The sequence below is a fragment of the Draconibacterium orientale genome (assembly GCF_900111425.1).
Classification (GTDB): domain Bacteria; phylum Bacteroidota; class Bacteroidia; order Bacteroidales; family Prolixibacteraceae; genus Draconibacterium; species Draconibacterium orientale.
On sequence record NZ_FOHT01000002.1, the window covers coordinates 115,343 to 230,685 of the forward strand.

Here is a 115,343-nt window from a genome sequence, read left to right on the forward strand (position 1 = left end):
ACCGGTTAACAAACGAAGAAATCAGTAAAATGGTTGACACCTCAGACGAGTGGATCATGCAACGTATCGGGATTAAGGAGCGAAGGATTTTAAAGGAAGAAGGGAAAGCAACCAGCGACATGGGAGCTCGTGCAGTGGAGAATTTGCTGGAAAAAACCGGCACATCGCCCGATGAAGTTGACATGCTGATTTGCGCTACTATTACCCCGGACATGAACATTCCGGCAACTGCCAACATTATTGCACACAAAACAAATATTCACAACGCCTGGAGCTTCGATTTAAATGCCGCTTGCTCCGGATTCATTTTTTCCCTCTCAACAGCAACACAATTCATCGAATCGGGGCGCTACAAAAAAGTGGTAATCGTTGCCGCCGAAAAAATGTCGTCCATAATTAATTACGAGGATCGCACCACCTGCCCGCTTTTTGGCGATGGCGCAGCAGCCGTTCTGGTTGAACCAAGTACCGAAGATGTTGGTGTTATCGACTACATTAACCGCGTTGATGGTTTAGGGCGCCACCACCTGCACATAAAAGCCGGCGGATCGTTAAAACCAGCCTCCGAGGAAACCGTAAAAAACAAAGAGCACTACCTCTATCAGGAAGGACAAGCCGTTTTTAAGGCTGCCGTATCGAGCATGGCCGATGTAGCGGTTGAAATTATGGAAAAGCACAACATCAGCGCCAAAGATATTGCGTGGCTGGTTCCGCACCAGGCCAATATGCGTATAATTGAAGCTACCGCCCGCCGAATGGGCATTAGCAAAAAACAGGTAATGATCAATATCCGTAAATACGGAAATACCACAGCAGCTACAATTCCGCTTTGTTTGTGGGATTACGAAAAGCAACTGAAAAAAGGCGATAACATTATACTCGCAGCTTTTGGTGCCGGATTTACCTGGGGAAGCACCTACTTAAAATGGGCTTACGATCCGAAATAAGAGCAAACAATAGATGTCAGATTTTGCCGTTCTGTTTGTGGGATTCTAAATAATTATTTTTTTGCTGAAGATGCATTTTGTTGTATCTTCAGGCACCCAATTTTTAAGGACAGTAAAGAAGTTAGGGACCATGGCAAAACAAAACACAAGAACGTTTGGCGAAACCCCCGATCAGGCAATCAATATTTTAGGCGAAGGCACCATTATTAAAGGCGATATTGCAGCCAGTAGCGATATTCGTATTGATGGCCAGCTAATTGGCAATCTGGAAGCTAAAGGCCGGGTTGTTATCGGCCCTAAAGGCAGAATCGATGGCAAAGTAAAGTGCAATAATGTTGAGATCGCGGGTTTTATAAAAGGCAAAGTTACTGTTGATGAGCTATTGAATATGAAAGCCTCGGCAAAAATTGAAGGCGATATTATTGCCGGAAAACTGGCCGTTGAACCCGGTGCAACTTTTACCGGTACCTGCGCCATGGGAGGAAGCAGTGCTCCTGCAAAAGAAGATGCAAAGGAAAAAACCTTATACAACCAGAAAAACTAATTCGTTTATTCGTTATTCCAGCCTCGGATTCGAGATGATGGCCATTATCGGAGGATTTACCTTTTTGGGCTACAAAATCGACCAATGGATGGATAACGAATTTAAAGGATTTACGCTTGCACTGGTTATTTTTGGAGTAATTGCATCTATTATTTATGGCGTAAAAAATTTGTTGACCCCGGATAATAAATCGAAAAAAACGAAAAAGTAAATGAAACCTTTCATTGTAAAACTCACCGGAATAACCCTGGCTATTGCCTTAACTGGCTGGCTGGTCTTTTCGCTGGCGTTACCCGAATTCTATTTACCAATACTTCCCTTCCTTTTACTTTTCTTCTATTTGGTTACAATCAGCATTCATGCCTACCAGCTTAAAATGGCCCAAAAGGATATCGGCAAATTTACCCGTAGCAATATGCTTGTTACATTTTTCAAACTCGTTTTGTATTCGCTTGTAGCCCTTGTTTATATTGCCGTTGACAAAGAAAACGCCATTCCGTTTGTTATCTGTTTAATGCTGCTTTACCTGTTTTACACCTTTTTTGAAGTAACCGAGATTACCAAGTCAACAAAGTCTTCTGAGAAAAAGTAAAACTCCGGCTCTCCTCTTCTTCACGCAAAAACAGGTTTTTAAACATGGTTAATTATTAAATGAAAAATATCAAATTCCATTCACGGACCAAAAAATCTTATAAATTTGTGAACCTGAGAACAGAATTTTCGTTTTAACAATCTGACAAAATTCTTATCGAGAAGCGTTTGTTTATAGTGTTTATAGACAAGTTAAAACAAAGAAAAACTGAATTAACCATGCTTAAGCTTACTAAAGCCGTCTTTTTATTCTTTGCCTTTTTATTACCAGGTTATGGCCAGCTTCAGGCCCAACAAGGGCACGAAGAAGAAAAGACACACGTAACAGAAAGTCATTCAGAAGAAATTGAGGCACATGCCTCAGACACGCACGCTGAAGAAGGATTTAACGCCGGAGAATTTGTGATCGACCACGTTTCCGATTCGTACGATTGGCACATTACATCGTTTGGCGATAAGCACATCAGCATTCCTCTTCCGATAATCGTTTACAGCAAACAGCCTGAATTACACGACGGACAAGCTTTTCATGTGTTTATGTCGTCGAAATTTCACCACGGACACAGTGCTTACAAAGGTTTCCGTATTTCGGAAAGCGAGGAATTTAAAGGAAAAGTAGTTGAGCTGGATGCTGCAGGACTCGAAATTGGAACACCCATCGATATTTCAATCACAAAAACAATTGCCGGCATTTTGGCATCGGTAGTTATTTTATTGTGGCTGGTTTTTGCAACGGCTAAGCTGGCTAAAAAGAACACAGGGAGAGCGCCAACGGGCGTACAAAATGCCTTGGAACCAATCATCTTTTTTATTCGCGACGAAGTGGCAAAACCGGCCATTGGCGAACACAAATACGAAAAGTTCATGCCTTTCCTGTTAACCCTGTTCTTTTTTATCCTGATCAACAACTTCATGGGATTGATTCCAATTCCGCCATTTGGAGCCAATGTTACAGGAAATATTGGGGTTACAATGGTACTGGCTTTATTCACTTTTGCAATAACAACCATTAACGGTAACAAACATTACTGGAAAGAAATTTACAACCCGGACGTTCCGTGGTGGTTAAAGTTCCCCATTCCGTTAATGCCTATCGTTGAACTTTCGGGCGTAATTACAAAACCATTTGTTCTCATGGTCCGGCTCTTTGCCAACATGATGGCGGGCCACCTTATTGTAATGGTGTTTGTGAGCCTTATTTTTGTATTCGGCAGCTTGTTTGGCCCGGCAGTTGGATTAGGAGCAAGTCCTATTTCCATTCTGTTCTCGGTGTTCATTTTGCTGCTCGATGTTTTGGTATCATTTATTCAAGCATATGTTTTTACGCTGTTGTCGGCACTCTATTTCGGAATGGCGACAGCAGACCATCATTAATATTTAAAATTAAAAGCTATGTTATCAGCTATTTTAACAGTATTGCTACAAGCGGCCGCCGGTGCGTCGGTTGGTAAAATGGGAGCAGCAATTGGTGCAGGTTTAGCAGCAATTGGAGCTGGTATGGGTATCGGTAAAATCGGTGCCAGTGCCATGGAAGCTATTGCCCGTCAACCGGAAGCAAGCGGCGACATCAGATCGAACATGATTGTGTCGGCAGCACTTATCGAAGGTGTTGCATTCTTCGCAGTAATTGTTTGTATCCTAATCGTTTTTGTATAGCAAAAAACTTTGGCAGCCATCCCGGGGATTGCCCGGGATGCCGTTGCCCCATTAAAATTTTAGATCATGGGATTAGTAATGCCGAATCCGGGCACCATCTTCTGGATGCTCATCATTTTTGGAATCGTATTTTTTGTTTTAAAGAAGTTTGCGTGGAAACCAATTCTTACCGCTTTAAAAGAGCGCGAAGATTCAATTGCAACTGCTTTAAACTCGGCCGAAGAGGCTAAAAAAGAAGTAGCCGGGCTAAAAGCCGATAACGAAAAAGTTATTGCTGAAGCACGCCGCGAAAAAGAAGCGATTCTGAAAGAGGCCAAAGAGCTAAAAGATAAAATTGTTGCCGAAGCCAAAGAAAAAGCCGGCGAAGAAGCGCAAAAAACCATTGCTCAGGCACGTCAGCAAATCGAAGCTGAAAAAACAGCCGCCATAAACGATATCAAAAAACAAGTGGCCGAACTTTCGGTAAGCATTGCTGAAAAAGTGATTCGCAAAGAGTTAAGCAACAAAGGCGAACAGGAAAAAATGGTTGACGGATTAATCGACGACATCAAGCTGAATTAAGTATGGACCAGAGCGCAATAACTGTACGATACGCCAAAGCTTTCTTTTCAACAGCTAAAGAGAAAAACCTGCTTGACAAACTAAAAACCGATATCCAGTTGGTAATGGATGTCTGCAAAGAATCGAAAGATTTTATTCTTTTGCTGGAAAGCCCGATCGTAAAATCATCAAAAAAGGCAACCTTGGTAAAAAGTATTTTCGAAGGTAAAATTGAAGCGATCAGTCTTAACTTTTTATTGCTGATCGTTCAAAACAAACGCGAAGTACACATTCCGGGCATCTGCCGCAATTTTCTCGATCTCACCCGAAAAGACCTCAATATTAAATCGGCAGTTCTTACAACAGCTTCCGAGGTTGATGCCTCAACTCTAAAAAAAGTGGAAGCACTGTTGGGAAAAGAGCTGAATGCTACTATTGAGTTGGCGGCCCAGGTTAATCCCGAAATTCTTGGAGGTCTGGTATTGCGAATGGACGACAAACAGTACGATGCCAGCGTGGCAACCCAATTACGCAAGGTGAAACAAACCTTGTTAGAAACCGAATTATAAACGAAAGCGACAAGCAAAAAATAATAAAACATGGCTAGTATAAAACCTGCTGAAGTATCTGCAATTCTGAAGCAACAACTCGAAGGATTTAAATCGGCAGCCGAACTGGAAGAAGTTGGCACCGTACTACAGGTTGGTGACGGTATTGCCCGTATTTACGGACTTTCAAACGTTGAATCGAACGAAATGATCGAATTCGAAAACGGCATGAAAGGGATCGTGTTAAACCTTGAAGAAGACAATGTTGGTGCTGTGCTTTTAGGTCCTACAGAAGAAATTAAAGAAGGCGATACCGTAAAACGTACACGTCGTATAGCATCGATTAACGTGGGCGAAGGCCTGCTCGGACGCGTGGTTAACACCATTGGCGAAGCCATTGACGGAAAAGGTGCAATTACCGGCGAACTTTTCGAAATGCCTTTGGAACGTAAAGCGCCGGGTGTAATTTTTCGTCAGCCTGTAAAAGAACCGTTGCAAACAGGATTGAAAGCTGTTGATGCCATGATTCCGATCGGTCGTGGTCAACGCGAATTGATTATTGGCGACCGTCAGACAGGAAAAACGGCAGTAGCTATTGATACCATTATTAACCAACGTGAATTCTACGAACAGGGAAATCCGGTTTACTGTATATATGTTGCTGTGGGGCAGAAAGGTTCTACCGTTGCCAACATTGCAGCAACGCTTGAAAAAGCCGGTGCAATGGCCTATTCGATAATTGTTATGGCAACGGCATCCGATCCTGCTGCATTGCAATTTTACGCACCATATGCAGGTGCTGCCATCGGCGAATATTTCCGCGATACCGGTCGCCATGCATTAATTATTTACGATGACCTTTCGAAACAAGCCGTTTCGTATCGTGAGGTGTCGCTGTTGCTTCGTCGTCCACCGGGCCGTGAAGCTTATCCGGGTGATGTTTTCTATTTGCACTCGCGCCTGTTGGAACGTGCTGCAAAAATCATCGAATCGGATGAAATTGCGAAAGACATGAACGACTTACCGGAATGTTTGAAAGACAAAGTAAAAGGTGGTGGTTCGTTAACCGCACTTCCTATTATTGAAACACAGGCCGGCGACGTTTCAGCCTATATTCCAACCAACGTAATTTCAATTACCGACGGACAGATCTTCCTGGAGTCGAACCTGTTTAACTCGGGTATTCGTCCGGCGATTAACGTGGGTATTTCGGTATCGCGAGTTGGTGGTAGTGCACAGATTAAATCGATGAAAAAGATATCGGGTACATTAAAACTCGACCAGGCACAGTTCCGCGAACTGGAAGCTTTTGCCAAGTTTGGTTCCGATTTGGATGCCGCTACCATGCGCGTACTCGACAAAGGGCGTAAAAACGTGGAAATCCTGAAACAAGGACAGTATTCTCCGGTAAAGGTGGAGCATCAGGCAGCTATTATCTATTGCGGAACCAACGAGCTGCTTCGTAGTGTACCAATTGATAAGGTGAAAGAGTTTGAAGCCAATTTCCTGGAAACAATGGAAATGTCGCACCGCCCGGTTCTTGATGAACTGAAAGCCGGAAAACTTACTCCTGAAATTGAGGAAACAATTCGGAAAGTAGCTGCTGAAACAGCAGAGAAATACAAATAACAAGGACTGATATGTTGATGGAGTGAAGGATTGAATTCAGTCTTTCTCCAAATCAATCCTTCAATCAATAAGATATGGCTGGATTAAAAGAAATACGCACACGGATAGCATCGGTAAAAACAACCCGGCAGGTAACCAGTGCCATGAAAATGGTGTCGGCTGCCAAATTAAAAAAAGCACAGGATGCTATTTTGCAGATCAGACCGTATGCCGAAAAACTACACGAGATACTAACTTCGCTGAGTGCCAGCCTCGAGAATGTGGAAGATTCGGTTTATACACAATCTCGCATGCCTGAAAATGTGCTTTTGATTCTGGTATCATCAAACCGCGGTTTGTGTGGTGGTTTTAACAGCAATATCTCCAAGAAGGCCATTGAGGTAGCCAATACAAAATATGCACGACAGTTGCAATTGGGAAACCTTGATTTTATGTGCATCGGGAAACAGGGAGCGCGTCAGTTAAAACACCGTGGTTACAAGGTTGTGGCCGACGAAAACGAGTTATTTGATGAGCTAACTTTTGACAATGTTTCGAGAGTTGCCGAAGAGTGTATGAAATCGTTTGCCGACAAACATTACGACCGCATTGAATTGGTATATAACCAGTTTAAAAATGCCGCCGTTCAGGTACAGGCTGCCGAGCAGTTTCTCCCGGTTGAAATGGAAGAAGGTGAAGATAATGGCAACTTCGATTTTATTTACGAACCATCAAAAGAGCACATTATCCGGGAATTGATTCCACGTTCGTTAAAAATTCAGTTTTACAAAGCTTTGCTCGATTCGAATGCAGCCGAGCACGGTGCCCGAATGACAGCAATGCATCAGGCAACGGATAATGCTACCGAATTGATTGGTTCGCTTACTTTGGAATACAACAAAGCACGTCAGGCAGCAATTACCGGAGAAATCCTGGAAATTGTAAGTGGTGCCGAAGCATTAAACGGATAATTCGTTTTTATAAAAATATTAGGAAACCGTTCTTTGAAAGAAGAGCGGTTTTTCTATTTATAAACCGGGCTCACCCACGTTTCTTTTGGAGAATATTTACTTTCGGCAGCCCAACGGATTCCGCGTTTCATAATTTCCAGCGCTTCCGTCACTTCAAAATCAGTCATAACGTGTCCCAACGAACTGTAAAATATACGTCCGTTACCATAGTATTTTTTCCAAACAACCGGCATCACACATTCATCAATCCACGAGGCATGTTCAGCAGTAAATTCTGTTGTCGCCAGCACTTTTACATTCGGATCGATATGCATGTAATACTGCTCCGAATGCATTTTAAAATCATCCATTCCTTTTGTTACCGGATCATTTTTATCGGTAATTTGCACCGAATAATCAGTAACACCACCTGGATGCGCGACCCACTGCCCGCCAACCATAAACTGGTATTCGGTATTATTTCGGAACGAATCGCCTATACCGCCATGCCAGCCCGAAAAACCGGCTCCGTTTCGTACGGCTTTTAACAGGCCCTTTTCCTGCTCGTTGGTGATGGTTCCCATCGTCCAGCTTTGGATAATCAGATCAACCGATCCCATTAATTCTTCATCCAGGTAGCTATCCAGGTTGTCCGACACCGTAAGCTCTGCTCCCTCTGATTTTAGCCATGGCACAAATACGTCGACCGATTGTTGTGGCTCGTGACCACTCCAACCACCATAAACATAAAGTACTTTCTTTCCTTTCAACGAGTTATTATTTTGCATTTTCTCCACGGCATAACTTTTTGGAGTTAAGAATAGTAAACCAGCTCCGGCCAAAGCGGCAGTTTTTATAAAATTCCTTCTACTCTTGTGTAACATAGTTTAGTTGATTTAATACTTCGCCCAAAATAAACGAAAATGTTGGAATATAAAATCGAAAACCAACTTATACACTTTTCAAGTTACAGCGCATAACAAGAAAAAGTCAGTTGGAGAAAAATAAAATGATGAATTTCCTTTTTATATTTTCAGACCCTTTTTTCTTTTATAATGCTTACTATCAATATTTTGACTTGCCTCCACACCAAATAACAATTCCCCAAAGCCCACTATCATGCTGTATTTCTGCGCTTTACCATTTTTTTCATTTTCATTTTAACGAAGTATTGCGTAAATTGTATAGACATACCCATTGAGTTAAGTGATTTATAGCCAGATTTTTCAAAACAATTAACTAAAGATTACATTATGAAAAATTTTGCTGTATTGCTAATTTTAACCCTCCTTGCAAGTACATCAGTCGCTCAGAAAAAAAATGGTACCGTGTTTAACGAACACGAAACCATTGACGCAACAAGAGGCTTTTGGGATGCCGTTAAAAAAGGCGATGCCGAAAAAGTAAAAACCTATTTTGCCGACTCGGTGCTGATTATTCGGAACGGTAATGACTGGGAAACCTCGGCTGAAAACTTTAGTAAAAACACGAGTTACTGGATCAATAACTTTGTGAATTTTAACGTTGAAGATTCACCGGGTTCGTATCCCGATGCAATTGAATACCCAGACGGAAAAATGTGGGTTCAGGATTGGTTGCAGCTCACCGGAACAAACGAAAAAACCGGCATAAACCTGGATTTGCACATGCACTGCCTGTACGCCTTCAACGACGATGGAAAAATAGCTGCCTTTTTTCAATATTATAACAATAATGTTTTCGAGAACATTAGGGATGCTCAAACAACCCGCGAAAATGGGCAGGTGTATATTAACCATCCTCACATAGCCACGGTAAGAAAATTGCTGAATACCTATGTTGCTGAAGATGTAGAAGGTTTCAAAGATTTCTTCACTGAAGATGCCATTTTCAGTAGTTTGCCCGGTGGCTACGATGTAACTATGAACCTGGAAGAAAGAGCTGCGGATGTTGCCGACCATTTTGCCACCCGAAAAGATATCCACTTCGAGCAGGTTGGTTACCCCGATTGTATTTTCTACGAACTGAATAATGGATATGTAGTTTATTCGTGGTGGAATTATTCGTACACCGATGAAGAAAGTGGTAAAAAAGTGGAGATGCCTTTAATGCTGTCTCATTCATTTAATGATGACGGAAAAATCATCCGCGAAATGGCTTATTTTAGCACTAATCACGTAACAGAGTAATACAATCTATTAGACGAAAAAAGGAAGCAGTTGTGAGGATTGCTTCCTTTTTTTGTGGGTCGTGGCAGATTCGAACTGCCGACCTCATGCCTGTCAAGCATGCGTTCTAAACCAACTGAACTAACGACCCCTACCCTGTCATCCGTCAGCTAACGGACTGAACCAGCTGAGCTAATTCCTCCTGAAGAGGACATAAAAATAACAAAAAAGAGACATCGCTAAATGTCTCTTTCTCGTTTTATTTACTGTATATCTCGCTTAAATAAGAAACTTGATAACAAACAAAATCACCAGTACAATCATTACGATTGAAATATCTTTCATTTTTCCGGTTAAAACCTTCAACAATACATAGGAAAGCATACCAAAAACAATACCCTCAGCAATACTATAAGTAAGTGGCATTGCAATTATTGTAATAAACGCCGGTATAGATTCGGTATAATTTTCAAAATCAATTTTAAGGATTGGCGACATCATAAAGAAACCAACCAAAACTAATGCTGGTGCTGTTGCTGCTGCAGGCACCATGGTAAACAATGGTGCAAAGAACAGAGCAATAAAGAACAATACAGCGGTAGATAATGCAGTTAATCCTGTTTTACCGCCTTCGGCAACACCCGATGCACTCTCTACATAAGTAGTAACTGTACTGGTTCCGAAAATCGCACCAAAGAAAGTACCAATTGAATCGGCAAAAAGTGCTTGTTTTACGCGTGGGACTTTTCCTTCTTCATCCAACATCCCTGCTTTTGACGACACGCCAACCAGTGTTCCTACTGTATCGAACATATCCACAAAAAGGAAAGTAAACAGTACAATCAGCATATCCAGCGTGAAAATCTGGCTAAATTCAAATTTCATGAAAATAGGAGACAACGACGGTGGTACATCTACCAGATGTCCTTCGGGCATGTGAGTAACTCCAAACGGAATTCCGGCTATAGTTGCTGCAAAAATACCAATCAATAGAGCACCTTTAACTTTCAGAATCAACAAAACTGCTGTAAGCACAATTCCGAATAAAGCGATAAGTACGGCTGGCGACCCCATATCGCCTAAACCAACCAAAGTCGCATCATTATTTATTACAATACCGGAATTTTGAAGTCCGATAAACGCAATAAACAATCCGATACCAGCAGAAACGGCATGTTTTAGCGGAAGAGGAATTGCATTTACAATTAACTCGCGAATATTAAAGGCAGTAAGCAGGATAAAAATTACCCCTTCAAGAAAAACTGCAGTGAGTGCAAACTGCCAGGAATGTCCCATTCCCAAAACAACGGTGAAGGCAAAGAAAGCATTCAGTCCCATTCCCGGGGCAAGGGCAAATGGCAACCGGGCTACCAGAGCCATAACCAAGGTTGCAACAAAAGCCGATAAGGCAGTTGCAGTAAACAGCGCATGTTTATCCATTCCTGTGGCACTTAATATATCCGGGTTAACTGCCAGAATATAGGCCATAGTCATAAACGTAGTTACTCCTGCAAGTATCTCCGTTTTTACGTTTGTTTTATTCTCTTCGAGTTTAAAAAACTTGTTCAGCATTATTCAGTTTTTTTATTGAATTTAGAAAGTATATTTTACTGCTAACGTTGGTTTAACAGCAAACTCATCACCAACGAAGTTGTTGCTTAACTCGATTTCAGTACCAAACGAGAAGTTTTTACATGGGTTGTACCACAATTGAGGCTCGGTTAAGAAACGATAGTCAGTTCCCCAGTACATTTCTTCTTTCCAGAAATCAGCAAAACCGGTAAAAGTAAATTTACCTTCTGCCATTTGCACGGTCCATACAGCTGTTAACTGAAAAGAGTTTTGATTTTTTGTACCGTTTTCAAGTTTATTTTTAATGTTCTTGTAGTTGGCTTGCAGGGTTAAAATTTTCGAGAAATCAGCCGAAGCCCAGGTACGTTCCACACCTGCCAGCCAGCAGTTTTCAATAGGAATCCAAGCTTCCGGGGCAACACTCATTGTTCCGCCGTTGTATTCAACACGTGGCATAAATTTCTGGGTTTCGTTCCATTTAAAAGCACGTGCAATTTCCCAGTAAGCTAATGAAATACCATTGTCGATTCCTGTTCCATCAGCACCATAATCCATGTCGATGAAAAAGAAAGTCGATCCGTAAGCATCGGGACGGAACATTTCTACTGTTGAAGTTAGCATTTTCCGGCCATCACCGAAATCGTAATGTAATTGAACATTTTGTGCATTAACGCCAAAAACAAATGCAACAAATGCAATTGCAAGTAAAACTTTTTTCATTTGTTTAAAAATTTTGGTTTTTGTTTTGAAATGAAACCTAATATTCAGTAAAACCAGTTGTGTAAAAGTTCAGATTCGAACTGTTCCTTCATCCTCAGTCACTGCAAATTAAACTCACTTCCTACTTATTAAATAAAAAGAATTGATATTTAGCAGCTGCTAAAATAATTAAAGTTTCGTTTTTACGAAACACAAAGTAGGCTAACACCCTCTGAATTGAAACGTTATAAATAAAAAAGAAAACCCCGGTCAGAACGACCAGGGCATTTCATTGAAATCGGGAAGATAAAAAATAAGGGTCTTATATTATATATATTCTTCAGAAGCTTAAAAAGTAACCCGGCCAAACTTTATTAAGATGCAGTAAAAATAATTACTCCGCCAATGCTTCGTATAAAAATACATTAACAGGATAAAGCTGTTCGTAAAGCTGTACCACTTCTGTAATGTAGCCATTTCCGGATACCAGCCTGTCTCCCAGCTGTTTTGAATAAATATACGATTTGTATTTCAGCAAATCAATGTGTTCATGATCTTTCGGAAACCCCTTTGGCGCCAGTTTTAATTTATCGTCAAACATTTCCGGAAATTGTTTTTTAAAACCGGGCTCATTGCAAATTTCCAGAAACTCTTCGGCATGATCGGCCATATAATTCCGTATCGATTTTAACACCGGTGCCGGTGGCATATATATTCCTCCGGCAATAAAACAAGCACCGGGCTCGATATGTAAATAATACCCCGGGTTCATACTTTTCCGGCCTCCTTTACAAATAAAGCTGCCAAAATTGGTTTTGTATGGGCGTTTATCTTTTGAAAACCGTACATCGCGAAAGATTCTAAAAACACAATCTTTGGGTTGTAATCCCCGCACTGCCGAATCAAATTCGCCAATCTCATTAATCAGCACATCGGTAAGAAAAAGTAACTTTTCTCTGCTTTCCTCGTACCATTTTCGGTTCTCGTTAAACCACTCGCGATTGTTGTTTTCTTCCAGCTGCTTCAAAAATCCAAGAACTTTCTCCATTGTAGAATATTTTGCACTATTTTAGCTTTCAATGTAAACAAAAAACAGAATTGATGCTAAAAAAGTTTGCCCTAATTGTTGCAGGTGGAAGCGGAAACCGAATGGGGACTTCCGTTCCAAAACAGTTTCTCGAAATTGAGGGAAAGCCTGTTCTGCTATACACTTTTGAAGCCTTTTTACGTTTCGACCCCGACATTGAATTTGTGCTGGTTTTACCCGAAACACAGCTTGAGCACTGGAAGAAACTTTGCAAAAAACATGCATTCAACACACCGTACAAACTTGCTTTTGGAGGCGAAAATCGTTTTCAATCGGTAAAAAACGGGCTCGCAGAAATTAACGATGATGGCATTGTTTTTATCCACGATGGTGTTCGGCCGCTTGTTACCCGGAAAACCATAGATCATTGTTTTACCACAGCTAAAAAATGGGGCAACGCTTTGCCGGTTGTTCCTCCGGCGGAATCGATTCGTTATGCGGATGAAAACGGCAACAAAGCTGTTGACCGAAGCAAATACTTTTTGGTGCAAACACCCCAAACATTTGATGTACAAACAATAAAAAAGGCGTATCAGGAGGCTCAGCACGAAAATTTTACCGACGACGCTTCAGTACTTGAAAACACCGGACATAAAATCCAACTGGTTAGCGGCAACCGCGAAAACATAAAAATTACCTGGCCCCAGGATCTTATCATCGCCAAAACCTTTCTTTTTCCACAATAGGAAAATCGGCATTTAGTGGTAAATATTCGCCACTCACCGATTAAACCCACGGAAACTTTCCGAAATGAAATAGTTTTGTGTAACTATTTTACTACTCAAAAGTCTATAGTTATGGGAAGTTTAAACACACCGAAATGTAAAAACTTTTTGTCCGAACAAAGTTTCCCGGAAAATTAAGCATACTTTTGCCACGTGGAAGAAAAGAAAAAATATATCATAGAAAACGTTGGCCATCTTTATTTTAAAAAAGGCATACGTGCGGTAACCATGGACACCGTGGCTGCCGAATTTGGAATATCGAAAAAAACACTTTACCAATATTTTACCGACAAGGAAGACCTGGTGAATCAGGTTATCGAGTTTTTTATCGACGAAAGTGGAAAAACATTTAAGCAGTTGGATGACAAAAATGCCATCGACAGCATTCTTCTCATTCGCAAACATATGGCATTTATTTATAAGTTCTATAATAATGGTATTGAAAAGGATCTGAAAAAGTATTATCCCAAACTATATAAAAAGATTAACGAGGTAAAACGCAAGCGCATATTTACCAACACTATCGACAATCTGAAACTGGGAATGGCGCAAGACCTGTATCGCACCGACCTTGATCCGTACCTGATTGCCAAACTGCAGGTGGGAAGAATGTTGTACACCATGAATCCGGATTGTGGAATTTTTGAAGAGTACGAAGTAAACTCGCTCCCATTTTTCGATAGCATGATGGACTACCACATGAATGCCATTTGCACCGATAAAGGAATAAAATACTATAAAAAACAACTTAACAAAGTTCAGTATGAAGAAACAAATTAAACAAATCATCTTGTTTTTATTCTTGTCAGTTGTGGGACTGTCGCTGAAAGCTCAGGAGCAAGAAACCACCCGGTTTTCGCTCCATCAGGCCACGCAATATGCCATGCAAAACTCGTATGTTTTATTCAATACAAAACAAGATGTAACCATTGCCCAAAAACAAGTTTGGGAAACCATCACTACCGGATTGCCACAGGTTTCGGGAACAGCCAATTACAGTGCATTTCTGAACCTACCGGTTTCCTTACTTCCCGGTGAATTTTTTGGAGAAGACCCTGGAACTTACATTCCTGTAAAATTTGGACAAGACTACAGTGCCGATTTCGGATTCAGCGTATCGCAACAAATCTTCGATGGTTCGTGGATTGTTGGAGTAAGCTCGGCCGAACTGTATTTAAACCTGGCCAAACAAGCCAACGAAAAAACGGAGATCGACATTCGCAGCGCGGTGGCACAGGCCTATTACACCGTGCTAATTAGCCAACGCTATCGCGAGATTATGCTTGAAAGCCTCGAAAACAGTACACGCTTGTACGAAGAAACCAAGGTGTATTACGAAAACGGTTTTCGCGAACAGCAAGATGTTGACCAATTGAGAATACTGCAAAAAAATGCCGAAAACGAGGTAATCCGCTCGGAAAGAGAACTGATAATTGCCAAAACGGTTTTGAAATATACCATGGGCTACGATCTGAATCAGGAGATTGAATTAGTTGACGACCTGGATATTTTCGTTTCGCCATTGGTGCAGGAGTTGAATTCCATCGATCTTGACCTGATCAACCACATCGACTACCGTTTGGCCCAGTCGAATTTTAAGGTTTCTGAAAAATTGTACAAACTGGAAAAAGTCGCCTATCTGCCTCGTTTCGATGCATTTTACAGCTACACGCGAACCTCGTATGGCAACAAAGCCAACCTGTTTAAAGAAGAGTGGTTCCCATCGTCGCTGATCGGATTTCAGGCAGCCATTCCCATTTTCAATTCAGGCAATAAACGCGCTAAAGTACAACAGGCCCGCATTGAACTCGACAAAGCAAAAAACGATATGCGCTACGCCGAAATCACACTTCAGAAAGATTATTTAACGGCATCGGCTGAAATGGAAACAGCACGCGAACAGTACTTAAACACACACGAAAACCGCGACCTGGCAAAAAGCATTTTGGATAAAACACAAATAAAATTCAATAACGGAATGGTTAGCAGTGCCGAGCTTACCCAGCAGGAAACACAGTACATAACCACTTCGCAACAATTGGTAACTTCAACATTAGCGCTGCTGCAAGCCGATTTAAATCTGAAAAAAGCCGCCGGCGCATTATAAACGAAAACAAAAAAACACATAAAATGAAAAAGATTTTATTCATAGTAACAACCGCCCTTATCGTTTCGGCTTGCGGAAACACAAACGTTACCGACGACGCCGCCAAACGAAAACAATTGCAGGAACTAAAGCAGCAGGTTCACACGCTCGAGCAACAAATTCATGTACTTGAAATGGAACTTAGCGCCAACGAAACCGAAGAACTGGTTAACATTAAAGCCAACACGCTTGAAAACCAAAAGTTTGAACACTTTATTGAAGTAACCGGAAAAGTAGAAGCCGAGCAGGATGTAGATGTAAGCCCTGAATCGGCAGGTATTATAAAAGAAGTTTTGGTTACTGAAGGACAACAGGTAAGCAAAGGACAGGTTTTGGCCCGCCTTAATACCGATGTGTTGGAACGATCGGTTGAAGAGCTGCAGGTGCAGTTGGATTTGGCCGTAACAAATTACGAGCGTCAGAAAAACCTGTGGGACCAGAATATTGGTTCTGAAATGGAATTTCTGCAAGCCAAAAATAACAAAGAGAGCCTTGAGAAAAGAATTAACAGCCTGAATACCCAAATTGAAATGGCCGAGGTAAAATCGCCTATCAACGGGGTGGTCGACATTGTTTACCAAAAGAAAGGAAACATTGGCAGTCCGCAAACTCCGTTTGCCAAGGTGATTAACACGAGCAACATTAAAATTTACGGCGAAATTTCGGAAACGTACATTACCAAAGTACACAAAGGCGACAATGTTGAAATTCGTTTCCCGGCCTTAAACAAAACTGTTGATGCAACGATTAACCAGATCGGGAATACCATCGATCCGAATAACCGCACATTCCGCGTTCGTATTAATATTAGCAACCCAACGAATATGATCAAACCAAACCTGGTTTCTATTCTTTCAATGCGCGACTATGTAAACGACTCGGCTATTGTGGTGCCTTCGCTTTATATTAAAGAAGATTTTAAAGGCCACTACCTGTATATTATTGAAAATAACGGCGGTAAAAATGTAGCTAAGAAAGTTTATGTAACACCAGGCGTTAGTAATAACAACATGACCGAAATTACCGACGGATTAACTGCCGGAACACAGGTTATTTCCGAAGGCTACAACCAGGTTGTTAACGGAACAGCCGTTAAGATCAATTAAACACCTATCAAAAAAAATTCTTCAAAATGGAGAAAGAAACTGAAAAACATAAATCTAAAATAACGCGCAAGTTTCAACCAACCTTTCTTGCGCTAAAGAATAAAACCACGGTGTATATTTTTACGGCACTACTGGTTTTATTCGGGATCTTCTCGTACCAGCAAATGCCCCGCGAGGCTATGCCCGAGATTGTGGTTCCCTACATTTTTATTCAAACATTGTACCCCGGGAACTCGCCGGTTGACATTGAAAACCTGTGTACCCGCCCCATTGAAAAAGAACTGAAAGGGCTAAAAGGGGTGAAAGAAGTAACCTCGGCATCGTACCAGGATGTGAGTACTATTATTGTAGAATTCAATACAAATGTTACCATAAAACAGGCTTTGCAGGATACCAAAGACCGGGTTGACCAGGCAAAATCGGAATTACCAGGCGATTTGCCCAGCGATCCGTATGTTACCGATTTCGACCTTTCGGAATTCCCGATAATGAACGTAAATGTTTCGGGCGAATACAACATGCGCGACCTGAAAAAGTATGCCGAAATATTACAGGATGAATTTGAAGGCTACCGGGAAATTTCGGAAGCCAACATCCGGGGTATCGAAGAGCGCGAGATACAAATCAATGTCGATCCGTATAAACTCGATGCTGTTGGACTAACGTTCGAAGATGTGGCTTTTGCCATTCAGCTGGAAAATATCAGTATGGGAGCCGGCCAGTTTACTGCCGACCAAACCCGCCGTACCATTCGCACCGATGCCAATTACACCAGTATCGACCAGATTGCCAACACCATAATAAAGGTAAACGAGAGTAAACCGGTGTACATACGCGACATTGCCACTGTTGTTGACGGGTATAAAGAACAAGCAACCATTGCCCGCCTTAACGACCAGCCGGTAATTACCTTGTCGGTTACCAAAAAATCGGGCGAAAATATACTTGCGGCTTCGCAGAATGTACTCAACGGAATTGACCAGCTAAAAGCACGCGGGCAAATCCCCAAAGACCTTGATATTATTATTACCGACGACATGACCCACTACATTGAAGATACCATATCGAACCTCGAAAACAGTATTATTCTGGGGATGATACTGGTAACTTTTGTGCTGTTTTTGTTCCTGGGTTTCCGCAATGCACTTTTTGCCGGTTTGGCCATTCCCTTGTCCATGTTCCTGTCGTTTGTTATTCTGCAACAAAGCGGCATTACACTCAACTCCATGGTACTTTACGGGCTAATTCTCGCACTGGGTATGTTGGTTGACAACGCCATTGTAGTGGTTGAAAATGTGTACCGGCTTTTTAGCGAAGGAAATCCACTGCAAAAAGCAACCAAACAAGGGGTAAGCGAAATTGCCTTTCCCATTATTTCATCTACATTAACAACACTTGCCGCATTTTTCCCGCTATTGGCATGGGAAGGTATTATTGGCGAGTTTATGAAAATATTACCGCGAACATTAATTGTGGTACTGGCCTCATCGCTGTTTGTGGCGCTGATTATTAATCCGGCATTTATTTCGTCCTTTATGAAAGTGGATGACATTAACCGGAAAATGAATGCAAAAAAAGTGTTGCGCAATGCAGCTGTTTTTGCCGGAGTTTCAGTGGTATTCTACGTAACCCGGATTTTCCTGCTTGGGAACCTACTGGCAACAGTAGCCTTTTTAATGGTTGCCAACCTGTTTGTTTTACGTCCGGCAGCCCGCTGGTTCCAAACCAAATTTCTGGTTTGGCTCGAGCACATGTACACCAGGCAGCTGAGACATGCGCTAAAAGGCCCATGGCCCTACATTTACTTCGGTGGAACATTTTTGTTACTGCTCTTTTCGGTGGGCTTCTATTTCGGGAGCAATCCCAAAACCGTGTTTTTCCCCGATACTGACCCCACAACAGTTTACGTAACCATGGAATTGCCACTGGGAACTTCAATCGAGAAAACCGACGAAGTATCGCGCGAAGTGGAAAGAATTATAAAAGAAACCATTAAACCGGTTAACCACATTGTGAAATCGGTTACCACCAATGTTGGTGTTGGAATGAGCGGCGGCACGTTCGACAGTAATGAAGAAAGCCCGAACAAGTCGCTCACATCGGTTTCGTTTGTTGAATACAAGCTGCGCGATGGCATAAGTACATCGATAATAATGCAGGATATTGCCAAAAACCTCGACGGGTTTGTTGGGGCTAAAATCTTTGTAAAGAAAGACGACCAGGGGCCACCAACAGGAGATCCGGTTAGTATTGATGTATCGGGCGATGAGTTTGACCTGTTAATCCGGATTACCGACGATTTTATGCGGATAATTGAAGAAGACAACATTCCCGGAATTGATGAGCTGCAATTGAACATTAATACCAACCAGCCCGAAATGCTTATCCAGGTTGATCGCGAGCAGGCACGTTTGTACGAACTTTCCACCCAGCAAATTGCCATGGCTTTCCGTAACTCGATTTATGGTTACGAAGCCAGCCAGTTTAAAGATGGCGAGGACGAATACGATATTTTTGTTCGCCTGGATGAAAAATACCGCAACGATGTTTCTACTTTAATGAACCAGAAAATTCCGGTTAACGGAAGTAAAATCCCCATTTCGTCGGTAGCATCGTTCGAGTATTCCACTTCGTATGATAAAATCAGCCGTATCGACAATAAACGGGTAATCAGCATTACATCGGGAGTTGTTGAAGGTTTTAATGCCAACGAAATTAACAGCCGCATTGCACAATTGCTTGAAGACTATGAAATGCCCGAGGGCTACACTTTCGAATTCTCGGGCGAGCAGCAGGAGCAGGCCGAAAGTATGGAGTTCCTGATTTATGCATTGATTATTGCCGTAGCCATGATTATGATTATTATGGTTACGCAGTTTAACTCGTTTATCCGCCCGGCAATTATTATTGCCACCGTACTTTTCAGCACCATTGGCGTTTTCCTTGGTTTGGGAATCTTCCAAATGGAATTTGTGGTAATTATGACCGGTATTGGAATTATTTCGCTGGCAGGAATTGTGGTGAACAACGGTATTGTACTGATCGACTACATCGACCTGACCCGAAAACGCAAACGTGAAGAACTGGGCTATTCTGAAAAAGCTTTTTTACCCAAACAAGTGCAGATTGATGCACTGGTAGAAGCCGGAAAAACCCGTTTACGCCCTGTATTGCTAACCGCAATTACCACAGTGCTGGGTTTGCTACCACTGGCCATCGGGTTAAATTTTAACTTCTTTACGCTGTACACGCGTTTCGATCCGCAAATATCGGTTGGTGGCGAAAGTGTAGCGTTTTGGGGGCCAATGTCGTGGACGGTAATCTTCGGTCTTACCTTTGCCACTTTCTTAACGCTGTTACTTTCTCCGGTAATGTATATGATTACCATCCGGATTAATTACGCGATTAAAAAATGGACCGGTAATTTACCGGAAGACAACAGGCTGAAGAAAGCAGAAGTACTGCAATAAACCGATACTTTAAACAGAAAACGGGTAGCCATTATTGACTACCCGTTTTTTATTTTTATAAATTTCTTGCGGATTACCCTGATTATCGCTGCCCAGATCCTCGATCTGTGTGCCATTAATTTCTACTACTAAACCAGCGAATCGCCTTTCTGAATACGAACATCGGTAACAAATTTCTTTATCTGATCTTCATCTTCGCGGCGGCAAATCATTAAGGTATCGTTTCGTTCGGCAATTATAAAACCATCGAGGCCTTGTATTACTGCCATCTTGTTTTTCGAAATATCTACAATACAGTTTTCGGTATCGTACAGCATTACATTATCGGCCCTGATTACGTTGCCCTGTTCATCTTTATCTTTGTTTTCGTATAACGAACTCCAGGTTCCCAGGTCGCTCCAGCCAAAATCGGCCGTTAACACATACACATTTTTTGCCTTTTCCATAATACCGTAATCAATTGATATGGCCTGGCATTCCGAATAGGTTTTCCGTATAAAAGGTTCCTCGCTTGCTGTATTCATTTTGCTGCGGCCATGTTCAAATTTCAAGGCAATTTCGGTGAGATGTTGCTGCAACGATTCGAGCATGGTTGACAGCGACGAAATAAAAATTCCCGAGTTCCAGTAAAACTCTCCGCTTTCGATAAAAACCTTCGCCATTTCCTGGTTGGGCTTCTCGGTAAAGGTTTTTACTTTATACAGGTTGTCAAGGTCATTAAACTCCTTTTTCCGTTTCACCTGAATATAACCATAACCGGTTTCGGGGCGGTTGGGCTTTATTCCCAGCGTTAGCAGCGCCGGTTTTTCAGTAACAAAATCCAAGCCGTTCCGGATTTGCTTTTTAAACGCCTCTTCTTTCAGAATAAAATGATCAGACGGCGTTACAATAATGTTGGCCTCCGGATCGACAACTGCAATTTTATTGGCAGCGTAAGCCAAACACGGTGCGGTATTGCGCCGCAGGGGTTCAAGCAAAATCTGTTCATCGCTAAGCTCGGGAAGCTGCGCTTTTACAAGATCTTTATACAATACGTTTGTAACAATAATAAAATTCTCTTTGGGTACGATCTCCTGAAACCGCTCGTATGCCTGTTGAATAAATGTTTTTCCTGTTCCTAAAATATCTAAAAATTGCTTTGGTCGTGCTGTGCGGCTTAGTGGCCAGAATCGACTTCCTACGCCACCTGCCATTATCACACAAAAATTGTTAGCCATCTGTCTGTGTTTTGTTCCTTAAATTGATTAATCCTGAGATTGTAACTTTGAAAGTACGGAATTATTTTGTTATTGTTGCCTCAGCCCCATTCAAATTCATAAAAATTTTGTTTCCGGTTATTAAGTTGTAATTTTAGCCGATTACATTAGCAAGAAACTTTAAGCAATGGGGTTTTTCTTTCATATAGGCCGATATTTTTCGATGCTGGCGCGTGTTTTTGCACGCCCCGAGAAACACAAACTCTATATCAGGCAGTTGTTTCACGAAATCGATAACCTGGGTGTAAACTCGGTGGGCATTGTAATTATCATTTCGATTTTTATTGGCGGAATTATGACCATCCAGTTCGCCTACAGTATGGCAAACCCGCTTTACCCTGTTGAACTGGTAGGTTTGGGCACACGCGACACGCTGCTGCTCGAATTTTCGTCAACCATGCTGGCGCTGATTATGGCCGGAAAAGTGGGCTCCAATATTACTTCGGAAATAGGCACCATGCGTGTTACCGAACAAATTGATTCGTTGGAAATTATGGGAGTAAATTCGGCAAGCTACCTTATTCTTCCAAAAATTATTGCAGTAGTTTTTGTCTTCCCGTTTTTGTATATCATTAGTGTATTTTTTGGTTTGCTGGGCGGTATGGTTACGGGTCCAATTGCAGGGGTAATCTCTATTCCCGATTATATTTCGGGCATCCAGTGGCTGTTTTATCCTTATTACATTACTTTCTCGATTATAAAATCGCTGTTTTTCGGATTTCTGGTGGCATCGGTGCCGGCCTATTTTGGCTATTACGTACAGGGTGGCGCACTCGAGGTAGGTAAAGCCAGTACAAAAGCCGTGGTAAACACCAATATCCTGATCCTGTTTTTCGACTTAATTTTAACCCGCCTCTTATTAACATGATTACGCTTAAAAACATTATAAAAACATTCGACGGCAATACGGTTCTGAAAAACATATCTACCGTATTCGAGCAGGGAAAAACCAACCTGATTATTGGCCGAAGCGGTTCAGGAAAAACGGTTTTGCTGAAATCAACACTTGGCCTTTTCGAGGTAGATAGCGGCGAGATTTGGTACAACGAACGCAATTTTACCCAGATGAATCAAAAGGAACGTAAAGTTCTTCGACGCGAGGTGGGAATGGTTTTTCAGGGCGGTGCGTTGTTCGACAGTATTTCAGTAGAAGGAAACGTACGCTTTCCGCTCGATATGTTTACTGAAATGAGTTCGGCCGAAAAACAAAAGCGTGTTGATTTTTGCCTCGATCACGTAAACATCGAAAAGCAGGCTTTTAAACTTTCGCCCAGCGAAATTAGTGGCGGAATGCAAAAACGTGTAGCCATTGCCCGCGCCATTGCGCTGAATCCGAAATACCTGTTTTGCGACGAACCCAACTCGGGCCTCGACCCCGAAACAGCAACGGTTATCGATCAACTCATTCAAACACTTACCAAAGAATTTCAGATGACCACCATTATTAATACGCACGATATGAACTCGGTGATAGAAATTGGCGAATCGGTGCTGTTTATTTCGCATGGCCAGAAAGAATGGGAAGGTACCAAAAACGAGATTCTGAGCTCGGGAAACCAAAAACTGGAGGACTTTATTTTTGCGAATAAACTTTATGCACAAATGAAGAAGGGAAAATAATGATTTGAATTAAGTTTTTGCAAACATCTTTTAAAACATTAGTTCAATACCGATTGACTAAAAAACTTCCGTTACTTTTACTCAAAATTCCGGAAAAAGAACAACAGTCTTCCGGCTACAAACTTTTTTAACATGAACTACGAATGCCTTATTTGCCAGGTAAAAGCACTGCAAAAACGTATGGACAAGTACGAAATTGCAGAGGAAAAACGAAATAAAATTGTAAGCCAGGCCATTTCAACCATTGCCGGAATCGACCTCGACAAAAGTTTTTCGCCCGAAATTACCAGCAATATTCTAAGAGAAATGGAGAAGGAATCGGATGTAAAAGATCCGTATGGTGCTGAGAAAAAAGAAAGCAACCACGCATTATTAGCGCGTTACAATGAGTTCAGAAATAAGGTGGAAGAGTCGGAAGATAAATTCGATACAGCACTGCGTTATGCCATTGCCGGAAACATAATCGATTTTGGGCCAACACACCATTTTGATGTAGATGGAACAATCGAGCGGGTGTTTCAAACCACCTTTGCTGTTGATGATTCGGAAGCCCTAAAAACCGAAATAAAAAAAGCTAAAAGCATTTTATACCTGGGTGATAACTGCGGCGAAATTGTAATGGACAAACTCTTTCTGGAAACCATCGGTCACCCGAATGTGGTATTTGCGGTTCGCGACCAGCCCATTTTAAACGATGCTACTTTAAAAGAAGCCCGCGAAGTTGGCTTGCACAAAGTTGCAACCTTAATCACCAATGGCGACAATACACCATCAACACTGCTGCACCGCGTAAGTAAAGAGTTTTTGGAAATCTACCGTTCGGCTGACCTCATTATTTCAAAAGGCATGGGCAATTTTGAAGGATTGATGGACGAAAACGATCGGCGCCTGTTTTACCTGATGATGATAAAATGCCCGGTTATCGGCCAAAAAGTTGGTGCTGAAAAAGGGGACTTTGTGGTGAAACGAAGCAAAAGCTAAACGCAAATATTTGCGAATGATGATTAACGATTTTAGATTTCAGAAGTAATAGGCAATACGCAAATAGCAGTTAGCAAACAATAAAACCTCAAAGTGTTTTCAAAACCTTGAAACGTTTAAACAACCTACTGAGTTCTATGTGCCTATTGTGTTTCAAAACCTTTGCGCCTTAGCGTCTCTGCGGTTCGATTTACGCGCTTAGCCGTTTAGAACTGCCAAACTGTTCTATTGTCAAATTGCTGAACTGTTAACCACAACTGAAAACTGTATACTTTCTGGTAATTGAAAACTTTTAAACACTAAGTCGCAAAGACACGGAGTTTTTTTGAACCACATAGAAACATAGGACACAGTAGATTCGATTTACGCGCTTAGCGGTTTTGAACCGCTTAGCGCATATAACTGGCACTCATTTATTGTATTGGGCTGTTCAATCCTTCAACAAATCAGTCCTTCAGTCCTTGTGTTCTTGTGTTAATCTACTTCTTCGGATCCAGCGTAACCACCGGAATAATCAATTCCTCCATCGAAATTCCGCCGTGCTGGAATGTGTCTTTGTAGTAATTCGCGTAATAATTGTAGTTATTCGGATAAGCAAAAAAGTCGCTTCCCTGCGCAAAAACATAGCTGGTACTCACATTTCGCGATGGTAAGTAAATACTTCGCGGGTCGCGAATTTCAAATACATTTTTTGCTTTGAAATTCAAATTTTTACCCAGCTTGTAACGCAGGTTGGTATTGGTTTCGCGATCGCCAATGATCTTCACGGGATTGTCAACACGAATAGCACCGTGGTCGGTAGTAATTACCACCCGAATATCCTCATCAGCAAGCGCCCGGAGCAACTCCAGCAACGACGAATTTTTAAACCAGCTTAAGGTTAACGAACGATAGGCTTTTTCGTTATTGGCCAACTCGCGAATCATGTCCATTTCGGTGCGGGCATGCGAAATCATATCCACAAAATTCACCACCATCACCGAAAGATCGCTTTTCAGAATATTATTGAGATTATCCTGCACCCAACGCTCCTTTTTAGCTCCCGATCCTTTTTCGAAATACAGGCTCTCTTTGCGCGAATAACGCTGTAGCTGCTTACGCAGCAATTCCTCTTCATTCCAGTTTTTGTGCCCTTCATTGTCGTCGTCGAGCCACAGTTGCGGGTACAACCTTTCAATTTCAGAAGGCATTAAACCGGCAAACATCGCATTACGTGCGTACATGGTTGCTGTGGGCAATATTCCGCAGTACATATCTTCCGAAACCGTGCGAAAATAGGTATTTATCTCGGGACTAAGAATACGCCACTGGTCGTAGCGTAAATTGTCGACCACCAGCACAAAGGTTTTTTTACCATCGTTGAGGTGCGGAAAAACACGGTGTTTAAAAATATCGGGCGACAACATCGGCCGATCCTCAAAATCCTGATCAAACCAATCCTGGTAGTTCTCTTTTATAAAACGGAAAAACGCCTTATTAGCCTCCTCCTTTTGCATGGTAAGAATCTGGTCCATGGCCGAATCTTCCGACTCGCTCAATTCCAGTTCCCAGTACACCAACTGGCGGTAAATATCTTTCCATTCGTCAAAAGTCAGGCGGTCGTTCAGTTTCATCCCAATCTGGGCAAACTGCATCTGGTATTTCGATGTGGTTTGCTCGGTAACCAGGCGCTTCTGATCGATGTTCTTTTTCAGTGTCAGCAAAATCTGTTTTGGGTTTACCGGCTTAATCAGGTAATCGGCAATTTTAGCGCCAATCGCCTCATCCATTATATTTTCCTCTTCGCTTTTGGTAATCATTACCACCGGCACATTGGGCGCAAGATCTTTAATCTTTGTCAACGTTTCTAAACCTGTCAGACCCGGCATATTCTCATCAAGAAAGATAATGTCGAAATAACCGGCTTCAACTTTCTCAATCGCATCGAGGCCGTTATTAGCCGTTTCAACTTCGTATCCTTTTTCCTGTAAAAATATAATGTGCGCCCGTAAGAGATCTATTTCATCGTCTGTCCAGAGTATTCTTGGCTTATTCATTCTGTTTTCGTTTTCTGTTTCAATTGTTCCAATAAGTTAAAGATAAGAACAAAATAGGTGCCGTTAAAGTATGTCTTAACAAACTTTAAGAGTTCTCTTCCGAGAAACTACACCTCTTAAGACAATTTACTTATTCAGGTAAACTTGTTTGTAGAAATCCATGTATTCGGTAATATTCTTCTCGCGAAGGAAAATACTGAAGTTCTCTTCCGAAATCAGGAAATTACGGTACTGAGCTGTTCCCAACGGATCGAACAGATCGCGGTTGCGCACCACCACACTAAAGTACTGACGTGCCGTTGCCTCATCTTCCATGCCGCGAACAATAATGAGCTGGCGAGCCTGATCCAGCTGCTGCTCTTCGATGGTGAAGCCCGAGTTGGCAAAATTCGACTGGTTATAAGCCGCAATGCCGTTAATAAAGGCGTCTTTAAATACACCCGTTGCCGGAATTACAAATACAATGCGATGTGGCCCTGAAATGTTCTGGTTGTACGGCGAACCGGTCAGCGAAGCAGGTGCAGCCTGAGCGGCAGGCGCAGGCTCGGCAGTTTGTGTAGTTGTAGTTGGTGCCGCTGTCTGGCTTTGGTTATCCGACGACGAATCGGAAGCCCTGCGCTGAATATAATTGTTGCGGAAGAAAGTAATGTACTCTTCCACCTTATTCTCGTCGAGTAAAGTTTGCAGGTTATCATCCGTAATCAGGAAGTTGCGATAAGTGGATTGTCCCAGCGGTTCGAACAAACTACGAGTGGTAATTGCCCTGCGGAAATACGACATCGATTCGTTGAGTGCCGGAATTCCGTGAACCACCAGTAAGCGATAATCGCCCACTTCTTTGGCCTGCAGCGCCAGGTTCCACGCCCTGAATTCATCGCGGTTAAAATCGGCAAATCCGCGCATTAATGGTCGTAACGACAGGCTTACGTCTTTTACGGCAATCACAAAATTCTGCGTGGTATCAACATTTGTATCGTATAATCCGGCCGGACCAGCGTTTACCGTAACAAAAGTACCACGTTCGTTTAGCGCATTTTCTTCGGCTGCGGCGCGCGCCATTAACTCTTCAGGCGAGATATCCATTTCGTCGTCGCTGAAATTTGAACGGATAAAACGGCTGTAATTCTTCACGAAGAACTTCATGTAATCGGCTGTTGAGCGTTCCTGCATAACCGCCCGGTAATTGGTCGACGATATTACAAAGTTCATATAATCAATTCCCTGCAAAGTTTTAAAAACCGGGGCTTTTCGAATGATCGCTCCGTGATAGATCAGCGCATTTTCTTTGTTGGTCATCGAGCGCACCAGCACAAAAGCCAGTTTATCATCGAGGTATTCCGTTTCAATATCAAAATCTATTTTTGTATAGTGGTCGATGTTGTAATTGGCAATGTCAAACTTCAGTCGATTCAAATCGATATTGTCTTCTTCTTCGCGCGGATAGGCAATTACAAAGTAGTGCAACAAATCTTCGTCGTAACTGAATTTTCCGCCAAACTCATCATCGGCAAAGAAATTTTCGGGCAGCAGCTCTTCGTTTTGAATTTCTTCGCTGATGTAGCCCATTTCCACCAGTTTCTGGTAATCGGTTAAGGTACTGTCCTGAATAAGCTGTAGGATTTCCCCGGCCAGTGGCGATGGTTCTTTTGCCGGATATTCTGCCAAATAACCTTTTAGCAAGACTTCAAAATTGTGCACGTCGGTTAAAACACCATCGGCAACCATTTCCATAAAATCAATTTTTGGAAGGATCACCGTATCCGGCTCCATGTTTTTCATTTGCCCGGTAAGCGACAACACATTTTGGTACCTTCCCTGCTTGTAATTTCGGAATGTTTCCTGGTACAAGCGGTTGAGACTATCGGTTTTGGCCGCCATTTCCACAAAGAAATTTGGATTTTGCAGGAACTGCGCGAACTTACTTTTCGGATATTCAGAAATGATGAGACTACGGTAGTAGTTTGCTCTTTCCTTATCGCCCATCAACTCATACAAATCGTACAAATCGAAATAAGCCGACAAAAGGTAAATATTGTTTGGATAACGCCTTATCAGCTCTTCAAAAGCCTCGGCCGAGCGCTCGTAATCTTCAAATTCCGATTTAAATATTTTACCTGAGTTGTAAAGTGCATCGCGAATTCGTGCGTGCGACACTGTCATCATCGAATCAGTTAAAGGTAAATCCTGCGTATAAAATTCCTTTTTCAGCGGGTCTTCAATACGCTGTTCTTCGGGTTCTACCTCTGCCATTTCTTCGCTTTCTTCCATCGAAACAGTAGCCTTATTCGATCGTCGCCAGTCGTCTTCCAATGTTCGCCGGCCCCATTGCTGCTGGAAAGTTACCCGCCCGTACGACACGGTTTGCGGATTGTAGAAATACCAGCCTCCGCCACCTGAATTTCCCATTCCCATGCGGTAACGGTTGGAGCGGTAATAGCCCTGACTTCGCGCATCCTGCATGGCCAGGTTTTCCATGTTTCGCTGGCGTTCCTGCTCTTCCTGCATCAAGTTCGCAATTAAAGCTTCACGTTCTACATCCGACATTTGCGCCACTCGTTGCAAACTGTCTTCTCGTTCAACCAACAATATATTATCCACCAAATTAGTTAAACTCCGGTAGCGTGCTGATACATTGTCGTAATTCGGGTATGTTTCATCGATAATAATCATTGCACTATCGTAATACGACTGTGCGCCGCGGTAATTCAGATCCTCGAAATAAATATCGGCCAAAGTAATCGACGATAAGGCCCGTTGGTATTGATTTTTAAAACTTGTAGCTACCGATTCTTTGTAGTTATCCTTGGCCACATCGCGGTTTCCTTCGCGGAAAAAAATGTTACCTAAGGCATAATAAATCTGGTCGCGGAAATCGACGTTCTTTTTGTCGCGCAGCATTTTATTCAACTGCTTTTTCAAATCTTCCGAATTTCCTTCGCCTGAGAATACCCCTGCACCGTTTATCATTGCGTTAAAGGCCATGGTGTAATCCGGATTCATTTTGGTAACCTTTCTAAAGGCTGCTGCTGCCGCCTGGTTCTGGCCCAACTCCTGGTACAGTTGCGCCACAATATATTGCAGGCGGGCTTTATCTTTTTTCCAGAATGTTTTGTCGATGGCAATATCGAGCAGGCGAATGGCATTGTCGTATTCAAACTGCTTTTTGTAATAGAAAGCTGTGGCAATGGCAAAATCGCGCTCCAGGCTTTTTGGAAAATCATCGTACGACTGAATAGCCTGAATAACTTCGTTGGCTTCAATGTAACGTTCCATCTCGGTGTAAGCACGTATCAGCCAAACCTGTGCCTCATCTGCCGTTTCTTCGTCGGGGTATTTACGCACCACATACGAGAAATTATCGATGGCAGCAAAAAAATTGTGCTGATAGAAATAGGCTTTCCCCATTAAGAGGTAACTGTCGTCGATCCAATTGTTAAACTCCTCCTGGCTGGCAAACTCCTGGTATTTGCGCGAACCACCACCTCTTTTACGTTTTGGCTTTTTAGTTATAGAGTGTATCTCGATCAATTTCGAGCATTTTACAACCGCATAATCCATATCCGATTTTACCATGCGCGCCACCGATGGATCGCTCGCCTTATAAATGGGTAAAACACGGGTAAAGTCGTCCTCAACACGCTCCTCAATCGTTGCAACGCCCTCTTTTACTGCCTCGTTGGCATTAAAATAAATATTATAACGCGAAGTAACATTATGGAAAGTTCGTGATGCCCGGGTATTTTTTTCAGTAGAACAGCCGGCAAAAATCGAAACCAATAAAAACAGGAATATGGTATGTAAAAATCGTTTCTTCAAGCAGTTTTTTGTTAACTCATTGAATAAACTCAGGAATCACAAGATTATTGCCTGTACATCCTGAATTGTTGCATTTTGCAAACGCTGTAAAAATAAGAAAAAATGAATGTTCAACAGAATTAATTGACGGGGCGGGAGAATATTACATTTTAAAGGAGTTGCGGCCTTGAAAAAAGGTAGAGATGCACGCATTGTACACCTCTACTTTTCGGATTTATTTTCGGGTAATTTTTACCTTTTTAGTTGGCGCCATTTGTATGTTGCGCACATGTACACGGTGTTTCACTTTTTCAGCCACATCGGCAAAAGCCTGTCCGGTAATTGTGTCGCCGTTGGCAGCTACGGGTGTTCCTTCGTCGCCACCTTCGCGAATACTCTGCACAATTGGAATTTGCCCCAACAAGGGCAAGCCCAGTTTATCGGCCAGTTTTTTACCACCTTCTTTACCAAAAATATAGTACTTGTTTTCGGGCAGTTCTTCCGGAGTAAACCAGGCCATGTTTTCTACCAAACCAAGCACAGGCACATCAACCGATTTACTTTGGAACATGCTGGTTCCACGAACCACGTCGGCCAAAGCCACATCCTGCGGGGTAGTTACAATTACCGCTCCGGTTACCGGAACACTTTGTACCAGGGTAAGGTGAATATCGCTGGTGCCCGGAGGCAGGTCGATCAGCAAATAATCCAGTTCGCCCCAGTTTCCTTCCGAAATCAGTTGTTTCAGTGCATTCGATGCCATTGGTCCGCGCCAGATAATGGCACTGTCGGGATCAACAAAAAAGCCTACCGACAAGAATTTCACCCCGTATTTTTCAAGCGGATTGATCATTTCTCTGTCGTCGATCTTTACACCAGCCGGACGTTCGTCTTCAACACCAAACATTTTTGGAATTGAGGGGCCAAAAATATCGGCATCGAGCAAGCCAACTTTTGCACCACTTTTTGCTAACGCTACAGCAGTATTTACTGCCACAGTTGATTTACCAACACCACCTTTTCCCGATGCAATGGCCACAATGTTTTTCACGTTGGGCAAAACCGGGCGTTCCATATCGTGAATAAATTTCACGGCAATGTTATCTTCAATTTCAACCTGCTCGCCAAGGTATTTTTTAATGGCCGCTTCGCACGCTACAACCAGCGCTTCAATATTTGGGTCGTTGCTTTTCTGAAAAACCAGCGAAAAACTTATTCGCTGTCCGGCAATGCGGATTTCCTGTGGCATTTCCAGTTGAACCACATCTTCGTCGCTTCCCGGATATTTTACGGTGCGTAAGGCATCGGTAACATCTTTCGGGACAATTAATTTTCTTGGTATATCTGCCATTTTAAGAATGCTTTGTTTTGACTTTGACTGTCTGTTAATTGAAACTGCAAATTTAATAAATGCAATTAGATGAACAGTTTAAACACGGAAATGTTTTGAATATTAATATGAACTTTTGGTTGATTTAAACTACCTTTCTTTTTCTGAGAAAATGCACAGCTACAATTCTTTCATCGGGTCCCAGAATTTTTCCTTGAAATCGAGAATTTTGTCGCCCTCCAGTTTCAGCCCTTCGGCTTCAAGCAGTTCCTGCATGGCATTTGGATTATCAAAATGGTGTTTCCCGGTTAGCAGTCCGTTGCGGTTTACCACCCGGTGCGCCGGAACAAATTCGGGATGCGAATGACTGGCATTCATTGCCCAGCCCACCATTCGTGCGGCTCCGGGTGAACCCAAACTGGCGGCTATGGCACCATATGAGGTTACCCGTCCGGGAGGGATTTGCTTTACTACTTCGTAAACCTGATTGAAAAAATCGCTCATTTTAAACCAGTATTCTTTTATTCTTTTCCCCTACCCCTCTCCCTGTCGGGAGCTCCCCTTGAAAGGGGAGCATGTTTCAAACCACGCAGTTGCTGAACCAATAATCTTCTGCCTAATTTCAGAACTGTCCCGATTTTATCGGGATAACTACAGCTAAAGGGGTAAAGAATTCACCTTAATTTGTCATTTCGAACGCAGTGAGAAATCTGTTACAATTATTAACGAAGTCACAGATATCTCAGTCATTCTTCCTTCGATATGACAACAGGTTATCTATAAGTCCCGAGCGCTACGCCCAAAGCTGCGATACTCGTCGCGTTCGATATCAATCTCGGGTTCGATGTATTCGCCGTTGTGCGGAATAAAAGCCAGATATTTACTTGGTATTCCGCGGTCGAGCCACTGCTTTTCGTAAAACGTACGAATGCGCAACACATCAGTCAATCCTTCCCACTCGTACAGATTATCGGTTTCGGCCAGTATTTCAAACTGATTCAGTTTGGCCATTTCCAGTGTGTAGTTGTACTGAAAATTGCTGTCGGTTTTTAAGTGCACCACACCGCCGGGTTTCAGAAAAGTCCGGTATTTATTCAGAAACGTTGTTGACGTTAAGCGTTTCCTCGCTTTTCGCATTTGCGGATCGGGGAAAGTTAGCCAGATCTCATCTACCTCATCTTTGGCAAAAAACTGAGGAATCAATTCGATGTTGGTACGCAAGAATCCCACATTTGTCATTTCGCGCTGGTAGGCCAGTTTTGCACCTTTCCAAAGCCGCGCCCCTTTAATATCCACACCAATATAATTGATGTTCGGGTTCATTGCCGCCAATTCCACGGTATATTCGCCCTTGCCACAACCCAGCTCCAAAATTATGGGCTGATCGTTTTTAAAAAATTCGGCCGACCATTTTCCTTTTAAATGAAAATCGTCGTGTCCCACCTTATGAAACGGTGCCTGAACAACATGTTCAAAACCCATCATTTCATCAAACTTCTTCAGCTTTCCTTTTCCCACCTCTAAAAAATAAACTGTTGGTATTTATAAATTTCTTTGATCTTCTATTTGACTTTTTCAACACGTACACCCACGTCGGAAATTCCTTTTAGCTCGTCGTTGCGCATGCCCTGCTGCAAGCGTATGGTGTAATCGCCCGAGCGAGGGAAAAACACATTGCGCCGGTAAATGGCCTCACGGGTTTTTAATCCGCCAAAACCTTCGCCCAGCCATTTCCCCGACGGATCGGCCAGCACCATTTCGAAGGTATCGGTAACCGCTTCGCCACCGGGTTGCACAATGGTAACAAACAGCCACAGGTTGCTGTAGCGGTAATCCACCTTGTTGCGCACATTAATATAAAGATTGTGATTTTGCAAGGTATCGGTAACCGGCACGTTAAAAACCACCAGCGAATCTTTGTTCCAAACGCCTTTGTTAATTGGCTTGTATTTATCGAAAACACTGTGCGATTCGCACGCTGCCATAATCGCCACAATTCCCGTAAAAAGTATAACCTGAAAAAAACGACTCATTCTGCTTCAACTATTTTTTTTCGAAAGATCAATACATCAAACGCTGTAAAACGCAAGTTGTTTTCTTTAACTACGGTTTTGGTTACGATTTTGCCCGGATCGCCGGTTTTGGCTTCCCCCTCTGGTTTGCTTTGGTTTGCGGCCCTGGCCGTTTCCCTGGGTTTTATCTTGCCTTCGTTCGGGTTTAGGCCCCTGTGCGCTGGGCTGATTTTGCTTTCGGCCCTGGTTAGGATTACGACGATTGCTGCGCTTTTTCGAGCGGCTCTTTTTCTTCGCCCGGTCGAAACGATCCAAATCCTCCTGGCCCACCACATTATGGAAGGTATCGAGTTTTTGTGCTCCGGCATCGTATTTTTCAATCACCAGTTTTTCCGGTTTTTTGCCGTTACGATTTAAACGCAACACCTCTTTTACCCGTTTCACAGGCACGGCCACCAGTGTTCCGGGACCTTCGCCACGCGGAGCGTACCAGTAAATTCCTCCAAAAATATCGGCTTTCAGGAAGGAATAGGTCATGTGTTCTGTTTCGAGTGGAATATGGTTTGGCGGGAAATCTTTTTGTGCATCAATGTAGGCATCCACCTCGAAATTGAGGCAGCACTTTAATTTTCCACATTGCCCGGCCAGTTTTTGCGGGTTCAGCGAAATTTCCTGATGACGCGCAGCATTGGTGGTTACCGACACAAAATTGCTCATCCACGTTGAGCAGCAAAGTGAACGCCCGCAGGGTCCAATTCCGCCAATACGGCCGGCTTCCTGGCGCGCACCAATCTGCTTCATTTCGATGCGGATGCGGAACGTTTCGGCCAGCACTTTTATCAGCTGGCGAAAATCAACACGACCATCAGCAATGTAGTAGAAGATGGCTTTTGTTTTGTCGCCCTGGTATTCCACATCGCCAATTTTCATATCGAGACGCAGATCCTGAACAATCTGACGCGAACGAATCATGGTTTCATGTTCCAGCGAAATGGCTTCTTTCCATTTGTCGATGTCAACCGGTTTGGCGTGGCGGTAAATTTTGCGGTATTCGCCGTTGTTCAGCGTAACTTTGTGGCGTTTCATTTGCTCAAACACCAGCTCCCCTTTTAACGAAATTATACCGATATCGTGCCCCGGATTTCCTTCAACGGCCACCAGTTCGCCAACTTTAAGTTTTAGGTTATTTACGTTTTTATAATAGTCTTTTCGGGTATTTTTAAAACGCACTTCAACAATGTCTTCGCCTTTGTAAGCAGGCTGTACATCGCCAAGCCAGTCGGTAACCTGCAGTTTTCCGCAATTTCCAACTTTCGTTTGACAAACCCCTCTATCTGTAGTATTTACTTCTTTCATATTTTAGATTCGTAGTACAGAGACCTTTAGATCTGAGACTAAAAGCCTTTTTATCCGGCCTTGCCAAGATAATCATTTAATACCGATTAGCAATTGAGTTGAATTGCCAGTTCATTTCATCTCATCCAAATCATCAAGTTAACAATGCACTCACCAGTGTAATTCATCGTTTCGGTTAAGCTCACGATGAAAACAATTGGCATAGCCCACAAAAGTAATGATTAATAGCAATTTGATAAGTAATGGCTTGGTTTTTAAAATGAATCTAAAAAGGAACAATTATTTAGAAGAAATAAAAATTACCCCCCCATGATATTTTTAACATATTCTTTGTGATGGAAAACAAGTAATTCTATATTCGTACTGTTGATTCAAGATCACCTGTTCATCAACACACATTTTCAGGACAAGGACAGTAAACTTAAGTGAGGGAAAAACTAAAAACACAGAGGTGTTTTGGATAAAATAGTTAACGGTGACTATTAAATACATTGGTAGATTAATAGTACGAATAAACAAGCGAACACAGGAATTCTGATTACATGAAAGGATTCAGATTCCATTTAAAATTTATACAGATGAAAATGATTAAATTATTATTCCCGATTTTTCTTTTCCTGGTTTCATTCTCCGGTTTTAGCCAGGTAAAAGTAACCAGTTACTCCGTCCATTCATTAGGAGTTTCAGTACCATTAAATGAAAAATTCAATGCTGAACTAAAAGTTTTTGCCAATAGCGGCGAGCTCGAAAATACGGGTATTGAATTAAACAGCACTTACAAATTTAAGCCGGGCGAATTTCACCAATTTTCTGCCGGACTGGGGTTTGGGTTGATACCTTATTCGGGAGAAGATGCCTTTTTTTCAGTGCCCGTGGCTTTAGAAATTTGTCCCTTGCAATCGTTTAAAAGGCTGTCGCTGGTTGTTGAACTTGCTCCGGAAATTTATTTTAATGATGACGTTGTTGCCCTGAGGCATTTGTGGGGAATCCGGTATTCTTTCAACAAGTAGTTCTTGGTTCCTAATAGGATGTCATCTTTTTTGAGAAGATGACATTCCTTCATCCAGACAACCGTAACTCACTCACCAGCTGACCCTTGCGCTCTTCGCGTAGTCAAATGTTTTAAACCGCTAGACAAATGTTTGAATTGCGGCCTTAATTGTTTCCTTCTCCGGATAGTTTGTTTAAATCCGTTTACATTAGGTTTGTTTAACATCAACAAATGTTTTGGCTCCGGTAACACCTGATTGCATTATGCGCTTAGCGGTTCAACACCGACTGGCGCCTGAGGAATCACAAAACATCTACCGCTTAATCAGCCGTACCATGCGCAAACCGGTATCCATAAAAACAATACGCGGATTACCGTTCATGGAGATGTGTTTTATGGCCAGCTCAAATTCGTCGGCAAAAGCCACAATGTTGCGCTCGTTAATAAAAGGAGCGAATTTTTTGCTCCAGTCTTTTTCGGCGCGGTTCATATACACAATTTCGCTGCGTTTCATGTTCGACACAAAATACTCGCGCACTAAACGCAGGGAAGCTGCAAAAAAGGCTTTTTGTTTGTCGCGGCCAATTTTTGCCATTTCATCGGCCCAGTCAATCATGTCTTTCACCTGCCGGGCATAGGCAAAACGCATCATTTCCTGGAATTTCTGGAAATAAAACTGCTCTTCTTCCGACGGCGATAAATAGCTGAGTGCTTTCAAATAACTTCCCGAAGCCAGGTGAACTGCATCGGGAACGATTGCCGGATCAACTCCCTCAATTTTCAGCAAAGCATTTTTTATCGATTGATTATCGACAAACGGAAATTTTACCAACTGTGCCCGCGAACGAATGGTGCCGATCACACCTTCTTCGTTTTCGGTTACCAGAATAAAAAGTGTTTTGCTGGGCGGCTCCTCAATCATTTTCAGCAGTTTGTTTGAGCAGGCGATGTTCATTTTTTCAGGCAACCAGATAATCATCACTTTAAACTCCGACTCGAACGATTTGAGGTTCAGTTTTCGCAAAATCGACTCGCTTTCGCGTTCGTAAATTTCGCCCTGTGCATTTCCGGCGTCGATGTGGCTCAACCAATCGCTGAGTTCGAAATACGGATTGGCCAATACTTTCTCGCGCCACTGCGGAAGAAAATCGTCGCTAACCGGCTTGTTAAACTGTTTGGCATTGAAAATGGGGAACACAAAATGCAAATCGGGGTGCGCCATTTTCTGATATTTGTGGCACGACGGGCAAGTGCCGCACGAATCGGTTTCGCTGCGGTTTTTGCACGAAACATACTGTGCATACGCCAAAGCCATGGCCAGTTTGCCGGTTCCCGAATGGCCGGAAAATAATTGTGCATGACTGATTCGTTGCTCCTGTACCGACCTGATCAGACGGCTTTTTATATTCTCTTGTCCTACTACGTCTTTGAAAAACATAAGCCAAAAATAGTACTTAATTCTGAAAATTGGCAATATGCAAAATACAGTTGGCAAAGCTGTGAGCTATGAGCCGCTATCCACGCGCTTTTCTTCTTTGTGTGACTTTGTGCCTTCTTTGTGCCACTTTGTGGTAGAAATCTTTTAACACGAAGACGCTAAGACACGAAGTTTTCTTTTGAACCACAATAGACACATAGGACATGGTAGATTTGATTTACGCGCTAAGCGTATAGAATTAGCGCTGCTAAATTGTTCTATTGCTGAATTGCTAAACTGTTAACTGCGACTGAAAACTGTCAACTTTCTTTCTCTGCAATCGAAATTCATTTACGTAACGAGCCACGAGCTTTTCGTCTTTGTGAAACTTGGTGCCTTCTTTGTGCCACTTTGTGGTAAAAACCTTTTAACACTAAGACGCTAAGACACGAAGTTTTCTTTTGAACCACAATGGACACATAGGACACGGTAGATTTGATTTACGCGCTAAGCACATAGAATTAGCACTACTAAATTTTTCTATGTACAAAAAGGATCCGATCCGTGTTTGATAAAAATTATACGGATCGGATCCTTAGTACATTTATGCATTAAAGCATTTCTGTATTTTCGCATTCGATTATTCCAACATCCTAATATTCAACCACTCCTCCATTCCTTTAAATCTTACCGCAACATTAAATTATGAAAGGCCTTAAAATTCTGCTGTTTTTTCGTGCTATTAATTTCTATCTTTGGTTGGATTTTTCAAAAAACATTAAAAAATATAATATCATGCAAACTATTAGCAGCTACGATTTTAAAGGAAAGAGAGCTCTTATTCGCGTTGATTTCAACGTGCCTTTAAACGACAAATTCGAGATTACCGACGATACACGTATGCGTGCAGCACTTCCTACAATTAAAAAAATTATTGAAGGTGGTGGTTCTCCAATCATCATGTCGCACCTTGGTCGTCCGAAAAACGGGCCGGAAGAAAAATTCTCGCTGAAACCGTTGGTAAATCACCTGAGCGAGTTGCTTGGTGGTGCTACTGTAAAGATTGCTCCTGACTGTATTGGCGACGAAGTAAAAGCCATGGCAGAGAATGTAAAACCGGGCGAAGTTCTGATTCTGGAAAACCTGCGTTTTTACAAAGAAGAAACTGCCGGCGACGAAGAATTTGCTGCTAAATTAGCTGAAAACGGAGACTGCTGGGTAAACGATGCTTTCGGTACAGCTCACCGTGCACACGCATCAACAGCTGTTATTGCCAAATTTTTCCCGAACGACAAAATGTTTGGTTACCTGATTGAAAGCGAAGTTGAAAGCCTTGACAAAGTGGTAAAAGCTCCACAGCGTCCGCTTACTGCAATTATGGGTGGAGCTAAAGTTTCGTCGAAAATTACCATTATCGAAAACCTGCTCGACAAAGTAGACAACCTTATTTTGGGTGGTGGAATGAAATTTACTTTTGTGAAAGCACACGGCGGTAAAGTAGGTAGCTCAATTTGCGAAGACGAATTCCTGGAAACAGCATTGAACATTGAAAAGCTGGCAAAAGAAAAAGGCGTGAATTTATACATGGCAAGCGACGTTGTTGCTGCCGATGCATTTAGCAACGATGCCAACACAAAAGTGCTTCCTATTGGCGAAATTCCTGACGGATGGATGGGATTGGATGCCGGTCCTGATGCTATTGAAGACTTTAAAAAGGTAATCGAAAAATCGGGAACAATTCTTTGGAATGGTCCGATCGGTGTTTTCGAAATGGAAGCTTTTGCTGAAGGAACAAGAGCAGTTGGTGAAGCGGTTGTTGAAGCAACAAAAAAAGGTGCATTCTCGCTTGTTGGCGGTGGCGACTCGGTAGCTGCGGTTAACCAATTGGGCTTTGCTGATGGTGTTTCGTACATCTCAACTGCAGGTGGCGCATTGCTCGAATACCTCGAAGGAAAAACACTTCCTGGTGTTGCTGCTGTTCGTGGCGAATAATAACCCTTCTAACTTCCCTAAAGGGAAGAACTGATAAGAAGGTTACAATATTTTTCAAAAGCCTGGTTCATTTCGGACCGGGCTTTTTTTTCACTGAAAGTCGATCAAGGGAAGACAGCTATTTTTCGTCCAGAACAACCATGAGCATTGAACTACTTTCTTCGCCGGACGATTTACACGACAACCTTTTACCCAGGGCAACGTAATTCAAAGAATTACGCCGCCCCAGGCTAAAGTAAAAAGCACTTTCAGCGCTTTAATTAAGAGCCCCAAAGGGGCGAAAAGCGATAACCCGGTGCGACTGACGGCAGTCAGGAAGCGCCGGGAAAGTGAGTGAAGTCGAACTCGTCCGGCGAAGACAGTTGGATAGAGATGGTTCGCCGCCCCGGACGAAAAAACCGAAAGGAACTTTAAACTGATTGCACAAAAAAGCTCAGAGTGGGGCAAATTTCTAATTTACGACTTTCTTTGTCTATCAATCCCCCTTGAACATAACACCCCACCTAACTGTTTCAGAACAAACTTAAAACAGAGAAAAAATGAAAGCAAACGTAGGATCAATTGACAGACTATTACGAATAATTGCAGGATTGATAATTGCGATTATCGGCGTTATTTTCGACAGTTGGTGGGGTTTGATTGGCATCATTCCATTGGCCACGGGACTTTTTAGGTTTTGCCCGCTTTATTTCCCGCTAAAAATCTCTACCACCGAAAAGGACGAATAAACTACAAAGCGCCGTTTTTTGCACCTTCGATTCAGTTAAATTTACCCTCTGTTCCAATTCGCAGCATTCATTTCAAAATGATCCTGAACGCCAGATTACTGTACCTGCTTTTCTTCCTTTCTCCACGGCAAACAGAATCTCCAAAACAAGAAAATTGAATATATTTAAGGGCAATCTCTAGGTTATTCTTTGTGTTTTTATCAATTTTGACAAGTAATAAACGATTATACTATGAATGCGATTAACCGCTGGCCGCTTCCGGCCATTTTTGCGCTGCTCTTTTCTGTAGCGTGTACAACCAATGAATCAGGCCCCGACCTTATGATACAAAAAGAACTGAACACCAACTGGACCTTTAGCCAGGCAGGTGAAAATGAATGGTTGCCTGCAACGGTTCCGGGAACAGTGCACACCGATTTACTGGCCAACGAAAAAATTGAAGATCCGTTTTATCGTTTGAATGAACTGGATCAGCAATGGATCGACAAAGTTGACTGGGAATACAAAAGCACTTTCACAGTTGACAAATCATTTCTGAGTCGCGACAAAGTTGTTCTCGATTTTGAAGGACTCGACACCTATGCCGATGTTTCGCTGAACGGAGAAAAAGTACTTTCGGCCGATAACATGTTTCGCGAGTGGCAGGTTGATGTAAAAGACCTTTTAAAAGAAGGTGATAACGAAATACACATTGTTTTCCGTTCGCCAATTGTTGAAGGCTTAAAAAAATACGACGCCAACGGTTTTGTTTATCCGGGTGGTGAAAACGACCAGGCCGAACGCGGCGAAGTGGAAGGCAACAAACGCGTAAGCATTTATACCCGTAAAGCAGGTTATCACTATGGATGGGACTGGGGACCACGACTGGTAACCAGCGGTATCTGGAAACCTGTTTACCTAAAAGCCTGGGACAATGCCACTATCGAAAACCTGCAAATCGTTCAGCACGAAGTTTCCGACGAAAAAGCAACATTTACAGCTGTTTTCGAAGTAGATGCAGTCAAGAAAACAAAAGCAACAATAACCATGAATAACGACGGACAGCCACTCGCTTCAAGCGAAGTGAATCTGACTCCGGGCGTAAACAAATATTCGGTTGAATTCGAAATTGCCAATCCTCAACTTTGGTGGACCAACGGTTTGGGAGAGGCTCATTTATATAACCTCTCAGGCGTTTTGAATGTGAAAGGCCGCACGGTTACAGAAAATACCCGAATTGGAATTCGCACGCTGGAACTGGTTCGCGAAAAAGACGACGATGGCACTTCGTTTTATTTCAAGCTGAACGGACATCCGGTATTTATGAAAGGTGCCAACTACATTCCGAACGACATGTTCCTGCCACGCGTTACCGACGAAAATTACCGAAAAGTGGTTACCAATGCCAAAGATGCCAACAACAATATGTTGCGTATCTGGGGTGGAGGCATCTACGAAAACGATATTTTCTACGATCTCTGCGACGAAAACGGGATTCTGGTATGGCAGGATTTTATGTTTGCCTGTGCTATGTTTCCCAATAATCCGGAGTTTTTGGAAAGCATCAAATACGAAGCAATCGACAATGTAAAACGTTTGCGCAATCACCCAAGTATTGCACTGTGGTGCGGAAACAACGAAATCCTTACCGCCTGGAACACCTGGGGATGGAAAGCTCTGGCTGAAAAAGAAGGCGAAGATGTACCTGAGAAAGTTTGGCAGGCTTATGTTGATATTTTCCATAAAACACTGCCCGATGTGGTAAACGAATACGATCCTTCGCGCAGTTACTGGGGCTCAAGTCCATCGTCGGGGCTTGGCGAACAGGCCGACCTTGTAAATGGCGACGAACACTACTGGGGTGTTTGGTGGGGCAAAGAGCCGTTCAGCACTTACGCAACACACCTGGCGCGTTTTATGAGCGAATACGGTTTCCAGAGTTTCCCTGAAATGGCAACAGTACGTAAATACACCAAGCCGGAAGATTACGATATTTACTCGGAAGTGATGGAGTCGCACCAGCGCTCATCGATCGGCAACGGAACCATCGAATATTACATGCTTCAGGAGTATAAAAAACCAAAGGATTTTGAATCGTTCCTGTATGTAAACCACGTGTTGCAAGCCGATGGAATTAAATTCGGACTGGAAGGACACCGTCGTGCAATGCCCTATTGCATGGGAAGTTTGTACTGGCAAATTAACGATGTTTGGCCGGTGGCTTCGTGGAGCTCAACCGATTACTACCAAAAATGGAAGGCGCTGCAGTACTACGTGAAAAAAGGATTTAGCCAGGTTTTGGTGAGCCCCTACGAAGAAGGAATTAAGTTTAAAGTGGGTATTGTTAACGACAACCTTGAGCCAATACAAGCCGAGCTTCGCATGCAAATGGTTGATTTCGATGGCAAAGTGATTTGGGAAGAAGCGCACCTGGTTGATATTCCTGCCAACTCGAGCGACGACTATTTCGATGTAAACAAAAACGAGTGGCGTTACAAATACAGAAGAAATCTGAAAAACATTGTATTCACCACCGAGCTGGTTGCAAATGGCGAAGTACTTTCGAAAAACAATTATTACTTCCTGCCATTTAAAAACCTTAGCGTTAAAGCTCCGCAGGTTGAATATGCCATTACAAAAGCCGATAACGGTGTTGATATTGCTTTAAAAACCGACAAGCTGGCAAAAAATCTTTACCTGCAAATTGGCGACGAAGAAGGTTTCTTCTCCGACAATTACTTTGATTTGCTGCCAAACGAAAAAGTATCGATCAATTTAAAAACCGATATTTCGGAAGAAAAGCTGAACGAAGTGTTGAGCATTCGCACTTTGGATGATGCTTTTTAATCAATTGAATGTCCGTAATTAGTCACAACCAGACCGTCACCCTGGACTTATTTCAGGGTCTTTTTTGCAAATAGCTGATTATTAGTGGCGAAAGATGCTGAAACAAGTTCAGCATGACGTGCTAAATATTAATTATGACATAGAACGGATATTCAATTAATCAATAATATTTTGACTTAATACGCGCTAAGCGCTTATGACATTTTAGGATGTTCAAAGAGTAAGCTCACTGCGTCATTCTTAACTTGTTTCAGAATCTAGATTAAACAGACCCTGAAACAAGTTCAGGGTGACGGCCCCAAAAGAGCTTCTTTCGGGACATCCTTTTCTTTTGTTCACACCCCATTGTTTAAAACAAATCCTCTCGCCAATTTTTATTCAAATCTAATTTCACCAATTTTAAGCTCAATATGAACTTATTTATTGTACTCTTTTTTAGCATTCTGTCCATTTTTATTGGCAAACCGGCCGAAAATACCGGGGTTTATCTCGAAAAGGGAGGCCAGTTAATCGCCTTTCAGGTTACCGGCGAAAAAGGGAAAGTGAGCTTTAAACACCTCGATGAAGGCAGCTACAAATTGCTTTTGGTTTTTCCGCAGCAAGAGGGGAAATACATTAAAGAAAAGCCCCGGCACGAAACCATGACCAAAGCCACGTACAACCCAAAAAACAAAACGTATTACTACCAGGGAACTGAAGGTTTTTTTGCCATAAAATTCAGGAATATTTCGCGGATTCGAAGCGAGAATTTCTCGGCAATATTCCGCGAAGAGCTAGATGAAGAGGATAAATTTAATGCGATTGCTGAATTTGGCATTCACAATTCCGGAGGTTCAATTGGGCTATCTGTAGAAGCAATCACAGCAGCTAAATTCAAAAAAGCTGCGGATAAAATTGGCCAGGATATTTCAACACAGTCTATTCGGGGGATAAAATAATTTAAAACATTCAGCGGGTGAGTTTAAACTGTATGTCATTTCGAACGAAGTGAGAAATCTGTTACTTCACAGCTCTGACCTAACAGATTTCTCAGTCGTTCCTCCTTCGAAATGACAGTTTTATATTCCTTTAATTCGCAGCCCTTACGGACTGCGCTATTACGTTCCGGACTTTCAGCCCTAAGAAGTAAAAGGAGTAAGGCCCCGATACTTTATAGCATAGTCCGCCAGGGCTATGAAATTAAATATCAGTATTAAATAATACCCAGTTCTTTTCCAACCTTAGTAAAGGCAGCTACAGCTCTGTCGATTTCCTCAAACGAGTGAGCAGCCGAAAGCTGAACCCGTATCCTGGCCTTTCCGCGAGGTACAACCGGGAAACAGAATCCGATAACATAAACGCCTTCTTTTAACAGTTCGTCGGCAAATTTTATGGCTAACGGCTCATCATACACCATTACCGGAACAATAGCCGTATCGCCTTTTACAAGATCAAAACCGGCAGCTTCCATTTTCGTTCTGAAACGATCGGCATTTGCCATTGTTTTGGCTGGCAGATCCGCTCCCCCCGAAAGCATTTCAATCACTTTCATGGTTGCTCCAACAGTTGCAGGTGCCAAAGTATTCGAAAACAAATACGGGCGCGAACGCTGACGCAACATATCAATAATTTCGCGGCGACCAGATGTACATCCGCCGTTTCCGCCACCCATGGCTTTTCCGAAAGTGGTGGTTATAATATCGATTTCGCCAAGCAGTCCATAATGTTCTGCAGTACCACGGCCTGTTTTTCCGATGTAACCGGTAGCGTGAGAATCGTCGACCATTACCAGCGCATCGTATTTTTTTGCCAGCTTAACAATGTCGGGCAAGTTGGCAATATCTCCATCCATCGAGAAAACACCATCGGTAACAATCAAACGGTATTTCGCTCCCGATGCATCTTTTAAACACTGCTCCAATTCGGCCATGTCAGAGTGTTTGTAACGAAAACGCTGTGCCTTACACAAACGCACCCCATCAATAATCGAAGCATGGTTTAACTCATCAGAAATAATAGCCGATTCGGCACCTAACAGTGGTTCGAAAACACCTCCGTTGGCATCAAAACAGGCACAGTAAAGAATCGTGTCTTCAGTTCCCAGGAATTCAGAAACCTTTTCTTCCAACTGCTTATGAATTGATTGTGTTCCGCAGATAAAACGCACTGATGAAAGTCCGAATCCCCAGTCGTTCATAATGTCCTGAGCAGCTTTTACCACCTCGGGATTATTGGCCAGTCCCAGGTAATTGTTGGCACAAAAATTCAGCACCGTTTCTCCCGTTGACACTGCAATTTCGGAACTTTGCGAAGTGGTAATAATACGTTCGCTTTTATATAATCCCTGCTCTTTTAACTCTTCAAGCGTGTTTCTAAGGTCATTCTTAATTTTTCCGTACATGATTTTCGATTGTTTGTTAAACCATAGTGCAAAGTAATGGAAAGCAATAATACTAAACATTGATAAAAGGCAGATTCTTTTGGTCAGTTGGCAGTAGAAAAAAGCCTTAGGTTAAGCATTTCCTATCGCCAGTTTGCTTACTGCCGATTATTATCCTGCTCCACGTGGCACATATTTCTCCGGATTCTCGATTCTCCACCATGTGATTCAATAAGCGACCAATATTATCGACTTCAATTTGCCTATTGAATTTTGCTTATTGCCTACTAATAACACAAGATTCTTATCTTTGCGCCAAAATAAAGAAAGAACAATGAGCGACAAAAAAGTACGGGTACGATTTGCCCCAAGTCCGACCGGACCATTGCACATGGGCGGTGTTCGAACAGCCTTATTCAACTACCTGTTTGCAAAGAAACATGGTGGCGAATTTATACTCCGAATTGAAGATACCGACCAAACCCGTTTTGTTCCGGGTGCCGAAGATTATATTATTGAAAGCCTGAACTGGTGCGGATTAATACCGGTTGAAGGCCCGGGCATTGGAGGCGATTTTGGCCCCTACCGCCAGAGTGAGCGGAAAGAGTTGTATAAGAAATATGCCGATCAGCTGGTAGAAAGCGGCTGGGCGTATTATGCTTTCGACACTTCAGAGGAGATTGATGCTTTGCGTAAAGAAGCCGAAGCCAATAAAGAAACTTTCTCGTACGGAATTGGCACACGCGACAAGCTGAATAACTCGCTCAACTTATCGGAAGAAGAAGTTCAGCAAAAAATAGCAGCAGGCGAGGCTTATGTAATTCGCTTTAAAATGCCCGCGGATACCGACGTTTCGGAAACCGACCTGATTCGTGGCAACGTAACTTTTAACACCACAAAAAGTCTCGACGACAAAGTGCTTTTTAAATCGGACGGAATGCCAACTTACCACCTTGCCAATGTGGTTGACGACCATTTGATGGAGATTTCGCACGTTATCCGTGGCGAAGAGTGGCTGCCATCGATGCCGCTGCACGTTTTATTGTATAAAGCGTTGGGCTGGGAAGAAACCCAACCACGTTTTGCGCATCTTCCGCTAATTTTAAAACCGGTTGGAAAAGGAAAACTCAGCAAACGCGATGGCGACAAACTGGGATTCCCTGTTTTCCCTTTACTGTGGACTGATCCGAAAACCGGCGATGTTTCGCGCGGATACCGCGAAGACGGTTATTTCCCTGAGGCATTTATCAACTTGTTGGCCTTACTGGGCTGGAACCCGGGAACAGAGCAGGAATTTTTCTCGCTGGAAGAACTGGGAGAAATCTTTAGTTTGGAACGCGTAGTGAAATCGGGATCGCGTTTTGATCCGGAAAAAGCCAAGTGGTTTAACAAACATTATTTCCAGGGAAAATCCGTAGAGGAACTTGCCGGGTTATTCAAACCGGTATTGGCAGAGAAAGGCGTGGAAGCTTCGGATGAAAAAATAAATGCCGTAGTTGCTGAAATTAAAGAACGTTGCGAATTTGTTGCCGAATTGTGGGACCAAAGCAGTTACTTTTTTGTGGCTCCGACCGAGTACGACGAAAAAACAGTGAAAAAGCGCTGGAAAGAAAATACATCAGCCCAGTTAACTGAAATAGTAAACGTTTTTGAAACCGTTGAAAACTGGAAAGCCGATGCCATAAAAGAAGTTTTCTCGGCATTTATGAGCGAAAGAGAATGGGGATTTGGTGCCATTATGAATCCACTGCGACTGGCGCTTGTTGGTGGAAATATGGGCCCCGATTTGTTTGTAATTTGCGAGCTGCTGGGTAAAGACGAAAGCATTGCACGTATAAAAACGGCAATCGAAACTATATAACCGACAGCACATTAACACAAAAAACATTCATGATTCTCAGGAATCACCACAGCAATGAAACTACTGCAAATTTACAGTTAACTCCCCCTCATTCCGTCTCTATATGAAAAGAGGCCCAATCCGGGTGAGTCAATAAATTTTGATGCAGCTATTGCTATTAGTTTATATAGTACCTTTATAAAAATAGCCGGAATCGGAAATACGATTCCGGCTATTTTAGGCAAAAAGTCAGGCAATCATCACGTGAACAGATGTTAATAGCCCACTTTTTATTTTTTAATAGCGTAAACATTTGTTTAAGCCCCTAATTACCCCTAAAACATGCCATAACCATTTGTTTAAGGTATAAAAAAATGTTTTTTCACGGCATGAACATTTGTTTAAGGCATCAAAAAGTATTTCGGAGAGGCTTAAACATTTATTTAAGGCAGTAAAAAGTATTTTGGAAAGGCTTAACCATTTGTTTAAGTGTACAAAAAGTATTTTTTAGGGGCTTAAACATTTGTTAATGCCTAAAAGTGGCATTTTTCGGGCGTTTAAAATATGATTACGGGTGTGAGTAATTCCTGGCAATAAGCAGCCCGACAACCACAGAACCATTTCATTAAACATCTTACCATAAAAAAACCGGCTTAAATTAAGCCGGTTTTTTTATAATCAGACTTCACTACATTACACCGATGTAACAATAAATTGTCGCACACTTTCACTCTGTTCAGTTTGCTCCTTTATTGTAAAATCGGCATAAACCATTGTAACTTTAAAATTCCTAACGGCACTTTAAAGAACAATTGGTATTACTTTTTCTTTTTCTTCATAAAAAAGAAAACAGCTGCTGCGATAACTACAACAGCAACAATAATAATGATTACAGTTGAGTTGGAACCTGAAGCTTGTTCAGCACCGGCCAACGGCACTTCTTCCAAATACGAACTGTCCTGAGCGCCCAAATTATCAATGTATGTTCCCTGGTCTTGCGCCATCAGCAACATGGTTGGTAAACTCATAATAAACAATCCGATCATTGCAATTACTCTCTTCATTTCTTTAAATTTTTAATTCGTATTATTTATTTAATTTCTCTTTTACTTTCTTAAGCAGTGCTGCCGCATTTTTGTAGCGCGGATTCACTTCAATCAACTCGTTTAAAACTGCAAAACTTTCGTCAAACTTACCCTGATCAAAAAACTTTTGCGCTTCAATCAAATACAACGGCTCGTAATAAGGATGTATTGCCCTTCCATCCGCTAACAGTTCGTCAAGCTCGGCATATTTGCGTTGTGCCAGTTTCAAATTCGCCAAATTTACAAACATCCAAACATTATTGGGATCTGTTTCCAGTTCCTTTTTTAATAATACTTCGGCTTCGTCCCAGTGTCGGTGCTTCAACAAGTCGATCCCTTTATAATCCTCCTTCGACTGTCTTTCCAACAGTACCACCAGCGGATTACCTTTATGATAAAAGGTTTTTACAATTCGGGAAGATTGCCATGTATCGTTTTTCAGCAAATACGGATAAATATAATTTACGCCAAACAAAGCATAATCCCAATCTACCGAGCTCCGTTCAAGGTAGCGCGTATATTGAAAATCGATGTTGGATTTCTTCTCGAAATAATTTGGCAACTGGCAATTCATCGCTACTATGGCTTCCTTATCGCCAATTTCGGCAATTAAATAATCCGTCGCCTCTTTCATTCCATGGAAATAATAATCGTACTCGTAATTACTCCACGCCGCTTTGTTTCCTCCCGAAATGGCATTAAAATAAATGTAATCTGCCGGAAAAGTTTTCGCCTGATGTTGAAAGGGCAATATCATCAACAAAAAAAACAGCGCCACTGCCGGAATTTTCACCTTCTTGCTAATACCTAATTTTGCGAATTGAAATAAACCGGTCACTGCCAAAACAACCATTACCGGGAGCACAAACAACATTTGCCGCATCCCGCTGTATAGGTTTGCTCCGATAACAATTACATACACCACCGGGAAAAGTAGTGTAAAAAACACGAACAACTCAATGCTGAGTTGTTCGCTTAATGGTTTAGAAAATTTATAGGTTAAAAAGGCTCCAAAGTATAGGATCCCGAGTAAAACAAACTCGGGTGTTGCTATTAAAATCCATTTTATAAGGTAATGCCATGGCAGCGATGAGCTCCAGATGACCTCGCCTTCGAACAACTGTTTAATGCTGATTTTGTAGTGCTCCATTACCGATAAACTTTCGAGCGGATGACGCACCACGTCATGCAAGGCAAAGGGCCAGAATAATAGTCCGAGGAAATAACCTGCGAGTACTATTACCAGCCACTGGCCCAGTAACCTTACAAAACAAGATTTAGTTGAAACGATATATTTAAGTAAAAAAGGCTTCGAAAGAATGAGTACCACAATTCCCAATGCAAGATAGGCAAACAGTATTAATCCGCCAATGCGCACCGAACAGGTAAAAGCGATGGCCAGTCCAAGGCCAATCACTGTTTTCCGGTTCACTTTCGGAAATTGTTTTAAGTATTTTATTATGAAACAAATGCCGGCCACATAACCGGCTGCAAACGGAATATCTTTTAAGTTGCCAAATGCCTGACCAAACAAACGTGGTGTGAGCATCAGCGATAAAACCACAGTTGCGGCTACCCAATACGAGTTACTTATTTCTTTTCCGAGCAAACCGGCAAAAAGCAACAGGAAAAAGAAAAATGCAGCCCCTGTAAAATGCCTTGTCTGGAATTCATTCTCAATGGAGAACACGCGATTAACTAAAGCTGTGAGATTGTCAACCGACTGACCGTAATATTTCAGGTTGTGAACCGGAGTATCCAGGCACGAAACATCTTCGCCACCGGTAAAGTACCAGTTTACCACTCGTTTGGCGTGCGGGTAATGCAACATTTCATCGACATTAACAGCAGCCTTAGGCGCTAACAACAGCAAGATTACAGCAGCCACAAATAAGCTGATGCGAAACACATTGCGTGCAGTTAATATGTCGGTTAATTTATTCATAAACCTCCTTTACCAGGTAAACCGGGCGCTTTTGCACCTCTTTGTAAATGCGGTAAATGTATTCGCCAATAAGTCCCAAAAAAGTAAGTTGCACCGATCCAAAAAAACTGATTACCAACAAGGTTGACGACCAACCAGTTGGTGCCAAACCTGTAAATTTTGAAATCAGCGTATAAACAATGGCCAACAGAAAAACTACCACGCCCAGCAATCCCAAATACAAACACAGTTTAATGGGCCATTTCGAGAACGAATAAATAGCATCAGCGGCCAGCGCAAACAATTTTTTGCTGGTCATTTTGGCCTGGCCTTCGGCTCTATCCGGACGATTGTAAACAATAGTGTCGTGCTGAAAACCGATAAAATTCCGGATACCCGGGAAATAACGGTTTTGCTCGGTAAACTTTAATATGGCTGAAACTGCTCTGCGGCTCATTATACAAAAGTTACCGGCCTGCTCCAGCTGTTGTTCTTCCGAAATATTCCGGAAAATTTTATGAAATACGTTGATGTAAAAACGTTTACTAAACTTTTCGCCGCGCTCCGAACGAACGGCCGAAACCACATCGCCTTTGGTGGTACTTATTTTTTTGAAAAGCTCTTTTATCAGCTCTGGCGGATCTTGCATATCGCCATCCATTACTACCACATACTCGCCTTTGGTATATTCCAAACCGGCAGCAATAGCAGCCTGCAATCCAAAATTCCGCGACAGCGATACCACTTTCAACTCGGGCTTCTCCGCTTTCATTTCAAGAAGCTGCTGAAGTGTATCGTCGGCACTTCCGTCGTCAACACAAACCACTTCAAAAGCTTCACCCAAAGTCATCAGGTTATGGTGCAATTCGTTTATCAGCAGCGATAAAACGGCGCTTTCGTTAAATAATGGTATAACAACGGATAGTTTCATATGCTACTTTTATGCTTTATGTTGTGTCCCTTGCAACGGTACCGGAAATTCCATGTCAACCGGTCCCATTTCGTACTTCTTAGGTCCCAGCTTTTCGTTCGAAGACATCATATCTTCCCAGGTTACTTTTTGCCCGGTGTAAGCCGCTGTTCGTCCCATAACCGCTGTTAATGTTGATTCGGCAGTGCGGTATGCCTCAACCACCGGCTTGTTTGTACGTATAGAAGTTACCAGGTGAATGTGTTCCTGCACGTATGGCGAAACCGCTACAACGCCGGTAGAACGGCCATCCTTATTTTTCGGATATTCGTAGGTCCATTTCACCGAACCATCGTGGTTGAAGACCGTATTTTTACAATTCGTGTAACCTTCAGTTCCCATGATCACTTCGCCAAGCTGGTTGGCACAACCATCAATCTGACGCGAAAAACTATGTGACGAAATACCATTTCCAAAATCAAAATCGATGCTAAAGAAATCGTACTGGTCGCCGGTTAACCTTCGGTGACGTCCGCCAAAACCAATTGCAGATTCCGGTGTTTTTCCCATAAACCAGTTTACAATATCGATGTTATGAACGTGTGTATCCAGAATATGATCGCCGCCCAACCAACAGAAACTGTTCCAGTTACGCAGCATGTATTCCATATCGCTCCAGCCTTCTTCGCGGGTGCGGAACCAGACATGCGACTGCAGCCAGTAGGCTTTTGCCGACACCAAATCACCAATCGCTCCCGATGCCACCTGGCGGTAAGTTTCGAGGTAATCGCGGCTGTAGCGACGCTGAGTTCCGGTAATAACCGATAAGCCCATGCTTTCCGCTTTTTTTGAAGTGGCCATTATCTGGCGCGCTCCAACGGGATCAACACAAACAGGTTTTTCCAGAAATACATGTTTTTTTGCCTGCACCGCAGCATCAAAATGCATAGGGCGAAAATGCGGAGGTGTAGCCAAAATTACTACATCCAAATCCACATCCAACAAACTTTTATAAGCATCGAATCCCCAGAAACAGTTGGTTTCCGGCACTTCAACACGTTGTTTTAATAATTTATCGCGGCAATCCCAAACCTTATCTTCAAAAACATCAGCAAGAGCAACCAGATGTAAATCATGCCCCGCAGCCAAAAAGTTCAGCGCAGCACCGGTACCCCGGTTTCCGCAGCCTACCAATCCCACTTTCAGTTTCTTTCCATCGGGAGCCTGATCAAGCAACGGGGGAAACTCGTAATCAACTTCTTTTGTTGCGTTTTTACAAGAACTCAGTGCATTTAAGCCAATAACTCCGGCAACACCTATTAGTGCCGATTTCTCCAGAAAATTCCTGCGTGATAGTTGATCTTTACTCATGGTATTTTTTTTAATTTTTTTCTGTTGTTAACATTTCTTCATTGTATTCGCAAACCACCCTGAATCCAACACTTTTGGTATCAGAATACCACCAGATACTTTTTGGGATTTGCGGATCGGTTACTAACCAGGCATCGGTTTTAGTGAAATCGCGGGCTGCCACACGCAAGTCTTTTGGCGAGTTGCGGAACGAACCTCCCCGAACTACATGTTCCATTCCGCTGCGTGGCCCTCTCGGGTTTTTCACTACGCCTTTCGGATATTTTCCATACACCTGCGGATCGTAATAATCGAGGCAGAACTCAGCCACATTACCCAGCATATTTTTTAAACCATACGGATTGGCCTCAACCACATCGGGCTGCTGTGTTTTATTCGGACTGTTTAATTGCGATATCACATACTGATTGATCACTTCTTTATTGCTACCGAATAATTTTTTAATAAATCCATCGGCTTCAAAATCGTTAGGCGACCCCTCGAAGAAATAGGGCATTTGTGTTCCTCCGCGCGCTGCATATTCCCACTCGGCCTCGGTTGGCAGGCGGTATTTTCTTCCGGTTTCCTGGCTTAACCAACGGCAATACGTTTGTGCTGCATGATGGCTCATGGTAATGGCCGGACGTGTTCCTTTTCCCCATCCCTGATCGGGTGCTCCCCATGGTGGTGTTGCTCCCGAAACGCCATCGGTTTCTTCATCAACTTCTACAGCTTCTTTTCGTCCCTGCGAGCCGGTAGCTGTAAAAAAGGCCAGGTATTCATTCCACGAAACTTCAATTTCTGCCATCCAGAAATTACCCACTTCCACATCGCGCACCGGACCTTCATCCCGTTCGCGATAATGCTCATCAGCCGGGCTTCCCATTTTAAACTGACCACCCGGAATGGCAATCATTTTAAACGATACCGCCGTTCCGGGTATCTGTTCCTCAAAGGTTTCAAAAGCCGTTACTTTAGCAGGCTCGGTAAAAATTTCAGCCGGATCTACCGTCTCTTCCAGTCCCACCAGCAAGTTGGTTTCTCCGCGGTAGTGCCCAACATCATGGTGGCACTGCATACACGAATTATTCTCCGGATCGCGGATATATTTTATATGTTGCAAGGAACCCTGTTCATTCAGCGTTGACGGAAACATATTCGTATGGCATTTCAAACATCCATCTTCGTAAACAAAATGTTTCGATGCTTCAACCGATCGTTTAGCCGCCCAATCAATCTCTTCCGGATCCATTGTAAGGTAGGCATACAAATCATGGATACCATGATACGCTTTCCGGGTTAAAAAACGGGCTGTTTGATCTTCGGGCGGTAAGTGGCAATCAACACATTTAACAGAAACACCACTTGGTGTATTATGATGGACTGATAATTTCCAACTGGTTTCGGCGTGTGAATGAACATGACATGAATTACAAAAATCGTTCGTTGAAGTGTAGTCAACTGTTTTATTAAATAACAGCAAAAAGAGTATTACACTCAGTCCTCCCGCAATAAACAGCATGTAATGCTTGCGTTTAATTGTCTTATCAGTCATTCGTCGTCAATTTGAACCGCAATTATACACGCGCGTAATTAGCTGCTTCTTAATATTTGTCCTACATGTGTCTTAACGACCTCTTAATTTAATCTTAATTTTTTCGATAATATATTGATTAAAAAGCACTTTGATAAAATTAATTTTTTTGATAAAAAATATCAATATTCGTATATTTTAATATATTTGGGCTAAAAATAATATCAAATTAAGGATATTATCATGCCAATCAAAAGAACAGATAGGATGCCGAACAAGATTATATTGAAGCTATTCTTATTGCTTTTTGCCGGAGTTGCCTTTTGTTTACCGGGCAAAGCCAACGATTTTGCCGACAACTCCTTTTTGATTGGCCAATTAACACCCGCCGAATACCAAAACAACCGGCTTTTCGACTTTATAAAAAGTAACAACTGGACCGGAATTGAATTGACTGTTGAATCAAATAAAAAAGTAATCAGCTTACAAAACAGCGCAGTTCCGTTTTCTGCTATTCTTGAAAAAATAGAGTTGTTACTGGAAGCAGAAGAATCAAAAGTAATTCCGGTTTTTATTAATTTTTCGGGTAATGTTCATGTGCTCGATTCGGTAATTAACGCGAGCAGCCTTTCCGATCAGATATTCTATTTACCACAGGGCGAACGATGGCCATCGATAGAATATTTGGTACAAGCCAACCGCAGGGTGATTTTTTTTGTTGACGGAGACATAGAAAACGAAAGCCGGATTTTACACGAAACTTCGAACTATGCCCTTGAAATTGGCGCCAGTCAGATAACGCCTAATTCGGTCATTCTGAAACGGGAATCCAACATCAATAAAGAGCTTTTCAAAATCAATAATTTCGACCGTTTACCAACAGGTGTTTCCACATCACAGGTAAACCGGAACCTGTTTCCTGAGTACATTAATTTCCTGCTGGAAAGCTGGACCAAATATGGCAAAAAACCCAATTTCCTTTTTGTTGAAAGGAGCATTTACAACTTTGGTTTTATTATTGAACAGCTGAATTCTTTTGAGGCAGTAAAAGGACAGGTACGAACAGTAGGGAAAAACTTTGAACGTGTTTTCTGGAAAAATGCCGAAACGCTGATCACCGGCGGAAAGTTCAGTTTTCCCATTCGTGGTGGCGAAGAAATGATTTTAACGCCCTTTATTCCGGGTTTTAGTTTAACACCTTCGCAACTTACCATCACTGCCGAAATGGTAAAACCCGAACAGTATTCGATACTGGCAACTCCGCTCGATCTTAACCGGGGGTTAATGGCCAGTTTTCATTTCGAGAACGAATTGGCTGACGTGGTAAATCCCGAACGTACTTTCGACGGAAACGGCTTTACTTTTAGCCAGGATATTGACCGAGGAAATGTACTTCGCTTGCCGGAGAATGCCAATATTAACATTGGCCATCCCGAACAGTATGGCCTGCCAAACAGTAGTTTTACCATTAGTTGTTTTGTAAAATTTATTGATATTTTGGAATTTGGCGACAACGCTATTCTGGGAAACGACGAACAGGGTTACCGCAGAGGACTTCACCTGGTTTTACGCTCGGGTCATCCTTATTTCGGCCTTTGGGCCAACGATTTTATGTCGGACGAACTGCTGGAAACCAACAAATGGTACCATCTTACCTGGCGCTATATTTTAGAAACCGGCCAGCAGGCGATTTTTGTGAACGGACAATATGTTGGTGGTTCCGACGGCCATCCGCCCTACTCAGGCACCAACGATATTTTTATTGGCAGTGCCCTTTCCGGCGGAGCAAGTCTGAGAGGCTATATCGACAACCTGTACATCTGGAACCGCCCGCTGGGCAACGAAGAAATAAACCGGCTGGCACTTGATGAAGAAATCACTTATCAAGCCACAGAAAATCCAACCACCTTACTGTCAACCAAAACCTTTGTTGCCATTCTGGGATCCATCGCTTTTGTTTTTCTGGTGTTGATTTTTGTTCTGCTACGAAAAATGAATGCACGAAAACATTCGATACTTGTCAACAAACCAGAAACACCGTCAAAAAATCAGATTCAGCTTTTTGGCGAATTCAAGGCGATAAATAACAAAAACGAAGATGTTACAGAACTATTCACGCCAAAAGTGCGCGAGCTGTTTATTTTCACCCTCATCTATAGTATGAAGAATGGAATCGGTGCGCCTATTCCCGATGTGAACGAAACGCTGTGGTACGGAATTGAAGACAAAAAAGTAGCCAACAACCGTGCGGTTACACTGAATAAACTGCGCAAAATTCTGGCGCATTTTAGCAAAGTAGAAATCACCTCACAAAATGGTTATTTACACTTAAATCTGTCGGAAGAATTTTTCTGCGACTACGTGGAAGCCTTCAAACTTTGTAAAATTCCACAGGGAATGTCGCGGCAACAGCTACAGTTGTTTTTCCATATGGTAAAAAAAGGCCGGTTATTAAAAGGTATCGACTGGCCATGGCTCGACGAAATAAGAGGATTCACCGGCAACCAGGTAATTGACAACCTGTTAAAACTGGCTTCCGACTACAAAAAAGAGAACAAACCCAAAGAAGTTGAAAAAGTATCGCAGCGAATTTTAGATTACGACGACCTAAACGAAGAAGCGCTTTACCTGCAAATTTGGGCTTTACAAAAAGCAAATAACTCGCATTTAGCGAAGTTCAACTTTGAGACTTTCTGTACGAAATATGAAAAAACAATGGGTGAATCCTATGCCTTAAGCTTTAAAGAATTCACCCATCATTACGCCGATCAGCTATAACAAACCGGCTTATTTCTTATGCACCTTTTCGGCATGTTCCAGCTCCACCGAAAAGTGGCGCATTATTGGCGCTTCCTTTTTAATGCGGTATCCGTGATCAATTTCTTCCCTCCGATCGAAGATATTTTTTAGCGCCACCGCCACCACATCCATGTGATTATTGGTGTAGGTACGGCGCGGAATTGCCAACCGTAGCATTTCCAGTTTCGGATAACGGTTTTCGCGCGTTTTGGGATCACGGTCGGCCAGCAAAGTTCCTACCTCTACGCCACGAACTCCTGCTTCAAGGTAGAGTTCAATCGCCAGTGTTTGTGCGATGTACTCTTCTTTGGGCACATGTCCCAAAAACTTTTTGGCATCTACAAAAACGGCATGCCCGCCAATGGGTTTCTGCACCGGAATTCCCCATTCAATCAACTTATTGCCCAAATAAGCCACCTGCTGAATTCGATTTTCCAGGTAATATCCTGTTGTAACCTCGTCCAGGCCAACAGCAAGCGCATTCATGTCGCGGCCGGCCATTCCGCCGTAGGTATTAAATCCTTCGAACATGATATTAAAAACCGAAGCCTGTTTTAGCAGCTCCTCGTCTTTCATGGCAATAAATCCGCCAATGTTTACCATACCATCCTTTTTACTGCTCATGGTCATGGCATCGGCATACGAAAACATTTCAGCAACAATTTCTTTGATGGTACTATTCCGGTATTCATCTTCGCGTTGCTGAATAAACCAGGCATTTTCGGCAAACCGCGCCGAATCGAACACCACTTTAATTCCGTATTTTTGCGACAGAGCATGCACATCGCGCAGGTTTTGCATCGACACCGGCTGCCCGCCCGAAGTATTACAGGTAACTGTTACAATAACCATAGGGATTTGCCCCGCCGGATGTGTTGAATACACGGCTTCAAGTTTCTCCAAATCGATGTTTCCCTTAAACGGATGCAACGATTCGGTATCAAAAGCCTCGTCGATAGTGCAATCGACAGCACTTGCTTTACGGTATTCAATGTGGCCTTTTGTGGTATCAAAATGACTGTTTCCCGGCACCACATCATCTTCTTTTACCAACACCGAAAACAACACATTTTCGGCAGCGCGCCCCTGATGTGTTGGCAAAAAGTAATCGAAACCAAGGATATTTTTTATCGCATCTTTTAAATGATAATACGATGATGATCCGGCATAACTTTCGTCGCCGGTCATTATTGCGGCCCACTGATTCTGACTCATCGAGCCTGTTCCGCTATCGGTCAGCAGGTCGATAAAAACCTGTTCGCTTCGTAAATTAAAAAGGTTGTAGTTCGCTTTTTTTATCCACTCTTCGCGCTGTTCACGCGTACTTTTCCAGATGGGCTCCACCATCTTAATTTTATATGATTCTGCAAATGGTAATTCCATATAAATATGAATTATGAATGATGATCAACGAATGATGATTTGCAATGGAGCTAATAAAACTAACCATACAATTCAAAATCGTTGTTCGTCTTAGAAAATAAAATGATTTATGAAATGAAACTTACGATCGTAAACTTCAGAAGAAATCTGAAATCCTAAATCGTTAATCTGAAATCTACATTCTAAAAGCGTCCCTGTTTTTGATATTCAGGAAACTTCGGTTGTGGAGGTAGATAGCCATTAAAAATTTAATCATAACTTTTAATTTTACTACACTACAAATTTAACGTACTTAACCCCTTTTGTAACACGATAAATATCAGTTTTAGCCAATTTTAAATCCTCTTGTGTAATAAATGTCTAATTTTGCGGCAAATAAGAAAAGGAAAAGAAAATGGGAAACTTAGCATTTGAAGCAGTTATTTTCGACATGGATGGAGTTATCACCAAAACTGCCATCACACACGCTGCGGCGTGGAAAAAAATGTTTGACGAATATCTGTTAAAACGAGCTGAAGCAAAAGGCGAAACTTTTGAAGAATTTACACAAAGCGATTACCTGGCTTTTGTTGACGGGAAACCGCGCTACAAAGGCGTGTCATCGTTTTTAGAGTCGAGAAATATCAATATTGAGTTTGGCGATCCTTCTGACGCGCCCGGAATGGAAACAGTTTGCGGACTGGGTAACCGCAAAAACGAAGCTTTTAACGAAGTAATTGCGCGCGATGGTGTTGAGGTTTACGAATCGACTTCGCAATTGCTAAACGACTTAAAAAACGCCGGAATAAAACTGGGTGTGGCCTCGTCGAGTAAAAACTGCGCACCGGTTTTGGAAGCTGTTGACATGCTAAAAATGTTTGGCGCCCGCGTTGACGGTGTTGTTTCGGCCGAACTGGGACTACACGGCAAGCCCGAACCGGATATTTTTACCACTGCCTGCGATATGTTGAAATCAACGCCGGCAAAAGCCATTGTTGTTGAAGATGCTGTTTCGGGAGTTCAGGCCGGAGCAAAAGGGCAGTTTGGCTTAACACTTGGAATCGCCCGCGAAAACAACGAGAAGGAACTGGCTGAAGGAGGTGCCGATTTCGTAGTTACCGACCTTGAAGAAGTTGGCGGAATTTTGGGTTTAAACGAACTGTTTTTAAAGAATAAGAAATAGATACAATGTCACACAAGTAATCATAGTATGACTTCAAGTCATACTATGATTAATGCTTTGACTGTACTAGTTCGGCAACACTTTTTTGCAGAAAATCGCGTGTGTAATAATCTTCATCCACGATTTCTCCATTCCAAACAACAATATCCAAATCGATACAACGTGGCCCGAATTTTGGCCCCGTCCGGTCGCGCCCCATGCGATCTTCAATCTCTTTGAGTAGTTTTTTCAGATCAGGCGCATTTAAACTTGTGCAAACCTTTACCGCTCCGTTGGTAAAATCGGCCTGGTTTTCGATGCCAATCGGTTTGGTTTTTATCATCGATGAAACCTGAAGCACGGTTACTTCTCCTTTTAGGATTTCAAGCATTTTGGCGATATTTTCGTCTGCGTTAATGTTAGAACCGATGCCAATAATCACAATATTCATCGCCTGGCCTCCATTTCCATCGATACCGATTCAGCAAAACGCAAGGCATGTGGTTTGTCTACTTCAACGCGGGCCCACGTTACTTTTTTGTCTTCCATTATCGTATCGAGAATGCGCTTGGTAAGCACTTCCAATAATTTGAAACGCCCCTCCTGAACCAATGCAATTATTTTTTTGGTGATCACTTTATAATTGAAAATATCTTCGGGTTCGTCCGATTCCAGAGCCGATTCCGGAATATCCGTTTCAATTTCGAGGTTGATTACCACATCCTGTTTATTCACCAACTCATCGGGATTAAATCCGATGTAGGTTCTGATTAGCAGATTTTTTACGCGTATTCTAGCCATATTTAACGATTTTTTCCAAGGTTTTCGCCACCATCGGCAAACAGTAATTGCCCGGTCAGGTGATTGTTTTCCAAAATATAATCCAAACTTTTCAAAATCGGCTCCACTCCTCCCGGTTTTTTCATCGGAATGCCCTGTGCCAGGTTTTCCAGGTAATCTTCATCCTCGTCTTCAGGAGGTAGTGTAACACCAGGCGCTATGGCATTAACCCGAATATCGGGGGCAAATTCCAAAGCCGCCATTTTAGTGAGTTCCCAAAGTGCCTTTTTTGCAATGGAATAAGCAGCGAAATTCGATGCATTTGCTGTTATTCGGGTATCAACAAAATTGATGATGTTGCCGGTTTGGAAATAATTGGCAAAATCGCGGGTAAGAAAAAACGGGGCTTTTAAATTAACATCTAACTGCGAATCAAAAAGGTCAACCGACGTGTCTTTCAGGTAGCCACGATTAAAAACTGACGCATTATTAATCAACAGATCAACGTTGATCTTCCCGGCAGCCAATTTTGGAATCAATGCGGCTACTTCATCAGTTTCGGCAAGGTTGGCTTGCACTGCCCTGAATTCCTGATCAGGATATTTTTTCTCAAGTTCTTCAACCAGCGCATTTGCCCCTTTTGAAGAAGAATTATAGTGCACCACAACATTCCACCCTTTTTCTGCCAGGTGCTCTGTTAACGCACGTCCTATACGTTTTGATGCTCCGGTAATTAAAGCTGTTCGAATCATACTGAAAAGTTAGTTATTTTTCTAATAACAACAGGATGACCAGACTTATGTTCACAAAATTACAAACATGATTTCGGCTTAAGACCAACAGAAACGGAAGGGTAAAAATAGTTTTCACGCAAAGAAATGAAGAAGCACAAAGCTCGCAAAGATGATATAAGTATTAAACATGACTTTGTTTGCTTTGCGACAAACTTAGCGTTCTCTGCGTCAACATTCTTTCTTTTATCCTGCTTATAAAATTTGATACAAAAAAAAGGCCCGCAATACGGACCTTCTTAAAAACTCTATATGGTTTTTCTATTTGCTGTACGAATTCAATTTACTTAGGTATTTCCCGATAATATCAAACTCAAGGTTGATAACCGATCCCACTTCAAAGGTGTGGAAATTGGTAACTTCCTGCGTGAAAGGAATAATGGCAACCTGGAAAGAATTGTCTTTCGAGTTTACCACGGTTAAGCTTACTCCATTAACGGTTACCGATCCTTTTTCAACGGTCATATAGCCTTGTTTGGCCTTTTCAATGTCAAAGTCGTATTCAAAAGTGTAGTACCAGCTTCCATCAGCTTCCTCAATTTTTACACACTTCGCCGTCTGGTCAACGTGCCCCTGAACAATGTGGCCATCCAAACGGCCATTCATCATCATGCTGCGTTCCAGATTCACTTTCGATCCTACCTCCAACAAACCAAGATTCGACTTTATCAGCGTTTCTTTAATGGCTGTTACTTTGTATTTTTTCTCAGCTTTATCCACCCAAACAACGGTTAAACAAACGCCGTTGTGCGATAAACTCTGGTCAACTTTCAGCTCGTCGGCAAACGAACAGGTTAAGGTAAAATGTACATTCTCCTGATCTTTTTCAACGGCTACAACCGTTCCGTATTCTTCAACTATTCCTGAAAACATATCTAGTTTAAAGTTTAGAGTTCAAAGTTCAAAGACTTTAAAACCCGATTTATCCTTATTAAAAATTGAAAACAACCTAAATCAAAAATCGTTAATCGACATTCATCAATCTGAAATCATTTCAGGCTCCACTCTACACCATCTTTGGTGTCTTTTAGCTCAATGCCAATGGCACTTAATTCATCGCGAATTTTATCGGCAGTGCCCCAATCTTTATTGGCTTTTGCATCTTTCCGCAGGTTTATGAGCAATTCAACAGCGCCACCCAATACTTCGTTGCTTCCACTTCCGGCGTCACCTTCTTCTTTTAATCCAAGAATATCGAAAACCACCGCGTTATAAAACACTTTCAGATCTTCAAGATCAGCAGCCGAAATTTTCTCGCTACCCGCTTTTATCGAGTTGATCATTTTAACGCCGTCAAAAAGATGGGCAATAGCAATCGGACTGTTCAAATCGTCGCTTAAAGCGGCAAAACATTTTTCTTTTAAAGACGCGACATCCACTGTTGAGGCATCGGAAGGCGTTAATTCTCCCAAAGTTTTTGTGGCAGTCATTAACCGCTCCAAGCCTTTTTCAGAGGCTTGCAAAGCTTCATTCGAGAAATCGATGGTGCTGCGGTAATGCGCCTGCAAAATAAAGAAGCGGATGGTCATTGGCGAATAGGCCTGCTCCAGAATTTCGTGCGTGCCGGTAAACAATTCATCAAGCGTGATAAAGTTACCCAGAGAGCGTGCCATTTTCTGCCCGTTAATAGTAATCATGTTATTGTGCATCCAATAACGCACCGATTCTTGTCCTCGACAAGCTGTATTTTGCGCAATTTCACATTCGTGGTGCGGGAAGGTTAAATCCATGCCTCCACCGTGAATATCGAACTGCTCGCCCAGGTATTTTGTGCTCATTGCCGAACACTCGAGGTGCCATCCCGGAAAACCCTCGCTCCAGCGCGAAGGCCAGCGCATAATGTGCTCCGGCGATGCTTTTTTCCACAAGGCAAAATCGAAAGAGTTTTTCTTTTCATCCTGCCCGTCGAGTTTGCGGGTGTTGGTTTTTATATCATCCAGATTACGGCCCGAAAGTTTTCCGTAGTTGTAATCGTTGTTGTATTTATCCACATCAAAATAAACCGAACCGTTGGCCTCGTATGCATATCCGTTTTTCAGAATCCCCTCTATCACCTGAATTTGCTCGATGATATGGCCCGATGCACGCGGCTCGATACTTGGCGGCGTAACATTCAGATCGTCCATATTCCGATGGAAAGTGTTCATGTATTTCTGAACCACTTCCATTGGCTCCAGCTGCTCCAAACGTGCTTTCTTCGAAATTTTATCTTCACCACGTTCTGCTTCTTCATCTTCAAGATGGCCAACATCGGTAATATTGCGCACATAGCGCACCTTGTTTCCGAGGAAAGTAAGGTAGCGGTACAACAAATCGAAAGTGATAAACGGGCGGGCGTGCCCCAGGTGCGAGTTGCTGTAAACGGTTGGTCCGCAAACGTACAAACCCACATGACCTTCCACCAGCGGTTTAAACGCTTCCTTCTTCCGGCTCAGCGTATTGTAAATATAAAGTTGACTCATAATTTTTTTGAAATCGTATGATTTTGCAAAGGTAAAACAAAATGAGTGATTTTGTGATTGTTACCAACTCCCTCTGCACAAAGGTAAACCGTAATTAACCTGAAGTTCCGAATGCCTAAGCTGTTTGTTCTGCTTCAGCCGCCTCACTCTCACTTTTGTGTTCTTCCAGCTTGTTAAAATATTTGCGGTAGAAAAACAAAATTGAAAAGATACCCACGGTAATGGCCGAATCGGCAACATTAAATACCGGACGGAAAAAGATAAACGGATTTCCTCCAACTCTGGGCAACCACTCGGGATAGCGACCTTCAAGCAGCGGAAAATAGAACATATCAACCACTCTTCCGTGCAGGAAGCTGGAATAACCGCCTTCGGCAGGAAACAAAGAGGCGACCTGTCCGTAGCTGTGATTGAATATCATTCCATAGAAAAGGCTGTCGATAATATTTCCGATAGCGCCGGCAAAAATCAGCGCAATACAGGCGATAAAGCCAAAAGGCACTTCTTTTTGTCGGGCCAGTTTAAACAGGTACCACCCAATGGCCATTACCGCCACGATACGAAAAACACTTAAAAACATTTTTCCGTATTCGCCGGCAAACTCAAAGCCGAAAGCCATACCGTTATTTTCCACAAAATGAAGAATAAACCAATCTTTAAACACCACAATCTCATCGCCAATCGACAGGTTGGTTTTAATCCAGAATTTCAGAACCTGATCGACAATTAAAACGGAGAATATAATTATCAGTGATTTAACGGAACGCGACATATGCTAACCCTTTATAACAGAAATGCTCTTCGAAAATTCTAAACAGTATTTTCGAAGAGCAATTCCAATTCGTTTTTTTACTTATTATTTTCCTTGTTTCGCATCAATACTAAGTGTTGCATGAGGAACTGCACGCAATCTTTCTTTAGCTATTAACTTACCGGTTTCGCGACAAACGCCATAAGTTTTATTTTCGATACGAATAAGAGCAGCTTGTAAGTGCTGAATAAATTTTAACTGACGCTGAGCTAATTTTCCAGCTTCCTCTTTAGAAAGTGTAGCAGCGCCCTCTTCCAATACTTTAAACGTTGGCGAGGTATCAGAAATATCGTTACCATCGCTTTGAGTGATCGAATTCTTGTACATTTTATAATCTTCCTGCGCTTTTTCCAGCTTATCAAGAATGATTTTTTTGAATTCCATCAACTCTTCATCAGAATATCTGTTTTTGTCTCCCATAGTTTTTGGGTTTTAAGTTCCTCACTAGTTTTTTTGATCAAGGCCCTAAAGTAATAAAAAACTACATCATAATACAGTGCCTTTCTACATTTCTTTAACCTAGCTTTTCGATCACAATTTGTGCCTGAACTTCCTTGTCGATCTCCACTTCTTTCGAACGTGCTGAATCAACGCTATCGGCTAATTCCAGCTCATCGGCGAGTGTTTGCGCACAAATGTATTCCTTGTGGTTTTCAACCGCCACATTATACGCTTCGTGCTTTGCAATACGCAACTTAATCCGATCGGTTACCTCAAAACCATTTTCCTTTCGTAAGTTCTGTATTTTGTTGATAAACTCACGGGCAATTCCCTCTTGTTTCAGCTCTTCCGAAAGATTGATATCCAAAGCGATAGTCATTTGTCCTTCAGTAGCCACTGTCCATCCCGGAATATCTTCAGTTTGAATTTCAACATCGTCAAGCGACAGCATAACTTTTTCGTCTCCCACTGTCAGCTCAAATTCGCCGGTACTTTCAAAGGCCGAAATTGCATTCTGGTCCAACTGGTTAACAGCTCCGGCAATTTGTTTCATCATTTTACCGTATTTCGGTCCGAGCGCTTTAAAGTTCGGCTTGATTTTCTTTTTGATCACCCCGGCCGTATCGGTTAAAAACTCAACTTCTTTAACGTTAACTTCTGCCAGAATAATGTTTGAAACTGCCTCGAATTGCTCTTTAAAGTGCGGATTTAATACCGGAACCATAATTTTAGCCAAGGGCTGGCGTACTTTCAGTTTTTCTTTGCGGCGCAGTGCCAAAATCATTGAAGATGCCTTTTGCGCAATGGCCATTTTTTCTTCCAGATCCTTGTCGATCAAGGCTTCAGTATAAGCAGGGAAATCAACTAAGTGAACACTCTGATCTTCGGCTTTTCCGGTAGCTTTATTCAGGTCGTTGTATAGCAGGTCGGCATAAAACGGTGCAATTGGCGACATTAATTTAGCCACAACTTCCAAACAGGTGTACAGTGTTTGGTAAGCCGAAATCTTGTCGGTAGAATATTCGCCACCCCAGTAACGTTTACGGCTTAAACGCACAAACCAGTTACTCAGGTTTTCGCTTACAAACTCGGAAATGGCGCGGCCGGCACGTGTTGGCTCGTAATTTTCGTAGCTCTCGCCCACTTCTTTAATCAGCGAGTTCAGCAACGAAATAATCCAACGATCGATCTCCGGACGTTGTTCCATCGGAATTTCTTCTTCTGCATAGTTGAAGCCATCAACATTGGCATACAATGCAAAGAAATTGTAGGTATTATATAGCGTTCCGAAGAATTTACGTTTAACTTCCTCTACACCTTCGATATCAAATTTCAGGTTATCCCAGGGCTGTGCATTGGTAATCATGTACCAGCGCAGCGGGTCGGAACCGTATTTATCGATGGTTTCGAACGGATCGACAGCATTACCCAGACGTTTCGACATTTTCACGCCGTTTTTGTCGAGTACCAGTCCGTTTGATATAATATTTTTGAATGCTACCGACTCATCGATCATGGTAGCAATGGCATGCAGTGTAAAGAACCATCCACGGGTTTGGTCAACCCCTTCGGCAATAAAATCGGCCGGGAAAACATCTTTGAAATTCTCTTTCCACTCGAAAGGATAATGGCGTTGCGCAAAAGGCATCGCACCCGAATCGAACCAAACATCGATCAGGTCGGCTTCGCGCTCCATTTTTTGTCCCGACGGTGAAACCAAAATAATATTATCGACATGCGATTTATGCAGATCAATCTTTTCGTAATTGGCTTTGTTGTAATCGCCAACTTTAAATTCAGCAAAAGGATTTTCTGTCATAAAACCGGCTGCAACCGCTTTATCGATTTCCGCCATCAGCTCTTCCATCGAACCGATACAGATCTCTTCCGAACCATCTTCAGTTCTCCAGATTGGCAGCGGTGTTCCCCAGAAACGAGAGCGGCTAAGGTTCCAATCCACCAGGTTTTCGAGCCAGTTTCCAAAGCGACCCGTTCCGGTTGATTTTGGTTTCCAGTTGATGGTGTTGTTCAGCTCCACCATTTTGTCTTTCACCGCTGTTGATTTGATAAACCACGAATCGAGCGGGTAATACAACACCGGTTTATCAGTTCTCCAGCAGTGCGGATAACTGTGAACGTGCTTTTCAATTTTGAATGCTCTGTTCTGCTGTTTCAGCATTACCGAAATATCGATATCAACAGTTGATGCGTCTTCTTCCAGCTTGTCGTCGTATTCGTTTTTCACCGAACGGCCGGCAAATTCGTGATAGGTTTCGGTATTTACGTATTTCTCAACAAACTCCGGATCGAGGTCGATGGTTGGGTAAAAACGTCCCTTCTTATCGACCAAAGCCTGACGCTTTCCTTCGGTATCTAAGACTACCAGCGGTGCAATTCCGTGTTGTTTGGCAACACGGTCGTCATCGGCACCAAAAGTAGGCGCAATGTGAACGATTCCGGTACCATCTTCAATGGTTACAAAATCGCCGGTAATCACCTCAAAAGCTTTTCCTTCAGGTTTCACCCAGTCGATGAGCTGCTCGTACTGAACGCCTTTTAGCTGCTCGCCGGTATATTCGGCCATTACCTGGTAAGGAATGTTTTTATCGCCCGGTTTGTAATCTTCCAATGCCAGTTCAGCATTTTTCGAATTGAAATAAACCGGGAAAAGGTCTTTGGCCAGAATCAGCGTTACCGGATCGCCGGTGTAGGGATTAAACGAACGAACTTTTACGTAGTTGATGTTCGGTCCCACACAAAGCGCGGTGTTCGACGGCAGAGTCCAGGGAGTTGTCGTCCAGGCCAGGAAATACAGGTCGGTTTCCACGCCTTCAAAAAGGAATTCCGATCTTTCGTTTCGTGTGGCTTTAAACTGGGCAATTGCTGTTGTATCTTTTACATCGCGGTAACAACCCGGCTGGTTCAGCTCGTGCGAGCTCAAGCCTGTTCCGGCGGCCGGCGAGTAAGGCTGAATGGTGTAGCCCTTGTACAACAATCCTTTGTTGTAGATTTGTTTCAGCAACCACCAAACCGACTCAATGTACTGGTTATCGTAGGTTACATACGGATCGTCCATGTTTACCCAGTAACCCATCTTGCGGGTCAGTTCTTCCCACTCGCGGGTGTATTTCATCACCTCTTTGCGGCAGGCGTCGCTGTATTCTTCAACGGTAATTTTTTTACCGATATCGTCTTTTGTAATGTTCAGCGCTTTTTCAACGCTCAGTTCCACAGGCAAACCGTGCGTGTCCCAACCGGCTTTCCGGTGTACACGAAAACCTTTCATGGTTTTGTAACGGCAAAAAATATCTTTAATGGCACGCGCCATTACGTGGTGAATACCCGGCATTCCGTTTGCCGATGGCGGTCCTTCGTAAAACACAAATGTTTCGTGCCCTTCGCGGGTGGTAATACTTTTATGAAAAGTGTCGTCATTCTCCCAACGCGCCAGCACATCTTTGTTTATCTGTGCTAAATCTAACTGCTTATATTCCTGAAATTTATTGCTCATGAGAAACTGCTATAATCTTCTGATTTTAAAAAACATGCAAATATAGAAAAATTTTAGTGGGCGGGGGAAGATGAACGGGCATTATTAAACCAGACTTAAAAGGAGGTCTACTCTGCATTTTCGGGGATCTTGACACATGAATATTTTTCACTTGTCATTTTTGTTTTTTCCTCAAGTGATCTTTTTATTTTCCTCAAGTGATCTTTTTTCTTTTCACAAGTGATAAATTTATTGCTGTCTTGTGATTAGAATTATGACATCAAGTGATGAAAATTGTGTTGACCGAAAAACCGTTTTCATTCAGTGCGAAAACAAGAAAAAGCCGCTTTACCGGGAAAGATAAAGCGGCTTTGTGGAATACCTTTATGGAAATCCGGATCAGACAGTCCGAACTAATTATTTTGTCAATCTGCAGTGAAGCTAACCTTGCCGCTTTGCATCCCTTTGGGAAATCGGGTGTAACAAAACACCAAACTTAGTTCTGCGAAAATTTTCTTTTCGCTTAGCTACAGATCCATTATGTTTTTGATTTATAGAAATTGATTAATTCAGGTCAAGTACCGAATTAAATTCGCCCTCAACAATACCGGTTGGAGCCGTGCTGTCGGCTTCGCTTTCGTTTTCCCAAACCGAACCGTCGATTAAATATTTAAACTGGTAAACTTTACCGGTTTCCAGATTCAGCGTTTGTGTAAAATCACCGCTTTTCAGTTTTTTCATTGGCTCAACATTTTCGTTCCAGCCGTTAAATTCACCTACAATTCTAATTGTATCGGCATTCGGAGCATCAGTTTTTGCAACCCGGAAAGCTACTTTACACTCCGGTTTACTTTTTAAATATTGTTTTTTTATACTCATAATTCACAGTTGTTTTTTATGAAACAGAACAGTTACCCACTTAGTTTTTAAAGAATGCTTTTTGAACTGCCATCCGGCGCCTGATGTTAATCCAACAGCCTTCTTTTAATCACCGATCCGGCACACTCTCCTGAATCGTTCTTGTTTTCAATTCTAAAATTTGTTTTAGTACGAAGTTGGTTTGGAAATGATGTTCTATCAATTTGTTAATCAAAAGTATGCCATTAGTATTAAATATCAGCCAACCAGCAAAAAGAATATTTTGATATTTAACACTTAAATAAAATTAAAAAAATTAGCATCTTATTGTATTTCAGACGCTTTAGCCTATGTAGTGACACCATTCGCCTTGCTGCAAACCAACACACACAACTGATTCTAAGCAATTTAATCAAACGAATGTCAATAAGTGTTTCGTAAGTGCTTCACCCGGCTCATAAACGACTGAACTCTTTCCAGCTCCACCTCATTTTGCCAGTTGCCATCGTATTTAAAAGATGAGCCTACAATAAAAGCATCGGCATAGGGCCAGAAACCGGCAATATTTTGCTCTGTAATTCCCGAGCCAATCAGCACCGGCAACCGAACAGCCTCAACTACAGCCTGCACATCCTTTATCGAGGCTTCTTCGCCCGTTGCATTTCCGGTAACAATAACTCCATCGGCTAAAAAGAACACGGCAGCTTTGGCCATATCACAAATCGAAACATCGGCAGAAATAGCATGCGATGCGTGTTTCTTTTTAATATCGGTCCATATTTTTATGTTATCGGCACCAATTTGCTTCCGGTAGCGCAAAAGTTCGGCAGCATCGCTGTCCATCATTCCCTCGTCGGCCAAATGCCCAAACACAAATCCTTCGGCCCTGATAAAATCGAAACCTGCAGCATGAGCCACAGCCAGCGCCTGTTTGTTGGCTCCGGCCAGAATCTGAATTCCCAGAGGAAGCGAAACCTCCTGCCTTAGTTTTATTGCAACGGCGGTCATTGAGGCCACAATTTCGGACCCTACTTTACGATTCAGATACGGACGGTCGTGCATATTCTCGATCATTATTGCATCAACCCCGCCCTGCACAAGTTTTTGTGCATCGCTGATGGCGGCGTTAATAATTTCAGTTATGCTTAGGCGGTTTTTGGGAGTGCCAGGTAAGGCTCCTACATGCACCATCCCAATTATTGATTTGTTGAGTTCCACGCTTTATTGTTTTGGTTTCTTAAAGTTAACCGATTTGAGGAAATTTCTACCGATCTCTAAAAACAATTCACTTATGTTTTGATTGCCACTGATTTTGTACATTTACACTCCATAACCTAAGTCAAAAAAAAACGAAAGATGAAGAATAGTTCCCTTTTGCTTGCCTGCTATGTCCTTATTTTCCTGTCGTGTTCGACAAAAAAAAGCGAAAACACCTTAACAAAAGAAGAAATCGAGGACGGCTGGGAATTGCTGTTCGACGGGAAAACCACCAACAACTGGAAAACTTTTAACGGAGGCGCAGTTACCGGATGGAAGGTAATTAACGGCGAATTGCACAACTCGGGCGTTGGCACCGATCATGGCGGCGACATTATCACCAAAAAACAATACACCAATTTTGAATTGTACCTGGAATGGAAAGTAGCACCGGAAAGTAACTCGGGCATTTTTTACCATGTACAGGAAGGGCTTACCGATGCCATTTACGAATCAGCACCGGAGTACCAGTTGATTGATGACAATGGCTGGCCTGACAAACTGGAAGCCTGGCAACATTCAGGCGCCAATTACGGGATGAATGCACCCAAAAATGCAAAGCTAAAACCGATTAACGAGTGGAATACCACCCGAGTAATTGTAAACGGGCCACACGTTGAACACTGGCTGAACGGCAGCTTAGTGGTGGAATATGAGTTGTGGACCGACCAATGGCTGCAAAATAAAGCTGCAAGCAAGTGGGCCGACACACCAGACTACGGAATGGCAAAAACCGGTCATATCGGCTTGCAGGATCATGGCGGATTAACAATGTTCCGGAATATTAAGATTAGGGAATTGTAGTTTCTGTAAGCTTATCGAAATCGGCAAGCCCGGAACAGGTTTCTCAATAAAAATTATCTTTGCCCGAAACATTCTCAAAAATGGAATTTACTGCATTCAGAGATCTGAAACCCTTTTCGCAATTGTTTTTTGCTGCATTTGTTGTGGTGGCCAGCATATTAATCTTTTTTGTATTGTCGCTTGTGGTGGCCATTCCAATCTGGGGTTTCAATACTGTTTTGAACCTGCCGGCTATTAATTCCGAAACGCCACTAAACATTATCAACCTGTATAAATTCATTCAGGTTGTTCAGGCAATCGGCTTTTTTATCGTTCCTCCGTTTATTTTGGGCTACCTGTTTCATGGCCAATCAAACGAATACCTATACCTCAATAAATCATTCAATTCGCAAAGTGTTATTCTGGTTGTTGCGATGATGTTTTTTGCCGCTCCGGCGATTAACCTCATTGGCGAATTAAACAGCAACATGAGTTTTCCCGAGTGGTTATCGGGAGTGGAAGAATGGATGCGCAACGCCGAACAAAATGCCGCCGATATTACGGAAGCCTTTTTAAATGTAAAAACCATTGGCGGACTTGCATTTAACGTGTTTATGATTGCCCTGCTGCCGGCAGTTGGCGAGGAGCTTTTATTCCGTGGCGTGGTTCAGAATATATTTAGCAAAATGACGCGCAGTCACCATTGGGGAATATGGATTTCGGCCATACTTTTTAGCGCTTTACACATGCAGTTTTATGGTTTTGTTCCGCGTGTTTTGCTTGGCGCCCTGTTTGGTTATTTGCTGGTTTGGAGCGGCTCGATATGGTTGCCCATTATTGCCCATTTCATGAATAACGCGATTGCCGTAATTGCCATGTACTTTATAAATAACGGCCTGATGAATCCACAATATGAAGAAATCGGTTCTACCGGCGACAGCTATTACATGGCCGGAATCAGTCTTGCACTAACGTTTGTGTTTCTGATGATGCTGAAACGACAGAATGCCGGTAAAGAAATTCCTATATAAAAAAATCCCGGATTAGTTTTCACCAAGCCGGGATCTAAAATATCAATACAATAAATTCTTTTCAGATATTCGCATATGCGTCTTATATCCTATTTTTCGTCATGCTGAACTTGTTTCAGCATCTGTTAAATGATATTAGCATTATATGGATGAGACCCTGAAACGAGTTCAGGGTAACGTGCAAATCATGACACGTTACAGACAATCAATATTCTTTTAAGCAAATTCAAATAAGAGATCGGTCTGCATTTCTTCTGCCGACATTTTTTTCTTTTCATTCCGTCGGAATACATAAACAATACCGTATTCCTGTGCCAGTTGTCGTTTTACTTTTGGCGATTCCACCTCCAGGCTTTCTTCAATCTCTGTCCACAGTTTGCTTATAAAGTCGTTGGTCGTCTTACGCAGTTTCTGCATTTTATCGAACGAGCGCAAGGTATTTCGTTTTAAGGTTTGCTGAAATACCGAAGCGTCGTGCAACTCTTCCACCTTAAATTTCACCAGCGCAATGGATGGATTATAAATGGCACTTCCCCCATTTTGTTTACGCTTTTGCTCGCCTTCCACCATTATTTTGCCCCACTCAATTATATCTTCCTCGGTGTTTAGTGAAGGTACTTTTCCCTCAAAAGAGGCCAGGTTCCCGTAGTACCTAATTCCGCCGTTAATCTCGCCACGCTCCGATGCAAACTGCAGCACCTGTATAAAATGCGAGACGTACATTTTAGCTCGATCAAAAGCTTCTTTATACTCTTTTATATTTTCCGACTGAAGTCGTGTGTCTAATTCGTATTGTCGAAGGTGATTTTCGAAAGCATTCTTCACATTCTGGAGTTCTTCAACCGAATGATTCGAGAACGCCAGTTTTTCCTCATTCTTAATCACCTTTGCCAGCGCTGCGTTAAGTGCGCGTATTCTGGCTTTATCCGTCGTGGGTAAACGTCTGTATGGCATAATATTCCTTTGTGTTTATGCGAAGTTATGGATTGTACATGGGGAATTCATGTGTTCGCCCTTGTACTTATACACATCTACCTGTTTATTATTGTGAAAAACCGGAGCTTCGTTTTAGCGAATGGCTGTATTTTAATACCTTTAAGTCTCTATCTTCGCACGAAGTTAACAGGGTTAGAAACAAGAAAAATATTGGTCATTAAAGTTCAATAATAGTCATGAAAAGGGAATTAACTACATATACTTCCAAAAATGAAACGCTGGCAAATACAGGTAACTGTTTAAAAACTTCTTTCCCATTCAATAACCGACAAACCTTGAAGGAAATCCCGTGCGGGCTCGTCAAAAATCCCTGACTACCGGCAGGCAGGCGTCAATCGGGCTAATTGGTTACATTGAAAAAACGCAAAGGTTATTTTTTGATCCCGATAAATCGGGAGTTCCTTTTGATCGAATGCAAAAGGAACTGCCCGTCTGGCATGAAGACAAAAGCTACATAGGTGAGCTATTGTTCTCTCGTACAAAACCAGGCAGCCAATAAAAAACAAAAAAAGCCTCCCCAGAAACTGAGAAGGCTTTTCAAATGTATAGCGTGAATTTTCTTATTCGCTAACTTTTGCGCACAAATACTCGCGGTTCAAGCGAGCAATGTTGGTGATAGAGATGCTTTTCGGACACTCAGCTTCGCAAGCCTGAGTATTGGTACATCCACCAAAACCCAATTCATCCATTTTGGCCACCATGTTTTTGGCACGACTTGCAGCTTCAACTTTACCTTGAGGCAATTTTGCCAGGTGCGAAACTTTTGCCGAAACAAATAACATAGCCGATGCGTTTTTACACGCTGCAACACAAGCACCACAACCGATACATGCTGCTGCATCCATTGATTCTTCAGCATCTTCTTTCGGAATAGGAATTGTGTTGGCATCAGGAACACCACCGGTATTTACCGATACGAAACCACCAGCCTGAAGAATTTTCTCGAAAGCAGTACGGTCAACAACAAGGTCTTTAATTACCGGGAAAGCACGTGCACGCCAAGGCTCAATAACAATGGTTTCACCATCTTTGAACTTACGCATGTGCAGCTGGCAAGTAGTAACCTCGGTGTCTGGTCCGTGAGGACGGCCATTAATATACAGACTACAAGTACCGCAGATACCTTCGCGGCAGTCGTGGTCGAAAGCAATTGGGTCGATTCCCGCTTCAATAAGCTGGAAATTCAGGATATCCATCATTTCAAGGAAAGAAGACCCGGTTGAGATATTTTCGATTGTATATGTTTCGAATTTACCTTTTGATTTGGCATTCTTTTGACGCCAAACTTTTATTTTGAGTTTTTTTAGAATCTTATCAGCCATTTTATTCTAGATTTTTAGATTTATAGATATGAGTAATGAGACCTTAATCGTGAATTTTTAATGATTGCTTTAAACCAAAAATCATCTTTTGGACTTCATTAAGTTTTGCATCCAACTCTTCGAATTTGTTTTGAGAAAGATACTCTAAATCAAGACTTAAAATCACTAAAGTTTCCAGTTCAAATGCACTACCATTGGCAATGTCTAAGAAACGGCCCAATTCCTTGTCGCTATTTCTCCCACATCCTTCAGCAATGTTTGTTGGAATTGAAACAGCAGCCCTTCTCATTTGTGAAACGATACCGAAAAGCTCATCTTTTGGAAATGCGTGAGTTGCCTGGTAAATCTCTTTAACAAGAACTCTTCCTTTTTGCCAAACTTTCAATTCTTTAAACTGATGCATCTTCTTTGCTTTTATTGATTCCTGATCTTTCTTCTTCTCAATACTAATTTCTCACTACTCTATACTCTCATAATTATTTGTAAGAACGCTGCGTAAGCTTCACATTCTCAAATACCAAATCTTCTTTATGCATATCCGGCTCTGCGCCCTCTCCTTTGTACTCCCAGCACGATACATAAGTGAATTCTTCGTCGTTACGTTTTGCTTCACCTTCTTCGGTAGCCGACTCTTCACGGAAGTGTCCACCACACGATTCGTTTCTGTCGAGTGCATCGCGCGCCATCAACTCACCAATATCGAAGAAATCGGCAACACGACCGGCTTTCTCCAACTCAGGGTTAAGGTTGTCCAATTCGCCAGGAATACGAACATCTTTCCAGAATTCAGCGCGAATTTCCTTAATCATCTCGATCGCTTTTTTCAATCCTTCAGCATTACGGGCCATACCAACGTAATCCCACATTACTTGTCCAAGTTTTTTGTGAAAATAGTCAACCGGTTTCGAACCTTTAATGTTGTATAATTTCTCAATACGATCAGTTACCTCTTTTTCAACCGCAGCAAACTCAGGAGCGTTTGTGTCGGCCATTGGCGTCATAATTTCGTCAGCCAGGTAATCACCAATAGTGTATGGCAACACAAAATATCCGTCCGCCAATCCTTGCATCAGTGCCGAAGCACCCAGACGGTTAGCTCCGTGATCGGAGAAGTTAGCTTCACCAATTGAATACAAACCGGGAACCGAAGTCATCAGGTTGTAATCAACCCAGGTACCACCCATTGAGTAGTGGATAGCCGGGTAAATCATCATCGGCGCTTTATAAGGATCAACATCGGTAATCTTTTCGTACATCTGGAAAAGGTTTCCATAACGTGCTTCAATTACACTTTTACCCAAACGATCGATGGCATATTTAAAATCAAGGAAAACTGCTTTACCTTCCGAGTTTACACCAAATCCGGCATCGCAACGTTCTTTTGCAGCACGCGACGCAACGTCACGAGGCACAAGGTTACCGTACGAAGGATATCTTCTTTCCAGGTAAAAATCGCGATCCTCATCTGCAATATCGTTCGGATGAAGCTCACCTTTCTGCAATTTTACAGCATCTTCTTTTTTCTTTGGTACCCAAACACGGCCATCGTTACGCAACGACTCCGACATCAATGTCAGTTTCGACTGCTGATCGCCATGAACAGGTATACAAGTAGGGTGAATTTGTACGAAACATGGGTTCGACATAAAAGCACCACGTTTGTAACATTGCCATGCGACCGATCCGTTACTTCCCATTGCGTTGGTTGACAGGAAGAATACGTTTCCGTAACCTCCGGTTGCAACAACAACGGCGTGTGCACCAAAACGTTTGATCTCGCCCGAAACAAGGTCGCGGGCAATAATACCACGGGCTTTTCCGTCGATTTTAACCAAGTCCAGCATTTCGTGGCGGTTGTACATTTCAACAGCACCTTTCGAAATCTGACGGTTCAACGCCTGATAAGCACCAATTAACAACTGCTGACCGGTTTGCCCACGTGCGTAGAACGTACGGCTTACCAACACACCACCAAACGAGCGGTTATCTAACAAACCACCGTATTCGCGACCAAATGGAACACCCTGTGCCACACACTGGTCGATAATGTTCGGAGAAACTTCTGCCAAACGGTAAACGTTAGCTTCGCGTGCACGGTAGTCGCCACCTTTAATGGTATCATAAAACAAACGGTAAACCGAGTCGTTGTCGTTCTGATAGTTTTTTGCAGCATTAATACCTCCCTGTGCAGCAATTGAGTGCGCGCGTCGCGGGCTGTCCTGGTAACAAAATGCTTTTACTTTATATCCTAATTCTGCTAAAGAAGCAGCTGCCGAGGCACCACCTAATCCGGTACCCACAACAATAATTTCTAATTTACGCTTGTTTGCAGGGCTCACTACTTTAATGGCAGCTTTGTGTTTGTTCCACTTTTCTGCTAATGGCCCTTCAGGTATCTTATTATCTAAAATGCTCATAATTCTTTCCTCTTTTTTATTTATACAATCCTACCATGAAATAAAGTGGAATAACGGCGAAACCCACAGCAACAAGAATTGCGTAAATCGTACCAATAACTTTCCAGCGGTTTAACCAATGTTTGTTGTTTAAACCTAAAGTTTGGAAAGCCGACCAGAAACCATGCGACAGGTGAATTCCCAGTAAAATACCACCAAGAATGTAAAGAATACCCAGTGCAGTGCTGTTAATAAAAGCAGTTGAAACCAAAGCGTACGCATTGTGCATGTGTTCGCCGTTTACGGTAACTTCTGCCAAAAGCGGATCACCGGTAAACTTCATCTTAATAAAGAAGTTAATGATGTGGATGATAAGGAATACCAAAACCAAACCACCTAAAACCAGCATGTTACGCGATGCCCACGAGCTTGCTCCGCTCATGTTCTTTTTCGCATACTTAACCGGGCGTGCTTTCCAGTTTTGATACTCAAGGAAGAATGACCAAACAATGTGAATGATAAAACCTAATCCGAGAATAGGTTCCATAATCTTAATCAGAGGGTTAGTAGCCATAAAGTGAGCTCCCTGATTAAACAAATCACCGCTGTTGTCAAAGATCAGTAATAAGTTGAGGCCCAAGTGGACTGCAATAAAGACTACCAGGAATAATCCCGACAGGCTCATCACAAATTTTCTTCCAATCGAGGCTGTTAAAAATTTGCTCATAATCTATTATTTATTTTTGGTTGATTCCGAATTTTGCTTAAAGCGCCACAAATGTAGACGAACACAAATATTCCTGCAAAAATGGGGTTCTAAATTAGCTAATTTATAATGATTCTACAACTGATTTAATTTTTGGTTTAGATTGAAGATTCGGTCGAACAACTTTAACAATAAAAACACGCATGCTTTCCTGTTGTCTTATTAAATAGAGCCGAATATTTTTCAAAAAATTACGGCACAATTTTTCATCTTAACCTCTTTCATGAAAACTATTATTTTGGTGGTACAAGTACAAATTCTAACTTTAGCGAACACTAAATCTAAACCAAATGGGTACACCTTTTCTGATTTTTATGGTGCTTTCGGCAGTGGCCTTGCTGCTTTTTATGGTACTAAAACTCAAAATCTCTGCCTTTATCGCTTTACTTATTACCGCCATTTATGTGGGAATTCTGGCCGGCATGCCACTTAAACAGGTAACACAATCCATTCAGGACGGGATGGCCGGAACGCTGGGTTTTGTTGCGACCGTTGTTGGACTGGGAGCAATTTTCGGACAAATGCTCGAGAGCTCGGGCGGAGCCGAATCGCTGGCCCATTATCTGGTTAAAAAATTTGGAAAAGACCGTGCCTCGTGGGCAATGGTGGTTACCGGTTTCATCATTGCCATCCCGGTTTTTTTCGATGTGGGTTTTATCATTCTTGTACCTATTATTTATGCTCTTTCGCGCGACACCAAAAAATCATTATTGTACTACGGTATCCCGTTGCTGGCCGGACTGGCTGCCACGCACAGTTTTATTCCGCCAACGCCCGGGCCGGTTGCTGTTGCCGATATTATTAATGTACAACTGGGCTGGGTGATTTTGCTTGGATTGATCGTTGGATTTCCAACGGCTATTATTGCCGGACCGGTTTGGGGAAAGTTTATTTCGAAAAAAATTCACCTCACTCCACCCGAAGAATTTATGATTCAAACCAAGAAAGAGTACGATGAAAACAACCTCCCGTCGTTTCGTTTAATTGCTTTAATTATTGCCGTTCCATTGTTCCTGATTTTGGTTAACACTTTTACCGGGCTGGCCGTTTCGAAAAAGGTAGTGGAGCAAAGCATTTACACCGATGTACTTGAATTTCTGGGGCACCCGTTTTCTGCGCTGATCATTGCCACGCTTATTGCCATTTACTTTTTGTGCATAAAACGTGGTATGGGCAAAGAAAAAGTGCTGGAGTTGTCGACCAAAGCACTTGGTCCGGCAGGAATAATAATTCTGATAACAGGTGCCGGGGGCGTTTTAAAACAAATTTTGGTAGACAGCGGAATCGGAAAAATTATGGCCGAGTCGATGTCAAACTCTGCGCTCCCACCGATTTTGTTGGCCTGGATTTTAGCTGCCATTGTACGTGTAACACAAGGCTCGGCAACCGTTGCCATGATAACTGCTGCAGGAATTATTGCCCCGGTTATGAGCGAATTTGGATTGAACGATCCGCAACGCGCGCTGGTTGTTCTGTCTATTGCTTCGGGAGCAACTTTACTATCGCATGTAAACGACAGTGGCTTCTGGCTGGTAGGTAAATACTTTGGGATGAACGAAAAACAAACCCTGCAAAGCTGGACGGTAATGGAATCGCTAATTGCAGTTTGCGGGCTGGCGTTTACGATGCTGGTTAGTTTATTTTTTTAAGGTCACCAATCTATGGATTCGGATAACCCAAACAACAAACCACGTTGGCAAACTGCAAATAAAAACTTCTACAAAAAGTATAAAGACGAAAGAAAGCAACTTAAGGATGAAATGACCAAAGCGGAAAATATGCTTTGGGAAAAACTACGAAATAAGCAGCTAGGAGTCAAATTCAGAAGACAACATATCATTGATTTTTATATCCCTGATTTTGTTGCACTTTCAATAAAACTAATTATTGAAGTGGATGGGAAAATTCATCAATTAAAAAAAGGAGAAGACGAGGAGCGAACCAAAAGACTTGCCGTAATTGGCTATAAAGTAATTCGTTTTACGAATGAAGAGGTTGAAAATGATATTGAAAAAGTTGTTCTCAAAATAAAAAAGGAAGTCGATAAACTGACCCCACCTAACCTCCCCAAAGGGGAGGAATTTAGGACTTAGCATCAAGAATGGCCAGCAACTTTTATTCACCGGCCCAAAGTCCCCTTTGGGGATTTAGGGGTCCGAAGAACAATCAAAAATTACTATCATTGCACCACTATGACTTTTACATTCAAACATTTCACAGAACTCACGACAAACGAGCTCTACGATATTCTTCAACTTCGGGCGGAAATTTTTATAGTTGAACAAGACTGTGTTTACAACGATATTGATGGACTGGATAAAGATGCCATCCACCAGTTTGCGGAAAAAGACGGGCAGATTGTAGCCTACTCACGTTTGCTGAAACCGGGAACACGGTTTAACGATTATTCCATCGGGCGCGTTGTGGTGAAAGAGTCGGAGCGCGGAACAGGACTGGGAATTCAGATGATGAAAGAAGCTAAAACATACATTCTAAAAAACTGGCAGCCCGATAAAATAAAAATCAGTGCGCAAAAATACCTGCGTAAATTTTACGAAGACCTGGGATTTAAAGTTGTTACCGACGAGTACCTCGAAGATGGAATCCCACATTACGGAATGTTGTTTGAAAACCAAGCCGATTAAACAGATGCAAAAAATTATAATTCTACTATTTCTTTTTCTGGGCAGTCAGTGTTTTGCCTCTCCGCAGGACAGCCTTATCGAACGCATTTTCAGCGAAATGTACAACCAACATTATTCGCGGGCTGAAGAAATGCTTCACGCCAATAAAAACAATATAGACTCCGTTTTTTTCGCCGTTCTTTCGATCGACATGAGTTACTGGAAAAATGTTACAGGCACTAACACCCCAGATTTCCCGGCTTTCGAAAACGATTTGCGTCAACTTTCACCAACAAATCCCACATCATCCACTCAAGAGGCTATTCTGCTGGTTAACCTGTCGTACCAATTGCGATACGAGCTGAAACGTTTTAAACTGATTAAAGCAATTTCAACGCGGCAGGAAACCAAGGCGCTTTTCACTTCCTTAAAAACAAACGAAGAATTACCACCGGAACAACAGGAACTGTACCTGTTATATTCCGCGTTATTTCAATATTTCGACAATTATCTGAAACCGTTTTTTTCTTCCAACAAAAAAGAAAACTGCAGCGAAGCATTAACCACCATGACCCATTTGTTCCAATCGGAAAGCCGGATTACAAAAACGCTGGTTGCCTATTTTTTGGGGAAAACCTGGCTGAATTACGAAAACAACCCGACAAATGCCATTGCCTATTTCCAATGGCTGCACAAAAACTTCCCGGAAAATATAAAGTTTGAGGAGCTGTTGGATGAATGCAACAAGCAATTAAAATAGGTTTTCGATCATTTTGCACAATTTTCTCTTTCATCCGCAAGTTTTCATCGTAGAAACTTTTTACTTTACACAAAATTTGTGAGATGATCAGAAGGGTACTTTTTTCAATTTTTCTAGTGTGCTTTAGCTTTTCAACGTGGGCAAACAATGCCAATAACGACAGCATTGCCAACCGTGTATTCACCTTAATTTATGAGCAAAACCTTAGCGAGGCTGAAAAAACGTTTACAAACGGCAAGGACGAACTGAGCGAATTTTACCGTACTTTTTTAAACCTCGATTTGCACTGGTGGAAATACCGCACCACTTATTCAAAAGAGAATTCAGACAAATTAGATGAATTGATTGATGCATCGTTATTGCCCGAAACCGAAACGTACGAGCAAAAAATGCGTCAGATTATTGTTCGCTCGTACCAACTGCGTTACGATAAAAAGAAATTCAACATATTCGGAATGCTATCGGCACGCTCCGATATCCGGGACCTGATTGCTGCTATTGAAAAAGAAGACCCGCCTTTTACCGGCGACGAACAGAAACTTTTCGAAAGTTATGTTATTATGTATCAATACATCGAGAACATTAACTTTTTTGCCAATGCCAAAAAATCTGAAGCCCGCGAAAAGAAACTAAAGCGGATGGAGAAATTTGCTTCCGAAGATAATGTGATCTTAACCACCGTAGCCGATTTCTTTTTGGCGCGCATGTACCAAAAAATTGAGGACAAACCCGAAGTTGGGCTGCAACACTTTAAAATTCTCACAAAAAAATACCCAACAAACAAAACCTTTGCCGAGTACCAGGCCGAATGCGAAGAAAACATTTAATGTATTAATTGCGAGGATCAACTGTCCCAAAGTTCGTGCTGCGCATAATCGCGATGAAAAGTACGCTGCCTGCAACGCGGGCAAATTGCCCTTTTCAGCCGGTGAATATTGGTAAGTTTTAAGCGCGTTTTACAATCGCGGCAACGGAATTCGCTTTTATGAACTACTGCTTCGTCATCAAAAACAGTCACCTCAATTTTATCGTACAAGGTTTTACAATGCGGGCATTTATAAATCTGGAAACCGGCCTTCAGATGCAAATTGTCGGAGGCCTGTGCCATCTTTCGAAGCAGGTTGTGCGTTTTGTAATGAAAAATCCGGGTGCGCTGCTTCAGGTAGTCGCCAACCGGCTGCGAATGAACCAGAAATCCGTGCCCCTGATTAAAGCTTTCGGTAAAACCACAATGATCGCAACGGTATGAATAAGCATGTCCCATTGGTTAAAATTAACCATTTTAATGCGGATTCTTTCTGTTATAAACTAGGATTTATAAAAAAATCATTTCCTCAGAAACATTTTTTAATCTCGTATGTATTAATGACATACATTAAATGATTCAGTCATGAAACGATTTCTAATTGCATCACTCTTACTAAGCCTGTCTTTCGCCAGCTTTTCGCAGGAAGTAAATGTTGGCGACAAAGCACCTGTATTTTCTACCCTGGCCGACGATGGCTCGACCTGGAATGCAGATGATTATTTGGGCGACAAATTTATTGTGGTTTATTTTTACCCGGCGGCAATGACCGGCGGCTGTACCAAACAAGCCTGCGCCTACCGCGACCTGAAAACGGAGATCGACGAGGCGAACGCAGTTGTAGTTGGAATTAGTGGCGATAATATTGAAGGCCTTCAGCTTTTTAAAAAGGCCAACCACCTGAATTTCCCTTTACTTTCAGATGCAAATGGTGAAATTGCCAAAAAATTCGGAGTACCGCTGCGCGACGGAGGTACGATTACACGCGAAATTGATGGCCACAGTTTTGACTTGGTTCGGGGGGCTACAGCATCGCGCTGGACCTTCATTATCGATAAAAACGGTACTATTGTTTATAAAAACACAGACGTTGATGCCACAAAAGACTCAGACGAAATTTTGAAGTTTATTAAAAACAATTCGTAATTTGCATAAATTACAAACCCATAAATAAGTGAAGATGAAATTTTTAAGAGCATTTTTAGCAATTAGTCTGCTGTGTTTTTTACTTCCTGTAAAAAATAGTAGTGCGCAGGCTAAAGTAAGAAATTACACCGCAACATTCTCAATTTCCGACGGAGAGGAATCATATGAATTTGAAGCTCCTGCCCATGAAGTAATTACACCCAACGGAAATTTCGTAAAATCATTAAAAATCACGGTTGAAGAGAGCCATCCGCTTATGCAGGATTTTGGTGGCTACCCCAATCGGTGGTTTGGATTTAATTACCTCTATATTGATGTTAATGGCGACGAAGTATTTAACCCTGAAGAAGGCGATGTAATGCTACCAGAGGGAATCGCCAAGCTGAACAAAAGTGGAAATCTAACTATTCAGTTTCATCTAAACGGAGCCGGTACCTATTTGCCTCTTGGCTGGTAAAAAACTTTGTATAAAATAAAAAGGAGCAAAATTGCTCCTTTTTTATTTCCACCTGCGACGCAAAAATTATCTTTGCCAAAAATTCATCGTTTGGAAACAAGCACGTTTCTAAAATATTTCGAGGGGCATAGCGCAACAGCCAAAGTGCTAAAAAAGGCCGCTGCCCCCCCGGGTGAACTTATTCACCTGCATGGGCTTATTGGGTCTGCCAAAACCGTTTTACTGGCCAACGTATTTCAGCAAATTCAAAAAAATTGTGTGGTGTTGCTTAACGACCGCGAAGAAGCAGCCTATTTTTACGACGACCTGAACAACCTGGGATTTGCCGAAAACACCCTGTTTTTACCGTCGTCGTACAAACGATCGGTGCAGTACGATAATCCCGAGCAGGAAAACATTGTGCAGCGCACCGAGGTGTTAAACCTGCTTTCGGCTGCCGAAAAGCCCTACTTTGTTATTTCGTATCCCGAGGCAATCATCGAAAAAGTGATCTCGAACGAAAGCCTCGAAAACAATACGCTGCAGGTAAAAAGCGGCGATAAAATCTCCATCGATTTTATTAACGAGTTTTTGTACGAATACGGTTTCGAGCGAGTAGATTTTGTATATGAGCCCGGCCAGTTTTCGGTGCGCGGAAGTATTGTCGATATTTTTTCGTTTTCGCACGAAGATCCCTTTCGCCTCGATTTTTTTGGCGATGAAGTTGACTCTATCCGAAGTTTTGATATTGAAAATCAACTCTCGAAAGAGCGCCTAAATCATATTACCATTGTTCCGAATATTCAAAACAATTCGGTGGAAGGCGAGCGGGTTTCATTCATCGAATTTCAGCAGAAAGATTGTCTGTGGTTTGGGAATAATAGCAACCAATTTGTTGACCGTATTGCCGAACTGCACCGCCAAACCATAATCGCCCGCAAAGAGGAAGATATTGCTGATTTGCTTTTAACGCCGCCCGAATTGGAAAAGCAACTCAAAGCAAAAACTATATTTGATTTTGGGAATGACCTGGCCTTTACTGCCGACGAGAAAATAGAAATTGCCACTTCGATCCAACCGGTTTTCAACAAAAATTTTGAGCTATTGGGATCGAACCTTACGGATCACCAAAAAAACGGTTACGAACTTTTTATCCTTTCCAGCCAGGAAAAACAGATTGAACGGCTGCAAACAATTTTCAAAGATACAGGAGTTAATGTAAGCTTCAATCCTGTAAATTTTGTGTTGCACGAAGGGTTTATCGATCACAAACTGAAAGCCTGTTTTTACACCGACCACCAGATTTTTGAGCGCTACCACCGTTTTAAATTAAAAAACCGGAAAGCGCAACGCGAGGCCATTTCATTAAAAGAATTAAATAAACTGCATCCGGGTGATTATGTGGTTCACATCGATCACGGAATTGGGAAGTTTGCCGGGCTGGCACGCACCGAAGTAAACGGAAAAATGCAGGAAGCCATTCGTTTGGTTTACAAAGACAACGACTCGCTGTTGGTAAGTATTCATTCGCTGCACCGCATTTCGAAATACAAAGGCAAAGACGGTGGCGAGCCCAAAATTAACAAGTTGGGCACCGGAGCATGGCAAAAAATGAAAAACCGCACCAAGTCGAAGGTGAAGGACATTGCCAAGGAATTGATTGCCCTGTATGCCAAACGCCGTGCTGAAAAAGGTTATGCCTTTTCGCGCGACTCGTACCTGCAAACCGAACTGGAAGCATCGTTTATTTACGAAGATACTCCCGACCAGGAAAAGTCAACAGCAGCCGTAAAAGAGGACATGGAAAAAATTATGCCGATGGACCGTCTGGTTTGTGGTGATGTTGGTTTCGGTAAAACAGAAATTGCCATCCGGGCAGCTTTTAAAGCCGTTACCGACAGCAAACAGGTAGCTGTTTTGGTGCCGACAACCATACTGGCATTTCAGCATTTTAAAACATTTACCGAGCGTTTGCAGGATTTTCCGGTAAAGATTGATTACGTAAGCCGCCTAAAATCTACCGCCCAGGTAAAAGCTGCATTAAAAGATGTTGCCGACGGAAAAACCGATATTATTATTGGTACGCATCGTTTGGTAAGCAAGGATGTGAAGTTTAAAGACCTGGGCTTGCTGATTATTGATGAAGAGCAGAAATTTGGTGTTTCGGTAAAAGAAAAACTGAAGCAGTTTAAAGTAAATGTTGATACTTTAACCTTGACGGCGACTCCAATTCCGCGTACCTTACAATTCTCGTTAATGGGTGCGCGCGATTTGTCGATTATACAAACGCCGCCACCCAACCGCTACCCCATTGTTACCGAGGTGCACGGTTTTAACGAGCAAATGATAAAAGAAGCCATCCTGTACGAAATGGACAGAAACGGACAGGTTTTCTTTATTCATAACCGGGTACAGAATATTTATGAGGTTGAAGATACAATAAAACGTATTGTTCCGGGCGTAAAAACCGTCGTTGGCCACGGACAAATGGAAGGCCCGAAACTGGAAAAAGTAATGCTCGATTTTATTGATGCGAAATTCGATGTACTGATTGCCACTACAATTATCGAATCGGGGCTCGACATACCAAACGCCAACACCATAATAATTAACCACGCGCAAAATTTTGGATTAAGCGATTTGCACCAGTTGCGCGGACGTGTTGGCCGCTCGAACAAAAAAGCCTTCTGTTACCTTATTGCTCCGCCGCTTTCAACAGTTAGTGCCGAAGCGCGCCGGCGTTTGCAGGCCATCGAGCAGTTTTCGGAATTGGGCAGCGGTTTTAACATCGCCATGCAAGACCTCGATATTCGTGGTGCCGGAAATATGCTGGGTGCCGAACAAAGTGGTTTTATTGCCGACATTGGTTTCGAGACTTATCACCGCATTTTAAACGAAGCCATTCAGGAACTGAAACAGGACGAATTTAAAGATTTGTTTGTCGAAGAAGACAAGGCGCAATCGCAGGCTTTCCTGAATATAAAATTCGTAAACGACTGCACCATCGACACCGATATGGAACTGCTTTTCCCAAGCGACTACATTCCGGGAAATTCGGAGCGCATGATGCTGTACCGCGAGCTGGATAACATTGAAAGCAAGGAAGCACTGGACCATTTTACCAAAGGACTGCAAGACCGTTTTGGCGAACTTCCGCGCGAAAGCCGCGAACTGATCGACATTTTGCCACTGCGATGGAAAGCCATCGATTTAAGCATGGAAAGGATCATTCTGAAAAACAAAAAAATGATCTGCTACTTTGTTGCCGACCAGAAATCGTCGTTCTACCAATCGGGCGACTTTATCAAAATTGTACAATACGTTCAAAAAGGAAAATCGAAAGGTCGGATGAAAGAAACAAATGGGAAACTAACGCTCAGTTTTTCAAATGTTCCGAATGTGGAAACGGCCGATTATATATTGCGTGAGATTATTGATGAAGTAAAAAGCTGATCCCCTCATCATCAAAAATGCAATTTATTGCTAAGCTTAACGTTTTCCAATACACTCAATCTGATGCATTTAGTAGATGTTGTTAAAAAAATCACGATATTGGCATTTCGAGACAACCAAATCGAAAGAAACTACATTAAACAAATACTTAAACGCTGAATAACTTTAAAAATTAGAAATATGGACACAATGATGAAAATTGGAAAAACACTAACGATCCTTTTTCTTGTTGCCGGGCTTTTTGCCTGCAACGACGACGACAACTCAGTGCCTTTCGAGGTAATTGGCGATGTATATGTAATTAAACGTACCGTTAACGACGAAGTGAAATACGCCAACGCATATGTGGCCTGGGGCAACCAGCCAATGAGCCACGCTGAAGTTACCGTTCCCGGTGGTGCAAATTTCACTCTGAATCCGGCTTCTGAAAACCAGAATATATACGCAAAAGAGCCAACTTTGGCCGAATATAGCACTGCTGCTCCGGTAGAGGGAAATTACCAGTTTTTAGTGATAAACGAGGATATTACCCACGAATCGACTGACTTGCTTGATTTTGACAATATTGCTTTTACGCCCATTTCTTCGGCTGATATTGATAATAACATTTTAAGTGTACAATGGGAAACCAATAGCGCTGCAGACGGTTATCAAATCAGATTGATTAACCAAAGTGGAGACCTAGCCTTTTCTAGCGTAGCCTTACCAAAACAAATGGTTCGTTTTGACATTGGTACAAACACAGCTTCAGGCGCATGGTACGAAACTCCGGTAGCCGATAATGTTTATACGATAGAATTCCTCACAATTAGGTATGAAGATGATGCCACCAGTTTAGATGCGGTTAAAAACATTCAGGAAATTGCTGTTACCGAAGGTGAAGTTACCTGGTAACAAAAACCTAAAACAATAGATAAACCGTCTGAATTTCAGGCGGTTTTTTTTGCGCCCAGCTACAGCCTGATCTCCGTAATTCATTACTATTACAAAAAAAATAATTTGTCAAGCAACTATTCTTAATCCAATTGCATCTACCAGGAGATATATGAATAGTTAGCAATTCAGAATAATTCAATTTAAATTTTAAAACAAAACAAAATGATTAACATTCAGAAAATTGGCAAATTAGTTTTACTAGCGTTTATTGTAACCGGGTTTTGGGCATGTAACGATGATGATCCGGAAACATTTAATGTAATTGGTGAGGTTGTTACCCTTAAAAAGTCCATCGATGGAGAAGAAAAATTTGCGCTAAGCTATTACGCCTACGCCAACATGAAAATGGATTCGGCCAGCATTGACTTTGCCGGCGATTCAACACTTACTCTTTCATCAGCAGATGCGCAAAAACTCACCTACTTTTTTGAACCTTCAGATGCAGGTTTTGCCACTACTGCTCCGGAAACAGAAAATTATGATTTTTTGGTAGTTAACAACGATGTAGAATATACAGCTACTGAAAATCATGTTTTTACAGATGTGGATATCCCTACAATCGATTCAGTGGGTGTAACAACCAGTAGCGAATCAGTTTATGTTGAATGGATCAACCATGAAGATGCGCAAAATTATGTGGTTCAGATATTAAATGATGACCATGAAACAGTTTTTAATAGCTATATTATAGCAGACGATGCAGAAAGTTTTACTGCTGAACAAGGTACAGGATCATGGGAAACATCATTAACCAGCGGAGAAACCTATATTATAGAAGTTCGGGCATTGATATTTGAAGATAATGCAACCAATGCTGATTTTTTCTATCAGATAGAGACCATTGCAATTGCTTCGGAGGAATTCATCTTCGAGGACTAAAAATAGAAACCAATACAACCGCTTGTTTTTCAGGCGGTTTTTTTGTGCCTTTTTTATACTTACTATTTTTATAGTAGCTTTTCTATTAAAATAGTTTTATTTCTAGTTTTTTAGTACTACATTTGTAGTAGACAAATTAAAAAACACTAAAAATACTATTCGTTGGTTTCGGGACCCAGTATCAAGAATCCAATATCCAGAATCAATAACAAAATGAAAACATTGACAAAAGCAGAAGAACAGGTAATGCACATTCTCTGGAGTTTAAAAGAGGGAGTTGTTAAGCAGGTAGTTGACGAATTTGGCGATGACAAGCCCGCCTACACTACCGTAGCAACCGTTTTAAATGTGCTGGAGAAAAAGGGATTTGTTACCCACAAAAAAATTGGCAATACGAATCTTTTTTCGCCTGCAGTTAGTAAAACGGATTACACAAAAGTGCAGTTTTCGTCGTTATTGAAAAACTACTTCAATGGCTCATTCCCGAAAATGGCTACCTTTTTTGCCAAAGAGAACAACCTGGGAATAGAAGAGCTGGAAGAAATGTTAAAGCTGACAGAAAACGAATTAAACAAAGAAAAGAAAGACTAACCATGGAAACTTCGCTGTTCTATTTAGTAAACGCATCCGGAGGAATTGTTCTTTTCTACCTGGTGTACTGGTTGTTTCTTCGTAACGAAACATTTCATGCAGCCAACCGCTGGTTTCTGGTAGGCTCCTTGCTTTTGGCCATCCTGCTTCCACTGGTTCCGGTTCGCTACGAAGTTTTAATCGAAGCCAGCGAAGGTGCAAAAACCGGCGCTCATACCATTGCCGATACGTTCAAAAATATTCCCGTATTTAAAGGAGCCGAAGAAAGCGCTACAACCTTTGGCTGGCAACAGGCCATTCTGCTGATTTACCTCACTGGAGCGGCTATTTTCCTGCTTCGTTTGCTTACCCAAACTGCTGTTCTTATTCATTTAATGATAAAATACCGCGTTACATCTTTAAACGGCATGCGCGTGGTAGAAAACGAAAAATACGGACTCCCCTTCTCATTCTTTAATATTGTTTTTATCAATCCGAAATTTCATACTCAGGACGACCTGCCGGAAATTCTGGCGCACGAAAAAGTGCACATTCGTGAGCATCACTGGTTCGACCTGCTTTTTATAGAACTGTTAACAGTCATCTTTTGGTTCAACCCATTTATTTGGATGTTTGAACGAGCAATTAAACAAAACCATGAGTACCTGGCCGACAAAGGTGTTCTTGCGCAGGGACACACTGTGGGCCGCTACCAGGCTTTATTAGTAAACCAGCTGATGGGCATGCAAATTATTGGTATCACCAATAACCTGAATTTTGCCCTTAGCACAAATCGATTAAAAATGATGACGAAAAAGAAAACATCGGCCCACCGGCTGATACGATTTACCTGGGCACTGCCCGCGCTTGCGCTGTTGTTGTTCGCTTTTGCCGAGCCAAACTACCGGATGCAGGAGCTAAATGAGACGGAAATAGCCGATCAGGAAACTTCAGCCACAAAAACACTGAAAATTTCTGGTTTGGTTGTTGATGAAAACGACGAACCTTTACCCGGCACTTCCGTGGTTGTTAAAGGTGGGACCACAGGATGTGTTAGCGACTTGCAAGGCAGGTTCACGCTCGAAGTCCCTGAAAAGACCGCAATCGTACTTTCCTTTGTGGGCAAAAAAACCATTATCGACGATTACATGGGAATTCTGTCGGGCAAAGATGGTGAAGTGTACAAACGCACCTACAAAATGGAGGATGAAATAATTGGAATTGGACTTGCCACTGAACTACTTGCTGTAAACGATAATGACAAGATGGCTCCACCTCCGCCACCACCTCCGCCACCGTCTAACGATGAAATGTTTTACATTGTTGAAGATATGCCAAATTATCCGGGAGGATCAGAGGCCTTGAACAACTTTGTTTACAAGATGCAAAACAAATTGGCTTCTGCTAAAAATATAAAAGGAAAAGCTAAAGTGTTGTTTACGGTAAATGCCAAAGGCGAAGTGAGCGATATTAAAATTGTTGAGCAAGACAACGACGCTGCAGCAAAAGGAGCTTACACCATTGCCAGCGAAATGCCTGATTGGGTACCTGGCAAACAGCGAGGCAAAGCTGTTCCTGTAAAATACATGCTTCCTGTAGAGTTTAAATAACAGAAAATTAGAATAACCTTTTTTACGCATTCACCCGTTGACTCAAAAGTCACCGGGTGAATATTATTATTTACTTCCCACAATACGATTCACCGGGTGGACCGAAGCCATCCGGTGAAACTGCTTATTTTTCAGATTGACCAAGACTGAAACCATCGGGTAAAACGCAACGCCTTCCTCTTCACCCGTTGACTCAATGTCACCGGGTGAATATTATTACTTCCTAAAATACGATTCACCGGGCGGACCAAAGCCATCCGGTGAACCTGGTTAGAAGTCCTATTCACCGGATAAATATTACATCAGCTTCAATCCAAATTCTTCTACTCTACTTTCACATACTAAGGTTCCATTTCGTAAGCCTGAAAAATCACGGCAGGATGAAAACTCCCAGTCTTCTTGATTTTCAACTAATTTTCCCGACACCGGATTTAAATGAATATAATTAAAACACACTTGTGGATAGCTTCTCTCCGGATCTTCAATATTAACTATAGTTCCAAAGTTACTTTGAAACCATGCCGGTGTTATTTCAGAATTATCAGTTAAACATTTAGCTTTCGTTTTCATTTGAAATAACGATCCTGTTCTATTTTCCTGATTATTTATTGCCCTGGTATACGAACGCAACAAAACAGCGATTGATTTGTAAAAATCTCTTCGTTTGTTAACACAGGTACCCCATTTTACCCCATATTTATCCTTACTTTCCCCATTACTATTTTCCACTTCAATTTCGAAACTATTCAGGTAAACCATTAAATGAAAATGGTTTGGCATTAAACACCATGCCAGAACATCTGCATGAGGCAAAATGTGTGCTCGAATCTTTTTTAAAAAGAAAAGATAATTCTGATGATTGAAAAATATCTTTTAAGAATTGTTCCCTCGATTATAAATATGATAGATATTGTTTTCTTCGAATTGCATGGATAATCAACTTAGCCTCAAGTTACAAAAAATATTATAAAATACGATTCACCGGGTGGACCGAAGCCATCCGGTGAAACGCAACGCCTTTCAGTTCATCCGTTGACTCAAAAGTCACCGGGTGAATAAACGTTTATAAAAAACGAAAGGCCGGTTCAATAACCAGCCCTTTCTCAATCAACCTAAACCTAAACTAAACCAAAAACCAAACCATCTTTTATGGTATGTAAACCTTTATGAAAAAAGATTTGTAACAGTAAAACACCTGTTGGTTAAAAAGGTTTACCGAGTTGTGATGTTTTTTATTTTGATCGAAAAGTTTTTCTCGCAGATTACGCGAATACCTGCAGAATTTTCCTTGCTTCTCACTTTACGTTTTATGCGCTAAGCGCGTTAATAAGGATAAATTGATATTGCAGAGAAATTTCTCGCAGATTACGCGGATAGCCGCAGATTTTTGCCGTGTTATTCAACAATATCAACGAGCACATCCATTTTCAAAATGAATGATTCCAGGCCTGCTAATGCCAGTTCAACCTTTCCCTTTCCATTTTTCACCTCCAGTACCAATTCCTTTTCATTTGTCAATTGGTCGGTTAGTTTATACCAACCATCAGTTAAATGCATGGACTTCAGCGTTTGTTCATCCAGTTTTAATTGAAACTTGTGCGGTACTTCCCCGAAGTTACTCACCACCAGCAAACGGTCATCGCCTTTCCAACGCACAAACGAAAATACTTTGTCGGTGTATCCTTCAGTATTTTGGCGATTGTACGAATGAATTTCTTTGTACTCGCCCATTAAAGCTGAAGATTGGGCAGAAAAACTTAATAGCGTTTTATAGAATTCGTTCAAAGCTTTCTCTTCCGGTGTTGATTGTCCACCATCAAATTTTCCATTGTTCATCCATCGTTGATGGGCGGGCACACCGCAGTAATCAAATATCGAAGTTCGTGTTTCATCGCCAAAACCCATATCGCCATCGCCGGGTTCACCAACATTTTGTCCAAAATAAATCATGGTTGGCGAAGTGCTCAAACAAGTTGAAACCACCATTGCAGGTTTGCCTTTTTCGGCACTTCCGGCAAAACCATCACTGGCAATACGCTGCTCGTCGTGGTTTTCAAGAAAGTGCAACATATGGTGTTCAATATCTTGCAAGCCATCGTAAATCGCCGGAATATTATCGGTGCTTCCGTGCCCCTGCATAATGTGTTTTAGCGTGTCGTACAGCTCCACTTTGTCGTACAGGTAATCCATTTTCCCTTTGCGGATATAATCGCGGTAAAGTGCTGGATTATAAACTTCAGCCAACAGAAAAGCCTCAGGTTTTTTCATTTTCAGGGCCGAGTTCATGTAACTCCAGAATTCCACCGGAACCATTTCGGCCATATCGTATCGGAAACCATCCACGCCTTTATCTAACCAGTAAATGGCAATATCTTTGAATTTTGTCCACGAATCCGGCACATCTTTATCCTGCCAGAACTCGTAATGAGCTCTATAATCTTCCCTTTCAAAATCTTCAGGAAGCAGATCAAAATCGTATGTTCCATCGGGTTTTACACCGTAATTTACTTTTACCGTTTCGTACCAGTCGTAAAATCCGGGCTGTGCTAAGCGTGCGCCATTACCGGTCCATTTTGCCGGATTTTCATCAAACTTTCCATCAGCCAGCGGATGTGCATCGCCTCCCAAAGGCAGGTAACCATTCAAAAATTCCGGCACCTGAAATGCCTCGCCGGGGATGTAATAGAAGTTATTATCGCGTTTATACTCCACCGAAGTGTCGTCGTTTTCGCCAAAATCGGAAACACCTTCAGGTTTCGAAACCGACTGGTAATTGCGGGCAACATGGTTGGGAACGATATCGATGATTACTTTCATGCCGTGTTTATGCGTTCGTTCGATTAAGGCTTCAAATTCGGCCAATCGGTTTGCCGGATCAACTGCCAGATCGGGATTTACATTGTAATAATCTTTCACCGCATATGGCGAGCCGGCGCGGCCTTTTACCACATCGGGGTCGTCGTTTGAAATGCCATAGGCAGTATAATCCGTTATTACATCATGATGCGGAACACCCGTGTACCAGATGTGTGTAACGCCCATCGATTTAATTTCCTCCAAAGCCCGGTCGGTAAAATCATTGAACTTTCCCACTCCGTTCTCTTCAATCGTTCCCCACGGTTTGTTGGTGGTGTTGGTATTCCCGAACAAACGGGTAAACACCTGGTAAACCACATATTTTCCTTCCGGCGAATCTGGTTGTGCATGCTTTTGTTTTTGCGTGGGCTGGCAGGCAAAAAGTGCCAGAATTAAAAGGATGGATGTTAGTTTTTTCATAATAGTAGAACGCAGATTACACGGATTTAATCGAGAAACGCAGATATGATCAGAGCGAATCTGTTCAATCTGCGTTCTCAGTGTTCAAATTTCTTATTTATTCAACTCAACAATAACTGCTGATTTTGCAGGAACGATAACTTCAGAGATATCCGGAATTGTGTTTCCTGAAATAATTTCTTTGCCCGACTTATAACCATCGATTACTTCGTTAAAACGATCGGTTTTTATGGTTTTTGCTTCGGTGTTTTTATTCAGAATGACCATCACCGCCTCATCTTTGTTGTAACGGAAATAGGTGTAAGTTCCATCTTCCGGAACAAAGTGCATTAATTTTCCGTGGTGAATTACATCGGCACTTTTACGCCAGTTCTGGATTTTAGAAATGTACTGCTGCATATCTTTTGCAGCATCGCTCATTCCTTCGCCGGTGAAAGCATTTACTTTGTCGCCTTCCCAACCGCCGGGATAATCGGCACGAATATCGCCGTGTTCGCTTCCATCGTGACGCATCAGAATTTCGGTACCGTAGTAAATTTGTGGAATTCCGCGGGTGGTTAAAAAGAAGGTCACACCCATTTTCAGCAGATCAACATCTTCGCCAACCTGCACATAAAAGCGCGACATATCGTGGTTATCCGGGAAAATAGTCAGGTTTTCGGTAGCGGGATACTGAAAATCGTTCGATAGCATTTCGTAAATTTGCATCAATCCGCCATCCCAGCTCTCCTCATTTTTCAGCGCTTCGGCAACTGCATTTTGCAAGGGAAAATCCATCATACTTGGCGCATAATTTTTATATCCGTCGGCATTGTATTTTCCTTTTTGCCAGTACGAAACAATGGCCGGATTTAAACTCCATTCTTCGCCAACAATATTAAAGTTCGGATACTCAACCAGCAATTCTTTGGTCCAGTCGCTCATCATATTCTTGTCGGGATAAGGCCAGGTGTCCTGGCGAATTCCTTCCAGACCCACATACTCTGTCCACCAAATGCTGTTTTGAATAAGGTATTTAGCCAGATATGGATTTTTCTGGTTCATATCGGGCATAGCGCTTACAAACCAGCCGTCAACCATTGCTTTCCGGTCAGCTTCCGACACATGCGGATCCTGGTTAACTGTACGCCTGTGATTGGTGATTTTCATATCAGGATAATTATTTATCCAGTCGCTCATGGGCATATCGTGCATCCACCAGTGTTCCGATCCACAGTGGTTAAAAATCAGGTCCATAATCAGTTTCATGCCGCGTTTATCGAGTTCTTCGTTTAACTCGCGGTATTCTTCGTTCGAGCCATAACGCCGGTCAACCTGGTAAAAATCGGTACAGGCATATCCGTGGTACGACGATTCGGGCATATCGTTTTCCAGCACAGGATTTAACCAAACAGCTGTAAATCCCATGTCTTGCAGGTAATCCAGCGAATTGATAATTCCGCGGATATCGCCACCGTGGCGGCCGTAATTATAATCGCGATCAAGGCCTTCTTTCATTCCTTCCACCTCGTCGTTGCTGGTATCGCCATTCACAAAACGGTCGGGAGTAATCAGGTAAATTACGTCTGATGAATTAAATCCTTCGCGTTTTGCCGATCCCTGTTCGCGGCTCCATAATTCGTAGGTGTAGCTATCTACAATTTTGTCGCCTTGTTTAAATTGAATTTCAAATTCACCGGCTTTTACATCTTCTGCCAGTTTCAGATCGATAAACAGGTAGTTCGGATTTTCCACTTTTGTTGTGGCTTCCAGAGTAACTCCCGGATAATCGATCACCACATCGGTTTTTGAAATATCCTTCCCATAAATCAATAATTGCAAATCAGGATTTTTCATTCCGGCCCACCAGTTTGGCGGCTCAACTCGCGCCACTTCCTGCCCCACAACATTCAATGTAAGCAGGATGATAAACAAAGTGATTAGTTTCTTCATTATGAATTGGTTTTAATATTTTACATTTCCTTTACCCCTTACCCTGTCGGGAGTTCCCCTAAAAAGGGGAACAAACATCAACCAAATTTTCACGGTTGTTTCAAAGCTCCAATTTTGCTTAAAACTGTTTCCCCTCGCGAGGGGAAATGTCGACAGACAATAGGCTAAATATCGTATACTTTTACTTTTTAATTTCAAGGGTTGAGTTTCCGGCAATTTTGTGTTCGGTTCCCCAAACTGTTGCGGCAACATCAACAGCTGAATGATTGATGATTAAGAACAACTCCCGCTGCTTTTTCACCTCCAGGTGGGCACCTCCAAAATCAATGCGGAATCCGTAAGATTTCCACGATTCAGGCAGGAACGGATTAAAAGTGAGTTTGTTATTTACTACACGCATTCCACCAAATGCCATTACAAACGACATCCACGTTCCGCCCATACTTGTAATGTGCAAACCGTCTTCAGTGTCGTTATTGTAATCATCCAAATCCAGGCGAGAAGTGCGTAAATACATTTCGTATGCTTTATCCTGGTAACCAATTTTTGCTGCCAGAATAGAGTGAACACATGGCGACAACGACGATTCATGAACAGTCAAAGGCTCGTAAAAATCGAAATGTCGTTTGAGTTCTTCGGTGGTAAAGTTCTCCTGAAATAGGTACAAACTCTGCAAAGTATCGGCCTGTTTAATATATGGAGCGCGCAATATACGGTCCCACGACCAGTTTTGGTTAATGGGTAAATCCTCTGCCGGTAGTTCAGCCACCGGAGTCAAATCCTTATCCAAAAAACCGTCCTGTTGCAGGTAAATATCGCGCTTCTCATCTCTCGCGAAATACATTTTATCGATGATATCCTTCCAACGCGCGGTTTCGTTCAACTCGTTGAATTTCCACTTTTTCACCATTTCCTCGAACAGGAACGGGAATTCCTTTTTCAAGTAATCAATAGCTTCAAGCGTATATTTTAATGTCCACACTGCCAGGTAGCTGGTATGGAAATTATTGTTTACGTTATTTTCGTATTCGTTTGGCCCGGTAACGCCCAGCATTACATACTTTTCTTTGTCAACCGACCAGTTTACGCGTTGGCTCCAAAAACGACTAATACCCAGCAACACCTCAAAACCCATCGGAGCAAGGTATTCTTTATCGCCGGTGTAATTTATATAGTCGTAAATAGCATAGGCAATGGCGCCATTTCGGTGAACCTCTTCAAAAGTAATTTCCCATTCGTTGTGGCATTCTTCGCCGTTAATGGTAACCATTGGGTACAAGGCCGCACCATTTTTAAAGCCCAGTTTTTCGGCATTTTCAATGGCTTTTTCCAGGTGTTTACGACGGTAAACCAACAGGTTCCGCGCAACTTTTTGTGGCGCTGTACTCAAATAAAAAGGCAAACAATACGCCTCGGTATCCCAATACGTTACGCCGCCATATTTTTCGCCGGTAAATCCTTTTGGCCCGATATTCAGCCGCTCATCTTCGCCCGAATAGGTTTGATTGAGCTGAAAAATATTAAAGCGAATTCCCTGCTGAGCAGCAACATCGCCTTCAATTTTTATATCGCTGGTTGCCCATTTTTGCAGCCAGCGGTTTTTATGACTTTCGAACAGGGCATCGAAACCAGCCTCAACAGCCAAATCCACAGCTTCTTTTGCCTTTTCAGGAAGGGCTTCTTTTTCATAATCAAGGGAAGAAACAGTTGAAGAGAATTTCTCCACAACAATTTCATCGCCCTTCTCTACCGAAACACTTTGAGATGCCTCGATATATTTCTCCCTTTCCCCGTTCGTGATATCTGTTTCAACTTTATTTCCGTTTTTTAGCAGCTGAAACCACATTCCGGTACTTAACTGAAACCCGGTTTTTAGCGTTTCAACTGTGAGGTAACCTTCGGGTCCGCCAACGGCACGGGCAACTTCTACCCAAAATTTCTCGTCGTAATTCGAGTCTTCGTTCTCCACATCGCCATCGAGATAAGGCGTCACTTTTAGCTCGCCATCAAAATTAAGCGCTTTTACCGTGTAGCGAATTGCACCAATTTCTGTGGCAACAGTGCTTACAAAGCGGTGCGAACAAACCTCAACCTGGTTACCATTTTGCAACTCGGCAACAAAACAACGCGTTAACAAACCGTGTTGCATGTCGAGCTCGCGTTTAAACGAAAGTACTTTTGCCTTTGCCAGATCGAGTTCTTCACCATTAATGGCAACTCCAATTCCAATCCAGTTGGTTGAGTTGATGATTTTGGCAAAATACTCCGGATAGCCGTTTTTCCACCATCCCACGCGGGTTTTGTCGGGGTAATAAATACCGGCAACGTATGTTCCGTTCAGCGTGTCGCCCGAATATTTTTCCTCGAAATTGGCGCGCTGGCCCATTTTTCCGTTTCCGATACTAAAGATACTTTCGGAAATCCGGTTATGCTCAGGAACAAAACCCTCTTCAACTATTTTCCAGTCGTGATGAATGATATAATTCTTCATCTCAGTGTTTTTAATTTTTTAATTTTCAGTTGCAACGTCTTTTACAAAAAGTACCAACACGGCAGCTATTACCATTGATACTCCTCCAAAAACGAGTGCTAAAATCGACTCTCCTCCAAACAGATCTTTTACCATGAAACCCAAAATGGTTGCCGCCAGAATTTGCGGTATTACAATAAAGAAGTTGAAAATCCCCATGTAAATTCCCATTTTATTCGATGGCAACGAGCCAGTAAGAATGGCATAGGGCATAGATAGAATACTTGCCCAGGCAATGCCAACACCAATCATGGGCACAATCAGCCAGTTTGGATCGTTAAACAGGTAGATGGAAGCCAGGCTCACACCACCAATTACCAAACTAATGAAGTGCGTAATTTTACGGTTGGTGTACTTTGCTATTACAGGCAAAGCAAATGCCATTAGCGCAGCCACACCGTTATAAACCCCAAAAAGAATGGTCACCCAGTCGGCACCGTCGTTGTACAATTTTGTGGTGGTATCCGAAGTTCCGTACACGTGGCTGGTAATTCCTGCGGTGGCATAAATCCACAAAGCGAATAAACCCACCCAGGTAAAAAACTGCACCAATGCCAGTTGTTTCATGGTAAGGGGCATACGCAATAAATCGCTGAAAATCTCCACCAGCGCATTCTTGTCCTTCTTCTGCGATTTTAGCAAAGCTGCCATCATCATCAGTAAAAAGAACAGGAAAAGAATACCTCCGAGAATGTACAACTCTTTTTCCAGCTCCATTAGTTTTGTAACTACTACTATCAGCAAACCCAGCAGCCCCATAACTCCACCAACTTTAGCAAAGCGGCTGCTTGCCACTTCCGCTTCATTAAGCACCTCATCTTTGTTGGTTGTTTGTCTTTCGTTTTCTTCAAAGGCTTTCAGGTCTTCGGGCGGGTATTCTTTGGTTGAAAAAATAGTCCAGAGAATGGCCAGAAAGAAAACGACACCTCCAATATAAAACGACCAGCGCACCGATGGAGGAATAACTCCTTCGGGAGCCGTATTCGGAATGTTCAGCCAGTTGGTCATTGCATACGGAAGCACCGATCCCACTACGGCACCGGTTCCAATAAAAAAGCTTTGCATGGCAAAACCCTGGGTGCGTTGTTCGTTGGGCAGCATATCGCCAACAAAAGCGCGGAAAGGCTCCATGGAAACATTAATGGACGCGTCCATTATCCAAAGCGTTCCGGCAGCTACCCACAACGCGGGCGAGTTAGGCATTAACAACAATGCCAGCGAAGCGAAAATGGCTCCGAACAAAAAGTAAGGCCGTCTTCGTCCGAGGCGGTTCCAGGTTTTATCGCTCATGTGCCCGATAATCGGCTGAACAATTAATCCGGTAACCGGTGCGGCAATCCACAAAATCGGGATGTCTTCAACATTGGCCCCAAGCGTTTCGAAAATACGGCTTACATTGGCATTCTGCAGGGCAAACCCAAACTGTATCCCCAGAAAACCAAAACTCATATTCCAAATCTGCCAAAAACTTAACGTAGGTTTTTTGCGCATAATAATCGTTTTAATTTGTAGCAAAGCTGTATGTACTAACAAGATGATACAACAAAAGAACTTTTGCTGCTAAACACGAAGTATGTGAATTGAAAAATTGCCTGCACAAATATAAGTCAGAATAGAAGTAAATTCCAAACCACCGATTGTGCGAACAGTTGAAAAACAGTACTTTTTAGCGAAAAATGATCATTTCAAACGTTTGCGGAAGGTGAAAATATATTCTACAACATATTTTTACGTAATTGCTGAAATCGGTCAATAATTACATCGAATTCTTAAAATCTGACTAGTATATTATATAATGGAAGATCCTCTGACGATCAAATCGGCATTCAACACTTTTGTTTCGGCCGGATATTCATCGTCTTCCGAAAGAATTCGTTTTAGCAACATTTGAGTTGCCAATGTTCCCATTTCGTAACCGTGCTGATCGACCGAAGTAAGCGTAGGGTCGGTAATTCCTGAAAAGCGGCCATCGGAAAAGCCAACAATTGCAATTTCGTCGGGTATTTTGTAGCCTTTTTTCTGAATAGTTTGCATAGCTCCAATAGCCGTAAGATCGTTGGTGGCAAAAACACCGTCGAACTTAATCTTTTGGTTAATCAGCTTCATGATCGCCATTCGGGCTTTTTCAAACGAGTCGGCTTCCAAAATCAGGTTTTCGTCGGCAGGAATACCGGCTTCGCTCAACGCTTTCAGGTAACCATTTTTCCGGTTTTGCCCAATCAGCAAAGCCATTGGTCCGCCTAAATGCGCAATCCGCGTTCTTCCGCTATCGATTAAATGACGGGTTGAACGATACGCCGCATCAAAGTCGTCGATAATTACCTGGTCGGCAATTATATCCGGCACAACACGATCATAAAATACAATGGGCACTTCGTTATTCTGAAAATTTTTGAAATGTTTATAATCGGTAGTATGTTTTGAAATGGAGACCAAAACACCATCAACACGGCTTGCCAGCAGTGTTTTAGCATTGGCCACCTCGCGCTCGTAACGCTCGTTGCTTTGGCAGATAATTACGTTAAAACCGGCTTCGTATGCCACATCTTCAATTCCGCTAATAACCGATGAGAAAAAATAGTGTACAATTTCGGGAATGATAACTCCAATGGTGTTACTGCGCCTTTGTTTTAAACTCAATGCAACGGCATTGGGCTGGTAATTCAGCTTTTGGGCCAGTTCCTGAACAGCACGTTTTGTTTCCTTACTGATATCGGGGTGGTCTTTCAACGCCCGCGAAACCGTTGACGCTGAAATATTCAATTCACGAGCTAAGTCTTTTATAGTTACCAGTCCGCTTTTCATCTTCCTCTTATTTCCCCCGTTGTTGATTAATGATTTTACTTGCTCCTTTGTTTAAGGCTTTACGCAAATGTAAGCATTTAGCCCAAATCTTTTACCTAAAATCGACGCATTAAATGTACCAACCAGCAACCACCTGTTTTATAACATATTGGGCGCAAACGTCACCGCAAACGTTTGCATTAACGGGTGTGTTAAAAAACGTAATTTTTTCTTAACAATTATTATACATTCGCCGTTGAACTTTAGCATTTGTTGAGCACAAAGTCTCTGTAACGAATTGATTTATTGCCTATTTAAATGAGTTAAAGAGAATTTAACAAACAGGAAGATTCATAAACTAATAACATGTAAAATGAGGATTATTCGTAAAAACCTTAAAGTAGTCTTGTTTTTGGTTGCCATGCTGAGCTTTACACTTGGTTATGCGCAGGTAAAAACAGTTACAGGTACTGTTAGCGATGCCGGTAACGGCGAGCCTTTACCTGGTGTTACCATTGTAGTTAAAGGAACTACACAAGGAACAATTACCGATTTCGACGGAAATTTCAGTCTTAATGTGGAAGAAGGACAAACCATCGTTCTTTCGTACATTGGCTACACGCCACAGGAAGTTATTATTTCGGCTTCAAATCTGGTAAATGTTAAGTTGGAACAATCAACAGAAAACCTCGACGAGGTTGTTGTAATTGGTTACGGACAAGTAAAAAAAGAAGATGCTACCGGTTCGGTTACTGCAGTTCGTGCCGACGACTTTAACAAAGGAAATATTACATCGCCACAGGATTTATTGGTTGGTAAAGCATCTGGTGTTGTTATTACTTCATCAGGAGGTGCTCCGGGAGCAGGTTCAACCATTCGTATTCGTGGAGGTTCATCGTTAAACGCTTCCAACGATCCGTTGATCATTATTGACGGAATTCCAATTGCCAATGACGATGTATCGGGAGGAAACAACTTTATGAGCTTTGTGAATCCCAACGACATTGAATCGATGACTGTTCTGAAAGATGCTTCTGCAACTGCTATTTATGGTTCGCGTGCATCAAACGGTGTAATTATTATTACTACCAAGAAGGGACAAGCCGGAAGACCAATGCAAATCAATGTGGATGTAAAAACTTCGGTTTCAACTCCTATTAAATACGTAGATGTATATTCGGGCGATGAAATCAGACAAATTGCACAAAGCAAACCTGAACTATACTCTCCTGAAACTTACGATTTATTGTGGAATGCGAATACAAACTGGCAGGAAGAAATTTTCCGCACTTCCATTTCGCAGGATAACAATGTAAGTATTTCGGGTTCTGTAAAAAATATTCCTTACCGTGCTTCGGTAGGCTATACCAACCAAAACGGTATTCTTAAAAATACCTACATGAGAAGGCTAACCGGTTCGTTAAGTGTAAATCCGACTTTACTTGAAGGTGCCCTGAAGGTTAACCTGAATGTAAAAGGAATGACTACCGATAATAACTTTGGTGATTCGGGAGCAATTGGTTCGGCAATTAGTATGGACCCAACAAAGCCGGTTTACGATGCTTCGAAAACTGGTTCGGCTGGTTATTTCCAGTGGGAAAACTACGGTGCAAACCTTGGTACGCCTAACCCGGTAGAACAATTGATGGAAGTTGACAATAAATCGGATGTAAACCGCATTGTTGCAAATGCGCAATTCGATTATAAAATTCCATTTATTGAAGGCTTGAATGCAAACCTGAATATTGCTACCGACCAATCGAAAGGTGACGGATACAACAACCGCCCCGTAACTTCGCCTTCAACCTTAACAGGCGAAACCGTTGGAATGGTAAGTACATTTTGGTCGGAGAATTCGAACGATCTGCTCGATTTTTACCTGAATTACAAAACAGATATTGAAAAAATAAACAGTGTACTGGATGCAACTGCCGGATATTCGTGGCAACATTTTCAGCGCGAAGGCGGAAACTACCGCGAAGGTATCAGCCAGCCTGAATCTTCTTACATTTCAGAAAACTACCTGGTTTCGTTCTTTGGTCGTGTAAATTACACACTGGCTGATAAATACCTGCTTACATTTACTTTACGTAACGATGGTTCGTCACGTTTCCAGGGAGATAACCAGTGGGGCTTGTTCCCTTCAGCAGCATTTGCATGGAAAATTAAAAACGAAAGTTTCCTTCAGGATGCTGACTTCCTTTCTAATTTAAAACTGAGATTAGGTTGGGGGGTTACCGGCCAGCAAGACATTGGTAACGATTATCCTGCACAAGCAACTTATGTTTCTTCATCAGGTGGTTCGTGGTATCCGATCAACGGTGAATACCAACCAACATTACGTCCGAATGCATACGATCCGGACATTAAATGGGAAGAAACTACCACACAAAACATCGGACTTGATTTCGGTTTTATGAAAGACAGAATTACCGGTGCCATTGATGTGTACAAACGTGTAACCGACGATCTTTTAAATACCGTTACCATACCAACAGGAAGTAACTTTTCGAATACCTTGCTAACCAACGTTGGTAGCCTCGAAAACAAAGGGGTGGAACTTTCGATCGACTGGCGGGCAATTTCCAGAGAAGATATGTTCCTGAATATTGGATTTAACATTTCGTACAACGATAATAAAATTACCAAACTGTTGCTGAATGACGATCCGGATTACATCGGCATTCTCTACGGTGGAGCCATGACCGGAGTTAACCAGGTAACCCGCGTAGGTTATCCAGCCTATTCATTCTTTGTAAACCAGCAAGTTTATTATCCTAACGGAAAACCTATCGAAGGTATGTATGTTGATTTATCGGGAGAAGGCGGTACTGTTAACGGAGACAACAACGACAAGTACATTTACCACAACCCGGTAGCGGATGTGCTAATGGGACTTTCTGCAAGTTTCAACTATAAAAATTTCGATGCTTCGTTCTCATCTCGCATAAGCCTTGGTAACTATGTTTACGATGGTGTTACTGCCGGTTCGTCGTACGACCAAATGTACCAAATCGGTTACTGGAAAAACATGCCAAGAACATTGAATGAAACACAGTTTGTAAAACGCCAGTTTACCAGCGATTACCTGGTAAGCAACGCTTCATTCTTTAAGCTCGATAACGTTAGTGTAGGTTACACATTTAATGAACTGAAAGGAAGATTGATTCCACGACTCAGTTTCACCGTTCAAAATGCAGTAACTATTACAAAATACGATGGACTCGATCCTGAAGTATCAGGCGGTATAGATAATAACTTCTATCCTCGTCCCCGTACTTTCATGTTAGGAATCGGATTTACGTACTAACCCTTTAAAATATTAGCGATGAATAAGTTAAAATCAATTTTCATTATATTACTCTCAACCCTGCTGTTTACAGCCTGTGTTGACGATTTGGATGTTACCCCAAAAGATCCGGATGTGATTATGGCTGGTAACCTGGAAGACGACCCGGCATACATGCCACAGGTTTTGGGTAAAATTTACGCCAGCTTTATTATTGCCGGTCAGGGAGCTAACGGAGGTTCTGATATCAGCGCTTCCGATGAGAACTTTTTTACAACCATGAGGGCACTTTGGAATCTTCAGGAGATTACAACCGATGAAGCTATTTGTGCCTGGGGCGATGTGGGTATTTCTGATTTGACTACACAAACATGGAGCCCAAGTAACCCATTCCTTACTGCTTTATACCAGCGTTTAGGATTAAGTATTACTTATGCCAACGACTTTATTTCGTTAACAAATGGCAGCAGCGATCCGAAAGTAATTCAGTACAATGCCGAAGCAAGATTTTTGAGAGCTTTAGCTTATTACTGGTTTATGGATTTATTCGGAAATCCTCCGTTTACTACCGAAGAAGACGGAGTTGGTAAATTCTATCCCGAGCAGATTCAGCGTGCCGATTTATTCGACTACGTAGTTACTGAATTGAAAGCAATCGAAGATATCCTTCCCGATGCCGGAACAGGAACTTATCCTCAGGCTGATAAAGGTGCTGTTTGGATGTTACTTGCACGCGTTTATTTAAATGCAGAGGTATACACCGGAACCGCACATTGGGACGATTGTAAAACATACACCGATAAAGTGATCAACAGCGGAGCTTATGCTTTGGCCCAAGATTATCGTCAGAACTTTAGTGCTGATAATAACTACCCAACAAACCCTGAGATGATTTTTGCCTGGGAGCAAGACGGCACAAATACTCAAGGTTATGTGGGAACCACTTTCATAATCGAATCAAGTAGCGATGCCACTTATATTCGTGCTGAAGATTACCACGGACTAACATCCAATACTAACTGGAACGGAAACCGTGCACGTAAAGACTTTATGAATATTTTGGTAGATACACTGGCAACTTATGGTGGCCCGATTGACATGAACGACGTTGAATTTTCTCAGGCAAAAGACAAACGTACCTTCCTGAAAATGAAACTAAGCATTGATATTCCGAGTGCCTCATCGAGCGGCGATTATGGAATTGGTGTTTACAAATTTACAGCCCTTAACCACGATGGTACACAACCTGCAAATTATAACGCAGCTTATGCCTGCACCGATTTCCCGATTTTCCGCCTGGCTGATGCCTATTTAATGCGCGCTGAAGCACTGTTCAATATGAACGACGCTGCCAATGCAGTAAAAGATATCAATATCATCCGTGAACGTGCCTACGGAAGTACTGAAGGAAATATTACCACTGCCGATCTTACTTCACAGTTTATTCTTGACGAACGTGCCCGCGAATTTTATTACGAAGCTCAGCGCCGCACCGACCTGATTCGCTTCGGCCAATTTACCGACGGAGATTACAACTGGCAATGGAAAGGTGGCGTATTCAACGGAACTGCAACAAGCAGTCACCTGAATCTTTTCCCTATTCCGGGAGATGAAGTTTCGGCTAATAGCAACATCACGCAAAACACTGGTTATTAATCGTTAAAGACTTAAAACATGAAAAAATTAATATATATAACTTTCGTTGGGCTTTTGGGATTACTTTTTGCCTGTGAGAAAGACGGAGATCAAATCTTTCTTCCGGACAATCCTACTGCGCCAACAATTGTTTCGATGCCCGATTTAACATTGGAAAGAAACAATGGAACCAATATCTTAGAATTTGTTGGAACACCTGTTGATCCCGGGTTTGTTGCTTCAGCACGTTATTTCCTGGAAGCTTGTGAATCTGGCGACGGTTTTAATGATGTAATACAAATTCTGAGCTCTAATGAAGCGACATCATTTACGATTTCAGTAAGTGATTTGAACGGACTGTTGTTGAAGAAATTTCCTGCTGACGAGGTATCGTCTCTGGATTTCAGAATTCGTTCGCGTTTGGTTGTTGATGCGGGAACAGGTGCTCCCGGTGCTGCCGACGATACTTTTGAATATATCTCTGAAACGCAGACAGCAAATGTTACGCTTTATGGTTTGCCACGTTTAGACCTGTTAAACTCTGGTATTGATCAGAAAATTGAGTCGGCTTTAGGAAATGGTGAATACTTTGGTTACGTAAAACTCGACGAAACCATGTCGTTTAACCTTTTAGATCCGGATAATTCAGTAACCTATGGTGGTACCGATGGTACACTTGAAGAAAACGGAGCTGCAGTTCCGCCTCTTTCTAACGGATGGCATCAGTTATCAGTAAGCCTTAACGATATGACTTACGAACTGTTGGATTTCAGAATTGGCTTAATTGGCGATGCAACACCTAACGGTTGGGATGCTCCTGACCAGAAAATGGAATATAATCCGCAAACAGGATTATGGAGTATTACACTTGATTTGGTAGTTGGTACCGTAAAATTCAGGGTGAACGACGATTGGAGTGGTTCGATAAACCTTGGATTGGGCGATGCCGACAATCCACAGTATACAATGGACAACCTATGGAACAGTGGAAGCAGCCAAAATATTCCGATCGACGAAGCGGGTAATTATACCATCACCTTGTCGATTGGTAGTACTTATAGCGCAACAATAACTAAAAACTAAGAAAATGAAACGAAATAAAATATTGATCTTATTTGCATCGTTGATTGTGGCTGTGGCATTGTTTTCGGCGTGTACCGAAGACACCGCAGATGTTCGGCTGGAACCGACACTCTCAACAGCCAATACCTTAAATGTAACTTCGGATTCGGCAACTGTTGTTGGTTTTGTTGTTGCCGAAGGCGATGGATTTACAGAACGTGGCGTGTGTTACAGCACAACTGAAGGACCAACTGTAGATGGTAATAAAACCATTTATTCGGAAAATACACCTGATGCTACTTTCTATGTAACATTATCAGGACTCGATTATGCCACAAAATACTACGCCCGTGCTTATGCTACCGGTGAGGCCGGAACGGTTTACGGCGAAGAAGTAACTTTTACTACCTTGCCTGTTGTACCATTCCTTACAACTGCTGAAATTTCTGAGATTACCGGAAATTCAGCAATGGGTGGTGGAGCAGTTACCGGAAACGGAGGAGCAGATGTTACTGCTTATGGTATTTGCTTCGGAACATCTGAAAATCCGACTACAGCCGACGCCACAACCAACGATGGTGAAGGAACCGGAGCTTTCGAAAGTATGTTGAGCGAACTTCAGGGAAATACAACATACTACGTGCGTGCCTACGCTACCAACAGCGCCGGTACCGGTTACGGACCACAGGTTTCGTTCACCACTTTGGTTGACTTACCAAAAGTTACTACAACTGCAGTAAGCGGCATTACCAAAACTTCGGCTGTAACAGGCGGAGCCGTTACAAACAACGGAGGTGCTGACATTACACAATATGGTATTGTTTGGGGATTAAATTCTGAACCAACAATTACGGACAATGTAATTGAAGCAACCATGGAAATGGATTCGTTTGTTGTCGATCTTACCGAACTGGAGAAATATACAACTTATTACGTTCGTGCGTTTGCGACAAACAGTGCAGGTACAGGCTATGGCGAAAACATTGAATTTACAACGCTTGCCGATATTCTTACCTGGTATATTCCGGGCGATTACGTTGAAGCCAGTTATCCGGGCTCAGGTCTGTCAAACTGGTCGCCGGAAAACTCACCTTACGTTATGAGTACTATCGATAACGGAACCAGCCTTGAAGGTTATGTATATATGGCAAATGCCGATAACCAATGGAAATTTGCCACACAGCCAAACTGGGATGGTCCGAATTATGGCGACGGTGGAGACGGTGTGCTCGATGCCAACGCTGATAATATTCATTCTCCAGCAGGTTATTACAAATTAAATGCTGATGCAACTGCCGGAACATTTACCGCAGTAGCAACCGAGTGGGGTGTTATCGGAAGTGGTTCGCCAAACGGCTGGGATGACGAAACAGCATTGGCTTACTCTCCTGAAGATACAGAATGGCAAGGCGTTATGCACTTAACTGCCGAAGAAATTAAATTCCGTGCGAACCACAGCTGGGATTACAACTATGGTAGCGATGCTGCGGATGGTACACTTCAGGCCGGCGGCCAAAATATTCCGGTTGACGTTGAATCGGATTACGCCATAGTTCTGGATTTAAGCACACCAAATGAGTATACTTACAGCTTGAACCGCTGGGGATTGATTGGTGATGCCACTCCGGGTGGATGGGACAACGATACCAACATGACCTGGGATGCTGACAATGGCGTATTCACTGCAACACTTGACCTGGTTGCCGGAACATTTAAATTCCGCGCAAACGATGGTTGGGATGTTAACTACGGTGGCGACATTAATGCACTTTCTGCCGGTGGCGACAACATTGCTGTTGCTGAAGATGGAAATTACACAATTACTTTCGATCCTTGGGGATTGACAGCGACTGTAACTAAAAATTAAATTAGAAAATAGTAAAAAGGTTGCCGGAGATGTATCCGGCAACCTTTCTTTTCTTAAAACCCGAAGAAACATGTTTCAGAAACTACATTTTGTCTGCCTGTTTATCTTACTGTTTATCGGTGCACAGGCTCAAATAATAACAACCAACCCTGCACTTCCGGTGGCCAGCCAACCAGTAACAATTACTTTTAACTCGGCCGAATCAACCGGACTTGGTTATTATACCGGCGATCTTTATGCACACACCGGCGTTACCATTGAAGGAAAGGGTCAATGGCAAAATGTAATTGAATCGTGGGGAAACAACAGCACCCAACCTCAGCTTACTTATACTGGCGATGGTGTTTATGAATTGGAAATCACACCCGACATCAATTCGTTTTACGGAGTTGAAGCAGGAGACAAGGTAACCGAACTGTGTTTTGTTTTTCGCACGGCAGATGCCAATAACCAAACAACCGATCTTTTTGTAACGGTTTTCGAAGAAGGGCTGGTAGTGAATATTACCGAACCCTCGGGATCCTCTATTTTTAAAGCAAACGAGGCCATAACTTTTTCGGCACAATCATCGGTAGAAGCCGATTTAAAACTCAGCCTCAACGAAACGGTATTAACCCAAACTACAGGCACCGAAATTACTACCACACACACTTTTACCGAGAGCGGAAACTACTGGCTGATTGCCGAAGCTACCGCCGATGGAGAAACGGTTTACGACTCGCTGGATATTTTTGTGGGCAGCGAAGTGATTAACGAACCGCTACCCGCCGGATATAAAAAAGGAATCAACTACATCGACGATAACACCGCAGCATTGGTGCTGTGGGCACCACTAAAAGAATTTGTTTACGTACAGGGCGATTTTAACAACTGGCAACTTTCCAACAATTACCTGATGAAAAAAGATGGCGACTATTTCTGGCTCGAACTAAATAATTTGGAAGCCGGAAAAGAATACGCCTATCAATACCTCATCGATGGAAACATTCGTATTGCTGACCCTTACACCGAAAAGATATTGGATCCCATGAACGATAGCTACATCGACGAAGCTACTTATCCCAATCTAAAAGCTTATCCCGAAGGGAAAACAGAAGGAATTGTTTCGGTATTACAAACCGCTCAAACACCATACAACTGGCAGGTAACCGATTTTGAATCGCCCGATAAAAACAAACTAGTGATTTACGAATTGCTGGTGCGTGATTTTATGACCGAGCATACGTACCAGGCCGTTATCGACCAGCTCGATTACCTAGAAGACCTGCGCATAAACGTGCTGGAATTGATGCCCGTTAACGAGTTTGAAGGCAACAGTAGCTGGGGGTATAATCCGTCGTTTTACTTTGCGCCCGACAAATATTACGGCCCCAAAAACAAACTAAAAGAACTGATTGACGAATGCCACCAGCGCGGAATTGCCGTGGTAATCGATATGGTTTTAAACCACAGCTACGGGCAAAGTCCGTTTGTGCAAATGTACATGGACAACTGGACCGTTACAGCCGATAATCCCTGGTATAATCAGCAAAGTAACTTTCAAAATCCGGATGCACAGTGGGGCTACGACTTTAATCACGAAAGCGCGGCAACACGCGAGCTGGTCGACAGTGTATCATCGTTTTGGATGAGCGAATACAAAGTCGATGGTTTCCGTTTCGATTTTACAAAAGGGTTTTCGAATACATCTTATGGTCCATCCAGTTGGGGGAGTACTTATGATGCTGCCCGAATTGCCAACCTGAAACGCATGAGCGATGAAATTTGGAAACGCAATGCTGATGCCCTGGTGATTTTCGAACACCTGGCTGATAATTCGGAAGAAAAAGAACTGGCTAATTACGGTATTATGCTCTGGGGAAATATGAATTATTCATATGGCGAAACAGCTATGGCTTACAATGATAATATTAACTGGGGAATTTATACGAGTCGTGGTTGGGACGAACCCAACCTGGTTACCTATATGGAAAGCCACGATGAAGAACGGATAGTATATAAATGCCTTAATTACGGAAAAGCTGAAGGAAATTACAACACACAGGATTTAGCCACAGCGCTCGACAGGGCTGAACTAAATTCAGTATTTTTTATTCCACTTCCGGGACCTAAAATGATCTGGCAATTTGGTGAACGAGGTTTCGATCAGTCTATTAATCGTTGCACCGATGGCTCAATCAGCAACGATTGTCGCTTATCGGAAAAACCTCCTTACTGGAATTACCTGGAAAACACCGATCGTACCGATTTGTTTCAGGTAATGGCAAAGCTTAATGAACTCAAGCAACAGTACGATGTGTTTTCGCCTGATGATGCAGAATACAGTTTGGCGGGCATTACAAAATGGTACAAGCTAAGTAAGGGTGATAACCATGTGGTTGGACTTGGCAACTTCGATGTTACCGAGAATAATATTGTCGTTACCTTTCCTTCGTCCGGAAAATACTACGAGTTTTTCAGCGGCGACTCCATTGAAGTTAACAATACAAATCAAACCTTTACGTTTGCTCCGGGCGAATACCGCCTGTATTCAACACAACAATTTGAAGAGCCGAGGATTATAACTGACATCGATGAACCGGAAGTTATGAGTAGCGATTTGCAGGTTTATCCTAATCCGGCATCAAGCAAATTGTCAATCGTTTCGGACAAAACAATTTCTACAGTTCAGCTGTATTCAATTGCCGGAACATTGCAATATCAGGCCAGCGACTTACGCAAAAATAAGCTTGAAATTGATATGCAGCATTTTACTCCGGGTGTTTATTTAATCCGCGTTGTACAAAACGGAAACAGCACCACACAAAAGGTTTTGGTAAAATAATTTCTTGAAAAGATACGATTCAGAAGCCGGGCTAACTCCCGGCTTTTTTTCTGTAAGTCAATTTGGTAAAAACAAAAAAGTTCACGCAGAGTAGATCACTAAGTTTTCGCAAAGCACACAAAACAGATTCTATACCTTTGCGAATTTTGCGCTTCTTCTTTTCTTTGCGTGAAACAATATTGATGCCCTTTCATCTCTGTTGGTGATTTCCGGGAATCATGAATGTTTTTTCTGTAAGTCGATGTTGGACTGCTGCGGCGAGCTATCAGGAGTTACTTTTCGGCGGTTGCCTGGCCAACACGGCCAAAGAGATCGAGATTGTAACTGAACATGATTTCGTGCGTGCCGCTGTTAAAGGCGCTTAACTCTGAAATGGTAATATCGTACGCATAACCAATCGACATTTTGGGCGAAGGATTAAACTTAACCAGCATACCGTATGCATCGCCAAAACGATACATGGCTCCCACCCAGAATTTATCGCGAAAACCACCCATCACAGTCATATCAACCGAAAGAGGAGCACTTTTAACCTTGCGCATCATTCCGTTTGTTTTTAGCTGAAAATCTTCGCTAATATCAAAGCGGTGCCCGGCCACAAAATACATATGCCGCTGCTGTTTATTAATGTAATCGGTTTGAACCTCTTCGTTAATAATTATATTATCAATAAGCTTCGGAACCGATACCCCGAAATAGGTAGTTTCTGAAAACAAAAACAAGCCCACACCAACATTGGGCAGGAAGTTTTCGTAAATATCGTGGTTAAATACCGGGTCGGAATCAACCGTTTGAAGCGCAACAAGATTGGCACGATAAAAGCTCACACCTCCTTTAAGTCCTAAACCCAGCTTAAATTTTTCCGACACCGGAATAAAGTAGGAATAATCAGCATAAAATCCGGTTTGTTTCAGCGGCCCTATCTGGTCGGACATCAGCGAGAAACCAACCCCTACATTTTGCTCATCGTACGAAGTGTTATAGGTAAACGAACGCGTTGCCGGAGCGCCATCGAATTCCACCCACTGGCTACGAGCAACCATTAAAATATTTCCAATTCCCTGCGAGCCGGCATATCCCGGATTTAGCACCTGCAGGTTGTCCATGTACTGCGTGTACATAGGATCTTGCTGGGCGCTGGCCTGTTTTACCTGTAGCAAAACCACAAGCGTAAGAATTAAAAATGCTGTTATTTTTATTCGTTTTCCCATTATCTGTCGATATATACCGAGCCGGCAATTGGTTTTTCTCCGTTTCCTAAATCCAATACATAAAAGTAGCTTCCGCTTGGCAGGTCGCTGTCGTCGCCGCCCTGGTTCGATTTACCATTCCAAAATAATGGCGATGTAGAAATGCCATATCCGCGGGCTTTGTACACTGTTCTTCCCCAGCGGTTAACTATGGTAATCGAATTTTGCTCAAATAGCTCAATTCCTATAATTTCAAAATAGTCGTTTACGTTATCGGCGTTGGGTGTAAAGGCTTCGGGAATGAAGAAACCGGCGGCCGTTACATACACAAAAACATTGGCGTTGTCGCATTTTTCGTCGTAGTTACATATGCGGTATTGAAAGGCATCGCTGCCCAAAAAGCCATTGTTTGGCGTGTACATTACTGTACCATCACCATTTATGTCAACAAAGCCATTCGCGGGGTCTTGCAAAATCTGTAATGATAAAGGATCGAGCTCTTGCTGGTCTTCATCGTTAGCTAGTAAATTGATTATTACCGATGTTTGATATTCGGTGGTATCGTAATCATCATTGGCAATTGGGGCCGAAACAACAGTTGTATCAGACCATACCGTTACCACCATAACTTTTCGGTTGGTGCAGCCGGTAATATCGGTTTCAGTTACCTCGAGGTAATAAAGTCCGGCGCTTTCCCAACGCACACGAATTTCATTTGAATTTGCTGATGGAATAAACGTAAAATCGTTTGAATCTGCTTCGGTGTCGGGGTTAAAGCTTGTGAGAATCCTCCAGGAATAATCGCTTCCCGAATGATTTTCGACAAAATAATTCTGTTCGGCACCTTCCATAACGATATAATCCTCCTGAGCTACCCCACACAGGGCAGCCAGGAGAATTATTATCAGTATAAAAAATGCCTTTGTTTTCAATTAGCTGGGGTTAATTATCAGTACTAATTCCTGAAGTTGCAGGACGAGCCTTAATCGTTTGAGTTCTTACGTCATTTCCGGTTGATGTCACATCATTTCCATTTCCATCTTCACCAGATTCGTTACTATTATCAACATTCGTTTCTGCGTCTTCAACCAGATTTACAGTAATATTATTAGCATCTAATCCTTCGTTTGTTGTTGAATTGTCTACCACAACTTTAATCCAAATTTCACCCGAGGTTGTTGCTGAAGTCTCAACATCAATATCGTTAACCGTTCCATCGGTTGCCAATCCCATTAAGTAGGTTCCATCAATTGCTGTTGCCCAACCCGCGGTAACAACAGTACCGGTTAATTCTTCATGTGCAATAGTAAACTGAGGGCTCCATGAAGTATTTTCCAGGTTAATACCATCTGCTGTAACTTTGTAATATACAGAGTCCTTATGATAATTGTAAGTAAAAGAATTCGTTTCGGAATCATAACCATCAATAGTAATATCCGCTGCACAAATTTCATAACTTTCTCCGTTGTCTGAGTCTTCATCCTCTAAATCAACACTAACAATATCCAAAGAGAAACTATTAACAGGAACAACTGCCAGTACTTTTCTATTTGAACAATTATTTGCTCCCGACTCTGTAACATGAACAAAATAAGTTGTACCCGGCACAGGATTATCCCAGGTTACGTCAATATTTGCATCATCAGTTCCGGCAGTAACAGTTACCACAGACCCCTCAACACTTGTATTGCCTGCAAAATCACTGGTAACTTCCCAGTCGTAAGTATTACCCGATGTAAATGTTACTGCATAATTGTGCTTACTTCCCACTTGTGGGGCTATTCCTGTACTTTGTGCAAATATACCTGTACTAAATGCAGTTACTAGAACCGCTGTTAAAAGAAAGACTAATTTTTTCATACTAATAAATTTCTATTGTGTGATTTTTAATTTTTAATTCGCTCTAATTTCAGATGTATTTGGTATTGCGTTAATGGTTTGTATTGCCGTCCAGTCATCACTGTCAACATCAGAAGTTTTGTATGTCAATTCAGTTGCTGAAGTAATTTCAAGATCAACATCCAGTACGGTGTAAATATCACCCGTTACATCCATTGTGATATCGACTGTTCCGGTACCGGTTGCACTTGTAATTCCGGTAATTGTATAAGGTCCGCTTCCTGACAATGTTCCTTCTGAAGCAGCAACATTGGCAATAGTCGCTCCAGTTCCGGGAGAAAGTGTAAAAGTGATTTCCCAGTTCGGATTAAAGCCGGCAGTACCGGTAGCCATATTAACGGTAAACTTGATGGAAGTTGTAGCATCGTTACTTGCATAATTCACTTGTCCATCAGCTGCATTACAGGTTGCTAAAGGATTGCTAGTTGAAACATCAAATGTATTTTCTCCTACCACAATGGTAACTTCTTTGGTTGTAATACAGCCTGTTTCAATGGCAGTTTCTGAAAACTGAAGCTTATATGTTCCAGCTGTTTTCCATAAAACCGTGGCCGTTTCGGTGTCACCATCAGAAATGGTATAATCGTTGCCGGGAGTGCCTTCAACTACACTCCATTCCAAGGTATTATTCGTAGCATCGTCAGCATCAAC

92 protein-coding genes and 1 tRNA gene (2 of these 93 running past the window's edge) are annotated in these 115,343 nt (G+C 42.3%); 46 read left to right on the forward strand and 47 right to left on the reverse strand.

The window, feature by feature from the left end; genetic code table 11:
- The 10 genes from BMW53_RS01990 to atpG all read left to right on the forward strand — a co-directional run.
- Positions 1-947 carry the 3' portion of a beta-ketoacyl-ACP synthase III gene (locus BMW53_RS01990; RefSeq protein ID WP_038557562.1) on the forward strand. 52 nt of this gene lie to the left of the window's left edge, so only the last 947 of its 999 coding nucleotides appear in the window; the start codon falls outside the window, past its left edge; it ends in the stop codon at positions 945-947.
- Between the two features lie 130 nt (positions 948-1,077).
- The gene (locus tag BMW53_RS01995) at positions 1,078-1,491 is read left to right on the forward strand and encodes a bactofilin family protein (protein WP_038557559.1); all 414 of its coding nucleotides are present in this window, start codon (positions 1,078-1,080) and stop codon (positions 1,489-1,491) included.
- Positions 1,454-1,702 (forward strand): AtpZ/AtpI family protein, encoded by a 249-nt coding sequence (locus tag BMW53_RS02000; RefSeq protein ID WP_074780139.1) that lies wholly within the window; start codon positions 1,454-1,456, stop codon positions 1,700-1,702. Before BMW53_RS01995 ends, BMW53_RS02000 begins: the two co-directional genes overlap by 38 nt.
- Complete coding sequence (locus BMW53_RS02005) at positions 1,703-2,083, forward strand: hypothetical protein (RefSeq protein ID WP_038557557.1); 381 nt, start codon at positions 1,703-1,705, stop codon at positions 2,081-2,083. It begins immediately after the preceding gene.
- Positions 2,084-2,301: 218 nt separating this feature from the next.
- On the forward strand, positions 2,302-3,456 hold the full coding sequence (gene atpB / locus BMW53_RS02010; RefSeq protein WP_038564347.1) for a F0F1 ATP synthase subunit A: 1,155 nt from the start codon (positions 2,302-2,304) through the stop codon (positions 3,454-3,456).
- An 18-nt stretch (positions 3,457-3,474) separates the two neighbouring features.
- Positions 3,475-3,738, forward strand: a complete 264-nt coding sequence (atpE, locus tag BMW53_RS02015) for an ATP synthase F0 subunit C (RefSeq protein WP_038557555.1) — start codon at positions 3,475-3,477, stop codon at positions 3,736-3,738.
- A gap of 66 nt (positions 3,739-3,804) precedes the next feature.
- On the forward strand, positions 3,805-4,299 hold the full coding sequence (locus BMW53_RS02020; protein WP_038557553.1) for a F0F1 ATP synthase subunit B: 495 nt from the start codon (positions 3,805-3,807) through the stop codon (positions 4,297-4,299).
- Between the two features lie 2 nt (positions 4,300-4,301).
- A complete protein-coding gene (gene atpH, locus BMW53_RS02025) occupies positions 4,302-4,847 on the forward strand; it encodes an ATP synthase F1 subunit delta (RefSeq protein WP_038557551.1) in 546 nt (181 codons plus the stop codon).
- A 30-nt stretch (positions 4,848-4,877) separates the two neighbouring features.
- Entirely contained in the window at positions 4,878-6,455 is a 1,578-nt protein-coding gene (atpA, locus tag BMW53_RS02030; RefSeq protein ID WP_038557549.1) for a F0F1 ATP synthase subunit alpha, read from the forward strand.
- A 74-nt stretch (positions 6,456-6,529) separates the two neighbouring features.
- Positions 6,530-7,405: an ATP synthase F1 subunit gamma gene (gene atpG / locus BMW53_RS02035; protein ID WP_038557547.1), complete on the forward strand. Its 876-nt coding sequence runs from the start codon at positions 6,530-6,532 to the stop codon at positions 7,403-7,405.
- Positions 7,406-7,458: 53 nt separating this feature from the next.
- Here atpG and BMW53_RS02040 read toward each other — a convergent pair whose 3' ends face one another.
- Entirely contained in the window at positions 7,459-8,268 is an 810-nt protein-coding gene (locus tag BMW53_RS02040) for a ThuA domain-containing protein (protein ID WP_081804806.1), read from the reverse strand.
- 369 nt (positions 8,269-8,637) lie between these two features.
- Between BMW53_RS02040 and BMW53_RS02045 the strand changes: the two genes are divergently transcribed.
- The gene (locus BMW53_RS02045) at positions 8,638-9,552 is read left to right on the forward strand and encodes a nuclear transport factor 2 family protein (RefSeq protein ID WP_038557545.1); all 915 of its coding nucleotides are present in this window, start codon (positions 8,638-8,640) and stop codon (positions 9,550-9,552) included.
- Positions 9,553-9,607: 55 nt separating this feature from the next.
- Here the strand turns inward: BMW53_RS02045 and BMW53_RS02050 are convergent.
- The 4 genes from BMW53_RS02050 to BMW53_RS02065 all read right to left on the reverse strand — a co-directional run bounded on the left by BMW53_RS02050 (position 9,608) and on the right by BMW53_RS02065 (position 12,850).
- A tRNA-Val gene (locus tag BMW53_RS02050) sits at positions 9,608-9,682 on the reverse strand.
- Between the two features lie 128 nt (positions 9,683-9,810).
- Positions 9,811-11,103 (reverse strand): NCS2 family permease, encoded by a 1,293-nt coding sequence (locus BMW53_RS02055; RefSeq protein WP_038557543.1) that lies wholly within the window; start codon positions 11,101-11,103, stop codon positions 9,811-9,813.
- Between the two features lie 21 nt (positions 11,104-11,124).
- Positions 11,125-11,823, reverse strand: a complete 699-nt coding sequence (locus BMW53_RS02060; RefSeq protein ID WP_038557542.1) for a DUF5020 family protein — start codon at positions 11,821-11,823, stop codon at positions 11,125-11,127.
- A 373-nt stretch (positions 11,824-12,196) separates the two neighbouring features.
- Complete coding sequence (locus tag BMW53_RS02065; protein ID WP_038557540.1) at positions 12,197-12,850, reverse strand: DUF2461 domain-containing protein; 654 nt, start codon at positions 12,848-12,850, stop codon at positions 12,197-12,199.
- A gap of 53 nt (positions 12,851-12,903) precedes the next feature.
- Here BMW53_RS02065 and BMW53_RS02070 point away from each other — a divergent pair, with 53 nt between their 5' ends.
- From BMW53_RS02070 to BMW53_RS02090, 5 genes are all read left to right on the forward strand, one after another.
- Entirely contained in the window at positions 12,904-13,575 is a 672-nt protein-coding gene (locus BMW53_RS02070) for a 2-C-methyl-D-erythritol 4-phosphate cytidylyltransferase (RefSeq protein ID WP_038557539.1), read from the forward strand.
- Between the two features lie 192 nt (positions 13,576-13,767).
- A complete protein-coding gene (locus BMW53_RS02075) occupies positions 13,768-14,394 on the forward strand; it encodes a TetR/AcrR family transcriptional regulator (RefSeq protein ID WP_038557538.1) in 627 nt (208 codons plus the stop codon).
- On the forward strand, positions 14,378-15,721 hold the full coding sequence (locus BMW53_RS02080; RefSeq protein ID WP_038557537.1) for a TolC family protein: 1,344 nt from the start codon (positions 14,378-14,380) through the stop codon (positions 15,719-15,721). Before BMW53_RS02075 ends, BMW53_RS02080 begins: the two co-directional genes overlap by 17 nt.
- A gap of 23 nt (positions 15,722-15,744) precedes the next feature.
- Positions 15,745-16,866, forward strand: coding sequence for an efflux RND transporter periplasmic adaptor subunit (locus BMW53_RS02085; RefSeq protein WP_038557536.1), 1,122 nt, complete (start codon positions 15,745-15,747; stop codon positions 16,864-16,866).
- 26 nt (positions 16,867-16,892) lie between these two features.
- The gene (locus tag BMW53_RS02090; protein WP_051567731.1) at positions 16,893-20,336 is read left to right on the forward strand and encodes an efflux RND transporter permease subunit; all 3,444 of its coding nucleotides are present in this window, start codon (positions 16,893-16,895) and stop codon (positions 20,334-20,336) included.
- 128 nt (positions 20,337-20,464) lie between these two features.
- Here the strand turns inward: BMW53_RS02090 and BMW53_RS02095 are convergent, their stop codons facing one another.
- Positions 20,465-21,553, reverse strand: a complete 1,089-nt coding sequence (locus BMW53_RS02095) for a mannose-1-phosphate guanylyltransferase (protein ID WP_038557535.1) — start codon at positions 21,551-21,553, stop codon at positions 20,465-20,467.
- Between the two features lie 166 nt (positions 21,554-21,719).
- On the opposite strand from BMW53_RS02095, the gene BMW53_RS02100 reads away from it, so the two are divergent.
- The 3 genes from BMW53_RS02100 (at position 21,720) to BMW53_RS02110 (ending at position 24,193) form a co-directional block, all read left to right on the forward strand.
- Complete coding sequence (locus BMW53_RS02100; protein ID WP_038557534.1) at positions 21,720-22,460, forward strand: MlaE family ABC transporter permease; 741 nt, start codon at positions 21,720-21,722, stop codon at positions 22,458-22,460.
- A complete protein-coding gene (locus BMW53_RS02105; RefSeq protein ID WP_038557533.1) occupies positions 22,457-23,212 on the forward strand; it encodes an ABC transporter ATP-binding protein in 756 nt (251 codons plus the stop codon). The genes BMW53_RS02100 and BMW53_RS02105 overlap by 4 nt, the downstream gene beginning before the upstream one ends.
- 132 nt (positions 23,213-23,344) lie before the next feature.
- Positions 23,345-24,193 carry a damage-control phosphatase ARMT1 family protein gene (locus tag BMW53_RS02110; protein WP_074780142.1) on the forward strand — a complete coding sequence of 283 codons (849 nt, stop codon included), beginning with the start codon at positions 23,345-23,347 and terminating at the stop codon, positions 24,191-24,193.
- A 479-nt stretch (positions 24,194-24,672) separates the two neighbouring features.
- On the opposite strand, the gene porX is transcribed toward BMW53_RS02110, so the two are convergent.
- From porX to BMW53_RS02145, 7 genes are all read right to left on the reverse strand, one after another.
- Positions 24,673-26,229, reverse strand: a complete 1,557-nt coding sequence (gene porX / locus BMW53_RS02115; protein ID WP_038557532.1) for a T9SS response regulator signal transducer PorX — start codon at positions 26,227-26,229, stop codon at positions 24,673-24,675.
- A gap of 126 nt (positions 26,230-26,355) precedes the next feature.
- Positions 26,356-30,045, reverse strand: a complete 3,690-nt coding sequence (gene porW / locus BMW53_RS02120) for a type IX secretion system periplasmic lipoprotein PorW/SprE (protein WP_139177998.1) — start codon at positions 30,043-30,045, stop codon at positions 26,356-26,358.
- A gap of 214 nt (positions 30,046-30,259) precedes the next feature.
- On the reverse strand, positions 30,260-31,375 hold the full coding sequence (locus BMW53_RS02125) for an Mrp/NBP35 family ATP-binding protein (RefSeq protein WP_038557530.1): 1,116 nt from the start codon (positions 31,373-31,375) through the stop codon (positions 30,260-30,262).
- A 159-nt stretch (positions 31,376-31,534) separates the two neighbouring features.
- A complete protein-coding gene (locus BMW53_RS02130) occupies positions 31,535-31,858 on the reverse strand; it encodes an MGMT family protein (protein WP_038557529.1) in 324 nt (107 codons plus the stop codon).
- A gap of 273 nt (positions 31,859-32,131) precedes the next feature.
- Entirely contained in the window at positions 32,132-32,872 is a 741-nt protein-coding gene (gene trmB / locus BMW53_RS02135; RefSeq protein WP_038557528.1) for a tRNA (guanosine(46)-N7)-methyltransferase TrmB, read from the reverse strand.
- A gap of 44 nt (positions 32,873-32,916) precedes the next feature.
- The gene (locus tag BMW53_RS02140) at positions 32,917-33,387 is read right to left on the reverse strand and encodes a gliding motility lipoprotein GldH (RefSeq protein WP_038557527.1); all 471 of its coding nucleotides are present in this window, start codon (positions 33,385-33,387) and stop codon (positions 32,917-32,919) included.
- A gap of 66 nt (positions 33,388-33,453) precedes the next feature.
- Positions 33,454-34,722 carry a PSP1 domain-containing protein gene (locus BMW53_RS02145; protein WP_074780146.1) on the reverse strand — a complete coding sequence of 423 codons (1,269 nt, stop codon included), beginning with the start codon at positions 34,720-34,722 and terminating at the stop codon, positions 33,454-33,456.
- 578 nt (positions 34,723-35,300) lie between these two features.
- On the opposite strand from BMW53_RS02145, the gene BMW53_RS02150 reads away from it, so the two are divergent.
- On the forward strand, positions 35,301-35,732 hold the full coding sequence (locus BMW53_RS02150) for a hypothetical protein (protein WP_038557526.1): 432 nt from the start codon (positions 35,301-35,303) through the stop codon (positions 35,730-35,732).
- Between the two features lie 294 nt (positions 35,733-36,026).
- On the opposite strand, the gene BMW53_RS02155 is transcribed toward BMW53_RS02150, so the two are convergent.
- On the reverse strand, positions 36,027-37,151 hold the full coding sequence (locus tag BMW53_RS02155; protein ID WP_074780148.1) for a DNA polymerase III subunit: 1,125 nt from the start codon (positions 37,149-37,151) through the stop codon (positions 36,027-36,029).
- Between the two features lie 774 nt (positions 37,152-37,925).
- Here BMW53_RS02155 and BMW53_RS02160 point away from each other — a divergent pair.
- The 4 genes from BMW53_RS02160 (at position 37,926) to BMW53_RS02175 (ending at position 43,614) form a co-directional block, all read left to right on the forward strand.
- Positions 37,926-39,122, forward strand: a complete 1,197-nt coding sequence (locus BMW53_RS02160; RefSeq protein ID WP_038564336.1) for a phosphoglycerate kinase — start codon at positions 37,926-37,928, stop codon at positions 39,120-39,122.
- A gap of 539 nt (positions 39,123-39,661) precedes the next feature.
- Entirely contained in the window at positions 39,662-39,850 is a 189-nt protein-coding gene (locus BMW53_RS02165) for a YgaP family membrane protein (protein WP_038557524.1), read from the forward strand.
- Positions 39,851-40,081: 231 nt separating this feature from the next.
- Complete coding sequence (locus BMW53_RS02170; RefSeq protein WP_051567728.1) at positions 40,082-42,676, forward strand: beta-mannosidase; 2,595 nt, start codon at positions 40,082-40,084, stop codon at positions 42,674-42,676.
- A gap of 410 nt (positions 42,677-43,086) precedes the next feature.
- Positions 43,087-43,614, forward strand: a complete 528-nt coding sequence (locus tag BMW53_RS02175) for a hypothetical protein (protein ID WP_038557523.1) — start codon at positions 43,087-43,089, stop codon at positions 43,612-43,614.
- Positions 43,615-43,868: 254 nt separating this feature from the next.
- On the opposite strand, the gene kbl is transcribed toward BMW53_RS02175, so the two are convergent.
- Positions 43,869-45,056, reverse strand: a complete 1,188-nt coding sequence (gene kbl / locus BMW53_RS02180) for a glycine C-acetyltransferase (protein WP_038564330.1) — start codon at positions 45,054-45,056, stop codon at positions 43,869-43,871.
- 313 nt (positions 45,057-45,369) lie between these two features.
- Between kbl and gltX the strand changes: the two genes are divergently transcribed.
- On the forward strand, positions 45,370-46,896 hold the full coding sequence (gene gltX, locus BMW53_RS02185) for a glutamate--tRNA ligase (RefSeq protein WP_038557522.1): 1,527 nt from the start codon (positions 45,370-45,372) through the stop codon (positions 46,894-46,896).
- A 797-nt stretch (positions 46,897-47,693) separates the two neighbouring features.
- On the opposite strand, the gene BMW53_RS02190 is transcribed toward gltX, so the two are convergent.
- From BMW53_RS02190 to BMW53_RS02210, 5 genes are read right to left on the reverse strand one after another with little or no spacing between them, the layout of a single operon-like run.
- A complete protein-coding gene (locus BMW53_RS02190) occupies positions 47,694-47,939 on the reverse strand; it encodes an LPXTG cell wall anchor domain-containing protein (protein WP_081804804.1) in 246 nt (81 codons plus the stop codon).
- Positions 47,940-47,961: 22 nt separating this feature from the next.
- Complete coding sequence (locus BMW53_RS02195; protein WP_038557520.1) at positions 47,962-49,905, reverse strand: tetratricopeptide repeat protein; 1,944 nt, start codon at positions 49,903-49,905, stop codon at positions 47,962-47,964.
- Positions 49,898-50,815: a glycosyltransferase family 2 protein gene (locus BMW53_RS02200; RefSeq protein ID WP_038557519.1), complete on the reverse strand. Its 918-nt coding sequence runs from the start codon at positions 50,813-50,815 to the stop codon at positions 49,898-49,900. Before BMW53_RS02200 ends, BMW53_RS02195 begins: the two co-directional genes overlap by 8 nt.
- Before the next feature lie 9 nt (positions 50,816-50,824).
- Positions 50,825-52,165, reverse strand: coding sequence for a Gfo/Idh/MocA family protein (locus BMW53_RS02205; protein WP_038557518.1), 1,341 nt, complete (start codon positions 52,163-52,165; stop codon positions 50,825-50,827).
- 10 nt (positions 52,166-52,175) lie between these two features.
- Positions 52,176-53,699 carry an SUMF1/EgtB/PvdO family nonheme iron enzyme gene (locus BMW53_RS02210; protein ID WP_038557517.1) on the reverse strand — a complete coding sequence of 508 codons (1,524 nt, stop codon included), beginning with the start codon at positions 53,697-53,699 and terminating at the stop codon, positions 52,176-52,178.
- 246 nt (positions 53,700-53,945) lie between these two features.
- Between BMW53_RS02210 and BMW53_RS02215 the strand changes: the two genes are divergently transcribed.
- Positions 53,946-56,456: a LamG-like jellyroll fold domain-containing protein gene (locus BMW53_RS02215; RefSeq protein WP_038557516.1), complete on the forward strand. Its 2,511-nt coding sequence runs from the start codon at positions 53,946-53,948 to the stop codon at positions 56,454-56,456.
- Between the two features lie 9 nt (positions 56,457-56,465).
- Here the strand turns inward: BMW53_RS02215 and tnaA are convergent, their stop codons facing one another.
- Positions 56,466-57,860, reverse strand: coding sequence for a tryptophanase TnaA (tnaA, locus tag BMW53_RS02220; protein ID WP_038557515.1), 1,395 nt, complete (start codon positions 57,858-57,860; stop codon positions 56,466-56,468).
- Between the two features lie 394 nt (positions 57,861-58,254).
- Here tnaA and BMW53_RS02225 point away from each other — a divergent pair, with 394 nt between their 5' ends.
- Positions 58,255-59,022 (forward strand): beta-phosphoglucomutase family hydrolase, encoded by a 768-nt coding sequence (locus BMW53_RS02225; RefSeq protein ID WP_051567727.1) that lies wholly within the window; start codon positions 58,255-58,257, stop codon positions 59,020-59,022.
- A gap of 49 nt (positions 59,023-59,071) precedes the next feature.
- Here BMW53_RS02225 and folK read toward each other — a convergent pair whose 3' ends face one another.
- The 10 genes from folK to BMW53_RS02280 all read right to left on the reverse strand — a co-directional run bounded on the left by folK (position 59,072) and on the right by BMW53_RS02280 (position 69,852).
- The gene (folK, locus tag BMW53_RS02230) at positions 59,072-59,452 is read right to left on the reverse strand and encodes a 2-amino-4-hydroxy-6-hydroxymethyldihydropteridine diphosphokinase (protein ID WP_038557514.1); all 381 of its coding nucleotides are present in this window, start codon (positions 59,450-59,452) and stop codon (positions 59,072-59,074) included.
- On the reverse strand, positions 59,449-59,802 hold the full coding sequence (locus BMW53_RS02235) for a dihydroneopterin aldolase (protein WP_038557512.1): 354 nt from the start codon (positions 59,800-59,802) through the stop codon (positions 59,449-59,451). The genes folK and BMW53_RS02235 overlap by 4 nt, the downstream gene beginning before the upstream one ends.
- Positions 59,803-59,804: 2 nt before the next feature.
- Positions 59,805-60,533, reverse strand: a complete 729-nt coding sequence (locus BMW53_RS02240) for an SDR family NAD(P)-dependent oxidoreductase (protein ID WP_038557511.1) — start codon at positions 60,531-60,533, stop codon at positions 59,805-59,807.
- Positions 60,534-60,833: 300 nt separating this feature from the next.
- Complete coding sequence (locus BMW53_RS02245; protein WP_038557509.1) at positions 60,834-61,445, reverse strand: riboflavin synthase; 612 nt, start codon at positions 61,443-61,445, stop codon at positions 60,834-60,836.
- Positions 61,446-61,561: 116 nt separating this feature from the next.
- A complete protein-coding gene (gene cysS, locus BMW53_RS02250) occupies positions 61,562-63,034 on the reverse strand; it encodes a cysteine--tRNA ligase (protein WP_038557508.1) in 1,473 nt (490 codons plus the stop codon).
- Positions 63,035-63,149: 115 nt separating this feature from the next.
- Positions 63,150-63,806, reverse strand: a complete 657-nt coding sequence (locus tag BMW53_RS02255; protein WP_038557507.1) for a lipoprotein signal peptidase — start codon at positions 63,804-63,806, stop codon at positions 63,150-63,152.
- Between the two features lie 84 nt (positions 63,807-63,890).
- Complete coding sequence (locus BMW53_RS02260; protein ID WP_038557506.1) at positions 63,891-64,265, reverse strand: TraR/DksA family transcriptional regulator; 375 nt, start codon at positions 64,263-64,265, stop codon at positions 63,891-63,893.
- Positions 64,266-64,359: 94 nt separating this feature from the next.
- Positions 64,360-67,797, reverse strand: coding sequence for an isoleucine--tRNA ligase (gene ileS / locus BMW53_RS02265; protein ID WP_038557504.1), 3,438 nt, complete (start codon positions 67,795-67,797; stop codon positions 64,360-64,362).
- Positions 67,798-68,340: 543 nt separating this feature from the next.
- On the reverse strand, positions 68,341-68,655 hold the full coding sequence (locus BMW53_RS02275; RefSeq protein WP_038557502.1) for an isoamylase early set domain-containing protein: 315 nt from the start codon (positions 68,653-68,655) through the stop codon (positions 68,341-68,343).
- A 402-nt stretch (positions 68,656-69,057) separates the two neighbouring features.
- A complete protein-coding gene (locus tag BMW53_RS02280; protein WP_051567726.1) occupies positions 69,058-69,852 on the reverse strand; it encodes a BtpA/SgcQ family protein in 795 nt (264 codons plus the stop codon).
- Positions 69,853-69,990: 138 nt separating this feature from the next.
- On the opposite strand from BMW53_RS02280, the gene BMW53_RS02285 reads away from it, so the two are divergent.
- On the forward strand, positions 69,991-70,695 hold the full coding sequence (locus BMW53_RS02285; protein ID WP_038557501.1) for a 3-keto-disaccharide hydrolase: 705 nt from the start codon (positions 69,991-69,993) through the stop codon (positions 70,693-70,695).
- A gap of 80 nt (positions 70,696-70,775) precedes the next feature.
- Complete coding sequence (locus tag BMW53_RS02290) at positions 70,776-71,705, forward strand: CPBP family intramembrane glutamic endopeptidase (protein WP_051567725.1); 930 nt, start codon at positions 70,776-70,778, stop codon at positions 71,703-71,705.
- Between the two features lie 216 nt (positions 71,706-71,921).
- Here the strand turns inward: BMW53_RS02290 and BMW53_RS02295 are convergent, their stop codons facing one another.
- From BMW53_RS02295 to BMW53_RS02315, 5 genes are all read right to left on the reverse strand, one after another.
- Positions 71,922-72,659: a hypothetical protein gene (locus BMW53_RS02295; protein ID WP_038557500.1), complete on the reverse strand. Its 738-nt coding sequence runs from the start codon at positions 72,657-72,659 to the stop codon at positions 71,922-71,924.
- 602 nt (positions 72,660-73,261) lie between these two features.
- Positions 73,262-74,023 carry a succinate dehydrogenase/fumarate reductase iron-sulfur subunit gene (locus BMW53_RS02300; RefSeq protein ID WP_038557499.1) on the reverse strand — a complete coding sequence of 254 codons (762 nt, stop codon included), beginning with the start codon at positions 74,021-74,023 and terminating at the stop codon, positions 73,262-73,264.
- A gap of 43 nt (positions 74,024-74,066) precedes the next feature.
- Positions 74,067-74,426: a four helix bundle protein gene (locus BMW53_RS02305; protein WP_038557498.1), complete on the reverse strand. Its 360-nt coding sequence runs from the start codon at positions 74,424-74,426 to the stop codon at positions 74,067-74,069.
- A gap of 73 nt (positions 74,427-74,499) precedes the next feature.
- Positions 74,500-76,440, reverse strand: a complete 1,941-nt coding sequence (locus BMW53_RS02310; protein WP_038557497.1) for a fumarate reductase/succinate dehydrogenase flavoprotein subunit — start codon at positions 76,438-76,440, stop codon at positions 74,500-74,502.
- A gap of 16 nt (positions 76,441-76,456) precedes the next feature.
- Entirely contained in the window at positions 76,457-77,146 is a 690-nt protein-coding gene (locus BMW53_RS02315; protein WP_038557496.1) for a succinate dehydrogenase cytochrome b subunit, read from the reverse strand.
- 329 nt (positions 77,147-77,475) lie between these two features.
- On the opposite strand from BMW53_RS02315, the gene BMW53_RS02320 reads away from it, so the two are divergent.
- The 5 genes from BMW53_RS02320 (at position 77,476) to BMW53_RS02340 (ending at position 81,396) form a co-directional block, all read left to right on the forward strand.
- Positions 77,476-78,834 (forward strand): GntP family permease, encoded by a 1,359-nt coding sequence (locus BMW53_RS02320; protein ID WP_038557495.1) that lies wholly within the window; start codon positions 77,476-77,478, stop codon positions 78,832-78,834.
- 12 nt (positions 78,835-78,846) lie between these two features.
- Positions 78,847-79,278, forward strand: coding sequence for an endonuclease domain-containing protein (locus BMW53_RS02325; protein WP_074780154.1), 432 nt, complete (start codon positions 78,847-78,849; stop codon positions 79,276-79,278).
- A 99-nt stretch (positions 79,279-79,377) separates the two neighbouring features.
- Positions 79,378-79,830 (forward strand): GNAT family N-acetyltransferase, encoded by a 453-nt coding sequence (locus tag BMW53_RS02330; protein ID WP_038557494.1) that lies wholly within the window; start codon positions 79,378-79,380, stop codon positions 79,828-79,830.
- Positions 79,831-79,834: 4 nt separating this feature from the next.
- A complete protein-coding gene (locus BMW53_RS02335; protein WP_038557493.1) occupies positions 79,835-80,569 on the forward strand; it encodes a hypothetical protein in 735 nt (244 codons plus the stop codon).
- Between the two features lie 83 nt (positions 80,570-80,652).
- Positions 80,653-81,396, forward strand: a complete 744-nt coding sequence (locus BMW53_RS02340) for a hypothetical protein (RefSeq protein ID WP_038557492.1) — start codon at positions 80,653-80,655, stop codon at positions 81,394-81,396.
- Between the two features lie 17 nt (positions 81,397-81,413).
- On the opposite strand, the gene BMW53_RS02345 is transcribed toward BMW53_RS02340, so the two are convergent.
- Complete coding sequence (locus BMW53_RS02345; RefSeq protein ID WP_038557491.1) at positions 81,414-81,833, reverse strand: SIR2 family protein; 420 nt, start codon at positions 81,831-81,833, stop codon at positions 81,414-81,416.
- Positions 81,834-81,959: 126 nt separating this feature from the next.
- On the opposite strand from BMW53_RS02345, the gene BMW53_RS02350 reads away from it, so the two are divergent.
- The 7 genes from BMW53_RS02350 to BMW53_RS02380 all read left to right on the forward strand — a co-directional run bounded on the left by BMW53_RS02350 (position 81,960) and on the right by BMW53_RS02380 (position 90,404).
- Positions 81,960-82,520 (forward strand): peroxiredoxin, encoded by a 561-nt coding sequence (locus BMW53_RS02350; RefSeq protein ID WP_038557490.1) that lies wholly within the window; start codon positions 81,960-81,962, stop codon positions 82,518-82,520.
- A 34-nt stretch (positions 82,521-82,554) separates the two neighbouring features.
- A complete protein-coding gene (locus tag BMW53_RS02355) occupies positions 82,555-82,977 on the forward strand; it encodes a hypothetical protein (protein WP_038557489.1) in 423 nt (140 codons plus the stop codon).
- 90 nt (positions 82,978-83,067) lie between these two features.
- Entirely contained in the window at positions 83,068-86,409 is a 3,342-nt protein-coding gene (gene mfd, locus BMW53_RS02360; RefSeq protein WP_038564317.1) for a transcription-repair coupling factor, read from the forward strand.
- Between the two features lie 189 nt (positions 86,410-86,598).
- Positions 86,599-87,303 carry a hypothetical protein gene (locus BMW53_RS02365; RefSeq protein WP_038557488.1) on the forward strand — a complete coding sequence of 235 codons (705 nt, stop codon included), beginning with the start codon at positions 86,599-86,601 and terminating at the stop codon, positions 87,301-87,303.
- A gap of 204 nt (positions 87,304-87,507) precedes the next feature.
- Positions 87,508-88,224 (forward strand): hypothetical protein, encoded by a 717-nt coding sequence (locus BMW53_RS02370; RefSeq protein WP_038557487.1) that lies wholly within the window; start codon positions 87,508-87,510, stop codon positions 88,222-88,224.
- A 213-nt stretch (positions 88,225-88,437) separates the two neighbouring features.
- A complete protein-coding gene (locus BMW53_RS02375; protein WP_038557486.1) occupies positions 88,438-88,815 on the forward strand; it encodes a BlaI/MecI/CopY family transcriptional regulator in 378 nt (125 codons plus the stop codon).
- Between the two features lie 2 nt (positions 88,816-88,817).
- The gene (locus tag BMW53_RS02380) at positions 88,818-90,404 is read left to right on the forward strand and encodes a M56 family metallopeptidase (protein ID WP_038557485.1); all 1,587 of its coding nucleotides are present in this window, start codon (positions 88,818-88,820) and stop codon (positions 90,402-90,404) included.
- Positions 90,405-90,701: 297 nt separating this feature from the next.
- Here BMW53_RS02380 and BMW53_RS02385 read toward each other — a convergent pair whose 3' ends face one another.
- The 6 genes from BMW53_RS02385 to BMW53_RS02410 form a co-directional block, all read right to left on the reverse strand.
- Positions 90,702-91,163, reverse strand: a complete 462-nt coding sequence (locus BMW53_RS02385; RefSeq protein ID WP_139178000.1) for a hypothetical protein — start codon at positions 91,161-91,163, stop codon at positions 90,702-90,704.
- 636 nt (positions 91,164-91,799) lie between these two features.
- Positions 91,800-93,680, reverse strand: coding sequence for an alpha-amylase family protein (locus tag BMW53_RS02390; RefSeq protein ID WP_038557483.1), 1,881 nt, complete (start codon positions 93,678-93,680; stop codon positions 91,800-91,802).
- A 93-nt stretch (positions 93,681-93,773) separates the two neighbouring features.
- Positions 93,774-95,612 (reverse strand): glycoside hydrolase family 13 protein, encoded by a 1,839-nt coding sequence (locus tag BMW53_RS02395; RefSeq protein WP_038557482.1) that lies wholly within the window; start codon positions 95,610-95,612, stop codon positions 93,774-93,776.
- Between the two features lie 181 nt (positions 95,613-95,793).
- On the reverse strand, positions 95,794-98,103 hold the full coding sequence (locus BMW53_RS02400) for a family 65 glycosyl hydrolase domain-containing protein (protein ID WP_038557481.1): 2,310 nt from the start codon (positions 98,101-98,103) through the stop codon (positions 95,794-95,796).
- A gap of 18 nt (positions 98,104-98,121) precedes the next feature.
- Positions 98,122-99,633 (reverse strand): MFS transporter, encoded by a 1,512-nt coding sequence (locus BMW53_RS02405; RefSeq protein WP_038557480.1) that lies wholly within the window; start codon positions 99,631-99,633, stop codon positions 98,122-98,124.
- Between the two features lie 297 nt (positions 99,634-99,930).
- Complete coding sequence (locus BMW53_RS02410; RefSeq protein ID WP_038557479.1) at positions 99,931-100,947, reverse strand: LacI family DNA-binding transcriptional regulator; 1,017 nt, start codon at positions 100,945-100,947, stop codon at positions 99,931-99,933.
- Positions 100,948-101,299: 352 nt separating this feature from the next.
- Between BMW53_RS02410 and BMW53_RS02415 the strand changes: the two genes are divergently transcribed.
- The 5 genes from BMW53_RS02415 (at position 101,300) to BMW53_RS02435 (ending at position 111,603) form a co-directional block, all read left to right on the forward strand.
- Complete coding sequence (locus BMW53_RS02415) at positions 101,300-104,236, forward strand: SusC/RagA family TonB-linked outer membrane protein (protein ID WP_038557478.1); 2,937 nt, start codon at positions 101,300-101,302, stop codon at positions 104,234-104,236.
- 18 nt (positions 104,237-104,254) lie between these two features.
- The gene (locus BMW53_RS02420; protein WP_038557477.1) at positions 104,255-105,871 is read left to right on the forward strand and encodes a RagB/SusD family nutrient uptake outer membrane protein; all 1,617 of its coding nucleotides are present in this window, start codon (positions 104,255-104,257) and stop codon (positions 105,869-105,871) included.
- A gap of 18 nt (positions 105,872-105,889) precedes the next feature.
- Entirely contained in the window at positions 105,890-106,933 is a 1,044-nt protein-coding gene (locus tag BMW53_RS02425; protein WP_038557476.1) for a SusE domain-containing protein, read from the forward strand.
- A gap of 4 nt (positions 106,934-106,937) precedes the next feature.
- Positions 106,938-108,779, forward strand: a complete 1,842-nt coding sequence (locus tag BMW53_RS02430) for a cadherin repeat domain-containing protein (protein WP_051567724.1) — start codon at positions 106,938-106,940, stop codon at positions 108,777-108,779.
- A 70-nt stretch (positions 108,780-108,849) separates the two neighbouring features.
- The gene (locus tag BMW53_RS02435; protein WP_038557475.1) at positions 108,850-111,603 is read left to right on the forward strand and encodes an alpha-amylase family glycosyl hydrolase; all 2,754 of its coding nucleotides are present in this window, start codon (positions 108,850-108,852) and stop codon (positions 111,601-111,603) included.
- A 272-nt stretch (positions 111,604-111,875) separates the two neighbouring features.
- Here BMW53_RS02435 and BMW53_RS02440 read toward each other — a convergent pair whose 3' ends face one another.
- The 4 genes in view from BMW53_RS02440 to BMW53_RS02455 are tightly spaced (at most 33 nt apart) and all read right to left on the reverse strand, a layout consistent with a single transcriptional unit that may run on beyond the window.
- Entirely contained in the window at positions 111,876-112,814 is a 939-nt protein-coding gene (locus tag BMW53_RS02440) for a PorP/SprF family type IX secretion system membrane protein (protein WP_038557474.1), read from the reverse strand.
- Positions 112,814-113,725 carry a T9SS type B sorting domain-containing protein gene (locus tag BMW53_RS02445; protein ID WP_038557473.1) on the reverse strand — a complete coding sequence of 304 codons (912 nt, stop codon included), beginning with the start codon at positions 113,723-113,725 and terminating at the stop codon, positions 112,814-112,816. Before BMW53_RS02445 ends, BMW53_RS02440 begins: the two co-directional genes overlap by 1 nt.
- Positions 113,726-113,735: 10 nt before the next feature.
- Positions 113,736-114,653, reverse strand: a complete 918-nt coding sequence (locus tag BMW53_RS02450; RefSeq protein WP_139178001.1) for a hypothetical protein — start codon at positions 114,651-114,653, stop codon at positions 113,736-113,738.
- A gap of 33 nt (positions 114,654-114,686) precedes the next feature.
- Positions 114,687-115,343: the 3' portion of a hypothetical protein gene (locus BMW53_RS02455; protein ID WP_038557471.1), read on the reverse strand. Its footprint extends 114 nt past the window's final position; 657 of the gene's 771 nt are visible here — the last part of the coding sequence; its start codon lies off the right edge, out of view — the gene reads right to left on this strand; it ends in the stop codon at positions 114,687-114,689.

Bases quoted from the DNA above. Each gene is read 5' to 3' on its own strand.
- BMW53_RS02170 (WP_051567728.1), top strand. From the start codon at position 40,082: ATGAATGCGATTAACCGCTGGCCGCTTCCGGCCATTTTTGCGCTGCTC.
- BMW53_RS02080 (WP_038557537.1), top strand. From the start codon at position 14,378: ATGAAGAAACAAATTAAACAAATCATCTTGTTTTTATTCTTGTCAGTT.
- BMW53_RS02070 (WP_038557539.1), top strand. From the start codon at position 12,904: ATGCTAAAAAAGTTTGCCCTAATTGTTGCAGGTGGAAGCGGAAACCGA.
- BMW53_RS02200 (WP_038557519.1), bottom strand. From the start codon at position 50,815: ATGAAACTATCCGTTGTTATACCATTATTTAACGAAAGCGCCGTTTTA.
- BMW53_RS02305 (WP_038557498.1), bottom strand. From the start codon at position 74,426: ATGCATCAGTTTAAAGAATTGAAAGTTTGGCAAAAAGGAAGAGTTCTT.
- BMW53_RS02450 (WP_139178001.1), bottom strand. From the start codon at position 114,653: ATGAAAAAATTAGTCTTTCTTTTAACAGCGGTTCTAGTAACTGCATTT.
- BMW53_RS02345 (WP_038557491.1), bottom strand. From the start codon at position 81,833: ATGGGACATGCTTATTCATACCGTTGCGATCATTGTGGTTTTACCGAA.
- BMW53_RS02335 (WP_038557493.1), top strand. From the start codon at position 79,835: ATGCAAAAAATTATAATTCTACTATTTCTTTTTCTGGGCAGTCAGTGT.
- BMW53_RS02350 (WP_038557490.1), top strand. From the start codon at position 81,960: ATGAAACGATTTCTAATTGCATCACTCTTACTAAGCCTGTCTTTCGCC.
- BMW53_RS02430 (WP_051567724.1), top strand. From the start codon at position 106,938: ATGAAACGAAATAAAATATTGATCTTATTTGCATCGTTGATTGTGGCT.
- BMW53_RS02210 (WP_038557517.1), bottom strand. From the start codon at position 53,699: ATGACTGATAAGACAATTAAACGCAAGCATTACATGCTGTTTATTGCG.
- BMW53_RS02320 (WP_038557495.1), top strand. From the start codon at position 77,476: ATGGGTACACCTTTTCTGATTTTTATGGTGCTTTCGGCAGTGGCCTTG.
- BMW53_RS02190 (WP_081804804.1), bottom strand. From the start codon at position 47,939: ATGAAGAGAGTAATTGCAATGATCGGATTGTTTATTATGAGTTTACCA.
- BMW53_RS02295 (WP_038557500.1), bottom strand. From the start codon at position 72,659: ATGCCATACAGACGTTTACCCACGACGGATAAAGCCAGAATACGCGCA.
- BMW53_RS02260 (WP_038557506.1), bottom strand. From the start codon at position 64,265: ATGGGAGACAAAAACAGATATTCTGATGAAGAGTTGATGGAATTCAAA.
- BMW53_RS02125 (WP_038557530.1), bottom strand. From the start codon at position 31,375: ATGGCAGATATACCAAGAAAATTAATTGTCCCGAAAGATGTTACCGAT.
- BMW53_RS02065 (WP_038557540.1), bottom strand. From the start codon at position 12,850: ATGGAGAAAGTTCTTGGATTTTTGAAGCAGCTGGAAGAAAACAACAAT.
- BMW53_RS02365 (WP_038557488.1), top strand. From the start codon at position 86,599: ATGATGAAAATTGGAAAAACACTAACGATCCTTTTTCTTGTTGCCGGG.
- BMW53_RS02140 (WP_038557527.1), bottom strand. From the start codon at position 33,387: ATGAGTCGTTTTTTTCAGGTTATACTTTTTACGGGAATTGTGGCGATT.
- BMW53_RS02175 (WP_038557523.1), top strand. From the start codon at position 43,087: ATGAACTTATTTATTGTACTCTTTTTTAGCATTCTGTCCATTTTTATT.
- BMW53_RS02145 (WP_074780146.1), bottom strand. From the start codon at position 34,722: ATGAAAGAAGTAAATACTACAGATAGAGGGGTTTGTCAAACGAAAGTT.
- tnaA (WP_038557515.1), bottom strand. From the start codon at position 57,860: ATGGAATTACCATTTGCAGAATCATATAAAATTAAGATGGTGGAGCCC.
- BMW53_RS02225 (WP_051567727.1), top strand. From the start codon at position 58,255: ATGGGAAACTTAGCATTTGAAGCAGTTATTTTCGACATGGATGGAGTT.
- BMW53_RS02110 (WP_074780142.1), top strand. From the start codon at position 23,345: ATGAACTACGAATGCCTTATTTGCCAGGTAAAAGCACTGCAAAAACGT.
- BMW53_RS02095 (WP_038557535.1), bottom strand. From the start codon at position 21,553: ATGGCTAACAATTTTTGTGTGATAATGGCAGGTGGCGTAGGAAGTCGA.
- BMW53_RS02440 (WP_038557474.1), bottom strand. From the start codon at position 112,814: ATGGGAAAACGAATAAAAATAACAGCATTTTTAATTCTTACGCTTGTG.
- BMW53_RS02205 (WP_038557518.1), bottom strand. From the start codon at position 52,165: ATGAGTAAAGATCAACTATCACGCAGGAATTTTCTGGAGAAATCGGCA.
- porX (WP_038557532.1), bottom strand. From the start codon at position 26,229: ATGAATAAGCCAAGAATACTCTGGACAGACGATGAAATAGATCTCTTA.
- BMW53_RS02160 (WP_038564336.1), top strand. From the start codon at position 37,926: ATGCAAACTATTAGCAGCTACGATTTTAAAGGAAAGAGAGCTCTTATT.
- BMW53_RS02215 (WP_038557516.1), top strand. From the start codon at position 53,946: ATGCCGAACAAGATTATATTGAAGCTATTCTTATTGCTTTTTGCCGGA.
- cysS (WP_038557508.1), bottom strand. From the start codon at position 63,034: ATGAGTCAACTTTATATTTACAATACGCTGAGCCGGAAGAAGGAAGCG.
- BMW53_RS02020 (WP_038557553.1), top strand. From the start codon at position 3,805: ATGGGATTAGTAATGCCGAATCCGGGCACCATCTTCTGGATGCTCATC.
- BMW53_RS02150 (WP_038557526.1), top strand. From the start codon at position 35,301: ATGAAAATGATTAAATTATTATTCCCGATTTTTCTTTTCCTGGTTTCA.
- folK (WP_038557514.1), bottom strand. From the start codon at position 59,452: ATGAATATTGTGATTATTGGCATCGGTTCTAACATTAACGCAGACGAA.
- BMW53_RS02105 (WP_038557533.1), top strand. From the start codon at position 22,457: ATGATTACGCTTAAAAACATTATAAAAACATTCGACGGCAATACGGTT.
- BMW53_RS02325 (WP_074780154.1), top strand. From the start codon at position 78,847: ATGGATTCGGATAACCCAAACAACAAACCACGTTGGCAAACTGCAAAT.
- BMW53_RS02195 (WP_038557520.1), bottom strand. From the start codon at position 49,905: ATGAATAAATTAACCGACATATTAACTGCACGCAATGTGTTTCGCATC.
- atpB (WP_038564347.1), top strand. From the start codon at position 2,302: ATGCTTAAGCTTACTAAAGCCGTCTTTTTATTCTTTGCCTTTTTATTA.
- BMW53_RS02005 (WP_038557557.1), top strand. From the start codon at position 1,703: ATGAAACCTTTCATTGTAAAACTCACCGGAATAACCCTGGCTATTGCC.
- BMW53_RS02315 (WP_038557496.1), bottom strand. From the start codon at position 77,146: ATGAGCAAATTTTTAACAGCCTCGATTGGAAGAAAATTTGTGATGAGC.
- BMW53_RS02380 (WP_038557485.1), top strand. From the start codon at position 88,818: ATGGAAACTTCGCTGTTCTATTTAGTAAACGCATCCGGAGGAATTGTT.
- BMW53_RS02255 (WP_038557507.1), bottom strand. From the start codon at position 63,806: ATGTCGCGTTCCGTTAAATCACTGATAATTATATTCTCCGTTTTAATT.
- gltX (WP_038557522.1), top strand. From the start codon at position 45,370: ATGAGCGACAAAAAAGTACGGGTACGATTTGCCCCAAGTCCGACCGGA.
- BMW53_RS02330 (WP_038557494.1), top strand. From the start codon at position 79,378: ATGACTTTTACATTCAAACATTTCACAGAACTCACGACAAACGAGCTC.
- BMW53_RS02235 (WP_038557512.1), bottom strand. From the start codon at position 59,802: ATGGCTAGAATACGCGTAAAAAATCTGCTAATCAGAACCTACATCGGA.
- BMW53_RS02340 (WP_038557492.1), top strand. From the start codon at position 80,653: ATGATCAGAAGGGTACTTTTTTCAATTTTTCTAGTGTGCTTTAGCTTT.
- kbl (WP_038564330.1), bottom strand. From the start codon at position 45,056: ATGTACGGAAAAATTAAGAATGACCTTAGAAACACGCTTGAAGAGTTA.
- ileS (WP_038557504.1), bottom strand. From the start codon at position 67,797: ATGAGCAATAAATTTCAGGAATATAAGCAGTTAGATTTAGCACAGATA.
- BMW53_RS02385 (WP_139178000.1), bottom strand. From the start codon at position 91,163: ATGGTTTACCTGAATAGTTTCGAAATTGAAGTGGAAAATAGTAATGGG.
- BMW53_RS02085 (WP_038557536.1), top strand. From the start codon at position 15,745: ATGAAAAAGATTTTATTCATAGTAACAACCGCCCTTATCGTTTCGGCT.
- BMW53_RS02040 (WP_081804806.1), bottom strand. From the start codon at position 8,268: ATGTTACACAAGAGTAGAAGGAATTTTATAAAAACTGCCGCTTTGGCC.
- BMW53_RS02415 (WP_038557478.1), top strand. From the start codon at position 101,300: ATGAGGATTATTCGTAAAAACCTTAAAGTAGTCTTGTTTTTGGTTGCC.
- BMW53_RS02060 (WP_038557542.1), bottom strand. From the start codon at position 11,823: ATGAAAAAAGTTTTACTTGCAATTGCATTTGTTGCATTTGTTTTTGGC.
- BMW53_RS01995 (WP_038557559.1), top strand. From the start codon at position 1,078: ATGGCAAAACAAAACACAAGAACGTTTGGCGAAACCCCCGATCAGGCA.
- atpA (WP_038557549.1), top strand. From the start codon at position 4,878: ATGGCTAGTATAAAACCTGCTGAAGTATCTGCAATTCTGAAGCAACAA.
- BMW53_RS02395 (WP_038557482.1), bottom strand. From the start codon at position 95,612: ATGAAGAAACTAATCACTTTGTTTATCATCCTGCTTACATTGAATGTT.
- BMW53_RS02390 (WP_038557483.1), bottom strand. From the start codon at position 93,680: ATGAAAAAACTAACATCCATCCTTTTAATTCTGGCACTTTTTGCCTGC.
- BMW53_RS02355 (WP_038557489.1), top strand. From the start codon at position 82,555: ATGAAATTTTTAAGAGCATTTTTAGCAATTAGTCTGCTGTGTTTTTTA.
- atpE (WP_038557555.1), top strand. From the start codon at position 3,475: ATGTTATCAGCTATTTTAACAGTATTGCTACAAGCGGCCGCCGGTGCG.
- BMW53_RS02410 (WP_038557479.1), bottom strand. From the start codon at position 100,947: ATGAAAAGCGGACTGGTAACTATAAAAGACTTAGCTCGTGAATTGAAT.
- BMW53_RS02310 (WP_038557497.1), bottom strand. From the start codon at position 76,440: ATGAGCATTTTAGATAATAAGATACCTGAAGGGCCATTAGCAGAAAAG.
- BMW53_RS02240 (WP_038557511.1), bottom strand. From the start codon at position 60,533: ATGATTCGAACAGCTTTAATTACCGGAGCATCAAAACGTATAGGACGT.
- BMW53_RS02420 (WP_038557477.1), top strand. From the start codon at position 104,255: ATGAATAAGTTAAAATCAATTTTCATTATATTACTCTCAACCCTGCTG.
- BMW53_RS02045 (WP_038557545.1), top strand. From the start codon at position 8,638: ATGAAAAATTTTGCTGTATTGCTAATTTTAACCCTCCTTGCAAGTACA.
- BMW53_RS02100 (WP_038557534.1), top strand. From the start codon at position 21,720: ATGGGGTTTTTCTTTCATATAGGCCGATATTTTTCGATGCTGGCGCGT.
- BMW53_RS02285 (WP_038557501.1), top strand. From the start codon at position 69,991: ATGAAGAATAGTTCCCTTTTGCTTGCCTGCTATGTCCTTATTTTCCTG.
- BMW53_RS02405 (WP_038557480.1), bottom strand. From the start codon at position 99,633: ATGCGCAAAAAACCTACGTTAAGTTTTTGGCAGATTTGGAATATGAGT.
- atpH (WP_038557551.1), top strand. From the start codon at position 4,302: ATGGACCAGAGCGCAATAACTGTACGATACGCCAAAGCTTTCTTTTCA.
- atpG (WP_038557547.1), top strand. From the start codon at position 6,530: ATGGCTGGATTAAAAGAAATACGCACACGGATAGCATCGGTAAAAACA.
- BMW53_RS02130 (WP_038557529.1), bottom strand. From the start codon at position 31,858: ATGAGCGATTTTTTCAATCAGGTTTACGAAGTAGTAAAGCAAATCCCT.
- BMW53_RS02370 (WP_038557487.1), top strand. From the start codon at position 87,508: ATGATTAACATTCAGAAAATTGGCAAATTAGTTTTACTAGCGTTTATT.
- BMW53_RS02055 (WP_038557543.1), bottom strand. From the start codon at position 11,103: ATGCTGAACAAGTTTTTTAAACTCGAAGAGAATAAAACAAACGTAAAA.
- BMW53_RS02090 (WP_051567731.1), top strand. From the start codon at position 16,893: ATGGAGAAAGAAACTGAAAAACATAAATCTAAAATAACGCGCAAGTTT.
- BMW53_RS02275 (WP_038557502.1), bottom strand. From the start codon at position 68,655: ATGAGTATAAAAAAACAATATTTAAAAAGTAAACCGGAGTGTAAAGTA.
- BMW53_RS02155 (WP_074780148.1), bottom strand. From the start codon at position 37,151: ATGTTTTTCAAAGACGTAGTAGGACAAGAGAATATAAAAAGCCGTCTG.
- BMW53_RS02435 (WP_038557475.1), top strand. From the start codon at position 108,850: ATGTTTCAGAAACTACATTTTGTCTGCCTGTTTATCTTACTGTTTATC.
- BMW53_RS02000 (WP_074780139.1), top strand. From the start codon at position 1,454: ATGCAAAGGAAAAAACCTTATACAACCAGAAAAACTAATTCGTTTATT.
- BMW53_RS02300 (WP_038557499.1), bottom strand. From the start codon at position 74,023: ATGGCTGATAAGATTCTAAAAAAACTCAAAATAAAAGTTTGGCGTCAA.
- BMW53_RS02375 (WP_038557486.1), top strand. From the start codon at position 88,438: ATGAAAACATTGACAAAAGCAGAAGAACAGGTAATGCACATTCTCTGG.
- BMW53_RS02165 (WP_038557524.1), top strand. From the start codon at position 39,662: ATGAAAGCAAACGTAGGATCAATTGACAGACTATTACGAATAATTGCA.
- BMW53_RS02400 (WP_038557481.1), bottom strand. From the start codon at position 98,103: ATGAAGAATTATATCATTCATCACGACTGGAAAATAGTTGAAGAGGGT.
- BMW53_RS02425 (WP_038557476.1), top strand. From the start codon at position 105,890: ATGAAAAAATTAATATATATAACTTTCGTTGGGCTTTTGGGATTACTT.
- BMW53_RS02245 (WP_038557509.1), bottom strand. From the start codon at position 61,445: ATGTTTTCAGGAATAGTTGAAGAATACGGAACGGTTGTAGCCGTTGAA.
- BMW53_RS02290 (WP_051567725.1), top strand. From the start codon at position 70,776: ATGGAATTTACTGCATTCAGAGATCTGAAACCCTTTTCGCAATTGTTT.